Source organism: Aliivibrio sifiae (assembly GCF_002954715.1).
GTDB lineage: Bacteria > Pseudomonadota > Gammaproteobacteria > Enterobacterales > Vibrionaceae > Aliivibrio > Aliivibrio sifiae.
This window is the reverse complement of record NZ_MSCP01000001.1, coordinates 1268781-1384123: the sequence shown is the minus strand read 5'-3', so window position 1 is coordinate 1384123 and position 115343 is coordinate 1268781. Positions and strand designations below refer to the sequence as shown.

At 37.8% G+C, this 115343-nt stretch carries 101 protein-coding genes (1 of these 101 only partly in view); 67 read left to right on the top strand and 34 right to left on the bottom strand.

Going from position 1 to position 115343, the window contains the following annotated elements; translation table 11 throughout:
• From BTO23_RS06135 to BTO23_RS06125, 3 genes are all read right to left on the bottom strand, one after another.
• On the bottom strand, positions 1-500 hold the 5' end (the start) of the coding sequence (locus BTO23_RS06135) for an AAA family ATPase (protein ID WP_105063166.1). 1819 nt of this gene lie to the left of the window's left edge; the window shows 500 of its 2319 coding nt (coding positions 1-500); the start codon lies at positions 498-500; its stop codon lies beyond the left edge, outside the window.
• A gap of 272 nt (positions 501-772) precedes the next feature.
• On the bottom strand, positions 773-1750 hold the full coding sequence (locus BTO23_RS06130) for a phosphotransferase (RefSeq protein ID WP_105063165.1): 978 nt from the start codon (positions 1748-1750) through the stop codon (positions 773-775).
• 34 nt (positions 1751-1784) lie between these two features.
• Positions 1785-2243, bottom strand: a complete 459-nt coding sequence (locus BTO23_RS06125; protein WP_060990765.1) for an RNA methyltransferase — start codon at positions 2241-2243, stop codon at positions 1785-1787.
• A gap of 94 nt (positions 2244-2337) precedes the next feature.
• Here BTO23_RS06125 and BTO23_RS06120 point away from each other — a divergent pair, with 94 nt between their 5' ends.
• Both BTO23_RS06120 and BTO23_RS06115 read left to right on the top strand, forming a co-directional pair.
• Positions 2338-2811 (top strand): LabA-like NYN domain-containing protein, encoded by a 474-nt coding sequence (locus BTO23_RS06120; protein WP_060990766.1) that lies wholly within the window; start codon positions 2338-2340, stop codon positions 2809-2811.
• Between the two features lie 163 nt (positions 2812-2974).
• A complete protein-coding gene (locus BTO23_RS06115) occupies positions 2975-4357 on the top strand; it encodes an alpha-amylase family protein (protein WP_105063164.1) in 1383 nt (460 codons plus the stop codon).
• A 176-nt stretch (positions 4358-4533) separates the two neighbouring features.
• Here the strand turns inward: BTO23_RS06115 and BTO23_RS06110 are convergent, their stop codons facing one another.
• Together BTO23_RS06110 and BTO23_RS06105 are read right to left on the bottom strand one after the other, a co-directional pair.
• Complete coding sequence (locus tag BTO23_RS06110; RefSeq protein ID WP_060990768.1) at positions 4534-5541, bottom strand: OmpA family protein; 1008 nt, start codon at positions 5539-5541, stop codon at positions 4534-4536.
• A 144-nt stretch (positions 5542-5685) separates the two neighbouring features.
• Positions 5686-7677, bottom strand: coding sequence for a methyl-accepting chemotaxis protein (locus BTO23_RS06105; RefSeq protein WP_105063163.1), 1992 nt, complete (start codon positions 7675-7677; stop codon positions 5686-5688).
• A 301-nt stretch (positions 7678-7978) separates the two neighbouring features.
• On the opposite strand from BTO23_RS06105, the gene hinT reads away from it, so the two are divergent.
• The 5 genes from hinT (at position 7979) to BTO23_RS06080 (ending at position 11324) form a co-directional block, all read left to right on the top strand.
• Complete coding sequence (hinT, locus tag BTO23_RS06100; protein WP_060990770.1) at positions 7979-8329, top strand: purine nucleoside phosphoramidase; 351 nt, start codon at positions 7979-7981, stop codon at positions 8327-8329.
• Positions 8330-8395: 66 nt separating this feature from the next.
• Positions 8396-9793 carry a COG3014 family protein gene (locus tag BTO23_RS06095; protein ID WP_105063162.1) on the top strand — a complete coding sequence of 466 codons (1398 nt, stop codon included), beginning with the start codon at positions 8396-8398 and terminating at the stop codon, positions 9791-9793.
• Complete coding sequence (locus BTO23_RS06090; RefSeq protein ID WP_060990772.1) at positions 9793-10182, top strand: YcfL family putative periplasmic lipoprotein; 390 nt, start codon at positions 9793-9795, stop codon at positions 10180-10182. The genes BTO23_RS06095 and BTO23_RS06090 overlap by 1 nt, the downstream gene beginning before the upstream one ends.
• Before the next feature lie 59 nt (positions 10183-10241).
• Positions 10242-10832 (top strand): penicillin-binding protein activator LpoB, encoded by a 591-nt coding sequence (gene lpoB, locus BTO23_RS06085; RefSeq protein ID WP_060990773.1) that lies wholly within the window; start codon positions 10242-10244, stop codon positions 10830-10832.
• Between the two features lie 153 nt (positions 10833-10985).
• Positions 10986-11324, top strand: a complete 339-nt coding sequence (locus BTO23_RS06080; RefSeq protein WP_060990774.1) for a YggL 50S ribosome-binding family protein — start codon at positions 10986-10988, stop codon at positions 11322-11324.
• A gap of 98 nt (positions 11325-11422) precedes the next feature.
• Here BTO23_RS06080 and BTO23_RS06075 read toward each other — a convergent pair whose 3' ends face one another.
• Entirely contained in the window at positions 11423-12166 is a 744-nt protein-coding gene (locus BTO23_RS06075; RefSeq protein WP_060990775.1) for a class I SAM-dependent DNA methyltransferase, read from the bottom strand.
• A gap of 280 nt (positions 12167-12446) precedes the next feature.
• Between BTO23_RS06075 and BTO23_RS06070 the strand changes: the two genes are divergently transcribed.
• From BTO23_RS06070 to BTO23_RS06050, 5 genes are all read left to right on the top strand, one after another.
• Positions 12447-13286 (top strand): phosphotransferase, encoded by an 840-nt coding sequence (locus BTO23_RS06070; protein WP_245922085.1) that lies wholly within the window; start codon positions 12447-12449, stop codon positions 13284-13286.
• A 129-nt stretch (positions 13287-13415) separates the two neighbouring features.
• Complete coding sequence (gene ycfP, locus BTO23_RS06065; RefSeq protein ID WP_060990777.1) at positions 13416-13967, top strand: alpha/beta hydrolase YcfP; 552 nt, start codon at positions 13416-13418, stop codon at positions 13965-13967.
• A gap of 384 nt (positions 13968-14351) precedes the next feature.
• Positions 14352-15641, top strand: coding sequence for an NAD(P)/FAD-dependent oxidoreductase (locus BTO23_RS06060; protein WP_061011642.1), 1290 nt, complete (start codon positions 14352-14354; stop codon positions 15639-15641).
• Between the two features lie 173 nt (positions 15642-15814).
• Positions 15815-17119 (top strand): DEAD/DEAH box helicase, encoded by a 1305-nt coding sequence (locus BTO23_RS06055; RefSeq protein ID WP_060990779.1) that lies wholly within the window; start codon positions 15815-15817, stop codon positions 17117-17119.
• 9 nt (positions 17120-17128) lie between these two features.
• Positions 17129-17578 (top strand): hypothetical protein, encoded by a 450-nt coding sequence (locus tag BTO23_RS06050; RefSeq protein ID WP_060990780.1) that lies wholly within the window; start codon positions 17129-17131, stop codon positions 17576-17578.
• Positions 17579-17715: 137 nt separating this feature from the next.
• On the opposite strand, the gene BTO23_RS06045 is transcribed toward BTO23_RS06050, so the two are convergent.
• The 3 genes from BTO23_RS06045 to BTO23_RS06035 all read right to left on the bottom strand — a co-directional run bounded on the left by BTO23_RS06045 (position 17716) and on the right by BTO23_RS06035 (position 21754).
• The gene (locus tag BTO23_RS06045) at positions 17716-19182 is read right to left on the bottom strand and encodes a carbon starvation CstA family protein (protein ID WP_060990781.1); all 1467 of its coding nucleotides are present in this window, start codon (positions 19180-19182) and stop codon (positions 17716-17718) included.
• A gap of 180 nt (positions 19183-19362) precedes the next feature.
• The gene (gene btsR, locus BTO23_RS06040; protein WP_105063160.1) at positions 19363-20079 is read right to left on the bottom strand and encodes a two-component system response regulator BtsR; all 717 of its coding nucleotides are present in this window, start codon (positions 20077-20079) and stop codon (positions 19363-19365) included.
• On the bottom strand, positions 20072-21754 hold the full coding sequence (locus BTO23_RS06035) for a sensor histidine kinase (protein WP_061002227.1): 1683 nt from the start codon (positions 21752-21754) through the stop codon (positions 20072-20074). Before BTO23_RS06035 ends, btsR begins: the two co-directional genes overlap by 8 nt.
• A 241-nt stretch (positions 21755-21995) precedes the next feature.
• Between BTO23_RS06035 and BTO23_RS06030 the strand changes: the two genes are divergently transcribed.
• Positions 21996-22586: an acetate uptake transporter gene (locus tag BTO23_RS06030; RefSeq protein WP_060990784.1), complete on the top strand. Its 591-nt coding sequence runs from the start codon at positions 21996-21998 to the stop codon at positions 22584-22586.
• An 86-nt stretch (positions 22587-22672) separates the two neighbouring features.
• On the opposite strand, the gene BTO23_RS06025 is transcribed toward BTO23_RS06030, so the two are convergent.
• On the bottom strand, positions 22673-22834 hold the full coding sequence (locus BTO23_RS06025) for a heat-shock protein HtpX (protein WP_081091547.1): 162 nt from the start codon (positions 22832-22834) through the stop codon (positions 22673-22675).
• Between the two features lie 303 nt (positions 22835-23137).
• On the opposite strand from BTO23_RS06025, the gene htpX reads away from it, so the two are divergent.
• Both htpX and BTO23_RS06015 read left to right on the top strand, forming a co-directional pair.
• Entirely contained in the window at positions 23138-24013 is an 876-nt protein-coding gene (gene htpX, locus BTO23_RS06020; protein ID WP_061002229.1) for a protease HtpX, read from the top strand.
• Positions 24014-24154: 141 nt separating this feature from the next.
• Positions 24155-24640 (top strand): YehS family protein, encoded by a 486-nt coding sequence (locus tag BTO23_RS06015; protein WP_060990786.1) that lies wholly within the window; start codon positions 24155-24157, stop codon positions 24638-24640.
• A 97-nt stretch (positions 24641-24737) separates the two neighbouring features.
• Here BTO23_RS06015 and BTO23_RS06010 read toward each other — a convergent pair whose 3' ends face one another.
• Positions 24738-25250, bottom strand: coding sequence for a hypothetical protein (locus tag BTO23_RS06010; RefSeq protein ID WP_060990787.1), 513 nt, complete (start codon positions 25248-25250; stop codon positions 24738-24740).
• 113 nt (positions 25251-25363) lie between these two features.
• Positions 25364-26647, bottom strand: coding sequence for a dicarboxylate/amino acid:cation symporter (locus BTO23_RS06005; RefSeq protein WP_061002231.1), 1284 nt, complete (start codon positions 26645-26647; stop codon positions 25364-25366).
• A gap of 392 nt (positions 26648-27039) precedes the next feature.
• Between BTO23_RS06005 and BTO23_RS06000 the strand changes: the two genes are divergently transcribed.
• From BTO23_RS06000 to mepK, 3 genes are all read left to right on the top strand, one after another.
• Entirely contained in the window at positions 27040-28449 is a 1410-nt protein-coding gene (locus BTO23_RS06000; protein ID WP_105063159.1) for an amidohydrolase, read from the top strand.
• 143 nt (positions 28450-28592) lie between these two features.
• Complete coding sequence (locus BTO23_RS05995; protein WP_060990790.1) at positions 28593-30134, top strand: L,D-transpeptidase family protein; 1542 nt, start codon at positions 28593-28595, stop codon at positions 30132-30134.
• 177 nt (positions 30135-30311) lie between these two features.
• Positions 30312-30863 (top strand): peptidoglycan L,D-endopeptidase MepK, encoded by a 552-nt coding sequence (gene mepK / locus BTO23_RS05990; RefSeq protein ID WP_060990791.1) that lies wholly within the window; start codon positions 30312-30314, stop codon positions 30861-30863.
• Between the two features lie 99 nt (positions 30864-30962).
• Here the strand turns inward: mepK and asnS are convergent, their stop codons facing one another.
• Entirely contained in the window at positions 30963-32363 is a 1401-nt protein-coding gene (gene asnS / locus BTO23_RS05985) for an asparagine--tRNA ligase (protein ID WP_105063158.1), read from the bottom strand.
• A 267-nt stretch (positions 32364-32630) separates the two neighbouring features.
• On the opposite strand from asnS, the gene queD reads away from it, so the two are divergent.
• From queD to BTO23_RS05955, 6 genes are all read left to right on the top strand, one after another.
• Entirely contained in the window at positions 32631-32993 is a 363-nt protein-coding gene (queD, locus tag BTO23_RS05980; RefSeq protein ID WP_045101882.1) for a 6-carboxytetrahydropterin synthase QueD, read from the top strand.
• 240 nt (positions 32994-33233) lie between these two features.
• Positions 33234-34382, top strand: a complete 1149-nt coding sequence (locus BTO23_RS05975) for an efflux RND transporter periplasmic adaptor subunit (protein ID WP_045101883.1) — start codon at positions 33234-33236, stop codon at positions 34380-34382.
• Positions 34375-35658, top strand: coding sequence for a TolC family protein (locus BTO23_RS05970; RefSeq protein WP_105063157.1), 1284 nt, complete (start codon positions 34375-34377; stop codon positions 35656-35658). The genes BTO23_RS05975 and BTO23_RS05970 overlap by 8 nt, the downstream gene beginning before the upstream one ends.
• Positions 35655-36872, top strand: a complete 1218-nt coding sequence (locus BTO23_RS05965) for an ABC transporter permease (protein ID WP_105063156.1) — start codon at positions 35655-35657, stop codon at positions 36870-36872. Before BTO23_RS05970 ends, BTO23_RS05965 begins: the two co-directional genes overlap by 4 nt.
• A 2-nt stretch (positions 36873-36874) precedes the next feature.
• Positions 36875-38158, top strand: a complete 1284-nt coding sequence (locus tag BTO23_RS05960; protein WP_045101885.1) for an ABC transporter permease — start codon at positions 36875-36877, stop codon at positions 38156-38158.
• A 40-nt stretch (positions 38159-38198) separates the two neighbouring features.
• Complete coding sequence (locus tag BTO23_RS05955; RefSeq protein ID WP_045103290.1) at positions 38199-38870, top strand: ABC transporter ATP-binding protein; 672 nt, start codon at positions 38199-38201, stop codon at positions 38868-38870.
• 73 nt (positions 38871-38943) lie between these two features.
• On the opposite strand, the gene BTO23_RS05950 is transcribed toward BTO23_RS05955, so the two are convergent.
• Complete coding sequence (locus BTO23_RS05950) at positions 38944-39921, bottom strand: endonuclease/exonuclease/phosphatase family protein (RefSeq protein WP_105063524.1); 978 nt, start codon at positions 39919-39921, stop codon at positions 38944-38946.
• Positions 39922-40144: 223 nt separating this feature from the next.
• Here BTO23_RS05950 and sbcD point away from each other — a divergent pair, with 223 nt between their 5' ends.
• The 8 genes from sbcD to BTO23_RS05910 all read left to right on the top strand — a co-directional run bounded on the left by sbcD (position 40145) and on the right by BTO23_RS05910 (position 50869).
• On the top strand, positions 40145-41389 hold the full coding sequence (gene sbcD, locus BTO23_RS05945) for an exonuclease subunit SbcD (protein ID WP_105063155.1): 1245 nt from the start codon (positions 40145-40147) through the stop codon (positions 41387-41389).
• Positions 41386-45066 carry an AAA family ATPase gene (locus BTO23_RS05940; RefSeq protein WP_105063154.1) on the top strand — a complete coding sequence of 1227 codons (3681 nt, stop codon included), beginning with the start codon at positions 41386-41388 and terminating at the stop codon, positions 45064-45066. The genes sbcD and BTO23_RS05940 overlap by 4 nt, the downstream gene beginning before the upstream one ends.
• Positions 45067-45123: 57 nt before the next feature.
• A complete protein-coding gene (locus BTO23_RS05935; RefSeq protein ID WP_060990797.1) occupies positions 45124-45609 on the top strand; it encodes an acyl-CoA thioesterase in 486 nt (161 codons plus the stop codon).
• A gap of 174 nt (positions 45610-45783) precedes the next feature.
• Positions 45784-47181 (top strand): MATE family efflux transporter, encoded by a 1398-nt coding sequence (locus tag BTO23_RS05930; protein ID WP_105063153.1) that lies wholly within the window; start codon positions 45784-45786, stop codon positions 47179-47181.
• A 432-nt stretch (positions 47182-47613) separates the two neighbouring features.
• A complete protein-coding gene (locus BTO23_RS05925) occupies positions 47614-48768 on the top strand; it encodes an amino acid permease (RefSeq protein ID WP_060990799.1) in 1155 nt (384 codons plus the stop codon).
• 100 nt (positions 48769-48868) lie between these two features.
• Positions 48869-50035 (top strand): amino acid permease, encoded by a 1167-nt coding sequence (locus BTO23_RS05920; RefSeq protein WP_060990800.1) that lies wholly within the window; start codon positions 48869-48871, stop codon positions 50033-50035.
• Positions 50036-50104: 69 nt separating this feature from the next.
• A complete protein-coding gene (locus BTO23_RS05915) occupies positions 50105-50464 on the top strand; it encodes a DUF2799 domain-containing protein (RefSeq protein ID WP_060990801.1) in 360 nt (119 codons plus the stop codon).
• A gap of 45 nt (positions 50465-50509) precedes the next feature.
• Entirely contained in the window at positions 50510-50869 is a 360-nt protein-coding gene (locus BTO23_RS05910; RefSeq protein WP_060990802.1) for a DUF2799 domain-containing protein, read from the top strand.
• 78 nt (positions 50870-50947) lie between these two features.
• On the opposite strand, the gene BTO23_RS05905 is transcribed toward BTO23_RS05910, so the two are convergent.
• From BTO23_RS05905 to pabB, 5 genes are all read right to left on the bottom strand, one after another.
• A complete protein-coding gene (locus BTO23_RS05905; protein WP_245922083.1) occupies positions 50948-51499 on the bottom strand; it encodes a hypothetical protein in 552 nt (183 codons plus the stop codon).
• A gap of 179 nt (positions 51500-51678) precedes the next feature.
• The gene (locus BTO23_RS05900) at positions 51679-53040 is read right to left on the bottom strand and encodes an L-serine ammonia-lyase (RefSeq protein ID WP_060990803.1); all 1362 of its coding nucleotides are present in this window, start codon (positions 53038-53040) and stop codon (positions 51679-51681) included.
• Between the two features lie 96 nt (positions 53041-53136).
• The gene (locus tag BTO23_RS05895) at positions 53137-54387 is read right to left on the bottom strand and encodes an aromatic amino acid transport family protein (protein ID WP_060990804.1); all 1251 of its coding nucleotides are present in this window, start codon (positions 54385-54387) and stop codon (positions 53137-53139) included.
• A 189-nt stretch (positions 54388-54576) separates the two neighbouring features.
• Positions 54577-55158, bottom strand: coding sequence for a CoA pyrophosphatase (locus BTO23_RS05890; RefSeq protein ID WP_105063152.1), 582 nt, complete (start codon positions 55156-55158; stop codon positions 54577-54579).
• Between the two features lie 28 nt (positions 55159-55186).
• A complete protein-coding gene (gene pabB, locus BTO23_RS05885; protein WP_105063151.1) occupies positions 55187-56557 on the bottom strand; it encodes an aminodeoxychorismate synthase component I in 1371 nt (456 codons plus the stop codon).
• A 166-nt stretch (positions 56558-56723) separates the two neighbouring features.
• Here pabB and BTO23_RS05880 point away from each other — a divergent pair, with 166 nt between their 5' ends.
• The 6 genes from BTO23_RS05880 to BTO23_RS05855 all read left to right on the top strand — a co-directional run bounded on the left by BTO23_RS05880 (position 56724) and on the right by BTO23_RS05855 (position 64544).
• Positions 56724-58250 (top strand): fumarate hydratase, encoded by a 1527-nt coding sequence (locus tag BTO23_RS05880; RefSeq protein ID WP_060990807.1) that lies wholly within the window; start codon positions 56724-56726, stop codon positions 58248-58250.
• Between the two features lie 147 nt (positions 58251-58397).
• Complete coding sequence (locus tag BTO23_RS05875) at positions 58398-58754, top strand: DUF2799 domain-containing protein (protein ID WP_105063150.1); 357 nt, start codon at positions 58398-58400, stop codon at positions 58752-58754.
• A 103-nt stretch (positions 58755-58857) separates the two neighbouring features.
• Positions 58858-59892, top strand: a complete 1035-nt coding sequence (locus BTO23_RS05870; protein ID WP_060990809.1) for an efflux RND transporter periplasmic adaptor subunit — start codon at positions 58858-58860, stop codon at positions 59890-59892.
• A 2-nt stretch (positions 59893-59894) separates the two neighbouring features.
• Positions 59895-60977 carry an efflux RND transporter periplasmic adaptor subunit gene (locus tag BTO23_RS05865; protein ID WP_105063523.1) on the top strand — a complete coding sequence of 361 codons (1083 nt, stop codon included), beginning with the start codon at positions 59895-59897 and terminating at the stop codon, positions 60975-60977.
• A complete protein-coding gene (locus BTO23_RS05860; RefSeq protein WP_060990810.1) occupies positions 60974-64051 on the top strand; it encodes an efflux RND transporter permease subunit in 3078 nt (1025 codons plus the stop codon). Before BTO23_RS05865 ends, BTO23_RS05860 begins: the two co-directional genes overlap by 4 nt.
• Positions 64052-64157: 106 nt before the next feature.
• Positions 64158-64544, top strand: a complete 387-nt coding sequence (locus tag BTO23_RS05855; protein ID WP_060990811.1) for a DUF2750 domain-containing protein — start codon at positions 64158-64160, stop codon at positions 64542-64544.
• 96 nt (positions 64545-64640) lie between these two features.
• On the opposite strand, the gene BTO23_RS05850 is transcribed toward BTO23_RS05855, so the two are convergent.
• Complete coding sequence (locus tag BTO23_RS05850; protein WP_105063149.1) at positions 64641-65831, bottom strand: cystathionine beta-lyase; 1191 nt, start codon at positions 65829-65831, stop codon at positions 64641-64643.
• 143 nt (positions 65832-65974) lie between these two features.
• Here BTO23_RS05850 and BTO23_RS05845 point away from each other — a divergent pair, with 143 nt between their 5' ends.
• The 9 genes from BTO23_RS05845 to BTO23_RS05805 all read left to right on the top strand — a co-directional run bounded on the left by BTO23_RS05845 (position 65975) and on the right by BTO23_RS05805 (position 75080).
• Complete coding sequence (locus tag BTO23_RS05845; RefSeq protein WP_060990813.1) at positions 65975-66325, top strand: hypothetical protein; 351 nt, start codon at positions 65975-65977, stop codon at positions 66323-66325.
• Between the two features lie 239 nt (positions 66326-66564).
• On the top strand, positions 66565-67710 hold the full coding sequence (gene yiaY / locus BTO23_RS05840) for an L-threonine dehydrogenase (RefSeq protein ID WP_105063148.1): 1146 nt from the start codon (positions 66565-66567) through the stop codon (positions 67708-67710).
• A gap of 256 nt (positions 67711-67966) precedes the next feature.
• Positions 67967-68563 (top strand): GTP cyclohydrolase II, encoded by a 597-nt coding sequence (locus BTO23_RS05835; RefSeq protein ID WP_060990819.1) that lies wholly within the window; start codon positions 67967-67969, stop codon positions 68561-68563.
• 217 nt (positions 68564-68780) lie between these two features.
• Complete coding sequence (locus BTO23_RS05830) at positions 68781-70034, top strand: imelysin family protein (protein WP_105063147.1); 1254 nt, start codon at positions 68781-68783, stop codon at positions 70032-70034.
• A 177-nt stretch (positions 70035-70211) separates the two neighbouring features.
• Positions 70212-71630: a di-heme oxidoreductase family protein gene (locus tag BTO23_RS05825; protein WP_105063522.1), complete on the top strand. Its 1419-nt coding sequence runs from the start codon at positions 70212-70214 to the stop codon at positions 71628-71630.
• A 10-nt stretch (positions 71631-71640) separates the two neighbouring features.
• Entirely contained in the window at positions 71641-72660 is a 1020-nt protein-coding gene (locus tag BTO23_RS05820; protein ID WP_061002253.1) for an imelysin family protein, read from the top strand.
• On the top strand, positions 72641-73759 hold the full coding sequence (locus BTO23_RS05815; protein ID WP_105063146.1) for a DUF1513 domain-containing protein: 1119 nt from the start codon (positions 72641-72643) through the stop codon (positions 73757-73759). The genes BTO23_RS05820 and BTO23_RS05815 overlap by 20 nt, the downstream gene beginning before the upstream one ends.
• A 78-nt stretch (positions 73760-73837) precedes the next feature.
• Positions 73838-74491 (top strand): MBL fold metallo-hydrolase, encoded by a 654-nt coding sequence (locus BTO23_RS05810; RefSeq protein WP_060990823.1) that lies wholly within the window; start codon positions 73838-73840, stop codon positions 74489-74491.
• A gap of 202 nt (positions 74492-74693) precedes the next feature.
• Positions 74694-75080 carry a hypothetical protein gene (locus tag BTO23_RS05805; RefSeq protein WP_060990824.1) on the top strand — a complete coding sequence of 129 codons (387 nt, stop codon included), beginning with the start codon at positions 74694-74696 and terminating at the stop codon, positions 75078-75080.
• A 181-nt stretch (positions 75081-75261) separates the two neighbouring features.
• Here BTO23_RS05805 and BTO23_RS05800 read toward each other — a convergent pair whose 3' ends face one another.
• Both BTO23_RS05800 and BTO23_RS05795 read right to left on the bottom strand, forming a co-directional pair.
• A complete protein-coding gene (locus BTO23_RS05800) occupies positions 75262-76179 on the bottom strand; it encodes a DUF3943 domain-containing protein (protein WP_060990825.1) in 918 nt (305 codons plus the stop codon).
• Positions 76180-76358: 179 nt separating this feature from the next.
• Entirely contained in the window at positions 76359-77531 is a 1173-nt protein-coding gene (locus BTO23_RS05795) for an aromatic amino acid transport family protein (protein WP_061011607.1), read from the bottom strand.
• Positions 77532-77769: 238 nt separating this feature from the next.
• On the opposite strand from BTO23_RS05795, the gene BTO23_RS05790 reads away from it, so the two are divergent.
• The gene (locus tag BTO23_RS05790; protein WP_061002259.1) at positions 77770-79005 is read left to right on the top strand and encodes a CinA family nicotinamide mononucleotide deamidase-related protein; all 1236 of its coding nucleotides are present in this window, start codon (positions 77770-77772) and stop codon (positions 79003-79005) included.
• Positions 79006-79053: 48 nt separating this feature from the next.
• On the opposite strand, the gene yfaE is transcribed toward BTO23_RS05790, so the two are convergent.
• The 5 genes from yfaE to ubiG form a co-directional block, all read right to left on the bottom strand.
• A complete protein-coding gene (gene yfaE / locus BTO23_RS05785; protein ID WP_105063145.1) occupies positions 79054-79332 on the bottom strand; it encodes a class I ribonucleotide reductase maintenance protein YfaE in 279 nt (92 codons plus the stop codon).
• A gap of 81 nt (positions 79333-79413) precedes the next feature.
• Positions 79414-81378: a sensor domain-containing diguanylate cyclase gene (locus tag BTO23_RS05780; RefSeq protein WP_245922082.1), complete on the bottom strand. Its 1965-nt coding sequence runs from the start codon at positions 81376-81378 to the stop codon at positions 79414-79416.
• Between the two features lie 288 nt (positions 81379-81666).
• Positions 81667-82800 (bottom strand): class Ia ribonucleoside-diphosphate reductase subunit beta, encoded by a 1134-nt coding sequence (gene nrdB / locus BTO23_RS05775; protein ID WP_061002263.1) that lies wholly within the window; start codon positions 82798-82800, stop codon positions 81667-81669.
• Positions 82801-82973: 173 nt separating this feature from the next.
• Positions 82974-85250 (bottom strand): class 1a ribonucleoside-diphosphate reductase subunit alpha, encoded by a 2277-nt coding sequence (gene nrdA, locus BTO23_RS05770; protein ID WP_061002265.1) that lies wholly within the window; start codon positions 85248-85250, stop codon positions 82974-82976.
• Between the two features lie 496 nt (positions 85251-85746).
• A complete protein-coding gene (gene ubiG / locus BTO23_RS05765) occupies positions 85747-86451 on the bottom strand; it encodes a bifunctional 2-polyprenyl-6-hydroxyphenol methylase/3-demethylubiquinol 3-O-methyltransferase UbiG (RefSeq protein ID WP_105063144.1) in 705 nt (234 codons plus the stop codon).
• A gap of 325 nt (positions 86452-86776) precedes the next feature.
• Between ubiG and gyrA the strand changes: the two genes are divergently transcribed.
• Positions 86777-89416 carry a DNA topoisomerase (ATP-hydrolyzing) subunit A gene (gene gyrA / locus BTO23_RS05760; RefSeq protein ID WP_105063143.1) on the top strand — a complete coding sequence of 880 codons (2640 nt, stop codon included), beginning with the start codon at positions 86777-86779 and terminating at the stop codon, positions 89414-89416.
• A 535-nt stretch (positions 89417-89951) separates the two neighbouring features.
• On the opposite strand, the gene BTO23_RS05750 is transcribed toward gyrA, so the two are convergent.
• The gene (locus tag BTO23_RS05750) at positions 89952-90659 is read right to left on the bottom strand and encodes a DUF3581 domain-containing protein (RefSeq protein ID WP_061028574.1); all 708 of its coding nucleotides are present in this window, start codon (positions 90657-90659) and stop codon (positions 89952-89954) included.
• Positions 90660-90869: 210 nt separating this feature from the next.
• On the opposite strand from BTO23_RS05750, the gene BTO23_RS05745 reads away from it, so the two are divergent.
• From BTO23_RS05745 to BTO23_RS05700, 10 genes are all read left to right on the top strand, one after another.
• The gene (locus BTO23_RS05745; protein WP_060990835.1) at positions 90870-91418 is read left to right on the top strand and encodes a phosphatase PAP2 family protein; all 549 of its coding nucleotides are present in this window, start codon (positions 90870-90872) and stop codon (positions 91416-91418) included.
• 62 nt (positions 91419-91480) lie between these two features.
• Positions 91481-92833 (top strand): molecular chaperone, encoded by a 1353-nt coding sequence (gene yegD, locus BTO23_RS05740; protein ID WP_060990836.1) that lies wholly within the window; start codon positions 91481-91483, stop codon positions 92831-92833.
• Positions 92834-92902: 69 nt separating this feature from the next.
• On the top strand, positions 92903-93220 hold the full coding sequence (yqfB, locus tag BTO23_RS05735; protein WP_105063142.1) for a N(4)-acetylcytidine aminohydrolase: 318 nt from the start codon (positions 92903-92905) through the stop codon (positions 93218-93220).
• Between the two features lie 61 nt (positions 93221-93281).
• A complete protein-coding gene (locus BTO23_RS05730) occupies positions 93282-94364 on the top strand; it encodes a site-2 protease family protein (RefSeq protein ID WP_105063141.1) in 1083 nt (360 codons plus the stop codon).
• A 61-nt stretch (positions 94365-94425) separates the two neighbouring features.
• Entirely contained in the window at positions 94426-95172 is a 747-nt protein-coding gene (locus BTO23_RS05725) for a sporulation protein (protein WP_060990839.1), read from the top strand.
• A 226-nt stretch (positions 95173-95398) separates the two neighbouring features.
• Positions 95399-97327 (top strand): threonine--tRNA ligase, encoded by a 1929-nt coding sequence (thrS, locus tag BTO23_RS05720; protein WP_060990884.1) that lies wholly within the window; start codon positions 95399-95401, stop codon positions 97325-97327.
• Positions 97328-97330: 3 nt separating this feature from the next.
• The gene (gene infC / locus BTO23_RS05715) at positions 97331-97882 is read left to right on the top strand and encodes a translation initiation factor IF-3 (RefSeq protein ID WP_081091546.1); all 552 of its coding nucleotides are present in this window, start codon (positions 97331-97333) and stop codon (positions 97880-97882) included.
• Between the two features lie 107 nt (positions 97883-97989).
• Positions 97990-98184: a 50S ribosomal protein L35 gene (rpmI, locus tag BTO23_RS05710; protein WP_005419080.1), complete on the top strand. Its 195-nt coding sequence runs from the start codon at positions 97990-97992 to the stop codon at positions 98182-98184.
• A 39-nt stretch (positions 98185-98223) separates the two neighbouring features.
• Positions 98224-98577 (top strand): 50S ribosomal protein L20, encoded by a 354-nt coding sequence (rplT, locus tag BTO23_RS05705; RefSeq protein WP_045102152.1) that lies wholly within the window; start codon positions 98224-98226, stop codon positions 98575-98577.
• Positions 98578-98887: 310 nt separating this feature from the next.
• Positions 98888-100213, top strand: a complete 1326-nt coding sequence (locus BTO23_RS05700) for a ferredoxin reductase family protein (RefSeq protein WP_105063140.1) — start codon at positions 98888-98890, stop codon at positions 100211-100213.
• A 78-nt stretch (positions 100214-100291) separates the two neighbouring features.
• On the opposite strand, the gene BTO23_RS05695 is transcribed toward BTO23_RS05700, so the two are convergent.
• The 6 genes from BTO23_RS05695 to BTO23_RS05670 are packed head-to-tail and all read right to left on the bottom strand — an operon-like array spanning position 100292 to position 104810.
• On the bottom strand, positions 100292-101071 hold the full coding sequence (locus BTO23_RS05695; RefSeq protein ID WP_105063139.1) for a heme ABC transporter ATP-binding protein: 780 nt from the start codon (positions 101069-101071) through the stop codon (positions 100292-100294).
• Positions 101071-102108, bottom strand: a complete 1038-nt coding sequence (locus BTO23_RS05690) for a FecCD family ABC transporter permease (RefSeq protein ID WP_105063138.1) — start codon at positions 102106-102108, stop codon at positions 101071-101073. The genes BTO23_RS05695 and BTO23_RS05690 overlap by 1 nt, the downstream gene beginning before the upstream one ends.
• 12 nt (positions 102109-102120) lie before the next feature.
• On the bottom strand, positions 102121-102969 hold the full coding sequence (locus tag BTO23_RS05685) for a heme/hemin ABC transporter substrate-binding protein (protein WP_061011591.1): 849 nt from the start codon (positions 102967-102969) through the stop codon (positions 102121-102123).
• Positions 102969-103385, bottom strand: coding sequence for an ExbD/TolR family protein (locus BTO23_RS05680; protein ID WP_061036747.1), 417 nt, complete (start codon positions 103383-103385; stop codon positions 102969-102971). Before BTO23_RS05680 ends, BTO23_RS05685 begins: the two co-directional genes overlap by 1 nt.
• The gene (locus BTO23_RS05675) at positions 103382-104065 is read right to left on the bottom strand and encodes a MotA/TolQ/ExbB proton channel family protein (RefSeq protein WP_061002272.1); all 684 of its coding nucleotides are present in this window, start codon (positions 104063-104065) and stop codon (positions 103382-103384) included. The genes BTO23_RS05680 and BTO23_RS05675 overlap by 4 nt, the downstream gene beginning before the upstream one ends.
• Positions 104066-104081: 16 nt before the next feature.
• Positions 104082-104810, bottom strand: coding sequence for an energy transducer TonB (locus BTO23_RS05670; RefSeq protein WP_170066698.1), 729 nt, complete (start codon positions 104808-104810; stop codon positions 104082-104084).
• A 160-nt stretch (positions 104811-104970) separates the two neighbouring features.
• On the opposite strand from BTO23_RS05670, the gene hutW reads away from it, so the two are divergent.
• The 8 genes from hutW to BTO23_RS05630 form a co-directional block, all read left to right on the top strand.
• Positions 104971-106329 carry a heme anaerobic degradation radical SAM methyltransferase ChuW/HutW gene (gene hutW / locus BTO23_RS05665; protein WP_105063136.1) on the top strand — a complete coding sequence of 453 codons (1359 nt, stop codon included), beginning with the start codon at positions 104971-104973 and terminating at the stop codon, positions 106327-106329.
• Positions 106330-106366: 37 nt separating this feature from the next.
• Positions 106367-106858 (top strand): heme utilization cystosolic carrier protein HutX, encoded by a 492-nt coding sequence (gene hutX, locus BTO23_RS05660; RefSeq protein ID WP_060990894.1) that lies wholly within the window; start codon positions 106367-106369, stop codon positions 106856-106858.
• A gap of 28 nt (positions 106859-106886) precedes the next feature.
• Positions 106887-107420 carry a heme utilization protein HutZ gene (gene hutZ, locus BTO23_RS05655; RefSeq protein ID WP_061002277.1) on the top strand — a complete coding sequence of 178 codons (534 nt, stop codon included), beginning with the start codon at positions 106887-106889 and terminating at the stop codon, positions 107418-107420.
• Between the two features lie 324 nt (positions 107421-107744).
• Entirely contained in the window at positions 107745-109826 is a 2082-nt protein-coding gene (tssI, locus tag BTO23_RS05650) for a type VI secretion system tip protein TssI/VgrG (RefSeq protein ID WP_105063135.1), read from the top strand.
• On the top strand, positions 109826-110680 hold the full coding sequence (locus BTO23_RS05645; protein ID WP_105063134.1) for a DUF4123 domain-containing protein: 855 nt from the start codon (positions 109826-109828) through the stop codon (positions 110678-110680). The genes tssI and BTO23_RS05645 overlap by 1 nt, the downstream gene beginning before the upstream one ends.
• Complete coding sequence (locus BTO23_RS05640) at positions 110677-113937, top strand: T6SS effector BTH_I2691 family protein (protein ID WP_105063133.1); 3261 nt, start codon at positions 110677-110679, stop codon at positions 113935-113937. The genes BTO23_RS05645 and BTO23_RS05640 overlap by 4 nt, the downstream gene beginning before the upstream one ends.
• Positions 113924-114655 carry a hypothetical protein gene (locus BTO23_RS05635; protein ID WP_105063132.1) on the top strand — a complete coding sequence of 244 codons (732 nt, stop codon included), beginning with the start codon at positions 113924-113926 and terminating at the stop codon, positions 114653-114655. The genes BTO23_RS05640 and BTO23_RS05635 overlap by 14 nt, the downstream gene beginning before the upstream one ends.
• Positions 114656-114682: 27 nt before the next feature.
• On the top strand, positions 114683-115343 hold a 661-nt coding region (locus BTO23_RS05630; RefSeq protein ID WP_105063131.1), incomplete at its 3' end, for a hypothetical protein.

The following is a 115343-nucleotide window of genomic DNA, read 5'->3' as shown; positions in this document are numbered from 1 at the left end:
GAAACGGTTAAACCCTGAAACCGTTGAGTCAATTTCGTTTCAAATTCTGTTTTATCTGTGGTGAGAATATTGTTTTCTAATTTCAAATCATCAATTTTCTTTTGCTTTTCAACAGAGAATGAACCTAAGCATAGGTTGTAGTAATTTTGAAGGTTACTACTTTCAATCTTGCTAGATGAGTGAACATTCGAATCAATGAAGTGCTGATTAAAGACTAAAAAGTTATGGTCAAGTGAGTTTATGTTGTTTGGTGTAATTGCCTTTGAAGCAGAAAATCGTAAAACAAAATTAGGGGTTTTCAATTCGTCTGACTCTAATGACTTCATGCTATTAATGGAGGGTATATCTTTTTCTGAAATTAACTGAAAAATTTTACTTAATGTAGATTTACCATCACCATTTAAACCATATATGAGCGAAAGCTGTGTGAAGTTGTTATCCATTTGGCTACGGTGATTTAGCTGCTTTATTTCGGCTAGGACGTTGAGATTTTCTAACATGGTGAATCGTTATCCTTAGGCAATCCATTTAACTGAGAATAATAGCATATCGGATGGTCGGAAAATCTGATGTGGATTATATAATTTAGCGAATCCATTCAAAATTTATTCGGGCAAAGCAGATTTGAATAAATGAAATTATTCATGGTTTACTAGACAATTTAGGGTTGTCCAGAGGCGTTCAGGCACACTCTGGGCTAACTCATAAATGTTCAGAAACAAGTTTGCAACTACCCCCTCACATAAAAAGGTCGCTCATTTGCGACCTTTCCCTACAATTCCTTCAACGCTCTTTCTTTAAGCCCTTCCGTATACCCATTAATCTTCCAATGCTCTGGGCTCCAGCCTTTTACAAAGCGTTGAAAATCAGCCCAAGCAATGCAAAACAATGGTCGCCACTCTTGCTCAATATCGTTACTTGCTTCGGTGTTGCCTAAACGCAATAGGGTGGTTTTAAGCTGACTAAAGTAATGATCTAATAGTTCACTCTCAAGCTCTGCACACTGTTCTGGCATAACGGCACTGCTGATGAATAAGATCACATCCTTCATGCCACAGCCTTTTCCTACGTATTGGAAATCCACAGCAGCGACGTGTTTTCCATCTTCAGAAAAACAGAAGTTCGCTAACTTAGCATCACCATGTACCAAGGTTTGGTAGCGGCTGTTTTTTAGTGTTTCATCAATCTTAACTGCTGCGTGTTTTAATGGTAAATCTGTTAAGGCTTCAAGCTCATCAGGGCGAGTGTCTAAATGCCAATAAGTGCCAGTTTTCCATAAGCCAATTGGTTCAACATTAAGGTGTGCTGCATGAAAGTTTGCAAGCCACGTTAAGCAGGTTTTGGCTTCATTTATTGAGGCGCTGGTTTGTAATGGTCCAGTTTTTACGATTGGAAATCCGCAGGTCGCTAAATCTCCCAGAACCAAAATGAGTTCGTTATTACGTTGTTCTACGTATAAACAGCGCGGCACAGGACAATGGGTAGAAACCGCATTGGCATAATCTTGATACCAGTTGAGTTCCACTTGGTATGAGTCGAGTTTACGTTGGTGTGATAAATCGGTATTCCAGCCTCTAGGGTGAAGTTTAGGCTTGGGTAGGGTGATCTGTTTGATGATGATAGAAGAGGTGGGTGCTTGGGTTAAATGCAAACGCACCAATTCACCATAACCGCCCCACAAGGTTTGTAGGGTATCGGTTTGGGTAATTGATGCGTTTTCGAAACCCGAAATACGTGATAAATCAAACATGCCGAGTTCCTTTATTTATCTAGCTTAACGTCGATTACTTATGGTTGGAGAAGTTTTCACCTTTTGCCATGCGATCATACATGATCACGTTCACAGCAGCGGCTAAGTTCATGCAGCCATTGGTTGGGACATAAATAGTCTCACGGCAGAAATCGGTGATCTCTTTTTTCAACGTACCGTCTTCAGGGCCAAAAATGTAAAACGCACGTGGTGGGTGCTTGTAATCTGGCAGAGGTTTCGCGCCTTCAATAAGGTCAACCGCGACTGGCACGCAATCTAAAGGAATGATGTCTTTTAGATCTTCAACACCAATCAGCGGTACATTTAAATGCTGGCTTTTTGTGTCTGTACAAAATTGTTTGGCGATATCGTAACGTCTACCTGTGTAGAATACCGAATTTACGCCATAGCAGCCCGCCGCTCGCATTACTGAGCCAACATTTTCAGGTGTTTTTGGGTTTACCAATCCAATACAAGAGTAGCCTTTAGTCATTTTACCGTCTTTCCAATACAAAATTTGCGCGAAGTATACCTAAATTAAAGGGATTCATATAGACTCATTGGATAATTTCCTAGGAAGGTGAAATATGAAAACGGTTGCGATTCTTGTTGATGTGCAAAACATTTACTACACCACACGTGATGTCTACCAACGTCATTTTGATTACAACGCATTATGGGCAAAAGTGACCGATGGTCGTAAAGTGGTAGGCGCTAATGCCTATGCGATTGCACGTAGTGATGATAAACAGAAGCAATTTCATAATATCCTTCGTGGTATTGGTTTTGATGTGAAATTAAAACCTTTTATTCAGCGTCGTGATGGGTCTGCAAAAGGCGATTGGGACGTAGGTATTGCTCTTGATGCTATTGAGATGGCTGAGCAAGCGGATATCGTGGTGATTTTGTCTGGCGATGGTGATTTTGATTTACTCGTTAAGCGAATTCAGTCACGTTTTAACAAAGAAGTTGAAGTGTACGGTGTAGAGAGCTTAACGGCAAATTCATTAATTGAAGTCGCAGACCGCTTTATTCCAATTGAAGATAACTTGTTATTATAGAATGAGTTAACAAGTATTGTTCTTTGTTGTAACGTTATTGAGTAGTACTTATTTACCAAGCTACGCCTAACGCCTCATACTGGATTTTATAGAGTTAAGGAGGAGGGCAGAAAAATAGGGACTTTTTATAATTGAATGACGTTACCTATAAGGATAAAAAATAATGAGCCAGCAAACACAATGGCATTCAACAGAAGTTCCGGCTGTAAGTAATATTATTCTTCATGCTTTTGACTGGACTTATCAAGATATTGCTGAACAAGCTGAATTGATTGCCAGTTTGGGCTACCGCTCGGTTTTAGTCTCTCCTGCGATGAAATCTCTTCGTTTGCCATCTGGTACTCAGTGGTGGCAACGATATCAACCACAAGATTACCGTCTTATAGACAACCCATTAGGAGATACTATTGATTTTACTCGTATGGTGTCATGCTTAGCTGAATTTAATATTTGGGTTTACGTTGATGTTGTGTTTAATCACATGGCGAATGAGTCTGATATCCGAGCTGATTTAGAATTCCCTAATCAATGGGACAGAGAAGATTATGCTCGTGATCCTAAAAAGTACGAGCCATTAACGTTATTTGGTGATTTATCTCAGCCACTGTTTTCTGAATCTGATTTTGTAGAAGCGTTCGGTATTGAAAACTGGAATGATAAATGGGAAGTGCAAAACGGACGAATTTCAGGCGGTCCGCATGACCCAGGTTTACCAACACTGTCTGATAATGAACATGTTGTTGCGCAGCAAAAAGCATACCTAAAAGCGCTAAAGCAGATTGGTGTCAAAGGCTTCCGTATTGATGCGGCAAAGCACATGACGCTTGAGCACTTGAATAAAGTGTGGGATGAGGAAATAACTAAAGACGTACATATTTTCGGTGAGATCATTACTGATGGTGGTGCGACAAAAGAAGAATATGAGACGTTTTTGAATCCTTATTTGCAAGGAACAACGTTGGGAGCTTATGATTTCCCTTTATTTAATTCTTTATATCAAGCGTTAGAAAATAAAGGATCATTTAAGTCCTTAATTGATCCTTACTGCTACGGTATGGCGTTATCTCCATTACGTGCTATTACGTTTGCTATTACTCACGATATTCCAAACAATGGTGTGTTTAAAGATTTGGTCATGAGTGAATCGAACGAATGGCTTGCTTACGCTTACCTATTTTGTAGAGAGGGCGGAATACCGTTAGTGTATTCAGAGCTTGAAACCAGTGGGATTAAAAATAAGCAAAATCAACCACGTTGGAAGGATGAATGGAAAAGTGCTCGTATGACTCAGCTAATGTCATTTCATAATGAGATGTATGGACAAGAGCAACGATTGGTTGAAGCCAGTGATGAGCACTTAGTTTTTTCTCGAGGTGAGAGTGGTTTGGTTGCATTAAATAAATCAGACCATAATATCGAGGTAAATGTTGCGGTTAGATCTGACGTAGTGTGGTTAGAGAATACTTCTAATCATTATTACGCTCCCCAGCAAGGGAATCTTCGGTTCTTTATTCCTGCGAATTCCTACATGCTATTTTCACGCTAAGTGTTCTTATCTGAGAATGAAAAAGGTGGATAAATTATCCACCTTTTTTGTTATCCGTAGTTATACCAATGCCATTAATTATCTGATTTCCCTACGTAATAAATACATTATCTAATGAGTTGCATTGGTATTACAAACTGTGTAGTGAAATTGGATACGGATATAATGGTTGTTTATTAATATTCAAAGTTAGGAATATCAATATCAACGCGGCGGTTAGCGCTTCGTCCTTCTGCCGTTTTATTGGTTGCGATAGGATTAGATTCACCTTCACCTGACGCATTGATTTGGCTTTCTTTTACCCCTTTATCTTGTAAGTAGTCGGACACTGCGTTTGCTCTGTCTTCTGATATTTTTTGATTGTATGCTGCCGAGCCTGAGGAGTCTGTATGACCGATAATGTTGACCCTCGCTTGTGGGTGTTCAACTAGGATTGCGGCAATTGAATCAAGTTCAGCATGACTTTCAGGTGCAAGCTCTGAACCATTATTTTTAAATAGGTTTTGATGTGATTTAGATTGCTCTTGTTTAACGGCAACAGGTTCCATTGGTTTTTCTTCCATTGGTTCTGCCATTTGTTTTTCTGGTTCTTGTACTACTTCAACTTCCTCTTCTTCTTCGATTGATGTTGCTTTTGAAGCGCTTCCAAAAGTATAAGTCAGACCAATAGAAATGAAGTGAGATGATAGATCATAAATGTAGCTATCATCGATATCGTCGAAGTATTGGTATTCTAGACGTAAAGCTAGGCTTTCATTTAGGGCTAATTCACTCCCTAAACCTGCAGTAAAGACAGTGTCGTTTGCATTGCTATAGTCCATGTATGCGGCACCAGCCTTGAGGAATACATCGATGGTATCGGTAGCAGAAAAAGTATAACGAGGAGCTAATGAGAGGGCAGTAAGACGGCTATCAACGTATTTTGTTGTACCGTTATAGGAATGACTAGATTCAAACTCGCCAATAGAATCAAAGCCAAGCTCTAATCCCCAACGCTCTGTGAAATGGTAACCACCGTATACACCATATCCAAATGCGTCGTCGTCACATGGCCCAGAAGCAGAGCAGGCGTCGTCAATGAGACCAAGGCCTAATTTACCACCAAAGTACGCTTCAGCCAGTAGAGGGGAAGAAAACCCTACAGAAGTTAGAGCCACAGCAACAAGTAAAGATGATTTTTTCATATACAGTCCTTTTATTTAAAACACACCATTGTTAGCAGTATGTATAAATAGTAGAACAAGAATTCAAGTTTCTGCAGGTATTTGCTTATATTTTATTCTATTAAGCTTTAAGGAGAGGGGATTTCTCCCCTCAATACGTCAAATTTACACTTTAAATTGATGCACGATATCGCTTTGTTGGTGTGCCAATTCATTTAATGTTGAGCTGACATTAGCAATATCATTCATTGCGGTTTGGTTCTCTTCTGCAATGTGACTGATGTCTTCTAAACTGCGTGCAATTTCTGTGGTGGTGGCGCTTTGTTCGTTCGCTGCTTGAGAGATGTGATTACTCATGTGGCTTATCTCATCAATCAAGCTTTGTATCATTACCATTGCATTGTTGGCTTCGTTCGTTTGCATTACACTTTGCTGCATATCCTCAACACAACTTTCAATGACGGTTGTTGTGGTTTTAGAACTTGATTGAAGGTTCGCAATCATAGCCTCAATCTCTGATGTTGATTTTGCGGTACGTTGAGCAAGAATACGAACTTCATCGGCAACAACCGCAAAGCCTCGGCCTTGCTCTCCTGCACGAGCGGCTTCAATCGCAGCATTTAACGCTAATAGGTTAGTTTGCTCTGCAATCTTATTGATAACATCTAAGATAGAGCCAATTTCACTGCTTACTTTTTGTAAATTACCAACGGCTTGAACTGACTCATCAAGACGGCTTGATAACTGCTCAATAGTAGCAATGTTATTAGCCATGACTTTTTGGCCATGCTCAGAGGCCGCTTCAACTTCTTGTACTTTCAATAATGAGCTTTCTGAGCTTGATGCGACTTCAACAACTGAGTGCTCCATCTGAGTCATCGCAGCGGCAACACTTGTGGTTTGCTCACGTTGATTAAGTAGCTGTTGTTTGGCTTTTTCTGCTGTTGAACTGTTATTTTGAGCAACCGCTGTTAATTCATCTGACGCGCCACTTAATTGCAGAAGTACTTTCTGTAAGTTGTCAGCGACGGTATTGATGTGACGAGATACGCGACTAAACTCTGTATTATGTTTAGTTTGAATGCGTTGTGTCATGTCTCCAGAAGTTAGTGACTCTAATATTTTTAACATGTTTTGCAGTGGTGTTCTTACTGATGATGCCAGATGGAAACCAATGATAGTCGCAAGTAGAGAAACAACAACACCTAACGCTATCGCTTTATACACACTTTGTTGATAAATAACTTCAGCTTGTTGTAATGATGTTTGCAGGTCTTGATTTGCTAACTCATTAAATGAAGTCAGTAAGACAAGTGCGTTATCAATTTGGCGAGCGAGGTTAGATATGTTGTTGTAAAGCGCATCTTTAGCACTTAGATAGGCAAAGTGAGTATTTAGAATTCCTTCTTTTTTCCCTACTTCGGCACTGAACTGATTTACCGATTTATCAAAAGTCTCTTTTAATTGAGGTAATTGATTCACTAAACCACGATAAGCATAATTTAAATGAGTGACGGCTTTTTTGTTTTGATTAACGGCTTTTTTTACAAACTCTACATCGTTACTTGCTAATGCATCAGAGGTAATTAGCTCGGCATCTTCAAGTTTTACAAAATAGCTTTTTGCCATCATTTTAACCGCAATGCTTTCTTGGTCGTTGACGAACTCTTTCATTCTTACACTTAATTCTGTGTATAAACGTTGAAAGCTACGAGTTGCTTTTTGTTTTTCATTATCAGCAAGTAATAGGGCTTGGTAATTATCCATTGCTATTTGTGCTTCATTAAAATAAGCGGCTTGGATATCAGTCAGTTCTAAGCGTTGTTGAGTGCCGGTATTTTGGTGTTCGGCAACATTAACTAGACGTTGAAATGTATTGTTAAACGTTGTTTCTGCGTTAACAAAAGCTTGACGTGCTTGTTGCATTTGAACAGGGTCATTAGTGGTTAAGAAGTCTTTGAAAGATTTGTCAGCCGCAAGAAGTGCAACGCTGGTTTCATTAGATAAGCTGACTAAAGGTAAAGAGTCTGAAGAGACTGACTTCATCTGATTGTGGATATTGCTCGTTCCATTGAGCATCAGGATAACCGTCGTAATAAACAAGATCACGATAAGCGAAAATCCTGCGTACATTCGACGTACTACCGAACTATTCATGTTCTATCTCTCTATAGTATTAATTTCATTAAAGCTAGTGTTGATTGGTATAAATAACACTCAGTCTTAATATGTTGACAATAAACATTCATGTTATGATTATTTTTCATCACCTGCTGTGACGATATCTATAAAATTAACAATACATAAAGAGAGGTGACTCTCAATTTTTTAAGGGATTTTTGTACATAGAGACTTAATTTGTCGTTAAGTTATGATTCAAGTGATTGTTTTCGAGAAATTTGTAACGCATACTAGAGTAAGTAGAAAATAAAAAACTGTGTTTTATTGGAGATGAGTCATGGCTGAAGAAACTATTTTTAGCAAAATTATTCGTAAAGAAATCCCCGCGGATGTTGTTTATCAAGATGATTTAGTTACTGCGTTTCGTGATATTAATCCACGTGCGCCAAGCCACGTATTAATTATTCCAAATAAATTGATCCCAACCACAAACGATGTGGAAGCGGAAGATGAATTAGTTATGGGCCGTTTATTTACAGTGGCTAAGAAAATAGCGATTGAAGAAGGTATTGCTGAAGACGGTTACCGTTTGATTGTTAACTGTAATCCTCATGGCGGCCAAGAAGTTTACCATATTCATATGCACCTTGTGGGCGGTCGTCCATTAGGTCCAATGCTATTAAGTTAATCGATCTCAAATAAGGCTCCCTAGTTAGGAGCCTTACTTTTTTTAGACTGAGAGTTTTCTATTTTAATGACGTCGATACTAAAAAAATCCATTGTACTTTCTTTTACCCTGCTGCTGTCGGGGTGTGCCAACCTGTCTGTTGGAAATTTATTTAGCCATTACTCTGTCCAGACGGATGATACTTATCAGTTGGTAAAAAATGGCGATGCTAAGCAAGCATACAGTGAAGAGGCTCCTGAAGTCGGAGGCCCCATCCTTGATAATCTAGAGCGTGGTCGAGTTGCTTTATTGAGTGAGCAATACGCAGAAAGTAAAGCGGATTTTGAGGGGGCGGAACAAGCGGCCAGAATACAAAGTGATCAAGCCGTAATTTCTGTCTCTGATTCAGCGAACCAAGTTGGTTCTTTGGTGACTAACGATAACTTAATTGATTATAAACCAGCGGATTATGAGTTGGGTTATTTGCATCTTTATCTTTCATTAAATTATTTAAAAAATAATGATTTAGAAGGTGCCTTGATTGAAGTTAGAAAAGCGAATTACATTCAAGAACAAGCTAAGAGAGATCGAGAGAAAGAGCTTCGTTCAGCAGAAAAAGACGCTAAAAAACAAGGTTTTGATGCAAATGTCGGCGCTATTTTAGCGAATTATCCTGATGTAGGTAATAAATTAGCCGCAGTGCAAAATGGCTATCTTTTCTATTATTCTGGTTTGTTGTTTGAAACAAATCGCAACTATAGTGATGCTTATATAGATTATAAGCGAGCGCTTGCGGTAGCTCCAAATAATAAGACGGTGATTGAGTCAGTCCAACGTTTAGCTCGACGACTTGGAATGCGCAATGATATTACGTTGTTAGAGAAGCAATACGGTGCTTATAAAGTACCAAAGCGCACTGACAGCAGAGTAATTATTATTGATGAGCAAGGTATCTTGCCACAGCTTTCTGATTGGCGATTACGCTTACCAATGTGGGATAGCCAAGGTAATTTTGTTCAATATAACTTAGCGCTACCATATTACAAAAAGACAAACCGTGATGTGTTCTCACCACTTAAAGTGAACAATAAAGCATTAGCCTCAGATCAATTGGCGGATGTTACTTTAATGGCTCGAAATGACTTAAATGAACGAATTCCTGCGATGGTTATTCGCCAAGCATTGCGTGTCGTCGCGAAAGATGAGTTGCGAAAAACATCACGAAACACGAAAGAAGAAGATTTAGCGAATGCGGTACTAACTATATTTAACTCGTTAACAGAGCAGCCTGACACGCGTAGTTGGCAAACACTGCCATCATTGATCAGCGTAACAAGTGTTGATGTGAAAGCAGGGGATAATCAAATCCAATATCTGGGAAATGAGCTAAACTTTACGATAAAAGAAGGTCATACCGTCGTAGTCTGGGTATCAAGACAAGGAAACGCCGTCACATGGTGGCATAAACAACTAGGAGAAATATAATGAAAAAATGGCTTATCGTTTTGCTATTACCATTGGCATTGGCTGCTTGTAGCTCGAGCCAAACTGCAGGTATTAGTGTTGATAGCAGTACTCAAAAAGTACTTTTTGGCGATAATGTACTTGGTAACCGTTTGTCTGTTGAGCAAATCAGCACACAGGACAACAATGGTTTAGTTCGCGGCATTGTGTCAGTAACAAGTAAATTTACAGGTGACCAACAGTTGCAATACCGTTTTTACTGGTATGATGCTCAAGGCCTAGAAGTTAATGGTTCTGATTCACCTTGGCGTACATTTATTGTGCGTGGCTTAGATACAATGAGTATTCAAGGCGTTGCAATGAAACCAGAAGCAACTCAATTCCGTGTTCAAATTCGTACATTAGAATAATATCAATGAACCGTGTTGATATAATTTGAGATAAAACACTCACTAGAGGTAAATAAAAAATGAATAAAAGTGTTATTGCGTTATTAAGCTTAGCTGTATTACTCGGTGGCTGTTCTAACAAAGTAAGTTACGGCGACGCTCAAGCAGTTGAAACAACAACTGTTGATTTTGGTTCGACGGATCTACAGAAAATTGCTGGCGAGATGACTGAAAGCATGCTGTCTTCTGGCGCTGTTGCTCAAATTACTCAAGGCAATCGTCCAATTGTTTTTGTTGAAAGTATTAAGAATAAAACAAGTGAGCACATTGATACTGAATCAGTTACTGACTCTATCAGTACTAAACTGTTAAATTCTGGTAAGTTCCGTTTTGTTGATATGGACCGTGTAGAAGCTGTTCGTTCACAACTTAACTTCCAAAATAATGATGAGTTAGTAAATCAAAATACAGCGATTCAATTTGGTAAAATGGTCGGCGCTCAATATATGCTTTATGGCAACCTTTCTAGCATCGTGAAAAATGCAGGCAGCGACAAAGACGTTTACTACAAAATGACAATGCGTTTAATGGATTTAGAAACAGGCCTAATCGAATGGGCTGATGAAACAGAGATCCGTAAGCAACAAGAGAAAAGTCTATTAGGTTGGTAATCACTAAACTCTAATTGATAGTTTAAGAAACCAGAGTGGGAAACTACTCTGGTTTTTTTGTATTTGAATTTAGTAATTTCTTTCAATCAAAGCTTGGGAAAACGGATGGAAAGGAGTATAAGTAGTGCTAGATAAATCAAAGAGAGAAATACTATGAAACTTAACAAGTTAGAAAACAAAAATCGCCGTATTCGTAAAAAATTATACCTAGGCGAGTTTGCGCTTCTTGGTTTTGAAGTAAGCTGTGCAACTGAATTTAAAGATTTTGACCAATACGATGTATTCGTAGATGATTTCATTGATTACATCAACAGCATTGATTTATGTTTCTGTGGTGGTGGCCTAGAGCTGTTTGAAGGCTTTGTATGCTCAACTGAGCGTTACCGTTCAGCAACAGCAGAAGAGCAGCTTTTAGTTGCTAACTGGCTAGACAGCCGTGCAGAAGTAAGCAAAGTTGAGATCAGCGAATTAGTTGACGCTAACTACTTATAATTTTTGTGTTGCAGTTAGTCTGCACAAGAATATAAATAAAAAATCCGCCTTAGTTGGCGGATTTTTGTTTTTATATTCTTAGAAACTGAACGCAGAGTTTATTTTTTTACACAAACCACAATCGCGTTACCAGAACCTTCATTTAACGGGGTGATTTTTTCATAGTCATGTTCAAATAAGTGAACGTCAAAGTATGGTTCTAATAGCGTTTGCAGTTGCTCAAAATCGACCGCTACCATTGGGTGTTTATCATCCCAAACTTCTGTCACGCCATCTGTTGTTTTCTCTATCTTTAGCAATAAATGCTGCCCATCCCCTTGGCCACTGTAATTCCAACCTGATTGAAACGTAAATTGGCTGCCTTCATGTTCTGCTGGGTGCTTTACAAATGAGCGATTATCAATCTTATTTCTTGCTACCGAGTTAAAGCAGAATACGCCATCTGTTTTTAATGCCGCATGAACGCTTGCAATACATTCTGTTAACTTTTCAATATTTGCATTGTAATGAATTGAATAAAGAAAACAGGTGATTAAGTCTAAAGGTTCATCAACAGTAAAGTTACTCATGTCATGCAAAATAAACTCAGCATCAGGATTTCGCAACTTTGCAAGATCAAGCATAGGTTGGTTAATGTCTAAGCCCTTCGCTTGATATCCGTAATTAATAAAATGTTTAACGTGTGGGCCAGTACCACAAGCTAAATCAAGATAATCTCTTCCATGATTACCAAAAATTTGATGTATACGACGAACAAAGTTACTTTGCTCTTGATAATCGATATCAGCACACATTAAATCGTAATAGCCAGATAAATCAGTATATAAAGCGTTAGAGGACATTATAGTCTATCCAAAATAACACCAGTCTACTTTAAGTGTTTGATTAACCGCTTATTTGGAAAGGTATGTAATAAATACGTCAGGTGAGACACTGTATTGTAGTTAACTCTCAAGAGACGCGTAGGGCGCGGATATTAATCCAAAAATCCAAGTTTGAATAGATATAATTATGAATAATATAAAATCAATTCATGCTGCAATTTTGAGACTAAATTAAACAGAATATGCAGTTGTGATAGACTGGCCTAACACTATGTTATTGCGATACTTTATGAGTAGGATGATGGATATTAATTTTAATGACTTTGGATTAACTTTTTATAAGGCATCTTTGCTTACTGGTGGATTAACCAATGCTTGTTTGAAAGTTGAAGCGAAAGAGGGGACTTTTGTTTGGCGTCCGGTGTCAACACAAGCGAAGTTACTTGGTGCTGATAGAAATAAAGAACGAGAGATATTAACTGCGCTACATGCAGTCCCTTTTACTCCAAAGGTACATAGTTCGAATGAATATGGTTTATTAGTCGAATGGTTGAATGGCGATGTTATTGCTCTTGATAAAGCTCAAGGTGCTGCAGTTAGTTTACTGGTCTCTGTTCACCAATTAGCAATAAACGATTTCAATGACGACATTAAAAATGAAGTGATGAGTTTGAAATCTCGTATCTTAGATTATTGGGGATCATTACAGCCGAAGTTCCAAACGTTAGAAATGCAGACGTACGTTGACTATTTCTCTCAACAAGAAGAGCACGCTTTGTTTGTTCCTTGTTTATGTCATTACGATATTGGCGCTTATAATATTATTGTAAGAGAAGAGGGTTATGGTTTGATTGATTGGGAATACGCCTCTATTGGTGACCCGAGTCAAGATTTAACCACTATGATTATTGCGAATCAGTTTAATGCTGATGACGTTATTCATAATTACTGTTTACAGCGTAATTTTGATATTGAACCTTGGCAAAAAGCGGTGGCATATTGGACGCCTTGGGTATGCTTTATGGGGGCTTTATGGTTTGCATTAGGCTATCAATTACTTAAAGACAGTTGTTATAAAGAGTTGGCAGAACGAGAAATGAGTAAGTTAAAAGAATTATTACCGTTAATGCAGAAATAAATCGGTAATAATCTAGGGTAGATCACTGTTCTCATTATTGTTCAAGTTAAGAGCTTTAAAACCTTAAATTTCATGGTAGATTAAAATTACTTATATGGAAAATTCTTATTCAGGAAACAGGGGGAACACATGATTATTTATCTTCACGGCTTTGACTCAACAAGCCCTGGTAATCATGAGAAGGTGATGCAACTTCAATTTATCGATGAAGATGTACGTTTCATTAATTACAGTACTCTGCATCCTAAGCATGATATGCAGCATTTATTAAAAGAAGTGTATAAGGTCATTGAGCAAGCTGGCGATCCAAATCCTATCATTTGTGGTGTTGGTCTAGGTGGTTTTTGGGCTGAACGTATTGGTTTCTTATGTGGTATTCGTCAGGTTATTTTTAATCCTAACTTACACCCAGAAGTTAATATGGAAGGTCGAATTGATCGTCCTGAAGAATATGCCGATATAGCAACTAAGTGTGTTGAGAAGTTCCGTAATAAAAACAAAGAAAATTGTTTATGTATTTTATCTAAAAGTGATGAAATTCGTGATAATTCGGCAACGGCTACGGAGTTAGAACCTTATTATCAAATTATTTGGGATGAAAACGAAACGCATAAGTTTAAGAAAATCTCTCAACATCTGCAGGCAATGAAAGTATTTAAAGAAGCAGAAACATTGATTTAAAAGCTGTTTTTGTAAATTCGATTTGAGAATAAAAAACATTCTTAACATAATAAAAACCTCACAATATCGTGAGGTTTTTTGATCTAAACCAAAGAAACGACCTCCTGTTACAAAATAGAACAATTTCCCCATTTATTTTACACCTCAAAAGAAATCTTCTACATAACATCTATATCTGCTTGATAACATCTGAAATAGGGATATATAATGCAAAAAACAACGAAAAGAAGCATAAATTGCTCAACCTTGCATAACGTAAACACTGTTTCCTCAAGACTTTCTATTTTTTACTCATTTGATAATGATAAAAATCAGGAAAGCACAAATTTTTTGATTCGATCAAATCGGATTAATCCCCTTTTTATTTTTTAGAGGAAAATTGTAATGACTAAGATTGTTATTGTTGGTGGTGGAGCTGGTGGTTTAGAGCTTGCTACTAAATTTGGTCGTACACTGGGTCGTAAAGGTCGTGCTGAAGTTACATTGGTAGACCGTAAAGCAAGCCATTTATGGAAACCACTGCTACATGAAGTGGCGACAGGTTCTTTAGATGAAGGTGTTGATGCCATTAGCTACCGTGCACATGCAAAGAATCACTCTTTTGATTTCCAAATGGGTAGTTTGTGCGACATTAATCGTGACCGTAAATTCATTACTCTGGCTGAAATTAAAGATGAGCATGGTGAGATGCTTATTCCGACAAGAGAAATTGAATATGATTACCTGATCCTTGCGATTGGCTCAACGTCGAATGACTTTAATACTCCGGGTGTTCGTGAAAACTGTATTTTCCTTGATAGCCCAGAACAAGCACATCGCTTCCGTACTGAGATGAACAATCAGTTCTTGAAGCTTCATGCTCATCCTACACAAAAGACGGTTGATATCGCGATTGTTGGTGCTGGTGCTACGGGTGTTGAATTATCTGCAGAGCTTCATAATGCGGTTAAAGAGTTACGAGCTTATGGTTTTGGTGATTTAGATTCGGCAAAATTAAATGTGAATCTTGTTGAAGCGGGTGAGCGAATTCTTCCTGCTCTGCCTCCTCGTATTTCATCTGCGGCACACAGTGAGTTAACGAAACTTGGTGTGAACGTTAGAACGATGACGATGGTAACTAAAGCAGATTCTGAAGGCTTACACACTAAAGAAGGTGAGCTTATTCCTGCTCAAATCATGGTATGGGCTGCAGGTATTAAAGCACCTGATTTCATGAAAGATATCGCAGGTTTAGAAACTAACCGTATTAATCAGCTTGTTGTTAAGCCAACGCTACAAACTACACGTGATGATGATATTTTCGTTATTGGTGATTTAGCATCGTGTGAAAAAGCCGATGGTGGTTTTGTTCCTCCTCGTGCACAAGCTGCTCATCAAATGGCAAGTCATGCGTTTAAAAATATTATTGCTAAAATGACTGACCGTGAAATGAAACCATACGTATATAAAGATCATGGTTCTTTAGTTTCATTAAGTAACTTCTCAACGGTTGGTAGCTTGATGGGGAATTTAACCAAAGGTTCTATGATGGTTGAAGGCCGTATCGCACGTGTTGTATACATCTCATTATATCGTATGCATCAAATTGCACTGCATGGTCTCTTTAAAACGACGTTGATTATGCTAGTAGGGCGTATCAACCGAGTTCTACGTCCAAACTTAAAACTTCACTAATTGGGTTGTTTTAAAACGAAATAGATAAAAAGGCAGGAATACTTCAGTATTTCTGCCTTTTTTTATGACTGAATAACAAAAAATGTGCGCTAACTCAACGTAAATCATTTATAATGCGCGGCTAAATTATTGTTCACTGAATACATAGACTGTTCGCTTAAGGAATCCACTTTATGTCATTTTCATCTCAAGGTTTCGCACCTGAAGTCGTAAAAGCATTAACTGAATGTGGTTATCAAAAATTAACCCCAATCCAGCAAAAAGCTATTCCTTTGGCACGTAAAGGTCATGATATTCTTGCGAATGCTCAAACAGGTACGGGTAAAACTGCCGCGTTTGCGTTGCCAGTGATCCAGCAATTGCTTGATTCGAAAAAAACAGCAACTCGTCGTTCAGCTCGTGCTTTAATTTTAGCGCCAACTCGTGAGCTAGCAGAGCAAATTGCATCAAACATTGCTGATTACACAAAATACACATCATTATCAGTAACGGCAGTATTTGGCGGTAAGAAAATGTCTTCTCAAGAGAGAGCATTGGATCCGGGTGTTGATATCTTGGTTGCGACTCCTGGTCGTCTTCAAGAGCATATCGAAGAAGGCAACATCTCTATCGCGAGTCTAGAATTTTTAGTATTTGATGAAGCCGACCGTATGTTAGATATGGGCTTTGTTAATGCTATCCGTAACATCATGATGGAAGTGAATACCGCTCCACAAATCATGTTGTTCTCAGCAACGTCGTCTGCGCAAATGAACAAATTAGCGAGTGATATTTTACGTCGTCCAAAACGAGTTTCGGTTGACCGCGAAAATATGACAGCATCAACGATTGCTCACGTTGTTTATCCTGTAGATGAAGAACGTAAAACAGAATTACTATCAGAGTTGATTGGCCGTAAAAACTGGCAGCAAGTTCTGGTATTTGTAAACTATAAAGAAACAGCAAATAATATTGTTAAAGAACTTAAACTTGATGGTATTAAAGCAGTTATCTGTCATGGTGATAAAGCACAAAGTGCTCGTCGTCGTGCATTAGAAGAGTTTAAAGAAGGTAAAGCACGTGTAATGGTTGCAACTGATGTTGCTGCGCGCGGTCTTGATATTGCCGATTTACCACACGTAATTAACTACGATATGCCTTTCTTGGCAGAAGATTATGTTCACCGCATTGGTCGTACAGGTCGTGCAGGTAAAAAAGGTCATGCGATCTCTTTTGTTAGCCGTGAAGAAGAACTGACAGTCGTTCAAGTTGAAACGTTAATTCAACAGCGTATTCACCGTGTAGAGCAACCGGGTTATGAACCAAAGAGCCGTGAATCTTATATTGAGAAAGTGAACACGAAAGCAGGGTTTAGAGATCGTAAAGGTCGTACAAATAATGCAACTAATGTGAACCAAGATCAGTCTTCTGCTGAACGCCGTATGCGTTTGAAAAATGTAATTCAAAAGAAAGCTGGTATTACTAAGCTTAAAAAATAGGAGAGTAAAATGGAACGTGATTATACTTTCTCTTGTTTAGTAACCATGCCACGTCATGATCTTGAAGAGTTCAGCCATCGTGTGATCAGTCGCATGGTACCTGAAGAAACCATAAAAGAGATCTTTACGTTTGAACAAGAAGAAACCGCAGATCAAGATCGTATGCAAACGGCTCAACTAGATGCCATGCTTCGTCTTACTGCTGTTGCTCTTGGTGAAGTGACTCACGCATTTTCTGAGTCTGATAATTCACAACAAAATAGCCTTCGTATGATGCGTCTTGTTTTATGGCATGCTTATGCAATGTTATTTAATCTAGAAGAAGCGGTTTCATTAGAAGAGCATTGTGAATTGGTTGAACAGATTTTAGCTAAGCCACCAACAGATGCGTTAAATTGGTTACCGATTTTATCTAAGTTATTAGGTGATTACGCCGCAATCGCTGCGAAACAAAAGTAACGCTCTTAATAAATAAATGATAAAAATGCCAGTGATAACAATCGCTAGCGTTTTTTATTTAGACATTAAAAAACCGAACCACAATAAATGGTCCGGTTTTAAGTCTAAAGCTATAGGGGGAAAGTTATAACATTAGTTTACGATTGTAGACTCTCTTCTTCTGAATCAATCTCACCTTTGCCTTTTGATTTCACAATAATCAAACCAGCAATTACAAACGCTGAAACCACACCTGTAATGGTTGATAGTGTCATCGGTAAGCCAAAACCAAGTTGACTGTTATTTAAAATGAATGTGATACATACGCTTGTCATGAATACCGCTGGTACCGTCGCAACCCAATGTAACTTGTTGTGACGAAGTAGGTAAGCAGACGCTGTCCATAACATCATGACTGCTGTTGTTTGGTTAGCAAAACCGAAGTAGCGCCAGATAATTCCGAAATCTACTTGAGTTAAGATACCACCAAGAACGAACAAAGGTAGTGCCATTAACAGGCGGTTACGTAGTGTCTTTTGTTCCATGTTGAAGTATTCAGCAAGGATTAAACGACTTGAACGGAATGCAGTATCACCAGAAGTAATCGGTAGAATAACTACACCTAAGAACGCTAGGATGCCACCAAATGTACCTAAAAGACCGAATGATGATGCGTAAACTACGTTACCTGGACCACCGTTTGCAACCGCTGCTTGAAGTGCTTCAATACCATCAAAGAAAGACAGGGCAATAGCACACCAGATCAGTGCGATAATACCTTCACCAATCATTGCGCCGTAGAATACAAAACGACCATTCTTTTCATTTTCCATACAACGCGCCATTAAAGGTGATTGTGTTGCGTGAAAACCAGAGATAGCACCACAAGCGATAGTGATAAATAGTGCTGGCCACAATGGTAAGTCGTTCGGGTTCATGTTGGTGAACATTTCACTTGGCTCATAACCGCCAAGTACTGAATGGTCACTCGATAGTGCGATTGCTGAAATCAAGCCAACAGACATGAATATTAACAGAGCACCAAATAGCGGGTAGAAACGTCCGATGATTTTATCAACAGGTACAATTGTCGCTAAGATGTAGTAACCAAAAATGATAACAACCATGGCCGTCATTGTGATGCCTAAATCAAATTGATCATTCATTAGGTTGGTTAGCATGCTTGCAGGAGCAGATACGAATACCACACCAACAAGAAGCAATAGAACAATCGCGAACACGTTCATGAAGTGTTTTGCACCATTGCCTAGGTACTTACCTGTAATAGTAGGAACAGAAGCACCACCATTACGAATAGAGAGCATACCTGAGAAGTAATCGTGTACCGCACCTGCAAAAATACAACCAAGTACAATCCATAACATAGCTGCAGGGCCGTAAAGGGCACCCATAATTGGGCCAAAAATTGGACCGACGCCTGCAATATTTAGAAGTTGAACTAGGTATACTTTTGGTGTCGACATTGGAACAAAGTCTACACCGTCTGTTTTTGTGTGAGCGGGGGTTTTTCTGTCTTCTTTAATCCCAAAGACTTTTTCAATAAATGCACCGTAAATGAAGTAACCACCGATAAGTGCAGCGACACAGGTTAGAAACCAAACCATAATTTATTCCTTGTTTGAATTATTGGTTAAATAGACAAATTAATATGTTGGTCATCATACTGATGGGCGTAAAGAGTTCACGCCCAAAAAAGGTGAGTGGTTGTGATAAGAGGTTAAGCGGTACTATTTAATGTTAAGTGGTTTTGGATAATATTCAGTAGTGAATGTTAATGAGTATTATCAATGTTGAATACCAAGACGTTCTTTGATTTCTTTTAAATAACGGCGACTTACTTGAGCGATATGACCACTTTGAGTCACGATGTCACTGGTTCCATTATCGTGCAATTTAATCTCTCGTATAAAGTGAGGGTTAATTAAAAACTGGCGATGGCAACGAATTAACGGTGTTTTTTCTTCTAACACTTTTAATGTTAATTGCGTACAAGCGGTTTCTGTTTTTGTTAGTAGTTGAACCCCCGAAGCTTGAATGCTTGCAACTTCAAGATCTTGTGCAGGTAAAAGAAGAATTCGATTGTGTCCAGAGCAGGGAATTAATTCGATCTTTGTTTGTGCGATAGGAGATAGGTCTTGTTTGGTCCCTGCTGCTAATAATCGTTTCACTGTTTTTTTAAGGCGGCAAGGCTCGATTGGTTTGAGTAAATAGTCAAAAGCATTATCTTCAAATGCTTTAACGGCAAACTCATCATACGCAGTAACAAAAACCACATTTGGCATGGTGTCAGGATCAAGCATACTGATTAAATCCATTCCCGTGATTTTAGGCATTTGAATATCAAGGAAGACGACATCAGGTTTTAATTGATTAATTTGCTTTAGCCCATCAATAGCGTTACCGCATTCAGCAATAACCTCAATGTGACCAATTTCATTAAGTTGTTCTATTAACTCTTCACGAGCAAAAAGTTCGTCGTCAATCACAATGGCTTTAAGCATTATTTATTGTCTCTAGTGGCAAATGGATGGTGGCTTTGGTTTGCTGATTTTCAATGCAAGATAGCGTTAATCCAAACGCATCACCAAATTGGTTTTTTAAACGTTTATCTACAATGGTTGTACCTAATCCATCGCTGCTTTCTTGCTCTATATACAGACCTGCATTGTCTATTACCTCTAAAATCACTTGATGATGGGAGAGGTAAGCTTTAATTGTTATTTCACCAGCTTCAAACATATTAGAGGTTCCATGTTTAATCGCATTTTCAACGAGAGGTTGCAAAGTGAAAGTTGGCAGTTGTAATGAATACAAACGCTCATCAATATCCATATTAACGGTTAATCTGTCAGCAAAACGTGCTAATTCTATTTCTAAATAGGATTGTACGTGATGTAACTCTTCTTTTAAGGTGACTTGCTCAAAGTTCTGTTTTAAATTTCGACGGAAAAATTGAGATAAATGCTGGATCAGCTCCCTTGCTCTGTTTGGATCTCGTCGTATAACTGCACTGATCGTATTTAGGGCATTAAATAAGAAATGAGGATTTACTTGAGCCTGCAATAAACGTAATTCAGCCTGGGTTAGTAGTGTTTGTTGTTGTAAATATCGGCCAGTTAGAATCTGGTTAGAGAGTAATTTAGCAATCCCTTCGCCTAATGTTAGGTTGATATAGGAAAATAATTTCCGTTTTGGTTCATACAGTTTAATGGTACCAATTACCTCATTATTTGCCCCAATAAGTGGAATAACCAGTGCTGAACCCAGTTTACACTTATCATCAATCGAGCATTGATAAGGAAATTCATCTCCATCGATATACATTACTTTGCTCTGTGTTATTGCCTCTCTGGTGTAATCCGATGCGATAGGAGTACCAGGTAGGTGATGGTCATCTCCGATACCAATAAAGGCTAATATTTTTTCTTTATCGGTAATAGAAACTGCGCCAACCCCGGTCTCTTCATAAATGATTTTTGCAATTTGCTCGCTGTTTTCTTGATTGAATCCTTGGCTTAAGATACCAACAGAGCGTTGGGCAATATTTAAAGCTTTATTTGAAAATGCCGCAGAATATTTTTCATAGATAGCTTTTCTATCTTGGATAATACTCATGAACATAGCGGCACCTATGGAGTTAGCAACTACCATGGGTAAAACGATAGAAGAGACAAGGTCGTATGCTTGATCGAATGGTTTTGCGACAACTAGAATAATTGTCATTTGCAGTAGTTCGGCGATAAATGCAATCATAAGAACCGTTCTTGGTCTAAATAACTGTTCTATTTGATTTTTACGCAAGAAATATAAGTGGAATAATCCACCTAATAGGCCTTCTGCTGTCGTTGATATTGCACAAGCAAGGTCGGTAAATCCGCCCATTGAGTAGCGATGCAAACCACCAGTAAGTCCAACAAAGAAACCCACTAAAGGTCCGCCAAGAACACCTCCCATTACCGCACCAATAGCTCGAGTATTTGCAATTGCATCTTGAATCGCAAGGCCAAAATACGTTCCGAGAATACAGAAGCCAGAAAAGATGATATAGCAAAGGAAACGGTGGCTCCAACGCCCTGAAATAGTCGTAATAGGAAGAAATAAGGGAGTCTTACTTAATAGATAAGCTAATACGAGGTAAACGCTTAATTGCTGTAGTAGGGAAAAGACCAGTTCCATGGAGGTTCTCTATAAATAAAGCAGATTATCTAGTGTAATCGCAAACGTGTAGAGAGTCTAAAAGAGAAGAGAAAAAACAAGATTTGTTGTTATTAATGAGTAATAAAGTGGCTCAATTTTAGGAATGATATAAATGAAATGTAAGATTCCATAATTGGTAGTTGTGATATTCAACGCGCGTAAATAGAATGCGCGTCCTAAACACTTTTTTAATCATTACACTTTTTTTTGAGGCTTCGGCATGTCAAGCAAACTTGCAAATCCAGCACCATTAGGCCTAATGGCTTTTGGTATGACAACTGTGCTACTAAACCTACATAATGCAGGTTTCTTTCCATTAAATACTGCTATTTTATCTATGGGTATTTTTTACGGTGGTATCGCGCAAGTAATTGCAGGCATCATGGAGTATAAAAAAGGTAACACGTTTGGTACTACAGCGTTTACTTCTTACGGTTTCTTCTGGTTATCTCTTGTTGGCTTAATCCTTATGCCAGAAATGGGCCTTGGTCAAGCAACATCAGCAGTATTCATGGGTTGGTACTTAGCAATGTGGGGCGTACTAACGTTCTTCTTATTCTTAGGTACATTTAACTACCCACGCGCTAAGCAAGTGGTATTTGGTACATTAACTATTTTATTCGCATTGCTTTCAGCTCGCGATTTCACAGGTAGCGTATTCATCGGCCACATGGCTGGTTACGTTGGTCTGTTCTGTGGTTTAAGTGCAATGTACTTCTCTATGGCTCAAGTAATTAACGGTGAATACGGTCGTACTGTATTACCTGTTGGTGAAATGAAAGCTAAAGAAGCAGCAACAGTTACTGCATAGTTTTCTAATAAAAAACGAATGTAAAAAGCGGCTCACTAAATACTAGTGAGCCGCTTTTTTTATTATGGAATAAAAGAGAATCAATATTATTGATTGAGCCCCATTAATGCTTCTTGAGTCTCTAGAATTTGAGTTTCTAAATCAGCAGAAGAATGAATGCCTAGCTGCTTTTGAGCCTCTTCTTTTGATAACCCCAAATGGCAACAAAGCATATCAATTGCCATCAAATAAGTTTCTTTTTCAGTCATGTTAAATCCTTGAACATTGCTTACTTTAAATCATTAAAACCAAGGTAAAGCTAAACCGTGTATATCGCAATACGACCAAAGTCTAACTATTGGGGTGGTTTAACGAGCGTATAAAATAAAAAAGTAATGAATAAAGGTAAATAGATACTAAGAAAGTGTATCAAAGTACGTCAACCCCTTGTATTTGAATTAAATGACACTATCTTATGCTTATATCCAAAGTGTGTGCTTTGCACTTATGGTATCTACTCAACAAAATACAATAAATGAGTAGAATTTATTAATATATTGGAGAAACAATAAATGAAGCGTATTGCGCTGTTTTTAGCAACAAACTTAGCGGTAATGATCGTATTCAGCATTGTGTTGAATATTGTTTATGCGGTTACGGGGATTCAGCAAGGTAGCCTATCAGGCTTACTAGTTATGGCAGTATTATTTGGTTTTGGTGGTTCATTAGTCTCTTTAATGATGTCAAAATCAATGGCGTTACGCTCTGTTGGTGGTGAAGTTATTGAGCAACCACGTAATGAAACAGAGCATTGGTTACTAGAAACGGTTTCGCGTCAGGCTCAACAAGTTGGTATTGGTATGCCAACCGTTGCTATTTATGATTCACCAGACATGAATGCTTTTGCTACTGGTGCTAAGCGCGATGATTCATTGGTCGCAGTCTCAACAGGGTTACTTCACAGTATGACTCGTGATGAAGCTGAAGCGGTTCTTGCCCATGAAGTGAGCCATATTGCGAATGGCGATATGATCACAATGACATTAATGCAAGGTGTTGTGAATACGTTCGTTATCTTCTTATCTCGAATGATTGCAAATGCAGTAAGTGGCTTTACATCAAGTGATGAAGAAGGTGAGGGTGAAGGCGGTAGCTTTATGACTTACTTTATCGTATCGACTATTCTTGAAATTGCATTTGGTTTCTTAGCTAGCTTCTTAACAATGTGGTTTAGCCGTCATCGTGAATTTTATGCCGATGCAGGTGCAGCACAGCTTGTTGGTAAAGAGAAAATGATTGCAGCCTTAGAAAGATTACGTACAGGTCAAGAATCTCAGTTAGAAGGTTCTATGATGGCTTTTGGTATTAATGGTAAGCACACGTTAATGGAATTATTAATGAGTCACCCACCATTAGATAAGCGTATTAATGCATTACGCCAAATGTAATTAAGAAAGATTATAAGTAATTCAATAAACCCGAGGTAATTCTCGGGTTTTTTATGTTTGAAGATCACATAAATCTTTTACCTATGGGCATTAAGAGTTATAGTCTGCCCCTAATTTAAATTAAGACATTTAGGATCTACCTTGACTAATAACGACGTTCTACGACGCATTCGCTATACTTTTGATTTTGACGATACAAAAATGATCGCACTGTTTGGTGCTGCTGATCTTAAAGTAACTCGTGAAGAAGTATGTAACTGGTTAAAAGCGGATGACGATAAAGACTATAAGAGTTGTCAAGATGTTCAATTAGCAACGTTTCTAAATGGTTTAATTAATGATAAACGTGGCAAGCGTGAAGGCGAACAACCAAAGCCAGAGCAAAAGCTAACGAATAACATCATTCTTAAAAAGCTACAGATCGCTTTGAATTTAAAAGCAGATGAAGTGTTAGACTTAATGAAGTTAGTAAACTTCCGTCTAAGCAAGCACGAACTTAGTGCATTTTTCCGTAAACCAGATCATAAACATTACCGCATTTGTAAAGACCAAGTTCTACGTAACTTTTTACAAGGCGTTCAGCAAGATCTACGTGGTGAAGAAGCGGTAGAAAACGAAAGCGAGTAAGCTTTTCTTCATTCGAATAAAAAACCACGATCATCAGTTAATGAGTCGTGGTTTTTTTATACTTGTTAGTTACACAATAAATAGAGTAGTGGTTAAGTTAGAAACTCCATTGCATACTCATTACGAGGATACCAGGAAGAATAAAACCAGCCTCAACCCCAAAATAGTCAGTTAGATTGTATTGCGCGGCATGGTAGATGTAAGGAGCGAAGGCAACACCGAATTTTTCTTTTGAGGTTTTATAAATCCCGCCATCACCACAGTTTTCAAATGCATCAACAAAGAACTCACCAGCATAAGAGTAAACCCCTTTTATGACTACGTTATCACTTACTTGATACCAATCTTTTCGTACACCAATTAGCATACAACGATTAGCTTGGCTATTTAGAAAAGTACCTAACATAAAGCTGTAATCTGAATCTTCAGAAAATTTACGTTCTATGGAAAAGTACTCATTACCAAAGTATTGATGAGAGTCAGGATCGTAAGGTACCAAGTGATAGAGGAATGAACCTGTATTCATGGAATAAAGAGAAAGGGATTCAGCGTTACTTTTAAAAGGTGATAGAAAAAGAAAAAGTAAAGCGGTAAAGAAATAAGGCTTCATAGCTCAAAAGATGTGAAAAAAATGTAGACGTATTATAAATGCTTTATGTCCGAATATAAAGAGAGAGCATGGGTAGCTCTCTCTTTTTATTGATATTAATACTAAATATAGAACTAGCCGTTTACTTTTTCAGTAAAGACTTCCTCATCTATTGACTCAACTTTACCAACTTCACCTTCTGATTTTGCAACAATTGTATTTACTGCTGTATCACCAACAACGTTAGAAGAAGTACAGAACATATCGTTAATACGATCAACCGCAGCAACAATAGCTAAACCTTCTGGTGGAAGACCTAGTTGATGTAAAATAACACCGACCATAACGACACCGCCACCTGGAACACCACCAGCACCAATTGATAACAATAGAATCGTAAAGCCTAAAGTGAATAGGTCTGCAGAGTTAATTGGTTGACCGAATGCATTAGCAACAAAAATAGCAGCCAGTGCGATATAAATAGATACACCAGACATGTTCATGGTTGCACCTAGCGGAACACCAAAACCAGCTACAGATTTAGATACATTTAATTTGTCTGTTAATGTACGCATTGTTACTGGGATCGTTGCATTTGAACTTGCTGTTGATAGCGAGAATAAAATTTGCTCACGTACCGCACGTAAGAATGTTTTTGGAGAGATCCCTGTTGTTAAGCCAACCATTATTGGATAGAAAACAAAAATCCAGAAAGTAAGCATTGCAATAACAAGAGCCACATAACCAGCAACAGACATTAATGTATTTGCGTTTAATGTCGCACCTAATTGAATCATTAGTGCAAATACACCATAAGGAGCAAGACTCATTACTAAGCTGATTAGCTTCATCATGATTTCATTGGCAACTTTAAATGTTTTAATTGCAGGGCCGCCACGGTGATCAAGCGCTTGAATCGCAAGACCGGTTAAGATAGCCATGAAGATAATTTGTAGCATATCTCCACTAGCGAAAGCTTCTACTGGGTTACTAGGGACGATATTTGTAATAAGAGAGAAGATATCTGGGGTTTCAGTGGCTTTTAGCTCTACAGAGCCAGCCACAACAGTACCTGCTAAATTAGCATCAGCACCAGGAGCAAATATCATACCTACAGTTAGTGCTGCAGCAATCGCGATGATGGTGTTAATAAGGTAAAGAGCAAAAGTTTTACCACCAAGGCGACCAAATGAAGCAATGTCTTTTAGTTCAACGATACCGCAAACGATCGAAACATAAACCAGTGGAACTACGAGTAGTTTGATCAGTGAAACAAACATCCCGCCAACGCCTTCTGCTGCTCCTAAAAGAAACGAGTCAAAAAACGCAACACCATTAAACATGTATTGAATAGCTGTACCGATTAATAGGCCAGCGAATAAACCTATAAAAATTCTACTTGAAAGTGACTTTTTCATAATGTACCTGTTCTCCAGAATATTGTGCTCACTAATAGGTGAGTCCTTGTAATGTTTCTCTATTAACTGAGAAATCAACAGAATGTTTACATATTGTTAATATAAATAAAAGGGATAAAAGCAATGGATTGTTAGTGGTTTTGGATATATTGTGCGATTTTATTGATTGATTTAACATTTATAGTTTATTAAAACCAAATACTTAACTAGGTATCGTTTGCGGTTTACCATGTTGTTATTTTATATTCGTAATGAGTATTGGATTTCAGGAAATATGAGATTGATCACTACTTTGAACGAATGTTACGTATACCTAATGACAATTCGCTTGATTAAAAAATATTAACGTATACCATCCCTGCGAATTATTCTTACTTTTTGCGAGTCAGTCCATGTATTTAAAAAAGACCTTATTAGCAGTGGCTATTGCAGCAAATACTTTTGTCACTTTTTCAGCGCTTGCAGCTCAGCAGGTTGATTTGTTGATTACTGATGCAACGCTATTAACAATGAATGAGTCTAAACAAACATTCGAAAATGGCGTTGTTGCAATTAAAGGTAATAAAATTGTTGCTGTTGGTGATCAAAGCATCGCAAAAAACTACACAGCGAAAACCATGTTAGATGTGGACGGAGATATTGTTTTACCCGGTTTAATTAATACACATACTCATGCCTCAATGACTGTTTTTCGTTCATTAGGCGATGATGTTCCTGATCGTTTACACCGTTATATCTTCCCTTTAGAGAAAAAATTAGTGTCACGCGACATGGTTCGTATTGGTGCTAACCTAGGTAATGTTGAGATGGTTAAGGGTGGGGTAACCACTTATGCGGATATGTATTACTTTGAAGACGAAGTTGCAAAGACGGTCGACAAAATTGGTATGCGTGCAATTTTAGGTGAAAGTGTTATTAAATTCCCTGTTGCTGATGCCGCAAATGCAGATGAGGGGATTCAGTACGCCCTAAACTTTATCGAAGAATATAAAGATCATCCTCGTATCACACCAGCGTTTGCTCCTCACGCACCATATACAAATACAACTGAGACGCTACAAAAAATTGCGAAACTATCATTAGAGCTAGACGTTCCTGTTATGATCCACTTAGCTGAATCTCATCGCGAAGAAGAAGTCATCGCTGAGCGTGCTAACGGAATGTCTCCAGTAGAATATATGCATAGTATTGGTGCGCTTAATAAAAACCTTATTGGTGCGCATATGATTCTTATTGATGATAAAGATATTGAATTAGTAAAAGAATCAGATATGGGTGTTGCGCATAACATGAGTGCTAACATCAAATCAGCCAAAGGCGTTTCTCCTGCTCTTAAAATGTATGATGAAAATGTACGTATTGGTTTAGGTACTGATGGTCCAATGTCTGGTAATACATTAAGTATTATTGATGAGTTTAACCAAGTTGCTAAAGTTCATAAGTTAGTAAATAAAGATCGCGCAGCTATGCCTCCAATTAAAGTTATTGATATGGCAACGATGGGTGCAGCTAAAGCGCTTCATATGGAAGACAAAATTGGTTCTATTGAAGTGGGTAAGCTAGCAGATATTATTGTTGTTGATACTAAGGCACCTAATATGTTGCCAGTATATAACCCATATTCAGCATTGGTTTACTCTGCAAATTCAGGCAATGTTCGTCATACAATTGTTGATGGTAATATCTTGATGAAAGATCGTGAAATGCTGACGGTTGATGAAGATAAAATTCGCCAAGAAGTGATTGAGTTTACAAAAATAGTACGTGAAACCGTTATTGAAAGTGGTGAAGTCGTTCAATAATAGACATAGTTTTATGTCTTTGATGAATTTAAAGAGTCGATTATTCGGCTCTTTTTTTGGTTTTTAATTACTAGAGGTTAACTTGATATTCACCTATTGAAGACTAGTATAAAAGTACTGGCGTATTTTTATTAGGGGATTTCATGGGTAGATTCAATATATTACTTATTGCTTTGTTAATGCATGTGTCTTTCGGTGTTTATGCGTCCAGCAGCGTAAATAATTACATTAAAGAATATCAATCCCAGTTATTCTATCCTGAACTCGTGGCTAGCTTTTATCCTTATTCACAACTCAAATGGCAATTAGTTAAAGACAGAAGACAGTTAAAAAATCAGCTAGGTTTACTTGTATTAGCTGATGTGAACGATGATCTTCAAAAACGATATGATCTTCTTCAACAAACTAAAGGGCTAGAGTTTGATATTTTAGCAACAGATACATTATTGTATTTCTCTGTATATAAAGAACTAATTTCAACGCATGGTATTAAGTGGCTGTTTGGCGGAAGGTTAGATGGGAATATTGGCCAACCATCAGCACTTGCTATAAATACAATAAATCAGCATTTTCAAAAAAACAATTTATATCAATTGGTTATTACACTACAGCCGCAATCTGAGCAATATTTAGATTTATATGAACGTTTGTATTTATATTATGATCCTTATCATCAAGAAGCACCTAAACTTGAAGTAACCCGCTTGCTCAAACCAAACCAAGTTATACCTTATAAGTCATTGGTTTACAGGTTGAATATTTCAGGTGATCTAAATAAAAGGCAACTTCAGTATTTCCTGAAGAAAGATAGTCGTATATACAACGAAGAGTTAGTTAGGGTAGTTAAAGGCTTTCAAGAAAGGCATGGTTTGGTTGCAGATGGCATTATTGGGGAGAGAACACTTTACTGGTTAAACATGAGTGCAAATGAAAGAGTTCGGATTATTGCGCTTAATATTCAGCGATTACGACTGTGGGAAGAAAAGAGTAATCGGTTTGTATTGGTAAACATACCGTCTTATGAAATGGGGTACTTTCAAGAAGGTGAATTAATTTTTAAAAGTAAAGTGATCGTAGGTAAACCAGCCAGAAGAACGCCTTTATTTACCACTCGATTAGATTCGATTGTTTTTAATCCAAAATGGAAAGTACCGACTAAGATCATGAGGGAAGATATATTGCCTAAAGCATTTGATGATAAAGAGTATCTTACAGAGCATAATTTTGAAGTACTCCCGTCATGGTTAAGTAATAACGTAATACCTTTTGACAATATTAAATGGGAAGAAATGACAGCTGAGAATTTTCCTTATAAGTTAAGACAAAAACCAGGGGGAACAAATGCATTAGGAAAATATAAATTTAATACCCCTAATAAGAACTCGATTTACTTGCATGACACTCCCTCAAGATCGTTATTTAAAAAACAACATAGAGCTTATAGTTCAGGTTGTATTCGAGTCGAGAAAGCATCAGAGTTTGCACAACTTTTGATGGAAGAGTCAGATTATACTGCGACAGATTATGAAAACTATAATCGATTACCAAAAACAAATTCTGTTGGTTTAGAGCAAAAAATAGCCGTTTATACAACTTATCAAACGACATGGATAGATGACAAAAACATAATTCAATTCAGAAATGATATCTATAATTACGATGAATGGAGTAAATCTAAAAATTGACGTACTTTTTACAAAATGAATAAATACTTATAATTCTCTTTCTGCTCAATAAGTAAGCTGTTCTTTTTCAGAAGTAACATATAAATAGATCTGTTCATTATTTGACCGATACTGGTTAAGTGTGTATCTTTGCGCTCAGTTATTGATTGATCTATTTATAAGTGAGCTGTTTACTGCATGTCTGAATTTAGTCCATTACGCCGTAAAATCCTTCTTGGTGGCGCTGCTACTGTTGGTTTAAGTCTTTTTCCTACGTTATCTTTCGCATCACAATTTGAAGAATCACCACGTAAATTAGCGTTAAATAATTTGCATACTGGGGAAGAGTTAGAGACTGAGTATTTCAATGGACGACAATATCAGAACTCAGAATTAGTTAAATTGAATCACTTATGTCGTGATTTTCGCCGAAATGAAAGTATTTCTATGGATACAGGGCTTTTTGATCAGCTTTCTGCTATTCAAAAAGTCATTGGTTGTGATACCCAAGTGCAAATTATTTCAGGTTATCGTTCTCCGGCAACGAATGAAATGCTGCGTGGTAAATCACATGGTGGCGTAGCGAAGAAAAGTTTGCATATGTTAGGCCGAGCAATGGATTTCCGTTTAGAAGGCGTGCCATTAGCGGAAGTAAGAAAAGCAGCTTTATCATTAAAAGCGGGCGGAGTAGGGTATTATCCTGGTAGTAACTTTGTTCATATTGATACTGGTCGAGTTCGTTTCTGGTAATTATACCTAAATATATAGTTAAAAAAATGGCGACCGCATTGGTCGCCATTTTTGTATTTCTTTCTTCTAGATTACTTATCTCAATTGAGATAGAGCTAATTAGAAGTTAGCTGAACGTGGAGTACGTGGGAACGGAATAACGTCACGAACGTTGCCCATACCAGTTACGTAAGACACTAGACGCTCAAAGCCAAGACCGAAGCCAGCGTGAGGTACAGTACCGTAACGACGTAAATCGCGGTACCAAGTCATGTGTTCAGGGTCGATACCCATTTCAATCATACGTGCATCAAGAACATCTAAACGCTCTTCACGTTGAGAACCACCGATGATCTCACCAATACCAGGTGCAAGAACGTCCATCGCAGCAACTGTTTTACCATCGTCATTTTGACGCATGTAGAATGCTTTGATGTCTTTCGGGTAGTTTTTAACGATAACTGGTGCTTTGAAATGCTCTTCAGCAAGGTAACGTTCATGCTCAGAAGACATATCGATGCCCCACTCAACGTCGAATTCAAATTTCTTACCAGAGTCGATAAGGATTTGGATTGCGTCAGTGTAATCAACTTGTGCAAAATCAGAGCTAACAAATTGCTCTAGACGAGTGATTGCTTCTTTATCAATGCGAGAAGCAAAGAATTCTAGATCATCACGACGTTCAGCAAGAACCGCTTCGAATACATACTTAAGCATGTCTTCAGCCAGTTTCGCAACGTCATCTAGGTCAGCAAAAGCAACTTCAGGTTCAACCATCCAGAATTCAGCTAGGTGGCGACTTGTGTGTGAGTTTTCAGCACGGAAAGTCGGGCCAAATGTGTAAACTTTGCTTAATGCACAAGCGTAAGTTTCTGCATTTAATTGACCAGATACTGTAAGGAATGTTTCTTTACCAAAGAAATCTTTGTCGTAATCAACATTGCCTTTGTCATCTAAAGGTAGATTGTTGTGATCAAGTGTTGATACACGGAACATCTCACCAGCACCTTCAGCATCAGATGATGTGATTAGTGGTGCAGACATCCATAAGTAACCTTGCTCGTGGTAGAAACGGTGAATAGCTTGAGACAGACAGTTACGAACACGTGCAACCGCGCCAATCACGTTAGTACGTGGGCGAAGGTGAGCAACTTCTCGTAAATACTCAATTGAGTGACGAGTTTTCGCCATTGGGTAAGTATCTGGGTCTTCAACTAAACCAACCACTTTTACTGCCGTTGCAGCAAGTTCGAAATCTTGGCCTTTAGCAGGAGAAGCAACGATAGTACCTGTTACTTCAACAGAACAACCTGTTGTTAGTTTTAGGACTTCTTCATTGTAATTATTTAAGTCATTAGGAACTACGGCCTGAATCGGATCGAAACAAGAACCGTCATAAATAGCTAGAAATGAGATTCCAGCTTTCGAGTCGCGACGTGAACGGATCCAACCGCGAACAGTTACTTCACTGTCTACCGCTAGTTTACCGCTTAATACGTCTGTTACAGGCGCGTAAGTCATGTTAATTACATTCTCCATTGTTGTGCTACATGCACGAATATTTTTTATTTCAAGGTAGACATATTACCTTTCTTATTAATAGCTTCAAGTGTTGTTATGCGATAAAGATAAAAATTCAGGATAAGAATCAATTTTCGTTATAAATTCGTCGAAAAAAACATCAATATGGTTAGGTTGTATGAACTTAACTACCACGAGTCTTGTTGTTTAGTAGGGAAGTAGAGTACTATCCTAGCTTCATAATATAGGTAATAGAGATTTTAACTAATGACAACTGAACTATATAAAGACTTCATGTTTGAAGCAGCACACCATTTACCACATGTACCAGAAGGTCATAAATGTGGTCGTCTTCATGGTCACTCTTTTTTAGTTCGTTTGTATGTTGAAGGTGAAGTAGACCAACATACTGGTTGGGTTATTGATTTCTCTGAAATTAAAGCGGCATTTAAACCAACGTATGATCGTCTTGATCACTACTACTTAAACGATATTGAAGGGTTAGAAAACCCAACAAGTGAAGTATTAGCTAAATGGATTTGGAACGAAGTAAAACCGAACCTTCCATTACTAAGCAAAATAGAAATTAAAGAAACATGTACTGCAGGTTGTACTTACCGCGGTGAATAATTAACGTATATTCGTTAAATGATGAAAGGCGTCTATATACTTAGACGCCTTTTTTGTTTCTTATTTTAATCAAATCTTTTACGTAATTATCTCGCCACTGGCTTATTTCAGGTTGGTATAAATACAAATCTATACAAATCCATACATTTAATTTTATAAAAAATATATTATTATAGTTGGATTGAACATAATAAACCTCTGCTTGTCCTATGTTTATTAATATTATCATTCAGTTTTTATATGGAATTCATTATGAAAAAGCGTTGGCTCTTTATGGCTTTATTATCTACATCTATTGCCGGAGCAGGGTATTATTTTTCAACACAAGCAGCAGTACAAAATGAGGCATTACCGTTTGTGGTTGCTTCTCTTGGCTCTGTTGAGAAGAAAGCAGTAGCTGTAGGTCATGTTGTTCCTGCTCATTCCATTTCAATCAAATCGCAAATAGATGGAATTGTTGGAGAAATATATCATCAAGTTGGTGAGGTCGTTACCGCTAATACACCATTAATTAAAGTTCGACCAAACCCAACGCCAGCTGCATTAATGCTAGCAAATACGGATTTAATGCAAAGTGAAGCAACACTAGAATCAGCGCAGAAAAAGCTAGAGAACCTTAACCAATTAATTGAGCAAAATATTATTCCTAAAAATTATGGAGAATATATTCAAGCTAAATCTGATGTGAAATCTAGCAAGGCAGATGTACAGCAAAAAAGACAAAATCTTGATCTTATCCGTAGTGGAGAGTCTTCTGTTGGTAATTCTAAATTGAACTCAACAATTGTCGCGCCAATTAACGGTACTATACTAAATTTGAAAGTTGAAATTGGTGAGCCCATTATATCTACAGTATCGAATCAAGAAGCGACGGAGATGATGTCGATTGCAGATATGAGCGATATTATTTTTAAAGGCAGTGTTAGTGAGCATGATGCAGCTCAATTAACTGTTGGAACTCCAGTAACCGTTATTTTAGCTCCATATCCAGATATTGTGATGTCAGGAGAATTAAGTAAAGTTGCAGTGCAGTCAGAGACATTAAACTTAACAACCACCAACAGCTCACAAAGCTTTGATAATGGTTTTCAAGTTGAAGTTGGTCAGATCCAATTTCCAAAGAACATCACTATTCGTTCAGGTTTTTCAGCAACGGCTCAAATTATTCTTCAACAATCAATCAATGTAATCACTATCCCAGAGCGTTCATTACAATTTAATGGAGATGAGCCAGAGGTTTGGGTTATTGATGAGAGTGAAAATGGTTATTCACCTAAAGCGGTGACACTCGGTTTATCTGATGGAGTCATGGTAGAAGTACTTTCTGGATTAGCTGAGGGTGAAGAGATTGTTGATATGAGTATGATGATGGGTGAACCAAATGCGTGATAAATCCTCAGCAAAAAATGCTCTTCGCCTTCTTTCTTTTAGTCTTATGGTTAATAGCGTAAGTACGATGAGTTATGCGTTAACTATTGAAGATGCATGGCAAGCGACAAAGCAATATGACCCAACGTATTTACAGTCACAATTAGATGAAAAAATAAGTGAAACTGAAATACGCTCAAGTAGAAGTGCTCTACTTCCGAGTGCAGAGATTACTGCAGGTTCTACTTGGAATGAAGGTAGTGATAATACCAATAATTACGGAATTAGGCTAAATCAAACCATTTGGGATAGCAGCAAATGGTCAGTACTTGATCAATCTCAAGCCTCATTATTAGCTTCTCAATTGAAAGTAAAACAGAGTCATAATGAGTTAGCTGAACGATTAATTAATGTATATCTTGACCTTGCCCAATCTCAAGGTGACCTCCGTTTAGCACAGCAAAAGTTTGATGAAGGCACAAAAATGTTACGTATCATTGAGCTACGTTACAAAGCTGGGAAAATTCAATCTGTTGAGTTGGAGGATATGCGATCTAACCATCTTGATGAAGAAGCAGAGATATTAGCGAGTCGCTCACGAGTTGAAGATAAAAAAGCTAGTTTGATTGGGTTAATCAATATGGAACCTACTCAAGTTGATGAAATTAAGACTACTAACTTATCACCGCCGAAATTGATAGTGAACAGTAAACAAGAGTGGCTGAAATTAGCAAGTAATCATAGCCCTGAATTATTAGCGGCAAAACAAAGTATTCGAATTGCAGAGTTGGAGACAGAGCAGGCTAAAACAGGTTATTACCCTACGATTACAGGGTCTGTGGGATATAGCGACAGTACCCACTCAGATGATGAATTGAATGCAAATTTAAACTTGAGTTTACCTCTTGATTTAAATGGTTCAACAGCAGCCAGTGTTGATCGTGCTAAGTTAAAAGTTCATCGTGCTAGACAAGATGTTCGAGCGGTAGAGATCGGAATAAAAAGTACCATTTCTAACCGATATACTCAGCTCTCGTTGAATTGGCAACGTGTTGAAATGGCAGAGAAACAAGTTGCGTCGAGAGAACTAGTGTTAAAAAGTAAACAAGCGATTTATAAGGCAGGTATGGCTGAAGCATCTGATGTTATTGATGCACATAATCGTTTGTTTAGCAGTAAAAATACTTTGCAGTCATTGCTTTATCAATATTGGCAATATCGTATTTCTTTACTTAAGTCTGTTGGTAAATTAGATAATGAAACCATAGCCTTGATTTCACAGGCATTGCAATCATGATAGCTTTATTATCTCAAACGATACAGACCTTATTGGCTCATCGTTTGAGAAGCTTTCTGGCTATCCTCGCAATTGTATGGGGCATTATTTCAGTTTTGGTTTTAGTTGCTCTTGGTGAGGGGTTCTATCAGACAAATACAAAATCTTTTGCCCTATTAATGAGTGATACTCAGATAGTGTTTCCAGGACAAACTACCAAGGAGTGGAAAGGAAGGCCCGTGAGAAGATTGATCTTGCCTTCTGAAGTAGAAGCTCGCCAAATGCTTCATCACCCCGCGATTGAGAATATATCAGTGATATATGGTAAATGGGATGCTAGCGTTACGGATAATCAAGGTCGCTCTTTACCCGGTAATGTTACTGGTATCGATGATCAATTTATTGAATTGCGAAATGTGAAACTAAACAAGGGTTCACGACAAATTAACCGTAGTGATTTGGTTAATCATAACCGTGTTGCCTTGGTTGGTTGGCAGTTAGCAGAGATAGGTTCTTTACATATAGGAAGCTCTTTAAATATTAATGGTATCCCTTTTAACGTTATTGGTATTACAAAGAAAAATGAAGGTGGGATTTCATTAAATGATGATGCTAGTCAAGCAATGATCCCAAGTACAACCTTTACTGATTTATGGAAAAGTAAACCGAATATGTTGCTTATTTCTCCTGTTGAAGGTGTTTCTGGTTTGCTATTAAGAAAGAGTATATTGTCATTTTTTGCTAATCAGCAACATTTTGATCCTAATGATAAAGATGCGATGTATATGCCTGACTTTGGACAAGAAGCTGAATTTTTTAAAAAACTATTAAGGGGTATTCAACTGTTCTTAGGAGCAAGTGGTGCCATGACTCTAGCTGTTGGCTCACTAGGTGTTGCAAATATAATGTTTTTATCAGTAACTGAACGAACTAGAGAAATTGGAGTTCGACTTGCGATAGGTGCAACACCTAATAATATTTTAGGCCAATTTTTAATAGAAGGAGGGATCCTCGTTGTGTGCGGAACCGTCATTGGAGTTATGTTCTCCTATGGCATAGTCATGCTATTAAATATGATTGGTATGCCTGAATGGCTTGGCGAACCAATGATCACACTCGATGCCATTAAAATATCATTAGGAGTAACGGCAGTATTTGCATTGTTAGCCGCGTACTTTCCTGCACGTCGAGCATCGAACTTACTTCCTGTAATTGCCTTAAGTGCGAGGGCTTGATAATGCTGTTGCCAATGAGACAAATATTTCAAGAAATGGCTGCTGAGAAAGTACGTTTGAGTTTAACTATCTTAGCAGTTGCATGGGCGACATTATGTATAGCCACCATGCTTGCTGCCGGTGAAGGCTTACGTCAGGGGTTGATCCGAAGCTCAGAGAATGGGAATGGGAAGTTAATCTACCTTACCGGAGGTTATGCCACTATAAATTCAGGCAATTTCTACACAGGTAAAGAATTGCAGATTAAATCGGAAGACTTAGATGTAATAAAAGCCTTACCAAGTGTAAAGCATGCTCAACCAAGTGCTATTTGGGATGAACGTGCAAGTTATAAAGATCATCGGACTTGGCAAAACCCACTTGCCGTATTCCCTGGCTATCAAGCATTAACTGGCTTAAAAATAGTACCAGGAGGGCGATGGTTTAATCCTTTAGATATCAAAGAACAGCGTAAAGTGATTATATTAGGTGAAAGCGCCGCTATTTCTTTATTCAATGAGTCGGATGACTTTGATTGGATTAATACCCCGAAATTAGAGGTTGATCCGGTTGGTAAAAAAGTAAAAGTAGGCAGTGAAGAGTTTACCGTCATTGGTTTAATTAAGCGCAGTAGTGCAAATATAGAGCAAGGTATACCACTTAATGAGTCTCTTTTTGTACCGTTTACTACTTGGAAGCGTTTTCATCAAAACAGTGCCATTTCTGCCATTAATATAGAGCCAATAGCGAGTGCAGATCGCATACAAGTTGCGAAAACAGTTAAACAAGTGATTGCCAGAAAGTATGGTGCAAGCATTGAAGATGACCAATTGGTTCAAGTTCAAGATATGTTATTAAGACAAAAAACCATGCGACAATTTTTAATTGGTTTACAAAGTTTTTTAGGCATTATTGGTTTAGTTACCTTGGGGGTCGCAGGGATTGGGATTGCAAATGTAATGTACGCCACAGTTAAACGAGCGACTAAAGATATTGGTGTCAGAATGGCAATTGGGGCAACTCCAACAACCATACGTCTACACTATTTAACACAATCATTGTTTACTATGAGCCTTGGAGGTATGTTGGGTTTAAGCTTAACTTATCTGTTGATTGTATTAATGCAAACGCTCCCTTTGACTGGAAATGGTTTGTATGATCAACTAGGCCAGCCAAAACCAGAACTCTCTTTACCTATTGTTGGTTTAGTTATATTTGCTTTAGGATTTGTCGGTATCTTAGCCGCTTGGTTCCCCGCAAATAGAGCCGCAGGAATAACCCCATTAGAGGCATTACAAAGTGAATAGTAATAACAATACAGCTATATCTGGATCTGAAGACTTAGTAATGTTGCGTGATATTAGCAAGCATTATAAGAGCGGAGAAGAAGAAGTTCGAGCTTTGGATTGCGTATCTCTCTCAATTAAAAAAGGGGAATTTCTTTCGATTTTAGGGCCATCAGGATCTGGAAAATCAACCTTGATGAATATGCTAGGTTGTTTAGATACCCCGACAATGGGTGAATATTATCTGGATAGTAAAGATGTATCAGCCTTGAGTAGTCACCAGCTAGCAGGAATACGAAATCAGAGCATTGGTTTTGTATTTCAAAGCTTTAATTTATTAGAGTATGCGAGTGCACTTGAGAATGTAGCATTACCTTTGGTTTATCGTGGAGTTAAATCCGCAGAAAGGAAAAAGAAAGCGGCAGCTCTACTAGAGCGAGTTGGGCTAGGTGATAGGATGAATCATAAACCGAATCAGCTATCTGGTGGGCAAAAACAGCGTGTTGCGATTGCGAGAGCTTTAGTTAATGATCCTCAAATTATATTGGCTGATGAACCAACAGGGGCTTTGGATTCAAAGTCAGGGGCAGACATAGAAGCGCTCTTTAATGAACTGCATCAGGAAGGACGAACCTTAATTATTGTAACTCACGATAATGCCCTAGCTCAGAGAACAAAGCGCATTATCAACATTAAAGATGGAAAAATAATTGCAGATGAGCGTTTAGCTTAGTTTCACTGGTATATTCATATTGAATATCAGGCGTTTGATATTATCCAAATAGGTAAGATATCAAACGTCTTTTTTATGCTTGTCGTATACGGGCTGTAATTGAAACTAGCGCATGATCCGTACTGAATTGGTCAATATCAAATCTTGGATTCACAATGTGCTGATCTGTTACTGTGTAATCAATAACTTCTAAAATATTGCCCGAAAATGAACTATCAAACTCGTTAGACAGCAGTATGTAATCCAATACAGACCCTTTTGCTCCGTAATAATGGGTACTTACTCGCTCTTCCAATAAATCTGCGCCTTTTAATCCACAGTAAATATTCCAACTGTCTTTAAGCTGAAATCGAGTTAAATAATCGGTACTGAACTTATCAAACCGTAACTCATGAGACAGTAGCCCTTTAAATTCATCATGAAACAAAGGTTTATTAAAATCGCCCATCATAATAACGGGTTGGTTTGATTCTTTACGTTGTTGAATTATATGATTATGTAAGATATTCGCTTCTAATCCACGCTGAACAGTCGAAAGCCAAGAGCCTAGCTGTTCATCGTGAAGTTGATGAAGAGGAGAGCTATTGAGTTCATCCTTTACATCACTTTCTTCTGGCTCTTTAGGGCGCTGAGACTTGAAGTGAACTACATAACAGTCAGTAATTCCAAGATGAGGCAGTTCAATAGAGGCATGGATAGGTACGCGATTAAATTCAAATTCAATCCCAAACCGAGATAATTGAGCTTGCTTGGCAATAACCGGTTGAGAATTTAAAATAGGATAACGCGACGCAAAGGCAACAACAGGAGAATTAAATACATAGCCATCTTCTGACTTTGGTTCATCGACAGTAGAAAAGTATGAATAACCCAGCTCGTTAACTAGAGTCTCTAAAGCGCTTGGACTAAAGACTTCTTGAAATCCAATTACATCAGAGTTTAACGCCGTGATCTTATCCTTAAACCAGCCCTGTTTCTTCTGCCATTCCTCTTGAGTGAGTATATTTTCAAAATCGTAATACGCATTAGGCGGCTCAACAAAGTTGAACATATTGATGGTGGTAAACGTTAGGCTTTCAGGAGATGGCAAATTAGATACTCATGTTGTTATTATTGATGGAATTGACGTTTATTAAACAAAGTATAACAGCATGAAGTAAGGTCAACACGTGCTAATAGTTTTAAGTTTAAAAGCTTATAAAAGTACATAGTTTCTCTCCCAGATGGTATAAAAGGGGTATCGTCTTCTCTATCCATCAAACAAGTTGATATTTATGCGTATTTTACATACTTCTGATTGGCACCTAGGTCAAAACTTCTTCACTAAAAGCCGCCGTAATGAGCACCAAAAATTCATTATCTGGCTACTTGAACAAGTACAAGAAAATGCCATTAATGCGGTCATCATTGCCGGAGATGTATTTGATACGGGTGCACCACCAAGTTATGCGCGTGAAATGTATAACCAATTTGTGGTGGAGATGAACAAAGTAAATTGCGAATTGATCGTGCTTGGTGGAAATCATGATTCTGTGTCGACACTCAATGAATCAAAACAATTGTTAGCACATTTAAACGCACGAGTAATTGCCAATACTAATGATGATTTATCGACTCAATTATTAACACTTCCAAACTGTGACGGTTCTGTCGGTGCTATTTTATGTGCAGTTCCGTTTATACGCCCACGTGACGTTGTCACTAGTGTGGCGGGTTCAACCGGTGTAGAGAAGCAACAAGCACTCGGCGAAGCGATTAAACAACATTATCATCAACTGTATCAAAAAGCGCTAGAACTAAGATCTGAGTTAGATCTTGATGTACCTATTATCGCTACTGGTCACCTAACGGCACTAGGTGTTAAACAATCAGATTCAGTTCGTGATATCTACATTGGCACATTGGATGGCTTTGCTGCTGATGGTTTCCCGCCTGCAGATTACATCGCGCTTGGTCATATTCACCGACCTCAACTTGTGGCTAAATCTGATCATATTCGTTATTCAGGCTCACCAATCCCATTAAGTTTTGATGAGTTAAAATCTCAAAAACAAGTTGTGATGGTGGAGTTTGATAAAGCAAGCGTAACTCAAATCTCTCAAATTAATGTGCCTATGTTTCAACAAATGAAGGCATTAAAGGGCGATTTAGAGACAATAGAGCAAGAGTTAGCACAATTTAAAGAGTGCGAAGAAACCACATGGTTGTGTATTGAAGTAGAAGTTCAAGATTATTTATCTGATTTACAGCAACGTATCCAAACGTTAACTCAAGATTTGAATGTAGAAGTGTTGCAACTGCGTCGTGCTAGAAACCGTAGCGAACAAACCTTAGCGCAAGAAAAAACAGAAACGTTAGCAGAATTAACGCCTTTTGATGTATTTACCAAGCGGATAGAGCAAGAGACGTTTGAGACAGAGAAAGAGCAGCAACGCGCAGAAAGAATGACAATGAAATTTAAACAGATTTTGTCAGAAGTAGAGCACAAAGATACCGATTTACAAGAAGGTGATGCATGAGAATTTTAAGCCTAAGTTTTTCAAATTTGAACTCATTAAAAGGTGAGTGGAAAATTGATTTCTCAGCATCTCCTTTTGCTGAAAATGGACTGTTTGCGATTACCGGTCCAACAGGGGCGGGTAAGACGACGATCTTAGATGCTATCTGTTTAGCGCTTTATCATAAAACACCTCGTCTTGGTGGTATTTCAACCTCAAGCAATGAAATCATGACACGTGGCACGGCAGAGTGTTCTGCGGAAGTGGAATTTGAAGTGAAAGGTAAAGCGTACCGTGCGTTTTGGAGTCAACGTCGTTCTCGTGGCAAGGTGGACGGAAATTTACAATCAGCCACAGTTGAGCTTGCAGAAGTCGATTCTGAAAAAGTATTAGCAACACAAGTCAAAAAGAAAGATGAGTTAATCAACTCGATTACTGGTCTTGATTTCTCTCGATTTACAAAATCAATGATGCTCTCTCAAGGTCAATTTGCGGCGTTTTTAAATGCCGATGCTAATGATCGTGCCGGTTTATTAGAAGAGCTGACAGGTACTGAGATTTACGGTCAGATCTCAGAAAAAGTGCATGAGCATTACAGCGTATCAAAACAAAAATTAGCCGAGCTTAAAGCCAAAGCGGAAGGGGTTGAGCTGCTTTCTGAAGAGGATAAGCAAGCATTAATCGACGAGCAAGTTGAGTTGCAAACGAACCAAAAGCAACAGCAAGCTCAACTAGCAGAATGGCAAGCACATGTTGAGTGGTGGATTGCAGATGAGAAAAATCAACAACAGTGGCAGCAAGCGACTGAAAATAACCAATTCGCGTTAGATAAGCAAAAAGAAGCGCGTACTCAGCTACATCGTTTGGCACAAAGTGAGCCAGCAGAAAAACTGCGCGTACCGTATCAATTATGGCAAGAAGCGCAAACTCGCTTTGATGGTGTCGTAAAAGAGCTAACACTGACTGAGCAATTACATCAGAAAACATCAACTGAGAAAGTGGCTATTGAGTTAACTGTTACGCAATTAAAACAAGTATTTGATAGCATTAAGGTTGAGAGTAAATCGTTAGAAGTATTGATTAATGATTCAGTGCAACCATTAGATACTGCAATTGCACAGTTAACTCAACAATCGCAAGAAAAGCAGCAACAACTCACGCAAGTGAATACTCGTCTTCAAGATGGTAGTAATAAACAACAGCTATTAGAGGTATCATTAACAGAGTTAACGTCTAAATTAGCAGTACTGAATAGCTATGTAGAAACGCATCAATCAGATTTGAATTTAGAGCGTTATTTAGGTCAATGGAAGGCTCAAGTTAGTTATATTTTACAGCAAGATAAAGACACTGCATCTTTAGCGAATAAAATTGAGCAAGCTAATAAAATAGTCGCGACTTTACTTGAGAGTGTAAGTCAAAAAGATGTGGAATTAACGCAGATTCAAAGCACATTAAATAATGAAACAGAAGCAACGAAAAGCGCTGAACTTGTATTTAAACAGCAACAAGAAAAAGGCACTGAAACGGAATTAACAGAGCAAATCAACGCACTTAATACTCGTCATCATTACCGTGTGGAGTTGAATCATACTAATAATGAGTTTTTACGTGCTGAAAAAGAGCAAAAGACGTTAAGCGAAGACCAAAAAACGCAGAGTTACACGATTATAAAATTAGAATCGCAGCGTGCTGAACTTGTTATTGCCTGTAAGCTGCAAGATCAGCAAATCTTAGATTTAACGACGCTAATTGAGCAAGAAGGTGATCTCGTTAAGTATCGTGCTCTATTAGAAAAAGATCATGATTGTCCATTGTGTGGTTCAACGCATCATCCGTTACTAGAAAAAGCGCAAGCATTAGATATTAATGTAACGATACAGCGTAAAAAAGAGGCAGAACAAAAGCGAGTTGAGATTGTAGAGCAAGGTCAATCGGTACGTGAGCAGCTAGATTCATTAAAAGTAAAACAAGAGCACACCCAAACTCAATTAATTCAATGGCAACAAACGGCAAAAATGACTAAGCAACAATGGTCAGCATTAATGGAAGTAACGCAACTCACTTTGGCTTTGGGAGATACCAATGGTATTACTCAATTTATTACTGAATGTGAAGCGTCGTTACTTACTTTAAGTGAGCAGATAAAACAATTACGCCAAGCAGATGAAAAGCACCGAGTTCAACAAACTCAATTACAACAAGTTCAGCATCGTCTCGATACGTTAAATAAAGATCTTAATTATGATCGTCAATCATACCAAGCAGCAACTCAGCAACTGCAAGATGACAATCAAAAATTAATGCGATTACAACAACATCAAACAGAATTGAATCAACAGTTAACCACAGAGATTGAGCAAGCAGGGTTTATTACCCCTGATCTTACTCAAATTCAATCTTGGTTTGTGCAAAAAAAGCAAGATTTACAGCAAATTCAGCAACAAGTTGAAAATCGTCAAGCATTGCTTCAACAGCAGCAAAAAATGCAAAGTGATCAAGGCCATTTAGCTGAACAGTTGAAAGAACTAAACTCTCAACAGCAGGTTTCTCAAACTGAAGTGCAAAGATTGGCGAGTGAGTTGCAACAACATCAGCAAAAACGTATTGAGTTGTTTGGAACACAAGATATCAAAACTGCACGTTCTGTAATGACAGATAAGTTGAATACCTCAGAACAAACTTATGATGTTGAACAGCAGAAATTGCACGTATTGGTGCAAGATCTTGCGGCTTTAGATGGCAAACTAAATAACCTTAAAGAGAATCATGTAAGCAGTAAAAGGCTATCAGCAGAGCGTTCTGATGTATGGAAAGAAGCACTATCGCACAGTCCGTTTGAAACACTTGAGTTATTCCAAGCTGCGTTGATTTCAGAAGAAGATCGCCAACAGCTACTAAGCTTAAAAACAGAAATACAACAAGCGATTGAGCGAACTATTGCTCTACTAGAGAGTGCACAGCAAACCAAAGAACAACATTACCAAGAGCCCAAAGCCGTTGAGTGGCAATTAATACCAAGAGAAACCGTTGAGGCTGAGTTAGCTCAAGTGAAATCTCAATCCGAAACATTAGTGAAGCGAGAGGGTGAAATAGCTCAAGCATTACGCTCAGATAGTGAACGTAAAACTAATCAAAAAGCCTTGTTTGAAGCGATTGAAGCATATCAATCTGAATACGATGATATTCAATATCTGCATTCATTAATTGGGTCGCAAAAAGGTGATAAATTCCGTAAATTTGCTCAGGGGCTAACGTTAGAAAATTTAGTATATTTAGCCAATAAACAACTTACTCGTTTGCATGGGCGTTACGAATTAAAACGCAAAGCCAGTGATGGTTTAGAACTTCAAGTCCTCGATACATGGCAAGGCGACGTTGTACGAGATACTAAAACACTATCGGGTGGTGAGAGCTTCCTTGTAAGTTTGGCGTTGGCACTTGCACTTTCTGACTTAGTAAGCCATAAAACAAGTATTGATTCACTGTTCTTAGATGAAGGGTTTGGTACGCTAGACAGTGAAACATTAGATATGGCGCTTGATGCGTTAGATAACTTAAATGCATCAGGAAAAATGATCGGAGTGATCAGCCATATTGAAGCGATGAAAGAACGTATTCCAGTACAAATAAAAGTCACCAAACGCAGTGGTTTAGGCGTGAGTGAACTAGAAAAACAATATAAAAAAGTCAGTTAAGTTTGTTGCTCGTTACATTATTATAAAAATGATAATACAGATTAAAAGGAAGTAAGAATGGGAAAGAATAAACGCGAAGTGACATTACGTTTTCTTGCTGAACCAGGGGATGTGAACTTTGGTGGTAAGGTTCATGGTGGTGCAGTAATGAAATGGGTCGATTTAGCTGCTTATGCTTGTTCAGCTGGGTGGAGTGGTAAATATTGTATTACGGCTTATGCTGGTGGTATTCGATTTGTTCAGCCTATTCATGTCGGTAATCTTGTTGAAGTGACGGGTAAGGTTATTTATACCGGAAAGTCATCAATGCATATTGCTATTGATGTTCAAGCCAGTGATCCTAAAGAGCTTGAAAACAGATTAACAACTCATTGTATTGTTATCATGGTTGCCGTTGATGAAAATGGCAAGCCAACAGAAGTACCAGAGTGGATCCCTCAAACGGATGAAGATATTCATTTGCGTGAATCAGCGATCCGACTAATGAATATGCGTAAAGAGATAGGTGAAGAAATGGAAGCTCACGTTAAGTATTTGAAATAAGTTAAATTACCTTTACTTGTCATTTTAAAGTTAAAAGTCAGCCAGCAAAGTAATACTTTAGTTAGGTTTCTTTTTGTTGTAGCTGACTTAACTATTTTCGTACCTATTAATGAGTGCTGTTGCTGTTTTTGATATTCTTAATTTACAACTTGAATTAAGTGGTAAAGATGCAAAGTGAGAGTAACAAATCTAAGTTTAATTAATAACGTTTATAATCATGCTAATGGTGACTTTTTTCGCCGTCTATTTTTGATTGCTATTCCGATTACCCTCCAAAGCATTTTATTATCCAGCAAAAGTTTAATTGACGTTTTTATGCTTGGGCAACTTTCAGAGGCTGACATTGCTGCGGTTGGTGTAGCCAGTAGAGCTATCTTTTTTACCACGATTATATTAACGGGTGTAGCAACGACAGGAGCATTGTTAGCAGCTCAGCACTGGGGAGCTAAAGATAATAAAGGCTTACGTGAAACCACAGCATTAACGTGGTTAACTTCAACAGTTGGCGCGTTTATTATTATTGTTATTTTGCAGTTTAGTGCTGAGATGGTCATGCGATTAGCGTCATCAGACTCTACCGTTATTGAGTTAGGTGCTGAATATATACGAATTACCAGTTGGAGTATGCTAGCCATAGCCTTTAGCGCTAGCTTAGGTGCTAGCTTTCGCTCCATTCAAAAGCCCGGTGTCAGCACTTTTTTTAGTGCGATAGGTATTGTTTGCAATATCTTATTTAATTGGGTATTAATTTTTGGTCACTTAAGTTTTCCTTCGTTGGGGATCAAAGGGGCTGCGATTGCGACAGTAATCAGCTCTCTTATTGAAATTACTCTCTTTTATGGTTACTTGGTTTATCAAAAGCATCTTTTAAGATTCACCCTAGCTGACATTATCTCTAGTGCCAGTTTAGATAAGATAACGCCATTCATTCGTTTAGCTATCCCAACAACAACCAACTTTCTTTTATGGGCTGGTGGGCTATTCGCTTATACCGCCATTATGGGACAAACAGGAACGGAAGGTTTAGCTGCATTTGCTGTTGTGACCCCTATTGAAGCGGTTTCTCTAAGCTTTTTAATGGGTATTGCTAATGCTTCTGGGGTGCTAGTTGGTAATCATATTGGTGCGAAAGAATATGACAAGGTATATTACCAAGCGATATTAATGATGATCGTTGGGTTTCTTGTTACCTTAATGGTATCAATAACACTCTATTTTTCAAAAGAAGCTATTTTAAACCTATTTACTGCATTAACCGCCGATACCAGAGAGCTAGCCGATACTTTCTTGTCGATTTTGTGTGTTGGTATAATGCTTCGCTCGATTCCTACAACATTAGTTGTTGGTATTTTAAGAGCGGGTGGGGATGTAAAGTTTTGTCTATATCAAGATATGCTTACTCAATGGTTCTTCGGTATTCCAATTGCTGCATTAGGTGCGGTCTATTTTGGCTATCCTGCTGAAATCGTATATAGCCTATTCTTTTTGGAGACATTGTTTAAATGGTTTGCTTGCATCTACCGTTTAAAAAGTAAGAAATGGATAAATAACCTTGTTGAGAAAGAGGTATAGGAAAAACTTGTACTTTAAAGGGTTGCATTGAAAGCCTCATTATATAGAATGGATCGGGCTACTATATTGGTAGTTCGGTCAGTAAAGGATTTACTGACGTTCTTATAAAATGGAATGTGACTAATTAGGATGTACACATGATTTTTCAATTAACATCAGGCCCATTGTTAGAGCCTACAGAAGGTTCACCACACGCGACTTGCTCTACATCGACAGCAATTACCTCTTCACGCTTCCTTTCGTCTCAGTTTCTTGCGTTTCGCTTTCTCTCGTATTTTCGATTTCTCCGTTTTTATTCGTAATTAATCAGCTCTAACTTCAACCGTTTGCCCTCATTTGTGGTGTATTTTTGCGCGCGTTGAATTTGAAAAGCTAAAACTAAAAATAAATTAGAACTAAAGTTCAAACTCGAATAAAAACGAAGGAACAATTATGAATTTAAAATTAATCGGCAGCTCTCTTATTATTTCAGGTACCGCACTGGGTGCTGGTATGCTTGCAATCCCTATGGTTTTGGCTCAATTTGGCCTGCTGTGGGGAACTGCGCTAATGTTACTTATCTTTATTGGTACAACATATGCTGCCTTATTACTATTAGAAGCAAGTATTAATGTGGGTGGTGGTTTAGGAATGAATACCATCGCTCGTAAAAGCTTAGGTAAAGGAGGACAGCTAGTTACTAACGGTTTGCTGTATGCTTTACTGATCTGTCTCTTAATGGCTTATATCCTTGGGGCAGGGGACCTATTGAATAAATTATTACGCAATGTTGGTTTTGATTTATCTCTAGTACAAAGCCAAGTTGCGTTTACTTTAATTGCGGGTGTAATTGTGGCATCTGGTACTGCGGTGATTGATAAGTTAAACCGCGTCCTTTTTGCAGTTATGTTATTAATGCTTTTACTTACATTGGTGTTTTTAGTTCCAGGTATTTCATTAGACAACTTAACTCAAGTATCAAATTCAAGTGGTTCTGAATTAATTCAAACCAGTGCAATTATCTTTACTAGTTTTGGCTTTATGGTCGTGATCCCATCATTAGTGTCATATAACAATGAAGCGACACCAAAACAGTTGAGAAACATGGTTATTGTTGGTTCTGCGATCCCATTGGTGTGTTACTTAGTATGGTTATATGCGGTGGTAGGTAATTTAACTCCTGAGCAAATTACGCATTTCTCTAATGTGTCAGAATTGATTTCAGTATTTAGTGCTGATCATGCATTTATTAATGCTGTACTTTCTAGTTTCACTGGCCTTGCATTATTAACGTCTTTCTTAGGTGTAGCGATGGCTTTGTTTACTCAAAATGAAGATACGTTTAAACAAAATAAAGTAGTGACATATGTGATCAGCTTTATCTTACCTTTATTGGGTGCCGTTTTTGCCGCAGATCAGTTTTTATCTGTATTAAGCTATGCAGGTATTATCTTAGTGTTCTTAGCGGTTTTTGTTCCTTTAGGTATGGTTGTTAAGCTAAGACAAGTGGAAAATCAAGACAGAAGTTACGTCGCAGAAGGTGGAGCTACAATGCTTATTTTCTCTTTTGTTTTTGGTACTTTTTTATTGGTTTCTCAAATTATTTAGTCACCTATTTTAAAGCTAATATATTTGTGCCCTATGTTACAGATAGGGCGCATACTTTACTCTTTTATGAGTAATCATTTTCATGAAATAAGAATACACGATGAATTTTAAATTATTTGGCAGTGCATTAATCCTTTCAGGTACCGCTCTTGGCGCTGGAATGCTAGCTATTCCAATGGTATTGGCGCAATTTGGATTATTTTATAGCACTTTGTTAATGTTAGTTATTTGTGCGGGAACAACTTACTCAGCACTATTACTAACAGAGGCGTGTTCAAAAACTGAGTTAGCATTTGGTATTAATACCGTTGCAAATAGAACACTGGGTAAAGGTGGGCAGATTATTACTAATGCCTTATTTTATTTGCTGCTTATTTGTATGTTGATTGCTTATATTTTAGGCGCAGCTGACTTAATTAAGCGTATATTCTCAATGTTCGCTATTGAGATGAGTATAGAAACGGCACAAATTGGTTTCACATTAGTAGCGAGTGTATTTGTCGTTTGTGGTACTCAAATTATCGATAAACTAAACCGTGTTTTGTTTTTGTTTATGGTTTCAATGCTTGCGATTACCTTGGTGATATTAGTTCCTGGCATTTCATCAGATAATTTAATACAGGTAACTAACACTGATACTGGAATGTTATTCAACACAAGTACTATCTTGTTTACTAGCTTTGCTTCAATGCCGGTGATCCCATCACTTGTTGCTTACAATAAAGAAGCCACAAGTAAACAGCTAAGAAATATGATTATTTTGGGTTCTATCATTCCGTTAATTTGTTATTTAGTTTGGTTGTATGCAGTTGTTGGAAACCTAAATGCTGATGAGTTGACTCACTTTTCTAATATTTCAGATCTAATTCAAACATTTAGTGCGAAAAATGAATACATTGAAATAATTCTTTCAATCTTCACTTCTCTTGCTTTGTTGACATCATTTTTGGGTGTAGCAATGGCACTTTATAATCAAAATAAAGATATGATTTCGCATAATAAGATAGTGACTTATGTCAGCACGTTTATTTTACCGTTACTAGGTGCAAGTCTTGCAGCGGATCAGTTTTTATCGGTGCTTGGTTATGCTGGTGTAATTCTTGTTTTCTTGGCTATTTTTATTCCATTAGCAATGGTGGTGGCATTAAGAAAGAAAGCCCAAAATACCGCCGAACTGTCTATTCATACTTATGAAGCGGAAGGTGGAAAAATAGCTTTAGGGCTGACATTAATATTTGGTCTTCTATTATTAATTAGTCAAATTTAATAGAAATTATGATCTAATCCTCTACAATTAACGTAAAAGATAATGTGTTCTTTGTAGAGGGTCAGCAAAATGAAATTTTTAATAATTAGTGCCGCTGCTTTATTACTTGCAGCATGTTCATCAACACCACCCCCAACATCAATGTTAGATAGTGACTGGCAACAATTTGGTTACGACAGAGCAATGAAGGGGTTAGTTGTTCAGTCTGATACTAAATTAATAAATCAACTTGATGGTAGCCAATTAAAAGAGAATAATTACCAAGCCTATCTTATTGGTTACGAAAGTGGACAAGAAAAGTATTGTCAACAAAGTGCCTATATATTAGGTGTTGTTGGTAAACCATATAATGGAATATGTGATAATTCTGACTGGACTTTCCGTCAAGATTATAACAGTGGAAGGCATTCAACAGCCGGCGGAATGTAGTTATTACGCATCATTGGATGAACAGATAATAAAAGGATCAGAGGCATGAGAGCAATCTTAATAGTGATGGTTTCACTTTTTCTTGCAGCGTGTTCAAGTACAGCACCATTAACGTCAACACAAGACAGTGATTGGGGTACTTATGGTTTAGAAAGAGGCGAAAAAGGCTGGAATTTTGAATCTAAAGAACAAATAGTGGCTCTTTTAGATGGCAAAGAGTTTAAAACTTCTAACTATGATGCATACGTTGCTGGATACAATAAAGGATTACAAGAATATTGTGGACAGGACGCGTTTGAATTAGGAACTAAAGAAGGTGTTTATACTGGGGTTTGTGACAGTATAAATAAAGACTTTAAATATGAGTATTTACGAGGTTATAACTCGACTAAAAGAGGGATGTAATGTCTCTTCCTGATTACTTGTTAATAGATAAAAAAATGGCGGATGATTATCCGCCATTTTTTATATAACCATTTTAAATTAGTTTACTTTGATGATATTAAAGCGTCCCATTTTTTTCAAAACGGGTAAGAACTCTTTATTCACTTCAAGCATTACCTTTTTTGCTTTACTGTAAGCACTTAATTTGTCATTTCCGTTACCATGAGAGAATAAACGACTTTTGGGTTTATACTCGCCATCGACTATCTCTTTCCAACGGACAATATAATAATCAGTAGTACGAACTTCTCCAGAATGCAGAGTACGTTTTTTCGTAATGATATCAGGTTCTAGGCTGTGTGGTAGACGTTCGAATAGACTTGGGTAGTTAAGCACCATGCTCCAACAATTTCCCCACAATTCTTTTCCAACTTTATTTCTTTGTTTAATTGCTTCTTTTAAGGCCTTTTCTCGGCCTTCTTTTAAACAACCGACAGAACGGTTATACATACCATCATCAGGGGTATGTATATGGATTTTTACGCAGTTAAATGAATGAGAAATAAAGCGATGTTCGCTGTTCATCCCAGTCCATTCAGCTCTTAATTTTTGCGCTCTTGGCGAGAGTGTATGTTTTTTCTTATTCATCATAGGAATGTACTAATTATTTGCATAAGGTCATTATTACAGTAACTGAGTCATTTGTTAATAGCAAAGGTGGTTTATTCAGCAACTTATTGCATATATTTAGTATAGGAGAGATAAAGCAGAAAGGGAGAAATAAAAAGAGGGCGATATACGCCCTCATTATTGAGTAAAGTCAGCTCTGATTAACAGATAACTTTGATTGCTAAGCCACCTTGAGAGGTTTCACGATACTTAGCATTCATGTCTTTACCTGTTTCAAGCATAGTCTCGATAACTTTATCAAGAGAAACTCGAGGTGCAGATGAACGACGAAGAGCCATACGTGTAGCGTTGATAGCTTTAACCGCAGCAATACCATTACGTTCGATACAAGGAACTTGTACTTGACCAGCAACAGGGTCACACGTTAAGCCTAAGTTATGTTCCATTGCAATTTCTGCAGCCATACATACTTGCTCAGGGCTACCACCCATAAGTTCAGCAAGGCCTGCGGCAGCCATAGAACATGCCACGCCAACTTCACCTTGGCAGCCTACTTCAGCACCAGAAATTGAAGCATTTTGCTTGTAAAGGCCGCCAATTGCGCCAGAAGCCGCAAAATAACGAATGTAATCTTTTTCTGTTACTGTTTGAATAAACTTATCGTAGTAAGCTAAAACTGCAGGGATGATGCCACATGCGCCGTTTGTTGGGGCAGTAACTACTCGACCACCTGCTGCATTTTCTTCATTTACAGCGAATGCGTACATGTTTACCCAATCAACCACTTCCATTGGATCTTTTGATGTTTTTTCTGATGTTAGTAGCTGTTGACGAAGCGCTGCTGCACGGCGAGGAACACGCAGAGGTCCTGGAAGGATCCCTTCTGTATTCATGCCTTTTTCCATGCAATCGCGCATGGTTTTCCAAATTTTAGCGAAATAAGTACGAACTTCATCTTCTGCAAGAATCGCGTGCTCGTTTTTCATCACTAATGTGCTAATAGATAAGCCATGTTCTTTACATAAATCAACTAATTCAGATGCGTAGTTGAACGCATAAGGAACTTGGATTGATGATTCAACTTCTTTACCGAAGTGTTCTTCATCAACAATAAAACCACCACCGATAGAGTAGTATGTTTTAGAGTAAACAACGTCACCATCAACCCACGCATGGATTTGCATACCATTTTCGTGAAGTGATAGGTTAGATGTGTGGAAATTCATTCCGCCATCTTTTGGAAACTCTACCGTATGGCAATGCATGCCAACAGGTAAGCGCTCTGTTTCTTCAACGCGAGCGATGAAGCCCGGAATAGAGTCAATATCTACGTGTTCTGGCGTGTTACCTGCCAGACCCATAATGATAGCGATATCAGTATGGTGACCTTTCCCTGTCAGTGATAATGAACCGTAAACATCAACAGTGATTTTAGTGATATCACGCAGTTTGCCCATGCCACGTAAATCGTCAATAAACTCTTTACCTGCTTTCATTGGACCAACGGTGTGGGAGCTAGAAGGACCAACTCCGATTTTGTAGATATCAAAAACACTAATCATGTTATTACCTCGAATAAGCCCCCAAAAGAGGGGGCTTTATTATCATTATTATTAACTTCGTATAACTTAGGTTTATATGAGTTTATAAACTAGCTATTAAAGAGCGCCGTAGATTACAGAAGTAATCGCCGCAACACCACATAATGCTGTGAAGATTTGTACAGGTGCTGAAGTTTTGTACTTAGCCATTGCTGGTACTTTACGCATTGCGAAGATAGGTAGTAGGAATAGGATAGCTGCAATCATCGGTGCGCCCATTGTTTCAATCATTCCAAGGATACTTGGGTTGATGATAGAAACGATCCACGTAGTAATAACGATGAAGATAAGAGAGAACTTCTCAAGTTTAGCAACAGGAGCATTTGAACGAGATTTAGCTAGGCCAACAAGACCTTCATGAGCACCAAGGAAGTGACCGAAGTAGCTTGAAGTGATAGCAGCAAATGCAACGATAGGACCCATGATAGAAATCATTGGAGATTCGTGTACGTTAGCTAGGTAAGAAAGAACTGAGATGTTTTGTGCTTGTGCTTGTGCTAGTTGCTCTGGAGATAAAGAAAGAACTACAGAGAAAACGAAGAACATTACAAAGCTCATTAGCATCATAGCTGCACCGCCAGTGATCATGTCAGTTTTACCAACTGCATCTTCACCGTAAACGCGACGTTGTTCTTTAGCAAACTGGCTAATCACAGGGCTGTGGTTGAAAGAGAAAACAATGATTGGAATTGCTAACCAAACAACTGAAGGCATAGAGCTCCAATCTGGGTCAACGGCAATCATTGAAGTGTTCCAACCTGGAATTAGGTAGATAGACAATGCCATTAAGATGAATACAAGAGGGTAAACCATTGCTGATGTTGCTTTCAGCATAAGTTCTTTACCAAATACTACGCCACATGTCATCAGAGTGATAAGAACACCTGAAAGTAACCAGCGTGGAATAGATTCCATACCAAGTTGGTTAACCATGAAAGAGTCTACCGTGTTTGTGATACCAACACCGTAAATAAGTACAATTGGGTAAATCGCGAAAAAGTAGGCAAAAGTGATTAGGTTCGCGCCAGTTTTACCAAAATGCTCTTCTACCGTATCGGTAATATCAGCGTCTGGGTTTTTAGCAGAAAGAACAAAACGAGCCAAACTTTTGTGTGCAAACCAAGTCATTGGAGCAGCAATTAACGCAAGAATAACTAGAGGCCAAAAACCACCAGCACCAGCCTTAATTGGAAGGAATAAAACACCAGCACCTACAGCAGTACCGAATAGAGAAAGACACCAAGTGAAATCTTTATAAGTCCACTTTGCTTTTTTTGCACCAATTGATGCAGTATTTGTTGTTTGCATAATTATTATACTCTTAATTTTTTGGAACAGGAATTTTGGGAACGGCGCTATTGTCGTTATTTTGGCGAGAAAAACTTTGACGCAGATCGATAAATGAAAAAAGATGAACGAAGATCGAAAAATAATTGATAATGATCACAGTAGATGTATTGTTCGTATTAGAAAAACTTATCAATAATGCTAATTTTTCTAAGTTGAAATGTAATTCATAGAATGAATGATTTCAGCAGTAATGCCCCAAATGAGTTTTTTCTCAAATGGGATAAAAATTAGCTCATAAGTATGTTTTTTGTTAAAAACTTTGTGTTTCGTCGTGTTTATTGGGTTAAGTAGATGGGTGAGCGGTGCTTCAAATGTGCCACTAACCTCACCGTAATCGATTGCGGTGGTATAATTTTCATCAATGATAGCAACGATAGGGGTTACTTTATAACCGGATATTGTTGGTATTGTGTTAAGTTTTACTAATGGTTTGATCTGCGAGGGTTGGATACCTATCTCTTCATTTGTTTCACGAATAGCGGTATGAATGAGGGATAAATCAGAGGGTTCGACCTTGCCTCCAGGGAAGCTAATTTGACTTGGATGATGACGTAAATGTGGCGCTCTTTGCGTTAAAATTAAGTGCAAACCAGAGGGCCTTTTTACCAGAGGAACGAGCACTGCGGCAGGCTTGAAATTATCATTTTCAAAGCGTGGGTGTTGTAATAATGCATCACTATAAGAATTCGGCTTATTGAGCAATAATTGGGTAAGTAAATATCTATCCATAAGCCAAATCCTTTATTGAAATGAATAATTATAAAATAGGAAGAATTTTGCCTAATTTATGTAGTGTCTCCTCATATTCTAGTTCAACTTCGCTATCTGCAACAATTCCTCCGCCAGCGGCGGCATATAATGTATGTTCATAAGCGATTAACGTGCGAATGGTTATACTTGTGTCCATTGATCCGCATCGACTGATATAACCAATGCTACCACAGTATAAATTACGACGATGGGGTTCTAACTCTTCGATTATCTCCATTGCTCTTATTTTAGGGGCACCGGTAATTGAACCTCCAGGGAAAGATGCTTTGAGTAAATCGCAAGCAGAATATTCCGTTTTTAGTTCGCCGATAATGGTACTAACAAGGTGATGTACTGCTGGAAAAGATTCAATCTCAAATAGCTTAGGGACTTTTACGGAGCCTGGTTTTGCAACTCGGCCTATATCATTGCGCAATAAATCTACAATCATTAAATTCTCAGATCGATCTTTTGCACTATTACGTAATATTTCAGCTTCTTTAGCATCAATAATTGGATCTTGTGAGCGAGGGCGCGTGCCTTTAATTGGTTTGGTTTCAATCTGTTTATTTTTTACTTGTAAAAAACGTTCAGGCGAGACAGAAAGAACAGTGAGATCAGGCGTTCGTATAAAAGCAGAGAAAGGGGCCCCGTTATTTATAGCTAGTTTTTGATAAGCAAGCCATTCTGAGCCTTGATAATCGGCTTGAAAGCGTTGTGCTAAGTTAATTTGATAGCAATCTCCGGATTGAAGATAGGCTTGCACTGTATTAAATTTGGTCGCGTATTCCTCTTGAGTCATGTTTGATTGCCAGTCAGAGGTTAATATAAATTCTTGTTTATCCTCTTTTATTGCTACAAATTGTTTTAACCAATCAAGACGATTACTACTTTCTGGTTGTATTAAAGTAAGTGTCGACGTTTTATGATCCGCAACCAATGCCCAATCATATATGCCAACCGCCATTTCTGCTGTTGGAATATCTTGCATAGCGATAGAAGGAATAGATTCAACTCTACGGCCTAAATCGTAGCTGAAATAGCCTAATGCTCCACCAATAAAGGGCAGTTTGCTTATTGAATCACAATGCGGGGTTAATCGTTCTTGATAATGAGCAAGTAGTTGAAAAGGACAAGCTTCGCTGGTTACTGGGTCTCTCCCTACTACGTTAATATGAGTGACGTGGTGGTGAGTCTCTAAGGTAGCAATAGGATCAGCAACTAAAATATCGTAGCGATTATCTATGTGTTTTTGAGCTGATGAGTGAAGCAACATTGCCCAAGGTTGGTTTTCTATAGCAGAAAATAAATCAATCACAGAATTTGATTGATAATCAAGTAGGGTAATTTGTAGTTTTGCATCTAATTGATTGTTCATTTTGAGTTTTTTTATAACCAGAATGTGATGAGCAACGATAGCCTTGAATGGAGAGCAAGAGTATCATATTGCGAGTTCTAAAAGAAAATATAGATGACAATAGCTCAAGTCATTAAAAAATATAATTTTAAAATAGCCATGGAAGCATAAATATTAAGAGGGCCCTATGACGACTGTTCGTAAAGAAACCATCATCCGTAATGAAGATGTGATCAGCTCTGTAGCTGATGCACTGCAGTATATTTCTTACTATCACCCACTTGATTTCGTTCAAGCGTTAGAAAAAGCATATCATAGAGAGCAAAGCCAAGCGGCGAAAGACGCCATTGCTCAAATTTTAATTAATTCACGCATGTCGGCAGAAGGACATCGTCCTATTTGTCAGGATACGGGGATTGTAACGTGCTTTGTTAATATCGGTATGAACGTTAGATGGGAAGGGGACTTAACCGTTCAGCAAATGATAGATGAAGGTACTCGCCAAGCGTACACGAATCCAGATAACCCTCTTCGTGCTTCAGTATTGTCCGATCCTGCGGGTAAACGTATAAATACAAAAGATAACACACCAGCAGTGGTACATATAAATATGGTGCCGGGCGATAAAGTTGAGATTCAAATTGCGGCAAAGGGCGGCGGTTCTGAAAATAAAACAAAAATGGTGATGCTAAATCCTTCTGATGATGTGGCTGAATGGGTAGAAAAAACCTTACCATTAATGGGAGCGGGTTGGTGTCCACCAGGAATGTTAGGTATAGGTATTGGTGGAACCGCTGAAAAAGCAGCCGTATTAGCGAAAGAATCATTAATGGAACATATCGACATTCAAGAGTTGATCGATCGTGGTCCAGAGAACGCAGAAGAAGAGCTTCGTCTTGATATCTTTAATCGCGTGAATAAGCTTGGTATTGGTGCACAAGGCCTTGGTGGTTTAACAACCGTTGTTGATGTAAAAATCAAATCAGCCCCAACTCATGCGGCATCAAAACCAGTGTGCATGATCCCAAACTGTGCGGCAACCCGTCATGTTCATTTTACACTTGATGGTTCAGGTCCTGCTGATCTACAACCGCCAAAATTAGAAGAATGGCCAGATATTACGTGGGAAGCCGGCGCTAATACACGCCGAGTTAACCTTGATAAACTAACAAAAGATGATGTGCTTGAATGGCGCACCGGTGAAACGGTTCTATTAACAGGTAAAATACTAACGGGGCGTGACGCAGCACATAAACGCCTTCAAGGTATGATTGAAAGCGGTGAAGGCTTACCTGATGGTGTCGATTTTAATGGTAAATTTATTTACTACGTAGGCCCAGTTGATGCCGTTGGCGATGAAGCGGTTGGTCCTGCTGGTCCTACAACTTCAACGCGTATGGATAAGTTTACTGACATGATGCTAGCAACAGGGCTAACAGGCATGATAGGTAAAGCTGAACGTGGCCCTGCAACAGTAGCTTCTATTAAAGAAAACAAAGCGGTTTATTTAATGGCCGTTGGTGGAGCTGCTTATCTCGTAGCTAAAGCGATTAAGAAAGCTCGCGTAGTCGCATTTGAAGATCTAGGTATGGAAGCTATCTATGAATTTGAAGTAGAAGACATGCCAGTAACCGTTGCTGTTGATTCTACTGGCGCAAATGCTCATCAGATCGGCCCAGATACTTGGAAAGTTAAAATAGCAGAAATGGAATAAAGTAATAATTAGTTAAATTTCTTCTATAATTTTAATAAGCACTCATTTATTGGGTGCTTTTTTTATATTTGTATCTTTAATGTGAATGAATTGAGTGTAATATGAGATATTCGAAAGTAAGTATTTGATATTTATTATGGAGGCGTAATGAAAAAACTAACAACTGGTTTACTAGTTACCACTCTTATGGGGTGTGCATCTTCAGTAACTCAGCACACAACAAAGAATGTAGATGATTGGTTTAATATTGGTGAAAACAGAGCTCAGAATGGTTTAGTCATTCAATCAGAAAAGCAATTAACTCAGAATTATTCCGATGATGAAATGACATCTCAATTCTATAATGCTTATCTTCAAGGACACGAATCTGGAGTTAAAATCTACTGCGATCAAAATCCTTATGTCTTAGGATTAAGTGAAGAACCATACTTTGGGTTATGTAATGAAGAGAACTCAGATTTCTTAGGTGAATATAAAAAAGGCTTAAACCATAAAAAGGAATAAAAAATTATTTTTTAATAACTTGTCTCAGTTATTTGCTGGATGCATAGAAATAAATAAGCAATAATTCTTATATAAATAAATTTATTATTACAAGGAACAGTATATGTTCAAGAAAACGGCCATTGCAGCAGTGCTAAGCTCCGTTTTATTAACAGGGTGCGATACTAAAGCCCCTGAAATAGCGGAGCCTGAATCTCGTCCTGCAAAAATAATGACGGTTTCTGTTGGTGAGCATGAAACGTCTCGATTATTTCCGGCTCAAGCAGAAGCGGGTGATAAGGCAGTTCTTGCATTTAGGGTACCCGGTCAACTGAATAGTCTAGATGTTCATGCAGGTCAGGTTGTCACTAAAGGGCAATTATTAGCAACAATTAACCCAGATGAATATCGTTTAATTCAAAAACAAGCTCAAGCACAGTATCGATTGATTGATGTTCAATATCAACGAGTTAAAAAACTTCGAAAAGATAAAGTCGTTTCGGAACAAGATTACGATACCGCAGTAGCAAATAGAAAAACGGCGAAAGCAACATTAGATCAAGCCAGCGCAAATTTAAGTTATACCAAATTATCTGCCCCTTATGATGGAACCATCTCATTATTACCAACTGAAAACTTTGAATATGTAAATGCAAAGCAATCGATTATGCATATTCAAACTAATGATATTTTATACGTCGCCTTCCAACTTCCAGATTATCTATTACAACGATTTAGCTTCTCAGAAGTATCTGCAAGCGTTTCTTTTGATTCGTTCCCTAACTCAACATTCCCTTTAGAATTTGAAGAAATCGATACCGAAGCTGATAGTAAAACCTCAAGTTACACAGTGAAAATGAGCATGCCTAGACCTAAAGATTTAGGGATATTACCGGGCATGTCAGGCCAAGTAAAAGTCACGATTCCAAAAGGAGGAAGTGAGAAACTTCCACTTTCAGCCATTGAACAAGATGGTGATATGACTTACGTATGGCGCGTTTCGGATGATGGTACTGTTGAGAAAGTGGCTATTGAGTTGAATGATAAGCGACAAGTAACTTCTGGCCTTAATGATTCTGACCGAATCGTTTCTTCTGGGATCTCTGGATTAGAAGAAGGAGTTAAAGTGCGTAAATGGGTTAAGGAAAGAGGATTATAATGATGCAGAGATTAATGAGATTTTCTTTACTTTCTACCACACTATTACTGACCGCTTGTGGCCCCGAGTCAATAGATTCAACAATAGAAGCGCCAAATGTTCTTACAAAGACGATGGACTCAAGTTTAGCGAGTGACCGTCTTTACCTTCCTGCAGTAGCAACGGCGGCTGATCGCTCTCATCTTAGTTTTCGTCTTTCTGGAGAAATAACAGAGTTAAATGTTCGAGCTGGTGAAACGGTTAAAAAAGGACAGTTATTAGCGGTATTGGATAAAACCGATTATAACATTGATGTTGATAATGCTCAGGCAAGATATAACGTAGCGAATAGTCAGTATAGACGTTCAAAACCACTAGTCGATAAAGGCTTACTTGCGAAATCACAATTCGATGAATTAGCAGCGCAGCGACAAATTGCATTAGCAGATTTAGAGCTAACGAAACTTAGATTAAGTTTCACAGAGTTAAAAGCGCCGATTGATGGCATTATTTCACGAGTCAGTGTTGAGCAATTTGAAAACATTCAAGTTGGCCAGCAAATTGTGAATATTCATAATCGTGATGCCGTTGATATTACCGTTCAAGTCCCTGATAAGTTATATGCAAAACAACCAAATCAAGGTGTCATTGATCAAATAAGAACCACTGTTCGTCTTGATGATGGCAGCACACATGAAGCCAAAGTTAAAGAATATACAACAGAGCCAGATCCTGAGTCAGGTGCTTATCTAGTAACGCTAACCATGCCAATGCCAGAAGACAAATTTATTTTAGATGGTATGGCGGTAGAGGTGACAGCAGATCAACATGATTTAAATATCTCGAATCAGTTCGGTATGGTGATCCCTATTGAGGCCGTCTTTAATCAAGATGGTGATGACATTGATAGGAACAACAAATATGTATGGCTTGTTGATGAGAATAATAAAGTTAAGAAGCAAAAAGTGATTACGACAAAAGCTACCTCAACAGGATTAAAAGTAGTTGATGGCGTTTCAACGGGCGATCAAATTGTGATTAAAGGGGTATCGCGTTTAAGTGATGGCATGGAAGTAAATATCATTAACGCGGAGGCAAAATCATGAGTAAAGAAAAAGGAATCGCAGCTTACTTTATACAGAATAAAGTCATCAGTTGGATGCTGACTTTGATCTTTATGATTGGTGGTACTTCAGCATTTTTTGGTTTAGGACGTTTAGAAGATCCCGCTTTTACGATTAAAGATGCGATGGTTGTTACCAATTACCCAGGTGCGACACCTGAGCAAGTAGAAGAAGAAGTCACTTACCCACTAGAAAAAGCAATTCAGCAATTAACTTATGTTGATGAAGTAAATTCAATTTCAAGCCGTGGCTTGTCTCAAATTACCGTGACCATGAAAAATAACTATGGTCCTGATGACTTACCACAAATTTGGGATGAACTTCGCCGTAAGGTTAATGATTTAAAACGTCAACTGCCACCGGGAGTAGGAGAGCCTTCAGTCATTGATGACTTTGGTGATGTTTATGGGGTGCTTCTTGCGGTAACAGGCAAAGGATACTCTTATAAAGAACTACTCGATTATGTAGATTACTTGCGACGTGAACTAGAACTAGTTGATGGAGTAAGTAAAGTTTCGGTATCTGGTGTTCAGCAAGAACAAGTATTTATTGAAGCGTCATTAAAACGAATGACAAGCTTAGGTATCTCGCCACAGACGTTATACAGCTTACTTTCAAATCAAAATACAGTGTCTAGTGCGGGTGCGGTAAAAATTGGTTCAGAGTATATTCAAATTCACCCAACGGGCGAGTTTGAAGATGTATCTCAATTGGGTGATTTAATTATTACCGAAGGTGGCGCTCAGGGGCTTATTTATCTAAAAGATATTGCTGAAGTAAAACGTGGTTATGTTGAAGTACCGAGTAACTTGGTTAACTTTAACGGTAACTTTGCTTTGAATATGGGTGTGTCGTTCAGTGCAGGCGTTAACGTTGTTGAAATCGGCAAGATGGTTGATCAACGTATGCTAGAGCTGAAAGAGCAACAGCCAATTGGTATTGATATATCTGAGATATACAGCCAACCAAAAGAAGTAGACAAATCAGTCAGTGGCTTTGTGGTCAGTCTTGGTCAAGCCGTTGCAATCGTAATTATTGTACTCCTGTTTTTCATGGGCGTTCGTTCTGGATTATTGATTGGACTTATTCTGTTATTGACGGTGTCAGGTACGTTTGTCTTTATGAAGTACTTTGCTATCGACTTACAGCGTATCTCACTAGGTGCTTTAGTTATTGCCTTAGGGATGTTGGTCGATAATGCCATTGTGGTGGTCGAAGGTATACTCATTGGTATGCAAAAAGGCCGAACGAGAATGCAAGCGGCAACCGATATTGTAACGCAGACAAAATGGCCATTGCTCGGTGCAACTGTTATTGCGGTAACTGCGTTTGCTCCAATTGGTTTATCTGACGATGCAACGGGTGAGTATTGTGGAACCTTATTTACTGTTCTACTTATTTCATTAATGTTGAGTTGGTTTACTGCAATTTCATTAACGCCTTTCTTTGCTTCTCTATTCTTTAAAGAAACAGTACAAGACGAAGAGGAAAGTCTAGAAGAAAAAGATCCGTATAATGGAATGATCTTTGTCGTTTACAAGCGATTTCTTGAGTTTTGCATGCGTTACTCAGCAGTTACTATGATTATTTTGGTTATTGCGCTTGGCGGAAGCATGTATGGCTTTACTAAAGTTAAACAGTCTTTCTTCCCGTCTTCAACAACACCAATTTTTATGGTGGATGTATGGATGCCTGAAGGGACTGATATTCGTTCAACTAACGATACATTAAAAGAGTTAGAAGAGTGGATTCTGGAGCAGCAACATATCGATCATGTAACGACGACCGCCGGTAAAGGTCTGCAACGATTCATGCTGACGTATGCGCCAGAAAAAAGTTATGCGGCATATGGTGAGATAATGACTCGTGTTGATGACTATCAAGCCTTGCCTGATTTAATGGCTAAGTTTCGTGAGCACATTGAGGCTAACTACCCTCAAATTCAATATAAGTTAAAGCAAATTGAATTAGGGCCAGGTGGTGGTGCGAAAGTTGAAGCTCGAATTGTAGGTGCCGACCCAACAATACTTCGTGGTTTGGCTGCACAAGTTATTGAAGTGATGCATAACGACCCTGGTGCGACAAACGTTCGTCATGACTGGCGTGAGCGTACTAAAGTTATTGAACCTCAGTTTAATGAGAGTCAAGCTCGTCGTTATGGTATTTCAAAAACTGACGTTAATGATCTGCTTGAAATGGCGTTTTCTGGTAAAGCTATCGGTGTGTACCGAGATGGTACGACATTAATGCCAATCGTCACACGTTTACCTGAAAATGAACGTGTTGATATCAGCACTATTGAAGGCATGAAAATTTGGAGTCCAGCGTTATCACAATACATTCCATTGCAACAAGTGGTATTGGGGTATGACGTAATTTGGGAAGATCCATTAATTGTGCGTAAGAACCGTAAACGTATGTTAACGGTTATGGCTGATCCTGATCTTTTAGGTGAAGAAACAGCGGCAACCCTTCAAAAACGCTTACAACCACAGATAGAGGCGATTGATTTTCCTACAGGTTATAGTTTGGAGTGGGGCGGTGAGTATGAATCCTCACGTGATGCACAAGCGTCGCTATTCCAAACCATGCCGATGGGTTACCTGTTCATGTTTTTAGTGACAGTGTTCTTGTTTAACAGTGTGAAAGAGTCGGTGATTGTATGGTTAACCGTACCACTTGCCTTAATTGGGGTAACCAGTGGTCTACTGTTACTTAATACACCATTTGGCTTTATGGCACTGCTTGGCTTCTTGAGTTTAAGTGGCATGCTATTGAAAAATGGTATCGTATTACTCGATCAAATTGAAATCGAAATACATTCAGGAAAAGAACCGTACCATGCGGTAGTTGATGCGGCATTGAGTCGTGTTCGTCCGGTTTGCATGGCGGCGATCACTACGATTCTAGGTATGATCCCGCTATTGCCAGATACCTTCTTTAAGCCAATGGCGGTAACCATTATGTTTGGTTTAGGTTTTGCAACCGTACTGACCTTAATTGTGGTTCCTGTGTTGTATCGTATGTTCCATAAAATTAAAGTCGTCGAATATTAATCAAAGATTGGTATAAACTCTCATTCAAGCCCACATTGTCATACGCAGTGTGGGCTTTTTTTGGTATTATGCGGAGGATAATCTTTCCCACTGATAGGAATTGGTAATGAGCCAACTAGATCAACAAGCAATGGAAAAAATCGTAAATTCTCATGAAGAAGAGCGTTTTACTTACTTTATGAAAGAAGTTGTCGCTAATCGTGAAATTTGGATTTTGACTGATGAACACGGTTGTGTGATGTTGAATACCGAAGAAGAAGATTGCGTTCCTGTATGGCCAAATAAAGAGTTTGCAGAAGCATGGGCAACAGGCGAATGGGATGTATGTAAAGCAGAGTCTATTTCATTAAATAAATGGCATAGCCGTTGGACTACAGGCCTTGAAGATGATGAATTAGCGGTTGTTGTATTCCCGAATCAAAATGAAGAAGGGCAAGTTCTTTTCCCTGATGAGTTTGATTTTGAATTAACAAAGCAAGAAAGAAAGCGTTAATTTTTTATCAGAATTGATATTAAATACAGACAGATATGAAAATGGCGACTCATTTAGGAGTCACCATTTTTGTAAGTAAAAACGATATAAACTGAGTTAGGCAGAGAGCATATCTTGATATCGAGCTAAACCTTGCTCTAAATCTTCAATCAAATCATCCACATCTTCTAATCCAATATGAACACGGATCAAGGTTCCTTCAAACTGAGGATGAGCAACCGTTCTTAACGCATTAAAGCTTTTTGGTTCATTCGCTAAGATCAAACTTTCAAATCCGCCCCAAGAATAGCCCATACTAAAATGACTCATGCCATCAAGCAGGGCGGTTGTTGCTTTAGTGTCTGATTGTTTTAAAACAAAAGAGAACAATCCATTACAGCCTTTAAAATCACGTTGATAAATATCGTTACCTGGGCAACTTTCAAGCGCAGGGTGACGAACGTGATCAACAAGTGGATGTTCAGCCAACCAACTTGCTACTTTAAGGCTGCTTGCTTCATGCTGTTTCAGACGAACGCCCATAGTACGTAAACCACGCATAGCAAGATAAGCGTCATCAGGTGAGATACATTGACCCATTAGGTAGCTTTGCTCACGAAGTTGATCCCAGTGTTTTTCATTCGCAACCGCGGTACCTAGCATAACATCGGAATGTCCGACAATGTATTTAGTTGCCGCTTGAATCGATATATCAACGCCATGATCAAAAGGTGAGAAGTTCACACCCGCAGTCCACGTATTATCAAGCATAACGACAATATCGGATTCATGTGCGATACGAGCAAGTAGCGGAACGTCTTGAACTTCCATCGTGATAGAACAAGGCGATTCAGTAAATAGCACCGTGGTATTAGGCTTAATTAAATCACGAATGCCTTCACCAATCATTGGGTCGTAGTAGGTGGTTTCAATACCCATTTTCTTCAAGATGGTGTCACAGTAATCACGAGTTGGCTCGTAACAGCCATCAACCATTAGAATATGATCGCCCGTTTTTACAAAACACAAAATCGCATTCGCAATCGCAGCGGTACCACAAGGGTATAAAGCACAACCTGCGCCGCCCTCTAACTCAACCATAGCATCTTGCAGGGCAAAGTGGGTTTCAGTACCACGGCGTCCATAAAATAGAGTTTGTTTTGCACGATTAGCCATAGCATGATTTTTTTCAGCAACGGTATTAAATACCACGGTAGAAGCGCGTTGAACAGGTGGGTTTACCACGCCTTTTGTCCATTTTTTACTGCGACCAGCGGTAACGTATTTGGTATCTAATTTATCTGACATCTGAATCCATTCAATAATAGGTAATTAATAACTCCATAAAGCCAAAGTGAAGGCGAAATATCAAGGATTAAAACGAATTCTTATCGAATAAATTTTTATTGCTGATAAAATCACATCATCGTTAACCTAAGAGTTGAATTAAAATGCAACAGAATGAATTTGAAATTTTAGTTAAAGAACTGTGCCAAAAAGAAAATCTCCCTCAAGTGCTAGAAGCATTAAAAGCATGTGAAGACCAAGATATTGTTGACGCAGCACAATCGCTAGCAGGTCAATTCCGTCTTGCTGAAGTAGAAGGTGAGCAACGTATCTACCACGTATTTAATGATGAAGATGAAAACGGCGAAGCACAAGAGCTTGCTGAGTGGATCATGAACGAAGGAGATGACGTTATTAAATTCATCGCTTGGTTCTTCTATGCAATGTTCGACATGAAACAAAAAGAAACGTACCAAGCAGCAGGTAAAACTTACCAACAGCCAAAGCGTTCTTAGAGCGACTTCATATTTTCTAAAGCCAATAATTATCTTTTATTGGCTTTATTATCAATTAATTAACCTTTATTATCTCATTTTAATTAAACTTACCACTAAAGTATGAGCCACTTCTCAGTTCTCTTGTAACTAGACTTTACTTGTTGCAAAAATTGTCTTAGATCAAAAAGTTATTATGCACATCAATGTTACAACATAATTAGTTCTTAAAAATTACATAAATTATATTGGAGTTGGTTATGAGTGCATTTTTTATTCCTACCGTAAATTTAATGGGTGCAGGCTGTCTTACTGAAGCAATGGATAGCATTAAATCTCAAGGCTACAAAAAAGCGTTAATCGTTACTGATAATGTATTAGTAGCAATTGGTATGGTTAAGCAAGTTTCTGACTTATTGGCTGCTCGTAACGTAGATGTTGCAGTGTTCGATGGGACACAACCAAACCCAACTATTGGCAATGTAAATGCAGGTCTTGCGATTTTAAAAGAAAACGAATGTGATTTTGTTATCTCTCTTGGCGGTGGCTCACCGCACGATTGTGCAAAAGGCATTGCATTAGTTGCTGCAAATGGTGGTGAAATTGCCGATTATGAAGGTGTAGATCAATCACCAAAACCACAAATGCCTTTAGTTGCTATTAATACAACCGCAGGTACCGCATCTGAAATGACGCGTTTCTGTATCATTACCGATGAAGCTCGCCACATTAAAATGGCAATTGTAGACAAACATACAACACCATTAATGTCTGTGAATGATCCTGAATTAATGCTTGCTAAACCAGCATCATTAACCGCTGCTACAGGTATGGATGCATTAACACACGCTATTGAAGCGTATGTATCTATTGCGGCAACTCCAATCACAGATGCTGTCGCCATTAAAGCAACGGAACTAATTCAAGCGCATTTACGTACCGCAGTAAAAGATGGTCAAAACCTAGAAGCGCGTGAGCAAATGGCGTACGCACAATTCATGGCTGGTATGGCATTTAATAACGCCTCTTTAGGTTATGTTCATGCAATGGCGCACCAATTAGGTGGTTTTTACGATCTTCCACATGGTGTATGTAATGCGATCCTTCTTCCTCACGTGCAAAGCTACAATGCAAAGGTATGTCCTGAACGCTTAAAAGATGTAGCAAAAGCAATGGGTGTAAATGTAGAAGGGATGACGAATGAAGAGGGTGCTCAAGCGGCTTTAGATGCAATTAAAGTATTATCACAAGATGTGGGTATTCCTTCTGGTTTAACAGAGCTAAACGCGAAGGAAGAAGATTTTGATACATTAGCAGAGAATGCATTGAAAGACGCTTGTGGTTTTACTAACCCTAAACAAGCTACACATGATGAAATTGTGAGTATTTTTAAAGCTGCAATGTAACAAACGAATGTTATTAATTACTTGTGAATTATTACTTATTAGAAATATTGTCTTGTTCTTAAATGGTTTTTCTGGGTGATAATTGAGCATTTAATCGATGTTATTGGTATAAATAAGTAATTTATTAATAAAGGACTAACATTTGTTAGGCCTTTTTTTTGCGTCTTGCATTTTAACTAGATATGCTTATGATCTTTTTATCTGGTTAAATCGTAGAAGGTCTACTCTTCTCATTGAAAAAAGGCAGTAAATCAGCATGGCAGACGTAAGAGCTCGCATAGAGCTAATGGTTGGACAACAAAGTAATATCCCTGCAGAAATGCTTTCATTTGAAGGGCTAGAGACTGAAAAAGAACACGTTGCTGTCGTGTTCAAGCAAGCAGATAAAACACAAGCAACGCCTTTGGTTCGTATGCATTCTGAATGTTTAACTGGTGATGTGTTTCACTCATCTCGTTGTGACTGTGGGGAGCAATTAGAAGAAACTATAAATCGTATGTCTGAGAGTGGCGGTATTATTTTATATCTTCGCCAAGAGGGACGCGGTATTGGTCTATATAATAAATTAGATGCTTATGAGCTTCAGAGCCAGGGTATGAATACTTATGAAGCGAATAATCATTTAGGGTTTGGCGATGATTTGCGTGATTTTAAAGAAGCAGCACAAATGCTTAATGCGCTTGGAATTACTAAAATAAAATTAGTGACTAATAACCCTAAGAAAATACAAGATATTCAAGATTACGGTATTAAGTTAGATGAGGTAGTTAACACTCATGCCCATGTTAAGAAAGGCAATGAGCATTACTTACAATCTAAAGCAGACCACGGACATAAACTCGATTTAGATTGATAAAAAATTGATAAATACTAACAGTTATAAACAGGCCTCATCATTGGATGGGGCTTTTTTATATTAGAAGTACCTTTGTTAATCTAAATGATAAATATTTGCATTTCTATTTGTTTTGGGTATATTACGCAAATAAAAATAAATACTATTAATATATCCTTACAAGATCTAACTAATAGTTGACATATTCTATTCATTTGCTCAACAAGGACGATTTATGAACCGCGTCAAATTTGCTCGAAACATCGTTACCGCATCACTCTTCATTTTACCTACCTTTTCTTATGCCGCGACTCAAACAGAAGTCGTTGAACATTATGCCGATATTGCTCATGCGGTATACAGTGACTCCCTAACGACAGCTCAGCATCTTGATAAAGCAATACACACTTTTTTAAATAACCCATCAAAGAAAGGCTTGCAAACTGTTAAAGCAGCATGGAAAGCGGCGCGAGTACCTTATCAACAATCAGAAGTATTTCGCTTTGGTAATGCCATTGTTGATGATTGGGAAGGACAGTTAAACGCATGGCCATTAGATGAAGGCTTGATTGATTACGTTGCTGACGATTACCAATATGAACTAGGTAATGATGGTGCAAAAGCAAACATGATTGCCTCTACTTCAATCAAAATTGGTGCAGAGACTCTCGATGTAAAAAGTATTGAAGCAGATAAACTTGCTGATCTTAATGAACTTGGTGGTTCAGAAGCAAACGTAGCTACGGGTTATCACGCAATTGAATTCCTATTATGGGGTCAAGATTTAAATGGTACTAACGCTGGTGCAGGTGAACGCCCATATACAGATTACGTAATTGGTTCTGCATGTACTAATGGTAATTGTGAACGTCGTGCAGAGTATCTAAAGTCTGCTTCTGAATTGTTAATCAAAGATTTATCTTGGATGGAAAAACAATGGAAAGAAGGTAGGAAGAATTACCGTACTGAACTGCTATCAGAGTCATCAGAGCAGGGCTTACGTAAAATGCTATTTGGTATGGGATCATTATCTCTTGGTGAATTAGCTGGCGAACGAATGAAAGTCGCATTAGAAGCAAATTCTACAGAAGATGAACATGATTGTTTCTCTGATAACACACATAATTCCCATTACTATAATGAACAAGGGATTTATAACGTTTACACAGGTACGTATATACGTGCTGATGGTTCTCAATTATCAGGTCCAAGTATTCATGATCTTGTTGCTAAAGAAGATAAAAAGGCAGCAAAAGAGATTAAGCAACAGTTTGATGCAACCCGTAATCAGGTTGGAACATTAGTATCTGCTGCTGAAAAGGATAATCAACACTTTGATCAGCTTATTGCTTCTGATAACACTGCGGGTAATGCATTGGTGAATAAATCGATAATGTCGTTGGTATTACAAACTGCCTCTATTGAACGTGCAGCAAACGTCATTGGTATTACTAGCCTAAATCCAGATACAGCGGATCATGAGTTTTAATTCTAAGGAAAAAACGTAATAAAAGTAGCAATTAGCTCAATCACTTTCTCCCTAAAATAGTGATTGGGCTCTTTTATTTATAATAATTGGTCTTATCGAAATTAAAATAAATATAAACAATGCCTATATTGGCAGGCGATAAGAATCATATTAATGATTATCAGGATGTCAGATATCATGAACTCAGTAATGCTTGGAGCAATTACTTTACTCTCAACCTTCTCTTTTTCGGTTTATTCTTCCAATGTAGATTCAGTAGATAGCATTTCTATGAACATATCATCCGGTGGTAAAACAAGCGTGATGAAAGAAGGTCAAAACGCATTTTCTTTACCCGCCGCAAATCTACCAATGAGTAAGCGGTTAGATTTTAGTGTCGGTAACAGTTTTTTTCGTAACCCTTGGGTACAAGCTCCAGCGTCTACTGATGCTAGAGATGGTTTAGGTCCTCTCTTTAACACTAATGGTTGTCAGAATTGCCATATTAAAGATGGGCGTGGTCATGCGCCAAGAGAGGGAGATACTAATGCGGTTTCTATGTTGGTGCGATTAAGTATTCCGGCATTAACTCCTGAGCAAAAAAGACGTGTCATTTTAGAAGGGGTGATCCCTGAGCCTATTTATGGTGGTCAGTTACAAGATTTTTCACTATCTGGAGCTAAACCAGAGGGGCAAATCCATATAACTTACACATCACAACATATTACGCTTTCTGATGGTGACGTTGTCACGTTACGTAAGCCCAATTTATCAATCACAGAATTAGCGTATGGGGATATGGCAGATAATGTATTGATGTCTGCACGTATTGCGCCGCCAATGATTGGTTTAGGGTTATTAGAATCTATCCCTGAATCAACGATTTTAGGTTTTGCTGAGCAACAGAAACAAGAGAATAAAGTGATTTCAGGTAAAGCTAATCAAGTATGGGATGCTAAGGCTCAAGAGTTAGCATTAGGTCGTTTTGGCTGGAAAGCAGGACAACCAACATTAATGCAGCAGAATGCCGCGGCGTTTAATGGTGATTTAGGCTTAACCAGTAATATGTTCCCTAAAGATGATTGCACTCAAGCTCAAACTATTTGTGAAAAACTGCCTTATGGCGGAACTCCAGAAGTGAGTGACAAAATCTTAAATTTTGTTGAATTTTACTCACAACATTTAGCCGTACCTGTTCGTCGAAATGTTCAAGATCCTCAAGTCATTAAAGGGCAACAGTTATTTAAAGATATCGGCTGTGAAAGTTGCCATAAAACGAATATCAAGACGGCAAAAATTGAAGACAGACCGGCGTTATCTAATCAGTTAATTCACCCTTATACCGATATGTTACTTCATGATATGGGACAAGGCTTATCTGATAATCGACCAGAGTTCTTAGCTAATGGTCAAGAGTGGAGAACACCACCTTTATGGGGAATTGGTTACACACAAGAAGTGAATGGCCATACTGAGATGCTACATGATGGTAGAGCTCGAAATGTACTAGAAGCTGTTTTATGGCACGGCGGTGAAGCACAACAAGCACGCGATAAAGTCGTTCAGTTATCAACACAAGATCGTAATGCATTATTAGCATTTTTAGATTCGTTATAAGGTGTAAGTAATGAAAAATATCTATCTATTGTTAAGCAGTACCATTTTTCTTACTGCCTGCCAAAATACTAATGAGGCTAATCAAGTTCCTAGCTCAACCAATATGATTGACCATGTTTATTATATTGAACAACAATCTGCCCAACGTTTACTTGAATCTAGCCAACGATTGGCTGAGAGTTTTGAAGAATACTGCACGAATAAAACAGCAAAAGAAACGGTGGTTATGCAATGGCAACAGACCATGCAATTGTGGATGGCATTGCAAGGTCAGGAGAGAGGGCCAGAAGCGGCGCTGAGCTTAAATTGGAATATTCAGTTTTGGCCAGATAAGAAAAACACCACTGGGCGAAAAATGTCTCAACTGTTGAAAAAAGATCAAACTTGGAATAGTGAGTTGATTCAACAACAGAGTGTTACGACCCAAGGTTTAGGTGCGGTGGAGTGGTTGTTATTTGATCCTGCATCGACGTTACCAGCAACAGAATCGTGTCAATTAGGTCAAGCTATTACTGAAAATTTGGTGCTTAATACGAAAAAAATGGCTCAAGCATGGCAGGTAAATCCATGGTCACAGTTAGATGAAACTATGTGGTTAAATGAATACATAGCATTGCTTGCTAATCAACTTGATTACAGTATGAAGAAGCTTAGTCGTCCGTTGGCTAAAATAGGACAGCCTCGACCTTATTTTTCTGAATCGTGGCGCTCAGAAACCTCTCTAATTTGGCTTAAATATAATGTCATGGCTATGCGTGATCTCTATTTGGCAAATGGTGTTGGGCTTGATCATTATTTACAAGAGCAAGGACACTCAGACTTAGCTGAAAGAATAGAAGACCATTTTAACTCTACGTTAGATACATGGCCAGAATCGTCATCACTATTTGCTGAGTTACAGACTAAATCTGGTTACCAAAACACCTTGGCTTTGTACAATAAATTAGAATATTTGAAATACTTGATCCATGAAGAAGTCGCTATCGAATTGAACATTGCTATAGGGTTTAATGCAACCGATGGCGATTAATAATCAAAGACGAAAACTATTGAAAGGCAGTTTTGGGGCGGTCGCATTATCACCTTGGTTAACAGCCTGCTCATCTACAGCACATGAGGATAAAAAAGCCTCTTTAATCTCTTGCTCCCGAACGGCTAATGGTCGTTTTGGTGCAGTGGTGGCTGATAGTGAAGGTTATCCAATCCATTCTATCTCTTTACCAGAAAGAGGGCATGGAGTGGCTATATCTCCTAATGGTGAGCTGGCGGTTGCCTTTGCTCGTCGTCCGGGAAATTATATGCAGTTGTTTTCTATTAAAACAGGTCAAAGTTATTCTATTACCGCTGCAATGCCCAATCGTTATTTCTATGGACATGGAGTGTTTTCTTCTGATGGGCTTACGCTATATACCACAGAGGGCGAAAAGGATACGAGTGAAGGCGTTATTGGTGTCTATCAATTGCAAGGAACTCAACTAATAAAAGTGAAAGAGTTCTCTGGATTTGGTATTGGCCCGCATGAGGTCATCCGTTTTGATGACACAACCTTAGCGATCGGAGTGGGAGGTGTTCATACTAAAGGTAGAGTGCCTGTTAATTTAGAATCAATGAAGCCAGCATTAGTTTATTTATCAACAGAAACGGGAAAGGTACTCGAATCGGTTGGTTTGCCTGATCATAAACTAAGTATTCGTCATCTATCTTTAACTGGTGATGGACGTGTATTGTGTGGGCAACAATATAGAGGAGAACCCGAAGATGGCGTTCCATTGATCGCTGTGCATCGTCGTGGAGAATCTTTGCAATTATTAAATGCAGAGCCCGAAGAGTGGCTTCGGTTTCATCATTATATCGCAAGTATTGCTGTATTGGGCGATCATGTTCTAGCGACCTCCCCAAGAGGTAATTGTTATGGTGTATGGAATTTAGCAACGAATAAATTAGTTGAGGTAGTTTCGTTAGCCGATGCATCTGGGGTGGTCGTTAATAATAGCGATAGTGACCAACCACAATGGCATATTAGTTCAGGCACAGGAAGAACGATTAACCGAACTGAGCATGGCGATGTAACAAGCCATCAAACCAATATTATGTGGGATAATCATTGGAGCAAAGTTCCACAAGTTTGATTACGGATACTATATCTAAATTCCCCTTAAATAATAGCCGTGGTATTCTTAATACCATTATTTTAGGAAGAGAAAATCATGAGCTTACAATATCAAATTATTCCAGTGACGTCTTATGAGCAAAACTGTTCAATTGTATGGTGTGACGAAACAATGAAAGGGGTTGTGATTGATCCTGGTGGTGATGTTAAATTGCTAAAACAAGCGATTGAAGCATTGAATATTGAAATTGTGAATTTGGTATTAACCCACGGGCATTTAGATCATGTTGGTGGTACAGAAGAGTTAGCTGAAATTACTCACGCTCCAATTATTGGACCACATAAAGAAGATAATTTTTGGCTACAAGGACTCCCAAATCAAAGTCAACGATTTGGTTTCCCACATACAGATGCGTTTGAACCAAGTAAATGGTTAGACGAAGGCGACGTTGTTGTATTTGGTAATCAAGAGTTGCATGTATTACATACTCCTGGCCATACTCCAGGTCATGTAGTGCTGTTTAATAAAGAAGCTGAAATGGCTTTTGTTGGTGATGTATTGTTTAAAGGTGCGATTGGCCGCTCTGATTTCCCTAAAGGGGATTACGAGACACTTATTTCTTCAATTAAAACAAAACTGTGGCCTTTGGGTAATAACATGAAATTTGTACCAGGGCATGGTCCGGAATCTACATTTGGCTATGAGCGCAAAACAAACCCGTTTGTTGCGGATGAAATGCCTTTTTGGTAAGAAATTTGGCAAAAGTGCCGCACTTTTCGCCATACAGTGTCACCATCCCTATAAATATTGCGCGTTTTTTGGTATAAAACGCGCTTCGCCAATTCCAATACAACTATTTGAGTTTCACTTTAGGAATTGACATCTTTTTTCCGCTATCATTTTGAGCGTGTTTTGCTTAAAAATAGACATAGCGCAACGGAGTTTAAGTTTCATGAAAATTGCTCACAAACGTAAAGTACAGTCTAAGCTGCATAAACGCATTAAAGCAACTGCACCAAAAACTGAAGTGAAAAAAGCAGCTAAACCTGCAAAAGTAGCTAAACCAGTTGAGAAAAAGGTGGAAGCAGTAGTTGCAGCAGCACCTAAAGCTGCAGTAGTAGCAACAGATATTGCTCTTACACCAAAGCAACAGACTGTATTTGATATTGTTTGCCAGAATCCTGAAGGTATCAATTCAAAAGAGATTGGCGTAGCAGCTGGTCAAGAAGAAGCAAAAGCGGCAGCATGGGCTACAGGTGGTTTGAAAAAGCTAGTTGAAGAAAACCTTGTTGTACGTGAACAACTTGCTGGTAATAAAGTAATTTACAAAGCAGCTTAATGTTTTAGTAAGTAGCTTTAAGACACAAAAAAGCCGAGATTGCCTCGGCTTTTTTGTGTCTGTCACTTTGGTATTATATTGCAACTGAACGATTGCTTATTAAAAATGAAAAGATAACCTAGGTGGATTTAGATATAAAAAAAGACATCGCTTAGGATGTCTTTTTTGAGTATCTATGTACTTAAAATTTTAATTTAACTTCAAGGCCGACAAATTGGTCTGTGTAAGGCATACCTGCATCATAAGCAAATTGTGCAGCATCACCATTACTGAACCATGCATTGTACGCTAGGTTAACTTCGGTATCGCCACCCCAGGCATCAGTAACCCAGTAATGAATATGGCCAACAGGGTTTAAGAAGAACAAGCTAAAGCTACCAAGTGCTTCTGAGCCCATCACTTCACCACCGTTTTCAGTAATGCTGAGCTCTTGTTGTAACATTAACTCACCAACAACAGCGCCAAAGAATGGAGTTACAAATAAATCTTGAATGGAGGGTACTTCAGCGAATGCCTCTACACCATATTCCCAAAAGAAAGTAGACATAGTAGTAGAATATAAGAAAGATTCAAACTCATTAAAACCAGCATGACGAGCAGCAGTATAGTAAACGCCGCCAAAGTAAGGATGCATAACGTAATTTAAGAAATGTTCATCTTTATCCCAAACAGGGCCAGCACTAACGTTATCTTTCCATTTGCTACCAAGGCCTTTAAGACTTGAGTCTTCAGAATCCCACTTTGTAATACTTTCTGGTAAAAATGTCATTAAGCCTACTGTGGCAACACTCAAACCGAGAATGGTATAAGACTGTTCTAATAGGTAATCCCAATCACGTTCATCAGACACACGTAAATAATGAGGTAGAGCAGTATCTGTAGAAAAAGTATCTGTTTCTGCTACTTTTGATGGTGTGGTATCACCGTCTAATCGCATTGGAGAAAAGTTAAAAGCAGCATTTGAACAATAGCTAGAATAAATGTTTGTAGAACAATCATTTTTATATTCCATGTCATAAGCGCTGTTAGTATCGAGTGCGTATGCGTTTGTTGACGCTGCACAACCTAAAAGCAAACTGGCTATTGCTTGTTTTTTCACAGAAAGTCCTTAATCAATTAAATACTGAGCTAGATCACAATTATCTACTATTAATTGAGAAAAGCAAAACATAAAAGTAAAAAAAGGCCTCTTTATTCCTCATTCGAAGAGATAAATAGGCCTTAAATACAGAGGTTTATAATATATAGATTTAGTTCAATGCTTGTGGTCGGAGCTTATTACAAAGAGCTGAATAATTGACTACCAATAATGACTAAACCAAAAAATAAGACAATAACTAAAGCGGGAGTACCACCAATAACGGTATATTCAGATTCTTTATGTGTTTTTCGTGCTGAGATAACTAAAGCTACAGGTAAAAATAGAGCTAGTATGACAAGAGCTATTGCTGCGTAGCCTAGTGCCGTAATAAATCCTTGTGGGTAAAACAAAGCAAACATTAAAGGTGGAGTGTAGGTTAATAATGCTGTAATTACCGATGATTTCTGCCATTGTTTTGATGAATCTCTCAGAAATTCAAATAGGCCTAAGCTCACTCCAATAAATGAAGTTAATAGTGCTAAATCAGCAAATAAAGATAAAGCTAATTGAATAAACTGGTGATCAATTGATTGTTGAATGGTTGTAATAAATTGATTTAATCCATTAATTTGTTCAAATTCTGATTGAGAAAGCTGACCTAAAGTAATGCCCTGCCAAAATAAATAGATAACTAAAGGAAGAGAAGAACCGATTAATAAGCTGGTTTTAATTTTTTTGATATCTAGATCAAGGTAATTAACGATTGCTGGAATACTGCCATGAAAGCCAAAAGAAGTAAAAATCACAGGTAACGCAGTGATAAATACACCTTGATGGACAGGAAGTGACATTAAGTATTCGCCTGTAATATTTGGAGTTAAGAAAAATAGAATCGATACCAGCATGATCAGCTTTAATGTAAATAAGCCACGATTAATCACATCGACTGTTTTTGTTCCTAATGTAATGACAACTGCAACAATTACAGTGAAAAGAATTGTAGAACCTGTCTTAGATAATTCAAAAGGTGAGATGACATTAATTTTAGAATGGAATTGTTCGCTGCCACCGGCAATATAAGCTGCACACAAAGCATAAAAAAGAAATAGCATTGAAAAAGTAGCAATTCGTTGTCCACTTTTGCCTAGAAATTGAAGAGCAAGACTGTGTAGTGTAGCGCTTCGTTGTCCATATTGATGAACTTCTAGCATTAATAAACTGGTATAACTCATAATTGCCCATATTCCAATCATGAGTAGACTTGCTGTAAAGAAACCTAAACTAGCGGATACAAGAGGTAAAGCAAGCATTCCTGCACCAATAGTGGTTCCTGCGATAATTAGAGAGCTTCCGAGAACTTTTGTCTTCATTTATACATCTTCTATACTAAATCAGTTCAAACTGAGTGCTTTTTTCAATGATATAAATGTACGCCGTATCGAATTTAAATACAATCGTTTGTATAATTTAAATTACACTTCATGTAAGTAATTCTTTACATTGGTTTGTGGTTATAATATTCACTATAATTGAAAGTAGATGGGTTTTTTAAATCGCTTAATGTGATAAATTAGACATAATTATAGAAATATCAAAGAGGAAGAGTGCATGTTGCAAGTTGCAATGATTAGCACAGGTGAAGAAGTCCTACATGGGGATATTGTTGATACAAATGCCGCATGGATGTCTCAACTATTTTATCAACACGGCTTTAAATTATCGAACCGCTCTACTGTTGGCGATAATATTGAGGCATTAGTTGCTGAAATTCAGCACCAAACGATTACAGCGTCTGTCGTTATTGTAAATGGTGGGTTAGGACCAACATCGGATGATATTTCTGGAGAAGCAGCAGCAAAGGTATTAAATAGCCCGCTAGTAATGTCTCAATATTGGTTGGACCGAATGCAAGCTCGATATCTAGAGCTAGGCAAAGAGATGCCCCACAGTAATATTAAGCAAGCTATGTTACCAGAAGGGGCTCAACTTATTGACAACCCTGTAGGAACTGCCTGTGGTTTCTTTATTGAAGTTAACAAATCAATAGTGATATTCACTCCTGGTGTGCCATCTGAATTTAAAGTAATGATAGAGCATCAGATCCTGCCTAGAATGAAACAATGGCATCCAATGGTAGAAGCATCTGAATGCAGTCGTTTGTTTACTTTTGGACTATCTGAATCTGGCATTCAAGATAAGTTACAACAGATCCGCTTACCTCATGGATTTGAGATTGGATATCGATCATCCTTACCATTTATTGAAGTTAAATTATTTGGCCCTGCAAATCACGATGGACGCTTTCCTGTTTTAGAAAGAATGTATCATTTACTTGGTGATAATGTGGTTAGCGTTGATGAATCTATGCTTCCTAATGTAGGCGCATTATTAAGTGAGTTTTCACTAAACCTGACGGTCGCAGAACAAGCAACAGGGGGCTGGTTAACGAGTTGGCTACAAGAAGATGAACAAATACGTACCAACATGAAGCAAGGTTGGATTTTATCTTCACAAGTAGATCAGCAAATGGCGGGGCAAGATCCTTTGGCTGCAGCATTAGCATTAGCTGCTGCTACACGTGAAAGAACGCAGACAGCAATTGGTCTTTCATCTGGTCCAATGCTACAAGGTAAAGTTGCAGTGGCATTATCGACCCCATATGGAGAGTGGGGGCAATTGATCAGTTTAAAGCGTAATTATAGCTACAATGAAATGCGCTCAATTGTTTCAACACTTATGCTTGATATGTTACGTCGATGCTTAGAGAAGAAACCGATGTTTGGCCATTATGAATCATTAAATAGAGAATCTGAAATTTATGTACCGCAAAGTGCATTACAATAAATATTGATTCAATTAATATAAAGAAGACGATCCAATAGGGTCGTTTTTTTATGCCTCTTTTTCAGACATTTGAAAATTAACACCTTCAATGACGAGGTCTGTTTTTGCTTTGCAAACACAAGGTAAAATTTCATTAGGAGCTAAAAAGGCCAAAGGAAATGATTGGTAGCGGACTTTACCTGAGATGAGAGTGCAGCGGCATGTTCCACAGTCACCATTTCGACAATGGGACTCTATTACCATACCTTGATCTTCCATGACTTCTAACAGTGATTTATTTACTTGATTAGTTAAAGTGATAATCTGATTAATGTGTATTTTGGTCATATGATATCGAATTATATAGATAAAACAGATGACAAAAGAATAGCATAACTGGAACGAAAAATAGAGTCGTTAATATTAAGGTTATTCGGTTAAGATTTCCATCTGAGAGCGTTCATAATAGCAATTCCTTCCATTGCCTTTTGCTTTGTATAATGCTTTATCTGCTTGCTCTATGAGGCTATTCAGGGTTAATGAACCTTGTGGGTCTATAGCGTAGCTAATTCCTACGGATGCAGATATAACATTGGAGCAGTGTGAATTCTCATGTGGAATTAAAAGATGCTTAATTTCACTTAATAAAGATTCTATTTTACTGCGCATTTTATCTTGATTAACCTCTGCAATGAGAATGAAAAACTCATCACCACCGTAACGATACACTCGTGTTTTTAAACAATGAAAATGCTTTTTGATGAGCTGACTTATTTTGATTAAGACTTCATCTCCTGCAATATGACCATAAGTGTCGTTGTATTCTTTGTAGTGATCGATATCGAGCATTATCCCTGTATAATTTTGAGTAAATTGTCGTTTGAGTTGATTAAAGTGTGACTCAAGAGAGTTACGATTCCAAAGTTGGGTTAAATGATCGGTTTGCGATAAATGCAGTAGCTGCTGTCGGTTGTATTGATTCTCAAGTGCAATGGAAATATAGTTAATTAATTGAATAAATAATTCAAAATGAAATGCTTGGTATTGATAGCTTTCTTTTGCTTGTACAGTAAAGCAAGCCTGTACTTCTCCATTAAATTTAATTGGAGAAAACATGACAGATTTACAAGTCACTCGTTTATCACAACTCTCTCCTAGCATCACTACTTTTTGTTCTGAATTCATATGATTAAAGTAGAATGAAGAATCACTTTTTATACAATAGCTCATATAAGTGGCTTCATTTTGGCAATTGGTTACGTAAGGATGTGTAACGGGTTGCTTATCATCCATATAATGAATGGTTATATTATCTTGTTCTTTATTGTAAAAGCCGAGCGCTAGTGTGTCTGTTTGGAATAGTGCTGAAAGATCTTCTTGGATCTTAGGTAAAATACTTTGAATATCAGTACTGTTATTTATATATTGGCCGATTTTATTTATTAAGGCTAAGTTTTCAGACAATGACTTGACAGTACTAAGTTCAAGTTTAGCTGTATTAAGACGGTAAAGTTGTTGCAGATAATCACTTTCTCTTTTAAGTAATTCTCTTCTAGAATTAAGTAGAGAAGAGGTCAATGTTTGATAATGTTTTTCTCTAATTTCTATTTCTTTAATGTCTTTAATTCTAAGTAAAATAATGTCATTAAAGCCATCAATTAACTTATCGCTTTCGATTGCTTTAGCAATATCGAGTCCTTGCTTAATGTATCGATCGAGAGCTGAATATTTATCATAGCTGGTTAAAAACTGGCAATATTCTAAGATCATCTCAGCATAATAATAATCGTGTTGGCTCGCTTTCATTTTCTCAATAGAAAGTAGATGGCATTTTTCCGCTTCTTCTATCTGCTCTAATCCATTTGCGATTTCTGCTTTAATTTTATAGTAAAAACCTAAAAATCGAGGTTCACCTTGAATATGATGAAAAAGGGAGTCGAGGATCGCTTGGGATTCAGTAAAACGACATTGTTTTGCTTTAATTTCTGCAATATTAAATAATGGTAACGCGATCGATGATCTTGAACCATATTGATCTAGTCGTGTTTTCGCTTCATAAAGATAAGTCAAAGCTTCGCTGAAATTACCAATTTGACGAAAAATATCGCCAATATTATTTTTAATAAGTCCTGTTATATAGCTATCACAAAACTGCTGGGATTTTTCAGCTTTTGTTAAAAACTTATGGGCGTAAAAATAATTACCAAGCATTCCGTAAAGCGTGCCGATATTATAATTACAGAAACAGATTAAGAACTCTTGTTTGTTTTGCTGAGCAAAAGTAATGGCATCAAAAAATAAACTGATGGATTCGATTAATTTCCCTGAACGAGAGAGAAGGTAAGCTTGAAGTATATAGTCAAATTGTGGTGGGACAATTTGATTTTGTTTCAATGCTTCAACTGTGATCGTATTCAGGTGAAATTGAACCTGCTCTTTGGATGAAGCTGAAGGTAACTGGCGCACTTGCTCCAGTAAATAATCATTCCATAGATTCTTAGCCATAATTTACTTTTATAATTATTATGTTATTACAAGAAATTATTGCATATATGAATAATTATATGAAGTGATGTCTCATTTTTAATGCTATCAATAAGTCTAAATTGTGGATGGTGTCATAGATTGTAGATATAAAAAAACCGAGCGGTTAGGCTCGGTTCTTATTTTATTCAGATAAACTTAAAGTTCAAAGTCGCCTAAATCATCGGCATCCATGTCATTGTCAATTTGACCAACAAGGTATGAACTAATTTCAGTCTCTTGAGGTGCAACCTGAACATTATCAGAACTTAACCAAGAGTTAATCCATGGGATAGGGTTTTGAGTTGCGCCTTCATATGCACTACTCAGGCCAACCGCTTTCATGCGTAAGTTAGTAATGTATTCAACATATTGGCAAAGAATATCTTTATTTAAACCAATCATTGAACCATCTTTAAATAGGTAGTTTGCCCATTCTTTTTCTTGTTCAGCAGCGGCTTTAAATAAATCAAAACATTCTTGCTCACATTCTGCTGCAATTTCTACAAACTCAGGATCATCTTGACCTGTACGAAGTAAATTAACCATATGCTGAGTACTAGTTAGGTGAAGCGCTTCATCACGTGCGATAAGTTTGATGATTTTTGCATTACCTTCCATTAGTTTACGTTCTGCAAACGCAAAAGAACAAGCAAAGCTAACATAGAAACGAATCGCTTCTAACGCATTTACAGACATTAAACAAAGGTACAATTTTTTCTTTAGTTCACGTTTTGAAACGATAACTTCTTCATTGTTAATAGTATGTGTCCCTTCACCTAAACGATGATAATCATTTGTCGCCTGGATCAAGTTATCGTAATAGTGTGCAATGTCTTTCGCACGCTTTAGGATTTCTTCATTTTCAACGATGTCGTCAAAAATTACTGAAGGATCGTTAACAATATTGCGAACAATATGAGTGTATGAACGTGAGTGGATCGTTTCAGAGAAAGACCATGTTTCAATCCATGTTTCTAATTCAGGAATAGAAACCAAAGGCAGTAAAGCAACGTTTGGGCTGCGTCCTTGAATTGAATCTAAAAGTGTTTGATATTTTAAATTACTAATGAAGATATGTTGTTCATGCTCAGGTAAGTTATTGTAATCAATACGGTCGCCTGATACATCGACTTCTTCTGGACGCCAAAAGAACGAAAGTTGCTTTTCGATAAGTTTTTCAAAGATCTGAAATTTTTGTTGGTCATAACGAGCAACATTTACCGAGTTACCTAAGAACATAGGTTCTTTCAATTGATCATTTTTTTCTTGTCGGAAAGTACTGTACGCCATGGAAACCTCAATGTGATTAAAGCCAAAGAAATAGATAAGGGCTTCTTAATTTAAAAATTATGCCGATAAACACCTATACGAACTTAGGCACATATTGGATTAATAATTATAGATTTGGTGTTAAAAGATAAACAAGCCCGCTAATGAAAGCGGGCTGATTTTAAAATGAAAATTTAGATCTTACAACCGCCGCCTGCACAATCGTCATCTTGTCCTAGATCACCTTGTGAGTCACTAGCACCATCACGGGTATTATGATAATACAGTGTTTTAAGACCTAATTTATAAGCAGTTAATAGATCTTTTAACAACAGTTTCATTGGCACTTTGCCATTTGGCTGAAGGTTTGGATCATAGTTTGTATTTGCAGAGATAGCTTGGTCAACAAACTTCTGCATAATACCTACAAGTTGTAGGTAACCATCATTTGAACCAATGTTCCAAAGTAACTCATAGTTATCTTTTAAATTTACGTAATCAGGAACAACTTGCTTCAAGATACCATCTTTAGATGCTTTCACTGACACAAAGCCACGTGGTGGCTCAATACCATTGGTTGCGTTAGAGATCTGAGAAGACGTTTCTGAAGGCATTAATGCAGACAGGGTTGAATTACGTAGGCCGTGAGTTTTAATCTCTTGACGTAATGTTTCCCAATCTAGGTGTAATTGCTCAGTACATACGTTATCGATGTCTTTTTTATAAGAGTCGATAGGTAAGATACCTTGTGCATAAGTTGTTTCATTGAATGCAGGACAAGCGCCTTGCTCTTTTGCTAAACCAACAGATGCTTTTAGAAGATAAAATTGAATTGCTTCAAACGTTTTATGTGTTAATCCGTTTGCACTGCCATCAGAATATTTCACGCCATTTTTCGCAAGGTAATAAGCGTAGTTAATAACACCAACACCTAATGTACGGCGATTCATCGTTGACTTATATGCAGCAGGAAGAGGGTAGTCTTGATAATCAAGTAATGCATCAAGAGCACGTACAGCAAGTTCAGCTAATTCTTCAAGATCTTCAAGTTTTTCAATAGCACCTAAGTTAAATGCAGACAGCGTACAAAGTGCAATTTCACCTTCTTCATCATTAACGTGTGTTAGTGGTTTCGTTGGTAATGCAATTTCTAAACATAGATTAGATTGACGAACAGGAGCAACACTTGGGTCAAACGGACTGTGAGTATTACAGTGGTCGACGTTTTGAATGTAGATACGACCTGTAGATGCACGCTCTTGCATAAGCAAAGAGAATAGGTCAATTGCTTTTACTGTTTCACGCTTGATTGATGTATCTTGCTCATAAATGTCATATAGGCGTTCAAACTCTACTTGATCAGCAAAGAACGCATCGTATAGACCAGGTACATCAGATGGTGAGAATAAACTAATGTGGCCACCTTTAATTAGGCGAGTGTACATTAATTTGTTGATTTGTACGCCGTAGTCCATATGACGAACACGGTTTTCTTCAACACCACGGTTGTTTTTAAGAACCAGTAGAGATTCAACTTCGCGATGCCAAATAGGGTAGAATAAGGTCGCAGCACCACCACGAACACCACCCTGAGAACAACATTTTACCGCTGTTTGGAAGTATTTGTAGAATGGGATACAACCCGTATGGAAAGCTTCACCATCGCGAATTTCAGAGCCAAGAGCACGAATACGACCAGCATTGATGCCAATACCCGCACGTTGAGATACGTAACGTACAATAGAGCCAGCAGTTGCGTTAATTGAATCTAGGCTATCGTCACACTCAATAAGAACACAAGAGCTGAATTGACGAGTAGGAGTACGCACACCAGACATAATTGGTGTAGGTAGTGAAATTTTAAATGTAGATGTTGCGTCATAGAAGCGTTGAATATAATCAAGACGCGTATCTTTTGGATATTTTGCAAATAAACATGCAGCAACAAGGATATAAAGGAATTGTGCACTTTCGTAGATCGCGCCCGTTACACGGTTCTGAACGAAATATTTACCTTCAAGTTGTTTAACGGCAGCGTATGAAAAATCCATGTCACGACTGTGATCGATCATTTGATCCATCAGGTCGAATTCCGCCTCAGAATAATCTTCAGTAATGTGTTTATCGTATTTACCTAATTCGATTAGGTTGTGTACGTGATTAAACAGCGTTGGTGGCTCAAATTGGCCATACGCTTTTTTACGTAGGTGGAAAACAGACAAACGAGCAGCAAGATATTGGTAATCTGGCGTTTCTTCAGAGATAAGATCGGCAGCTGCTTTAATGATAGTTTCATGAATGTCAGACGTCTTCATGCCATCATAAAATTGGATATGAGATTTCATTTCAACTTGAGACACTGAAACGTTATCTAGATCTTCTGCAGCCCAGGTGATCACTTTATGGATCTTTTCCAAGTTGATCTTTTCTGTGGTGCCATTTCGCTTAGTAACGGTAAGCTGTTGGGTCATTTGCTACTTTTCCTTAGAATGAAGAACGAAAGATGTAATATTTGTAATTTTCGTTATTAATTTGTGATCAAGCTCATAGTGTTGAATTTGGAAGTAAACACAACATATAGGGCTTAATAAGTAATTGGCTACAAGATAGTGATAAATTGATAGGTAATCAAGTTAGAAAATGAGACAGCCCTGTGGATAACCTATGAATTAAAAAAAACAGTAAGTAGGCACTAACCGAGTGAGATTAGCTATATCAAGACATCAGAAATAACGTATTTCGTAATGGTGGAGAAGTAGACAGTAGAAAAAATATTTTTCTTGATTTTTGTGGTTTAGGTGGATCTCTAAGAATCAAAAAAAATTGCTGATTTGTTGCTCTAAATTTAGCATTAATGGAGCTTTAGTAAACAAGATAAGAATTGAAGTATTTTGAAATTAATTCACTCTTTATTTGTATTAAGAGCACAGATAAAGAGTGAAAATTATGATAGGCGATGATTAGGGATTATAAAGTAGTATGGACGATATAGTTAACATCCACATTTTTGCCTAATGAATAGACATCTGTTAATGGGTTGTAATGTAAGCCTGTAATGCCTTGCTCTTGTAATGCCGTTTGATCTAGCATCTTCAATAATTCAGAAGGGCGGATGAACTTATCGTGGTCATGGGTGCCTTTAGGTACCAGTTTAAGCAACTGTTCTGCACCAACAATAGCAAATAAGTAAGATTTGATATTACGATTCAATGTAGAGAAAAATACGTGTCCACCAGGTTTTACCATCTTTGCGCATGAGCGGATTACTGAAAGTGGGTCAGGAACGTGCTCTAACATTTCCATACAAGTAATTACGTCATATGTTTCAGGGTTCTCTTCGGCGTGTTGTTCTGCTGTTGATTGAATATACTTTAATGTAGCGCCCGTCTCTAAAGCATGTAAACGAGCAACAGTTAGAGGCTCTTTCCCCATATCTAATCCAATAACATCAGCACCTTGATTTGCCATGCTCTCAGCTAGAATGCCGCCACCACAGCCCACATCTAATACCTTTTTACCAAATAAGCCATTAGCGCTATCTAATACGTAGTTCAGACGTAATGGATTAATTTGGTGTAATGGTTTAAATTCACCTTCAAGATCCCACCAACGAGACGCCATATCTTCAAATTTTTTGATTTCTGCCGGATCGACATTTAACTGCTGAGTCATAGTAATTATTCCTTTTTTGTCTTCCTTTCATTATATACAGAAAAAAAACAGAAAGAGAGACTTTAAAATGGTGATTTTTTCGCCGCTTTTTATGAGGTTTTTCAAGAATATGATGCTCAGCTATGTGACTTGCTCCTGATTTCGTAGGATTCTTAAGCTTAAGAGCTATTTTACGAATTAAAACGATGCGAAATAGAAGTGTTATGTGCTATATTTTGCAATCTTGCACGTTTATCAGTATCAATTACTTTATCTTTATAGATAGTATGATTGATAAAGTAATTGATATTGATACGACAGAACTAATTTGAGGGATATTGGCTCTATGAGCGATCTTGCTAAAGGGATCACGCCCGTAAATATTGAAGATGAGCTTCGAGGTTCATACCTAGACTATGCGATGTCAGTAATCGTTGGTCGTGCTCTTCCAGATGTGCGTGATGGTCTAAAACCTGTACACCGCCGTGTTTTATTTGCGATGGATGTATTAGGTAATGATTGGAATAAACCATATAAAAAATCTGCCCGTGTAGTCGGCGACGTAATTGGTAAATATCACCCACACGGTGATAGTGCTGTATACGACACGATAGTACGTATGGCGCAGCCGTTCTCACTACGCTACATGCTTGTTGATGGCCAAGGTAACTTTGGTTCTATCGATGGGGATTCAGCGGCGGCGATGCGTTATACCGAAGTTCGTATGTCGAAAATCGCTCACGAACTGTTGGCAGATTTAGACAAAGAAACCGTAGACTACGTTCCTAACTATGATGGTACAGAACAAATCCCTGCGGTATTACCTACTCGTGTACCTAACTTATTAGTTAATGGTGCATCAGGTATTGCTGTTGGTATGGCAACAAACATTCCACCTCATAACTTAACTGAAGTGGTTAATGGTTGCTTAGCATTCATCGAGAATGAAGATATTACTATCGATGAGCTAATAAACTATATTCCAGGTCCTGACTTTCCGACAGCTGCATTAATCAGTGGTCGTAAAGGCATCGTTGATGCATATAAAACAGGCCGTGGTAAAGTTTACATGCGTTCTAAAGCAAACATCGAAGCTGACAAAAATGGCAAAGAAACCATTATTGTTACTGAGATCCCTTATCAAGTAAACAAAGCCCGTGTAATTGAAAAGATTGCAGAGCTTGTTAAAGATAAGAAAGTAGAAGGCATTTCAGCACTGCGTGACGAATCTGATAAAGATGGTATGCGTATTGTTATTGAATGTAAGCGTGATGCAGTAGGTGAGGTGGTTCTTAATAACCTGTACTCATTAACTCAGCTTCAAACTACATTCGGCGTAAACATGGTTGCACTAGACAATGGCCAACCAAAACTGTTCAACTTGAAAGAAATGTTGAAGTGTTTTGTTGATCACCGTCGTGAAGTGGTAACTCGTCGTACTATTTTTGAATTACGCAAAGCGCGTGATCGTGCTCATATCCTTGAAGGTTTAGCACTAGCATTAGCAAACATTGATGAAATCATTGAGCTAATCAAAAATGCGCCAACTCCAGCAGAAGCTAAACTAGGCCTAGTCGCTCGCGGTTGGGATCTTGGCAACGTATCTGACATGCTAGAGCGTGCAGGTACAGATGCAGCTCGCCCTGATTGGTTGGAGCCAGAGTTTGGTATCCGTGAAGGTAAATACTTCTTAACGGAACAACAAGCTCAAGCAATTCTAGAATTACGTCTACACCGTTTAACTGGTTTAGAGCATGAAAAAATTCTAGACGAATACAAAGCTTTATTAGATGAAATCGCAGAGCTAATGCATATTCTTGCAAGCACTGAGCGTCTAATGGAAGTTATCCGTGACGAATTAGTAGCCGTTCGTGATACTTATGGTGATGAGCGTCGCACTGAAATTGGTGCAGCAATTCACGATATCGACATGGAAGACTTAATCACACAAGAAGACGTAGTAGTAACACTTTCTCGTGAAGGTTATGTTAAGTACCAAATTTTAGGTGACTACGAAGCTCAACGTCGTGGTGGTAAAGGTAAGAGTGCAACTAAGATGAAAGACACCGATTATATCGAACGTCTACTTGTTGCTAATACTCATGATAATATCCTTTGCTTCTCTACACGTGGTAAAGCATACAGCTTGAAAGTATTCCAACTTCCTCAAGCTAGTCGTACTGCTCGTGGTAAGCCTATCGTGAACATTCTTCCTTTAGAAGAAGGTGAGCGTATTACAGCGATTTTACCAGTATCTGAATACTCTGAAGATAAGTTCATCTTCATGGCGACAGGTGATGGTACGGTTAAGAAAACATCACTGGATCAATTTGCTAAAGTTCGTGCAAACGGCCTGATTGCAGTTAATCTACGTGAAGATGATTCATTAATCGGTGTTGATATCACTGATGGCTCAAATGAAATCATGCTGTTCTCTAAAGCGGGTAAAGTGGTTCGTTTCAACGAAGAGCATGTTCGTGGAATGGGTCGTACTGCTTCGGGTGTTCGTGGTATGAAACTAACTGGTGAAGATCAGGTTGTTTCGTTAATTGTTCCTTCAAACGAAGGCGATATTTTAACAGTAACAGAAAATGGTTACGGTAAACGTACTAAACTTTCTGAATACCCTACGAAGAGCCGTGCAACACAAGGTGTTGTATCTATCAAAGTTTCTGAACGTAACGGCAGTGTTGTTGGTGCGGTTCAAACTGAAGATGGTGATGAGTTCATGATGATTACTGATGCAGGTACGCTAGTTCGTACTCGCGTATCAGAAGTAAGCCAAGTGGGTCGTAATACCCAAGGTGTTACACTGATCCGCACTGCTGAAGATGAAAATGTAGTTGGCCTACAACGCATTGATGAACCAGAAGAGCTTGAAATCCTTGAAGGTGAAGAGGGCGAAATCACAGAAGCAGCAATAAATGCTGAAGTAACTGAGATGCCTGAAACTGGATCGGATGAAGATACAGCAGAAGAAGAGTAATATCTTACTTTAATGTATTTAAAAAGCCCGCTTAGAAATAAGCGGGCTTTTTTATATATGGGACTAAGTGAAATAACATCTACTAGGGGGAAATTACGCAGATGAATTCAATCTTATTAAGTCAATATCAGAAAACATCAAATTTACCTCGCTCGGAATATAAATTTGTTATGACTACAAATTTTTCTTTTCCACATGTAATACAGATTGGTTTACCGAACCAAGCGGCATAACATTCACAGCATGTGTAATGGTTATTTATAAGTGGAGATGTTGTTTTTTCAAAAAGGGGATCTTTTAATGAAGATCGCCTGAATTGCTCTTGCTCTTGTTCTTTTGTATTTATGATTGATTTCATTCTAGCCAGCTTTGTTATGCCATGAAGTTCATCGCCTTCATGATCGTTATACTTAGCATTAGTATCGTATGATATTTGTCGTAAAACAATAGTACAGAATGTGATTTGTCTTGCTTTATATATAAAAAAAAGGAGCAAAATGCTCCCTTTTTATAAATACTTACGTGCTTTATAAGTCTAGCTATTATAAGCCACTTTTAATGCGGTAAATCTTTCAACAAGATCATCAATCGCAGCTTGGTCATAAGTCTTTAAGCCGGTGGCAATCATGCGTTTTGTACCATGACCAACTTCTTCACCATTTTCAGTGAATTTGAAGTTTAATTTAACAAGGCCACGTTTACCTTCGATGTCCATCGTCGCACCGGTAAACTCAACGCTTGGTGTTAAAATATCTAAACGAGTAAATTCTACGTCCATGCTCTCATAAATCACTAAAGGACGTTGGCAATTAATCATTAATTGCTTTTCTTCCATTAATGGAACCATGATGTGCGGGAAGTTCATACCAGAAAATTGGACATATTGTTTTACTACATGTTCAATAAATTCAGGGTTTAAATTTTTCTCACCGCTACGACTCACGTGTAAATATTCTTTATCGTTTTCATCTGATAATGAATATTCACCTTCTTCAAGGTGATTGATATATAAAGCTGTCCCACCTGCTACCATTCCGGCAAAGTCAAAATGCATTTTGTTACTAATGCCTGTTTTAGACAGTAAAACGGCAAACAATAAATCACCAGGAACACAGAAACGTTTTGAGTCTACGTTATGTATAGGATTGAAGTCACCAGCCACTTTCTTTGCAAAATCACTTGCTTGTTGACGGGTGAATTCGAATGAATTATCTGTTTCCGAAAAATATTGATTTAACTGCATAATATATTTGGTAAAACCTAGCTAATGAAATAACAGCGTTAGTATAACCAATCTCTTATCATCAAATGGTCTATCCAGTCATAATAAAAGTAAAAACAATCATTTAAACGTTTCAAATTGTAGATAAATTGACAATTACTTCACGATTAACTCTTTATAATCCCTAAAAATCAGACTCTAATGCTGTGATTTATTAAATAAAGGCCAAAAATGAAGTCGTTAATAAAAGTAGGAATAGCCAGTTCGTGCATAATAATGAGCGCCTTTGTGTATGCAGAAGAAAAACAATCAGGTGATATGGCGGCAGATATTGGTGCTGTAGGCATTCCTGTTCTTGCAGGCTCGATAGCTTTATTTAAGGAGGATTACGATGGCTTTTGGATGTTTGCTAAAGGAGCTACTTATACGTTAGCTGCAACACAAGTGTTGAAGTATACCGTGAGAGAAGAGCGACCAAATGGAGAGGATGACTTAAGCTTTCCATCAGGGCATTCATCTTCTGCTTTTCAGGGGGCATCGTATTTACAGTTTCGCTACGGGTGGGAATATGGTTTACCTGCTTATATAGGAGCGGGTTTAGTTGGGTATTCACGAGTCGAGAATGAGCATCACTATTGGCGAGATGTTATTGCTGGAGCTGTATTGGCAACAACAATTCAATATCTTGTGACAGATAAGTATATAGACTCAAATCAAGTGATGATTATGCCTGTAATTAATCAAGATCATGTAGGAATTGCAGCATCTTTCTCATTTTGATTGGCAAAGTCGCTACAAGCGAGTAAAATCGGCTCCCTTTTATCGAAGCTAGGTGTACAACAATGTTTATTGGATTTGACTACGGAACCGCCAACTGCTCAGTGGCGACCATCCAAAATAATCAAGCGAAGCTATTAAAGCTGGAAGGGGATAGTACCTTTATTCCTTCTGCTTTATGTGCGCCTACACGTGAAGCAGTTTCAGAGTATCTATTCCGTATTTGGGGAGTGCAACCAAGCACAGACATTAATGAACGCTTACTTCACACCGCAATCTCTTTTAACCGTGAAGAAGACATTGATGTTGATGCAGAATCAATGACATTTGGTCAAGCTGCACTGAATACTTATATTGAAGATCCAGAAGATGTTTATTACGTAAAATCACCGAAATCATTTTTAGGTGTTTCAGGTTTACGTGATGTGCAAGTAAGTTTGTTTGAAGATCTTGTGACTGCAATGATGAAGAATATCAAAAATAAAGCAGAGCAAGAATTACAGCAAGACATTACATCAACGGTAATTGGACGTCCTGTAAACTTCCAAGGCGCAGAAAGTGATGAAGCAAATAGTCAGGCTATTTCGATCCTCTCTCGTGCAGCAATACGTGTTGGTTTTAAAAATATAGAATTTCAATTTGAACCGGTTGCTGCTGGTCTAGATTATGAACAAACACTAAATGAAGATAAAACGGTTCTGATTGTGGATATTGGTGGTGGTACAACTGACTGCTCAATGATTCAAATGGGGCCATCTTGGCGTGGTAATCATGATCGAACTAAAGGGATCTTATCTCACAGTGGTTCACGTATTGGCGGTAACGATTTAGACATTCATTTAGCGCATCGTCAATTCATGCCGCTATTAGGGTCTAAAAGCCGTACACATAAAGATTTAGAATTGCCGATGACGCAATTTTGGAACCCAATAGCAATTAACAACATTGTTGCCCAGTTAGACTTTTTTGGTTTTGCTAATCGTAAACATCTTTTACAGATGAAAAATGATACACAAGAACCTGAAAAGCTCGCTCGTTTAATCAAATTATATGATGAAAAATTAAGCTACAAACTGTTGCGTGATGCAGAACAAACAAAGATAGCTTTGTCAGAGCATTTGGAACATGCTGTTGATTTAAGTTATTTAGATGAAGGTTTGTCATTATCAATTAGCCAATCTGATTTGACTAATGCGATTGCAAAACCCCAAGAAAATATCAATAAATTGGTGAAAGAAGCCATTCAACAAGCGGGCACTACACCAGACCTGATATATGTTACTGGCGGTTCGGCTCGCTCTCCAATTTTACGAGCAGCATTACAGCAGCAATTACCAAATATTGAAATTGTAGGTGGTAATTATTTTGGCTCAGTAACTGCAGGTTTAGCACACTGGGCAGATTATTGCTTCGGCTAAGTACATTTACTTTAATTATTCTCTTTTCGAGCTGCATTGTCGCAGCTCGAATTGCATTAGGAAAAAACAATGAAATCAACACCAACCATAATGACTTTTTTTGAGCGCTTTGAAGCCGATATTTTATCGAGTAAGAAAGTAATTACAATCCGTGATGAATCTGAAAAAGATTACGTTGTGGGAACAGAAGTAGAAGTCAGTACGTATGAAGATAACCGTCGCTTTTGTCGTTTAGCTATTGATGCTGTTGAGCCAATTAACTTTGATGATCTTAATGAATATCATGCCGAGCAAGAGAACATGACGCTCGAAGAGTTAAAAAATATCATCGAAGAGATTTATCCGAACAAAGGCCAGCTGTACGTAATTTCGTACCATTTAGTATAAATACGACTGCTCACATCAATATGTGTATTATTGGTGCGATACACTTCTTTCAAGGAAAATAATGGAACTATTATCTATCGACTTTCTAGGCCAACCATTACGCCTAGAAGGATCAATGGCAGGATGGCAACAAGTCTTCTGGAGTAACTCCTTAGTTGCTCAACAAGCCGCCTCAGCCGATCATCAGGATCATTACATACATGAATTTCAGCTAAATAAAGGTGAGGACGTATTAACCTGTCGGTTAGAGGTAAAAGTTATATGGCAACCTTTCCTCATAGAATATCGAGCAATGCTTGACGGACAAGTAATTGCAGAAGGCACTCGTAATACCAAAGATATCGAAAAGCAAATCCCACATACACCAATTAAAGCAGAACGTAAATTTAGCTTAATTGGACTTGTCTCTTTAGGTATGAAAGCATTAAAAAGTGCAAAGCTGATTAAGGTAGTATTAGCCTCTGCCAGTATTGCAGCATATTCATGGTTATTTTCTATTGAGTTTGCATTATCGCTTATTGCTTGTCTTGTCTTTCATGAATACGGGCATATCCGAGCAATGAAATACTTTGGTATGAAAACCAAAGGTATCTACTTAATCCCATTCCTTGGTGGTTTAGCGCTCAGTGATGAGAAAATAAATACGCGTTGGCAAGATGTTGTTATCTCTATTATGGGGCCATTCTTTGGCTTGATTCTCTCCTTAATATTGATGGTAGTTTATTGGATAACCGGCGAGATGTTTTTTGCAGGGCTTGCTGTATTTAACGCTTTTTTGAATCTATTTAATTTATTGCCAATATTGCCGTTAGATGGGGGGCATGTACTTAAAAGTATCAGCTTCTCAATGAACAGTAAGTTAGGTATTACATTATGCGCATTAGCTGCAATAGGTGGTGTTATATTGAGTTACCAGTTAGGTCTCGCACTTTTTGGTTTCTTACTTATTATGGGTAGTCTTGAAATAGTGTTTGAATGGCGTGCTCGTCATCATAGCCACTTACTTCCATTAGATAAATATGGTCAGTTAGTTTCTGCTGCGTGGTACGTAGGTTTAGTTAGCTCACTTATTTGTATCATTTGGTATTTCGCGAGTAGCGGTGATGCATTGTTACAATTGCCGATGCAGATTTTAGGAACTTAATCTTCAAGTTCAAAGTTATATCAGGCAGAATTAAATAAAACATATAATAAAGGACGAAAGGATGTTTAAAAAATTAAAGGCGTCATTAGGTATAGGTGCCGCAAAGGTAGATACCATTTTAGAAAACCCAGAATTATTTCAAGGTGATACCTTAATTGGAACCGTGCATATCCAAGGCGGTAATATTGAACAACAAATTGATGCGATTCATTTGAAGCTAAATACTGAAGTAAAAGTAGAGAATGATAATAGTACAAGCTACCAAACATTAACCTTATTCCATACTCAAGCAGTGACTCCTTTTGTAATTCAAGCAGGAGAGAAGAAGGAAATGCAATTTACGATTAAGTTACCAGATGAAACGCCAATCACTGCACTTAATGTTCGTAATAATCATTGTGATGTTTGGGTTGAAACAGTACTTGATATTGATTTTGCAATTGACCCAACCGATCGTGATTTACTCATAATAAAACCGATGCCAGTTGCAGAAACTATTATTAGCCAAATAGAACAAGCAGGTTTTGGAATGGTGAAAGCCGATGTAGAGCAGGGCTACCTTAATGGCGGTCACTTTAAATCTCATTCAGGCGGTTACCAAGAGATTGAATTTAGAAGTAATGGATTCATTAATAAAAAAGAGATAGAGCTGTCATTTATTCTCGATGGTCAAGTTCTTCATTGTTTAGCTGAAGTCGATCGTTCGATGGGCTTTAATCGCGGAGACCAATATGTGTCGTTTTCACTAAATACGAATGCATCAAGTGCTGAGATTCATAATGCAGTGCAAAAGATATTACGTGTGTAGTTAACGCTTTCTATGGTTAGGTATAATAAAAGAATCGACATCATTTTTGTGATCTCGATTCTTTTTTGCATTAGCTGATTAAGAGTCGTACAATGACCAACTTGTAAGTGTTCCCGACCTTTGTGTGGTTGATTGATCCTTACATCATATAAACAATCTATTATTTAGACTTATTAATTTTTAGCATGTGTTGCTTCGTATGCAACACCACTGTAAAGGATAAAACATGCCTGTAATTACTCTTCCAGACGGTTCTCAACGTCAATTCGATAACGCTGTTTCTACTATGGATGTTGCTGCTGACATCGGTCCAGGTCTTGCGAAAGCTTGTATCGCTGGCCGTGTTGACGGTGTTCGTGTTGATGCGTGTGATTTAATTGAAAATGACGCACAACTTGAAATCATCACAGCAAAAGATGAAGATGGTTTAGAAATCATTCGTCACTCTTGTGCGCACCTTTTAGGTCACGCAGTTAAGCAGCTTTTCCCTGAAGCTAAGATGGCGATTGGTCCTACTATCGATAACGGTTTCTACTACGATATCGATATGGAGCATTCTTTAACGCAAGAAGATCTTGATAAGATTGAAAAGCGTATGAAAGACCTTGCTAAAACCAAGTACCAAGTAATTAAGAAGAACGTAAGCTGGCAAGAAGCTCGCGATGCATTCGATGCTCGTGGCGAAACTTACAAAATTGAAATCCTTGACGAAAACGTATCTAAAGACGATCGTCCAGGTTTATACCACCATGAAGAATACATCGACATGTGTCGTGGTCCTCACGTTCCAAACATGAGCTTCTGTCAGAACTTTAAGATTCTGAGCGTTGCTGGTGCATACTGGCGTGGTAATAGCGACAACAAAATGCTTCAACGTATCTACGGCACTGCATTCCAAGATAAGAAACTGCTTAAAGCACACCTTATCCGCCTAGAAGAAGCAGCAAAGCGTGATCACCGTAAAATTGGTAAGCACCTTGACCTGTTCCATATGCAGCAAGAAGCACCAGGTATGGTTTTCTGGCACCACAACGGCTGGACTATCTTCCGTGAGCTAGAAGTGTTTATTCGTGAAAAACTAACAGAATATGATTACCAAGAAGTAAAAGGCCCATTAATGATGGACCGCGTACTTTGGGAGCGTTCTGGTCACTGGGATAAATACGCAGAAGCAATGTTCACAACAAGTTCTGAGAACCGTGAATACGCTATTAAGCCAATGAACTGCCCAGGTCATGTTCAAATTTTTAACCAAGGTCTGAAATCATACCGTGACCTGCCATTACGTATGGCTGAGTTCGGTTCATGTCACCGTAATGAACCATCAGGAGCACTACACGGCATCATGCGTGTGCGTGGCTTTACTCAAGATGATGCTCATATCTTTTGTACAGAAGCACAAGTACAAGATGAAGTGAAATCATGTATTGAGATGGTTTATGATACATACACAACATTTGGTTTTGAAAACATCGTAGTTAAGCTATCTACACGTCCTGAACAACGTGTAGGTTCTGACGAAATGTGGGACAAAGCAGAGGCGGATTTAATCCTTGCATTAGAGTCTATGGAAATCGCTTACGAGATCCAAGAGGGTGAGGGTGCGTTCTACGGACCGAAAATTGAATTTACTTTGCATGATTGTCTGGACCGTGCGTGGCAATGTGGTACAGTACAGCTCGATTTTGCATTACCAGAACGTTTAGGGGCAACTTACGTAGGTGAAGATAACGAACGTCACACACCAGTGATGATTCACCGCGCGATTTTAGGTTCTCTTGAGCGATTCATCGGTATCTTAATTGAAGACTATGCAGGCTTTTTCCCAACGTGGTTGGCGCCAGAACAAGCAATTGTGATGGGCATTACAGACAAACAAGCTGATTATGTACAAGAAATTGCAAAAAAACTGCAAAAAAATGGATTTAGAGTCAAAGCGGACTTGAGAAATGAGAAGATTGGCTTTAAAATCAGGGAACATACTTTGAAACGTGTTCCGTACATGCTTGTTTGTGGTGACCAAGAAATGGAAGCCGGAGAAATTGCAGTACGTACTCGTAAAGGTAAAGATTTGGGTAAATTTAAAATTGATGATTTTGTTGCATTCCTGCAGCAAGAAGTTAGTGCCCGAACGCTCAATACTGTGGAGGAATAAGGTATTAAAGGCGGAAAAAGAGCCCAACAGCCGGCTAAACAAAATGCTCATCGTCTAAACGGTGAAATTATTGGCGTTAAAGAAGTGCGCCTTACAGGTCTAGATGGCGAGTCAGTTGGTGTCGTTTCACTAAATGAAGCGTTAGACGTTGCACTTGCAGCAGGTGTCGATCTAGTTGAAATCAGCCCGAATGCCGAGCCACCAGTTTGTCGTGTGATGGACTATGGCAAATTCCTCTTCGAAAAGGCTAAGGCTGCTAAAGAACAGAAGAAAAAACAAAAACAGGTTCAGACTAAAGAAATTAAATTTAGACCTGGAACTGATATTGGAGACTATCAGGTAAAACTACGCAACCTGACTGGTTTCCTTGAAGACGGCAACAAAGTGAAGGTAACAATTCGCTTCCGTGGCCGCGAAATGGCTCACCAAAACATCGGTGTTGACGTTCTTAATCGTTTGAAAGCGGATACTGAAGAGTTTGCTCTAGTTGAATCTTTCCCATCGAGAATTGAAGGTCGCCAGATGATTATGGTGTTGGCCCCTAAGAAGAAGTAATTTAGTGCATTCAAGTAGTAAAGTGGGGTAACTGCTCGCAGTTATCCTGTTTTATTCGCCTAATTACTATATGTTTAATCACGCAACAATGCGGAGTTATATTCATCATGCCTAAGATGAAATCAAACAAAGGTGCCTCTAAGCGTTTTAAGAAAACTGCTGGTGGTATCAAATTTAAGCACGCTACGAAACGTCACATCCTGACTAAACGTACTACTAAAAACAAGCGTCAGCTTCGTCCAAACTCTCTACTTCCAAAATGTGAAGTAGCAGCAGTTGCACGTATGCTTCCATACGCATAATTTTTAGTATTTATTTAATTTTAGTTTAGGAGAGACACAATGCCTCGCGTAAAACGTGGTGTACAAGCTCGTGCACGTCATAAGAAAGTTCTAAAACAAGCTAAAGGTTACTACGGAGCACGTTCACGTGTTTACCGTGTAGCTTTCCAGGCAGTTACTAAAGCAGGTCAATATGCTTACCGTGACCGTCGTAACAAAAAGCGTGTTTTCCGTCAACTTTGGATCGCTCGTATCAATGCTGCAGCTCGTCAAAACGAGATGTCTTACAGCCGTTTCATTAACGGTCTTAAGAAAGCATCTATTGAAATCGATCGTAAGATCCTAGCTGACATCGCTGTATTCGACAAAGTAGCATTCGCTGCTCTTGTTGCTAAGGCGAAAGCTGCTCTTTAATTAGAACAGTTTCAAAGGCTTTAAGACTAAATAAGGAGAGCACTAGCTCTCCTTTTTTTATATCTGTAAGATAATCTACCAATCTACCAATCTACCAATCTACCAATCTACCAATCTACCAATCTACCAATCTACCAATCTACCAATTATTCTTACATCATATTCGGTTTGTAGTAATTTCTTATCTTTATAAGAACTTTGGAATTAATGTCAGGTTTTGTAAAAGAATTACAGCTACTGTAAATCCACTTTTGATTTATCTATGAAAGCATATCATTGACGCCATTAATTTAATCTAATGGTATAGACGATGCGTAAATTTACAATTTTTCTTCTTTTATTGTGGCTACCTTCTTTTGCTTCATCGGTTTCTGAACTCGATAACATTATGGACTTACGTAAGCAGCTTATTGTATTAACAGGTTGGTTAGGCTTTGCTTATATGGGGGGCGCGATAATTCTTTCCTCTCGATTTAAATGGGTAGAGCACTTAGTGAAAGGATTAGATAAAGGCTATACTCTGCATAAAAAATTAGGGATCTTAGCATTTATAACTTTGATCTTGCATTGGAGCGTTATCAAAAGTGCCCACTGGGCTGTTCAGTTAGGCTGGTTAATAAGACCATTACATAAAGGTAAAGGAAAAGAACAATTATTATCAGTTGTTGATTGGGTCTCAATTGCTGAAAAAGTTGGAGACATCTCATTTAAATTTTTCATCATTTTTACCATCATTAGCTTAGTTGAGAGAGTTAGCTATAAAAAATTTAAAGGGATACATAAAATTGGCGGAGTATTAATGCTGGCCGGTATTTTTCATACACTTCTTTTGATCAAATGGGATCTTTCGTTAATCCCAATGAATATCGCAATCATATTGCTATCGCTTATTTCTGTATGGTGTGCATTACTGTCATTAACGGGTTCTATAGGCAAGAAAAATAAAACAAAAGGCGAAGTAATACAGGTTGATAAATTTAAGAGTGAGCCAGATTTAACAGTAGTGGCTCGTCTAAAAATTAAACTTGAAAACTCACTGCAATATAAAGAAGGTCAGTTTGCTTATATCAATTTCCATGATGGTGAAGCGCCTCATCCTTTTTCTATTTTAAATTATGATGAAGACACAAAATTGGTTGAATTTGGGATAAAAGATCTTGGTGATTACACTCATCAATTAGTTAATGAGATCAAAATAAGAACGAAAGTGACAGTAGAGGGAGGCTATGGTTACTTTCAAGTGTCATCTGATGCTAATCAAGTCTGGATAGGGGCTGGAATTGGTATTGTCCCATTACTTTCACGACTCTATTGGCTTAAAAAAATATCCGATAGAGGACAAAATAAGATTGAAAAAATAGATCTATTTTATTGCGTAAACAGTGAAAAAGAAGCGTTCTTTAATACTGAAATTAAATCGATTCTACAAGGGATAGATTTTATTGAATTACATCTTATCGAATCAGATAAAGGTAATAGATTAACGTCTAAACAAGTTTTGCAGACCATTGATAGTAAATATTATTCAGTTAGCTTTTGTGGGCCAGAAGCATTTGGTATGAGTTTAAAAGATTCGCTCATTAGAGAAGGCATGCTAGAAAATGCCTTTCATAAAGAAATATTTAAAATGCGTTAATCATAATAAATATAGAAATAAAAGAGCGGACAGTAATTATATACGCTCTTTTTATAATACGATTAGTGACTAGGTATTTTATGCTGCAAAAACTACAGGAATATCCAAAGTAGGGTGCGATTGAATTAACGTTTTGTACCCATATACCTTTTCTATCATTTCGGCAGTTATTGCTTCCCAAGGCTTCCCATCCGCTTGTAGTTTCCCATCTTTTAAGACTATCACTCTGTCTGAATATTGCGCGGCTAAATTCAAATCATGTAATACAACAATAACAGCAGCCCCTTCATTAGCTAACTCTTTCGCTAATTTTAGTGTCTTATGTTGATGAGAGAGATCTAACGCTGACGTTGGTTCATCTAACATTATGATTTTTTGTTGATGCTGGCTCACTTGTGTTAGAACTCGAGCTAAATGAACTCGTTGCTTTTCACCACCTGACAGTGATGGGTATAATCTATTTACTAAGTGATTAATACCCGTTTTATTCATCATATCATTCGTGATTTCATGTAATTTTTGGTTTGATAGTCCTAACGGTAAACCGCCCAGTTCAACGACTTCATGGACATTAAAAGCAAATGAGAGCGTGCTGTGCTGAGGAAGAACACCAAGTCGCTTTGCTAGTTTATTGCTATTCCATTGATCTTTAGTTTTTCCAAAAAAACGAATATTATCGAAAGAAGAAATCTCATTAGACAATAGCTTTAATAGTGTACTTTTTCCGGCACCATTAGGTCCAAGTAGAGTCGTTACCTCACCACAATGAAGATCTAAATTTATTTTATCTAAAATCATTTTAGATCCAATGTGGTACGAAATGTTTTTTGCTGAAATAGCTAAAGCTGAATGACTCATTAAATTTTACCTCGTTGGGTAAATAATAAATATAAAAAGAAAGGTGCACCAATAATTGCTGTCACGATACCTACGGGTAATTCTGCGGGGCTAACTGCGACTCGAGCAAACATATCTGCCGCAGTCAATAAAAGGCCGCCAAGTAACGCAGAAAGAGGTAATAAAGTTTTGTGGTTTGGTCCAGATAGCATACGACCAAGATGAGGAATAATTAATCCAATAAACCCGATCATTCCAGACAAACTAACCGTTATCCCAACCCCCACGGCACTTAAGATGATCATACGTTGTTTTAAAGACTGAACATTTATTCCTAAGTGTTTTGCTTCAGCTTCGCCAAGTAATAATGCGTTTAAACCTGAGGCATTTTTCATAAATAAACACAAAAGTACGATGAGACCAATAGAAGCCAACAGTAAGTCTGACCATTTTGCACCTGCTAATGATCCCATTGACCATAAAGAAAGATCACGTAGCATTTGGTCATCAGCAATAAAATTTAAGTAACCAATACCGGCACCAGATAGAGCACTTATCGCAACCCCTGCTAATAGCATGACCGTAATTGAGGTCCCAAATTTACTGGTTCCTAATCGGTAGACAATTAAGGTAGTAATTGCACCACCAAGAAAAGCAAAAATAGGTACAGCAGCAAAATTCATAAAGAAAGGAAATTGTTCAGCAATTGATGAAAAGAGAACGATTGCCAAAGCAGCACCAAGCGCAGCTCCTGCCGAAACACCAATAATTCCAGGCTCAGCTAAAGGGTTACGAAATAGGCCCTGCATAACAACGCCAGATATTGCCAAAATAGCACCAACCAACATACATAATAAGGTTCTTGGTAATCGCACTTGGTGAATGATTAAATTAATATGTGCGGGAATTTCAACGCTTGACCAAGGAACCAAACTATTAAAGCTTTCACTCAGTGTAATATTCATTGGCCCAGTAGCAATAGAGCTAATAGCGGTAAATAAAAGAAATAAAGCACTTAAAATTATTACTTTTGAATAAGTAATGTATTTCAATAACATAGCAAAGTGACCTTATGGATAAAGCAGAGTATTAAGGCGAGCTGCTTCTTCCAGAGTAGCCAAACCTAATCCACCAACTAATGCTGAACCATCAATACCAATGATTTGTTTATTAAGCCCAGCAGGTGTAGAAGCTAAAGTAGGAATTGCTTTAATAATATTATCGATACTTTCTAATTTAGCTAGACTACGATTACTAACGAGAACAACATCAGGTTGCATTGAAAGCATCGCCTCCATAGAGAGTGGCTTAAATGATGAAATCAGGTTTTGTGCTGGATTAGTTCCGCCAGCTAGATGAATCATTTCATCCATTGTTGTTTCTCTACCTGCGACATAAGGAGCACGACCTTCATGAAGTAATAAATAGAGAACCTTTTTCTGCTTTGATTTTTCTGGAATATTCTTGCTTAACTGAGTCACTTTTTTATTAACTTCATCTTTAATGTGTTGTGCATTGTCTTGATGGTGGGTAAGCAACGCAATCTCATCAATGCGCTCTAATAGACCTTTAATCGTTGGTTTTGTGTTTACAATATTGACTTTTACGTTTGATTGTCTTAATAAATCAAGAGTAGATTTAGGCCCCATTTCATCAGAACCAATGAGTTGAGTCGGCTGTAGAGTTAATAAACCTTCGGTAGATAATTGGCGATGATAACCAATTTTTGGTAATTCAGAAGCTTGTGGCATCTTACTTGTCACATCTACGGCAACAAGAGACTCTTGTGCGTTTAATGCATAGATTAATTCAGTTACTGCGCTTCCTGCGCTGATAATACGTTCTTGAGCAATAACCATAGAAGATGTTGATACAAGCATTAAAGCAAGTAGAGCTGAGTTTAGTCGAGAATGATTCATTATTTGTTTTCGTCCATTAAAATTTGGGTTGCTTTGATCTTATTGTCTTGCAAGAAGGCAAGTAGTTTAACCATGTGTTGGATCTCAGCTGATTTATCAGAAGCAATAACTACTTGGAACTCCGGCTTATTTTTAACCTGAATTAGTAAGGTTTGAGTAAAACTATCCCATGAAGAGTAAGATTTTCCATCTAGTCCCCAGTAAGGTGGCTTTTCTAAAATATTGACGGTAAGAGATTTGTTATCGACCGCAGATACTGATTCTGTTTCGGCTGTAGGTAGACTGACTTCTAAAGACTGCAGTTTAACTGTCGCTGTGAGTAGTAGAAATACCATCACAATAAAAATGATATCGAGTAAAGGGGTAAGGTCTGGTTGTAGAGAGTCTGGATGGTTCTCTGTCGTTAGTTTTATCATACAAAGCGCTCTTTATTTTTTAAGGCTTCATTACTTAAGTCTTGTTCGTCATTGATAAATACGCCTTCGATCCATAAGTTGGTATAGTTTAATGAATGCTCTAAACGAGAAAAAATACGATCAGCCCATAAACCTAATAGTTGTGCACTTGAGATTGCTGGTAAGGCAATAATTAAACCAATTGCGGTGGTTCGCATTGCGAGTCCTAATCCATCAGCAAGGATATTTGGTGTAATTGAGCCAGTGGTTGCAGCGACGTCTTTAAACATATCAATAAGGCCAAGTACTGTACCTAATAACCCTAATAATGGACTAATCATACCTATTAAAGATAACAGTCTAAGCCCTGAACGTAGTTGATACCGTTTCTCTTGTAGCCATAATCCAGCGACGTCTTCACGCAGAACTTTGGTGAAATTACGATGGGCAAGTAACATTGCGTTCCCTTTTGCGGATAGCGCTCTACGATTTTTTAACGACATGATTAAGAGATAAATGTTTTGATCGTCATCTTTACTTAGTTGAGCTAAGGATTTTTTGATTGAACGGTGTGAACTACCAGAAAAAAGTATTAGTTGAATTACTCGTTCGATTAGTAATGCCAGCGTAATAAGAGAACAGGCTAAAAGTGGCAGTGCCATAATGCCTAATTGAGAATATAAGTGAGATAAATTGAGCATGTTGATTTCCATACAACTAGTTTAGAGAAAATCGGACAGGGATCTGAACGCGATGCGCAATAGCCTGACCATTGATAACTTGTGGCGAAAACTTCCAATCACGTATAGCGGTTAAAGCTGCCTCATCAAGAATTTGTGTACCTGATGATGTAATTAATTCTTGTTTAATTTGTTTACCGTTTTCATTTAACCAAATCTCATATAAAGCGGTCCCTTCAATTCCTTTACGCTGTGCAATTCGTGGGTAGCGGGGTGCATTAGGACGCTTAAGAAAGCTTGGCTTTTTCACCAATTGAGGTTTTTCAGTTACTCCTGATTTAGATACTGCAGGTTTTCTTTTGCTGTTTGTTTTTGTCTCGTCTTTTTTTACGACGGATTCTTTTTCTGGTTTTTTTTGTTCTTTCTTTTTCTCTTTTGGTTTTGATGATGTTTTTATTGGTGGCTTCGGTTTGTAGCTTTTTGATGGTTCTTTTGGTTTTTCTATTCTTTTAGTTACTGATTTTTTAGGGGTCGTTGGTGTCGACATTGTTTTCTGTGGCGTTGGTTTATTTTCTTTTTTTGTCGGTTCTATTTTTTTCTTTGATGAAACGGAAGGAGCACTAGGGGCTACAAGCTGAATATTCACTTGTGAAGATTGACTTCCTGTAGGCATTGCAAAGGCTTTTTTTTCAGGTACAGCCCAAATAAGCGCAGTATGAATAACCAATGAAATCCCCACCGCTGTAAGGTAACGAAAGTTCAGCACGACTATCTCCATTTCAAATTTAGTATGTAAAAAGATGGAATGATTATAACCTTAATGAAAATGAGATCAATTATCAATTGCATTATCAATTGAAAATAATTTATGATAATAAAAGAAACGAAGCTCTTAGCGGTAAAGAGTGAGAAGTAGAATTGAAATCATGAATAAACAAATAGATTTACATTACTTACCTAATTCCATTTTGGGTGAAAATACACCAGAACCTTTGTTGTATGCTTTTCAGAGAAAATCGTCAGCTCATGCGGGCGGAAGTGCTATGCCAATCAGTAGTTCTCAGTTTTCTAAGCGTTTTAATACTGCTTTATCGAAAACGGTAGAGTTAAGCGAGCATCGGTGTTTATACGTTCATATCCCTTTTTGTCGTGTACGTTGTACTTATTGTAATTTTTTTCAACATGCGTCAAGCAAGACTTTAGTCGCTGATTATTTTGAAGCGCTTATGGTTGAATTAAAATGGAAAGCCCAATTACCTTGGACTCAATCAGCGCCATTTCATGCGGTTTATATTGGCGGTGGTACACCAACGGATCTTACTGCTGATCAAATTGAACAATTAGGTAAGGCAATTCGCAGTTATTTCCCATTGACGACTGATTGTGAAATTACCTTAGAAGGGCGTATTAATCGCTTTGATGAAGAGATGTTTGATAAGGCATTAGAGGGCGGCTTTAATCGATTCTCATTTGGGGTGCAAAGTTTTAATACTAAAGTAAGACGTTCAGCCAAACGTTTAGACGATAGAGAATATGTATTAAGACGAATTCAAGAGCTTAGCCAAAGTAACCAAGCACCAATAGTGGTGGATTTACTTTATGGTTTACCTTATCAAACCACAGAGATTTGGCAGCAAGACTTAGACGATTTTTTAGAAACAGATGCGCATGGGGTCGATTTATATCAATTGATTGAAATGGGTGGTACGCCAATGAAGGGAATGATTGAGAAGGGGAAACTTCCACACCCAGCATCAACAGAAGAAAAAGCGTATATGTATCAATATGGTGTTGAATTTATGAATAAACACCACCTTCGTCGCCTCAGTGTTAATCATTGGGCAAAAGATAACAGAGAGCGAAGCATTTATAACAGTTTAACAAAGACGACTGCGGAAGTATTACCGGTTGGTTGTGGCGCAGGAGGAAATGTAGGTGGTGTTGGAATCATGCAACATCGTACATTGGATGCTTATATTGAATCAATTAATGCTAATAAGATGCCGATTGCGATGATGACACAATTAGCAGCATCAGCAGGGTTGTTTTCTATGATAAAAGCTGGGTTTGACCGCGGAGTTCTATCACGTCAGTTACTACGACAACATTCAAACCAAGATATTTTTGATTACTTAATGCCTTTATTTAAGCATTGGCAACAAAACGGATTAGTTACCGTTAATCATAATTATTTAAGTCTCACATTAGCAGGAGAATTTTGGTCGGTAACATTGGCTCAAGGAGTTATATCTGCACTATCTCTAGCTAACGAAAAAGCAGCATAAATTATATGTAAATTTAAAATACAAGAGAAAGATACCCATGAATAAGAAAGTTATTGAGTTATTAGAACAAGACCCTTCGTTATTACCGAGTGATATTGCTAAGCAGTTAGAATTATCAGAATGTGAAGTTGTAAAATTGTTACCTGAAGAGATGGTGACATTGGTTGAAGGTAGCAAAGCTCAAGATATTTTGGAAGGGTTAGTCGGTTTTGGTGATGTTACGACAATTATTCATTCTTTTGGTTCTATTTTCGAAGTGAAAGCCCCATTCCCCAAAGGGAAACTTGCTCACGGTTATTATAATTTAATGGGACGAAATGGGGAGCTACATGGTCACTTAAGATTAGATTTAATTACGGATATAGCACTTGTCAGTAAGCCGTTTAGAGGTTCTGAGAGTCATTATTTTGGTTTCTTTAATCAAGATGGTCACTCTGTATTTAAGATTTATTTAGGACGAGATAAAAAACGTCAACTCATTCCAGAACAAGTAAGTTCGTTTATAGCGTTAAAGCAAGAATATAAATAAAATTAGAAATAAATTTAAGGAAAGCAAAATGAGCTCAACAATTAAACAAGAAAGATTACAAAGCCGCCTTGGACCTGAAATTCAAGAGTTTCGTGATACACGTAAAACTTTACAGCTAGCAACAGTTGATGGTGAAGGCAAACCAAACGTAAGTTATGCTCCGTTTATTTTACTGGATGATGGGTATTATGTGCTTATTTCTGAAATTGCACGTCATGCACGTAATTTAATGCAAAATCCAAATGTGTCATTAATGCTAGTAGAAGATGAGGATACGTCTAAACAATTATTTGCGCGTAAAAGACTGACCTTCGATGCAACTGCTATTCGAATTGATAGAGAAGAAGCAAATTGGCAGTTAGCGGTTGATGAAATGAAACAACGCTTTGGCGATATTATTGATGGCTTGAGTTCGTTAGAAGATTTTAAAATGTTTAGATTAAAACCAATCCAAGGTTTATTTGTAAAAGGATTTGGCCAAGCTTTCCAAGTTAGTGGTGATGATTTGGTTGATTTTGTTCATTTAGAGCAAGGCCATAAGAAGTACGAACCAGCATCTTAATCTTATAGAAGAAATAATGTGATGAACGAGCCTAAGTCGATGTACTTAGGCTTTTTTTATGACGGTAGAATAAATTTATTTTGAAAGATTTATCTAATTAATGGTATTGGCATAGTATGAGAAGTAAACCGAATATAATTTAAAGAGTATTTAATTCTAATTATTTTGGCATGCTTTTTAGTTTGATGGTTTTTCAAGCATGAGAGTGCAGTGGGTCGCATATTATTTAAACAAAATAGTGGTCGTATTTATTGCTGGTATGATAGTTCAATAATGATATAAATTACTGATTAATCAATCAATTAAAATTAAGGCAATGCAATTATGCAAGATGCAAATCAAGTACTGTTTGAACTTGATATAACCACTATTGATATCCCTCTTCAGGTCTATGAGTTTATAGGAGAAGAAATATTAGGTGAAAATTATCAATTCACGATCACGTTTGTTTGCGAAGAGTCTGAATTAGATTTACCTAATTGTCTTCAATTGCCAGCAAGATTAACTTTACACAATCAAAACAGCCCTGAGGTAAGTAATAATAAACGCTATGTTCATGGTGTAATTAAATCGATTGAGCAAATAAGTGTGTCATTTCGTTTTAGTACCTATCAAATTCAACTTGTTCCTATTTTTGATCTCCTATCTTTACGAAAAAATCATCAAATATTTCAACAAAAGTCGGTGCCAGAGATAATTCAAGATATATACGCCCGGGCAGGGATATTAAATAACTATTTTGAATTGGAATTGTTTAATCAACATCAACCACGTGAATACTGTGTGCAATACGGAGAATCAGATGATCACTTTATAAGACGTCTGATGTCAGAAGAAGGTTTTATTTCTTATTTTGAGCACAATGAAATACTCTCAAAATTAATTATTTCAGATGGAAAGGAAACATACACAGAACTGCCTTCACTTCCAGTCATTGTTGACAGTGGTATGGTGCAAGAAGGCGATACTATATTTTCATTACTTAAAAAAGATAAAGTTCAAACTGGACGTGTGTCATTACAAGATTATACTTTTCAATTTCCTCCGCAACCAGTAAAAGCAAATAAAGAGATTGAGAGTAAAGATAACCATACCAGTGAGGTAGGTTTATCATATTATGGCTATCCTGCGGAAGAAAATAACCAAAATGCAATAAAGAAAGCAGAACTAGTTCTAAAACAAAAGCGTACAGATCAAACTACAGTACAAGGCATTAGCGATAGTATGCAGCTTGTACCTGGTTACTTTCAACCAATAACAAATAATTCAAATTTAGATTGGAATATCAGTTGGTTATTAACATCGGTATCACATCAAGGTTTACAACCTCAAGTACTTGAAGAGTTCGCTGATGGAGCATCAAGTTATCAAGCTTGCTTTAACTGTACGCCATGGTTTGTACCATACAAACTAAGTAAAATAGAAAAACCTTATATACGTAATATTGATACCGCAATGGTAACGGGTCCTGAGAATGAAGAGATCTATTGTGATGAATATGGGCGAGTAAAAGTACAATTCCATTGGGACAGAAATGGTCAAGCGGATGAGAAAACAAGTTGTTGGCTTCGTACTTCACAAGGGTGGGCAGGTAATCAATATGGTCAATTTGTATTACCGAGAATAGGCCACGAAGTGATCGTTAGTTTTATTCATGGAGACCCCGATAAACCCATCATTACAGGCTCGTTGTATAACGGGGATAATAAACCACCATACACACTGCCAGAGCATAAAACACGCAGCACATTTAAAACATCAAGCTCTATTGGTGCAGATAATTTTAATGAGTTGCGCTTTGAGGATAAAAATGCGTCAGAGCAGATCTATATTCATGCAGCGAAAGACATGGATAGTCAAATTCAAAACAATCTTACTAGCGAAATATTTAATGATGCTCATTCTGTTGTGCATCATGACCAATTTCATCAAGTCACCAAAGATAATCATCTGACCGTGCAATCAGATAATTTAAGTTCAATTAAAGGTGACGCACATCTGCAAGTATCAGGTTCTATTCAACAAAAAATCCAAGGAAGTCGGCTTGAACAAATAGGCACAGAGTTACACATTAAGGTGGGTAATAAAGCCGTCCTTGATGCCGGCAGTGAACTGACCATCACCACAGGCAGCAGTACTATGAAGCTTGATTCTGGTGGTATTCATTTACTTGGATCGGCCATTGATTTAAACAAAGGCGGCAGTGCTGGAAGCGGTAGCGGATATGCAGGTATAACAGCAACTCAACCTATCATGAAGCAGAGTGAAACGGCAGGCAGCGCGGCTGAAATCGCAACGGCCTCTGAATACACAAGAAGTAAAATTCACGCCACTCGTCAGCTCGAGGCATTAAAAACATTAGATCCAGTTTGTGAGGAGTGTGAACAAGAGCAGGAACAAGAATAATGGAAACGCAGTGCTTTGATTCTCTGAATATTGATGACTTCACCTCCTTCTATTTGATGCTAGATACCAGTCAGAGTGTTGACGTATTAAAACAGTTATATCAATTAGATACTGTCATAGAGCAAGAACCTCTTTATTTGTATGAGCCTTGGAATGACATGATATCTGTCTCTCCTTATTTGGTAAAAGCAACGCCTGTTATTGCGCAATGGTTTGAAAGTCAACGTGGTCAGCTAGACGGTTTCTTATTCAGCTCGGCGTTAGATCTAGAAAGCCTTGCAGAGCATTTAAGAAGTGTGATTAAGGTTCTGTCGCCTTACGGTTCATCCATCATATTGAAATCGGCGCATTCAGGGTGTGCCAATGTTTTATTTTCAACAAGAACAGATTGGTATTGGCAGCACATTGATGAAGTTTGGCTTCCACATAAAAAGGGATGGGCGCATTACTTATCGCCTTGTACTGAGGTAAAAAGCGTCAAACCTTATCGTTTAACGGACGAACAATGGCAAGCGTTAGGAGAGTTAGCGACTGAAAATGCCTATGCCTATGTACTCAATCATGTGGAATATTTCTTCCCACATTGTTTAGAGGGCGTGGCAGATAAACAAAAATGGATTCAGTATTGGTTCGATGCTGCTTACAGCAGAGGGTTTCAAAATGAGACTGAAGTCTGTTTATTTATGAATGTGATGGGCTATTTAGGAAAAGAAGCGATCACAACCGATAAATACCCCAAAATCACAGAATTGATCTATCAAACATCACAGCAAACTCCAGAACAAAGAATTAAACAAGCGGCGGATTTGGCCTATCAATATCGTCACTCTATGCAAAAGGATTTACAAGAATGAGCGAAGCAAACAATGCCGCCATGTGTGGCAGTAAAAAAGATGCGAAAAACCCGGTAGGATCTTGCCCTGTAAAATTTGGCGTTATTGACATTATTCCGGTTCGTTATGCGATTGATGATATGGATGATGAAGAGAAAGAGCAGATACACCCATTACTTGATACCCATAAAGGTCACGGCTTTTTTGATGTTGCTCATTCAAAATATACATTAAGACAATTAAGAGATGGCTGGCTTTACGTTTATAGCAATAGAGATAAAACCTTTCATGAATATCAGGTGAAAGGTACTCAATTCATTAAGATTGATTGGGGCTCAAATGAAGCCGATAAAGCACCAGAAGAGAGAGGTCAAGCAGGAGAGGCTAAAAGCTGTTTGTCTTACTCTAAGAATGACACATTAACCATATCATTTTCTCACCAACGTTGGACATGGCGCTTATGTGAGCACATGCGTTCAAATACCCAGTGTCGCAATGAATGGATGCGAACTGTTGACTTAAAAACCTATTCAAACACATTAGAGATAGAACATGGTGGTGGCATGCGTGATTTTGCCCATGCTATTGCTGATGTTGGTACGCCAAAGCCCTCCGATGTCTTGTTTGAAAAAACGTGTTCACCATTAAAAGACGATGATCCCTCTGATGATGAGTTTCATCTCGCTACTTATAAGAAACCCGTATTAGAAACCGATTATCAATGCGATTTATTAGAAAAGAACAGCGCGCTGTATATCGCACTGGATGATCAGTTGGCAGATATAACGGATCTGTTTTTGAAGTTGTCAGAAACATATGTGCGTATTGTTGAACTACAAGGAACAGAGGAAGATGAATACAAAGCTCAAATGGCTGAATTAACACGATCTTTAGCAAGGGTGACATTTAGTGATGATCAACTTCCTGAACATATTAAATCAGATCCAATTGAACGGTTAAAGCTAGAAATAGAGATAAATGAGTATTTATACCAAGAGCAAAATGTCCAACAATCTTCAGCATCTTATGAATATCATGTCGGCGAAGGGGTAGAAAATACCTCATGGTATAAAGCGTTAGAGGCGAAAAAACAAGCCATAAAAGAGCGATTTAATTTTGAAATTAAAAAGGAACATACTTCTCAGTGGAAAAGGCAATATCGAAATTTTGATGAAATTCGATGGCATGAATTAAATGAATACCTATTTGAAAAATACGACAAATTATCAGAAGTAGAAATATTAAACAGTAAGTTAGTTTATCAGCATAAAGAGGTAACAGATGCCATTGAACAGATGGGTATCGACCCTATGTATTTCGGGATTGATAATCAAACAGAGGTTGGTCAACGTTATTTATCTGAACTATTTTCACCAATAACCGTCGAGCTTGTTCAATCGGGTTTTAATGTTCCTGAGATTAAGCATTATCTAGAAGAAATGTTAGATCTGAGTAACCCAAACAATCTATTAGCATTAGCCCCATTTGCTTACTCAAAAGAAGTGGTGGATGAGTTAACAACTTATTCTGAAGGTGGAGCTGCACTTAATATGAGCAGTCCTAGTGACATGATCGCACTGCATACTCGATTATCAGAATTCGATACATTAACAGGTGACGTAAGAATTCAAGACTCAGATTGGTACAAGCTGCTTCATATCGATATTAAAGCCGTGTTTGCTGCATTTATTGCAAGTAATAAAGCCAATCCGATACTGCAATTTCGACCTTCGATGGAGATGCTCAACGCAATCCAACCTCGAACTAATCAATTCAGTGCACTTAGTTTTATGACTCGCTTCAGAGTTCTCATCATGGAAAATCTAGCAGATAGCAGTTTTATTGTTTCTGTAAACCCTAATTACCCTAAAGAACTGGCGGCATTTAATAAAAAATATGATCAGTTCTTACTATCTAACAGTAAAACAATGGCAGCAATTATTCGGAAAGAACAATTTGCTGCAGTGCTAGTACAAAAGGCCTCTGAATTTATTTCTGAGAACATGCCTCAAATGCTTAAGGTTTCACAAAACGGCTCAAGGTTAAACGTAAAAGGAGCAATCAGCAAAGGCGTTGCAGACAGTTGGGCTGCTTATAAAAATACAAAGGCAGATCTTGTTAGTTTTTCTGAAAGGAAGTGGAAAGGATCAGCAAGTTGGAATGGGGTTGTTGCAGCATTAAATATTTGGAACTCAATAACCGTTTTTTCAAATTTACTTCAAAGAAACCAAGAGAGTAAGACGACAGAGGAATATAAATCAGTCGCCGCAGAGCTTGTTTATACGGCTTCTTGGACAGTCAATGCGTGCGCCTTGGTATCAAGAGATGCAGCATGGGCTGAAGTGATGAAAGATAAGCGTTTATTAGAACTACAGAGGAAGCAAGCACTTAAAGCAAATAAAAAGCTTATTACTAAATTTGTAAATCTAACTCGATTAGTAGCTGTTACTGGATTAATCGCCAGTGTGTCTGAAATTTATTATGTCTATAAGCGCTTAGATAGTCCTCTTTTGTCCAAAGAAGAAAGAATCGCAGAGAAACTTAAATTATTCGCATTAGGCGGGCAAGTAGTAGTTTTTTCTGTTCAGTTAATTTCATGTTTTATGAATGGAACCATTGGTGCTATTTTTGCTCCTTGGATGGTTATTTGGTTAAGTGTATTTGGTATTGCTTATATTGCAGCAACGGCATTCATTAATATGTTTAAACGAACCGACATGGAGTTGTGGTTAGTGCAATCCATATGGGGAGTAAAGACGGCTAAGTGGGCACCAGAAATTGAGCTAGTTAACTTGCAAAACATATTAAATAAACCAGTAGCCCAGATAGATACTGGAATAGTTAGGACGTATCAGTCAATTTCTGATTCAGACAAACAATGGACGTTAACAATTGATTTACCTGATTACTTATCCGATAAATGGTTTGGAATTAAAGTAATTAAAAGCACATCTAAAAAAGCAATAAAACATTATAATTTCATTGGAAATAACGAGGTCAACCAATCAGAAGTAGAAGTCAATTTTACTAAAGTAAATAATGATAATAATTGTTATCAAATGAAAATTGAGCGAAACCATTCAGAAGATATTTCGAATATAACTATTTATTTAGATGTTTTAGCCAATAGAACACCTCATGTTATTTCTTATTCCGGATTTCAAGGTGGTAGTGGTGATATAAATCTAAGTATAAATAAGATTACTTCATTTAATGACTATTCAAAATATGCAAATTTAGGTATGAAGATTGTGAGGTTAAATAATGCTAACTCATAAAGATATAGATAATACAGACAAAATAGAAACCATGAGAATGGATTTATACAACGAAGAAGTGCTTTATGAGTATGAAACCATAGAGCATCAATATTTAGGGTATTTTGCGGCCGCCGGTTTTTTCAGTGTAATGCTTTGGTTTTTATATGATTTTAGTGATGATGGAATAGACGCAGGTGAAGCCATTATATTTGGTGGCGGTGGAACCATAATGACACTATTTTTAATTTTTTTTGCTTCTGCAGACATAAAGCGGATTTACAAGTTCACTAAAAACGGAATAGTAACTGAGAAAGCAGATGTGGTACCAGAGTACGCTTATCAATGCATACGAATGATAGGTCGAGTGGGTGTCGTTGTATGTTTGATTGCCGTTGTTTTTGTTGGCCCTATGGCGTTCGTTGGAGCAGGGGCCAGTGCGTTACTCTCATTTAAATTGGTTAACTTTAGGCTGAAACCTATGATGTTTGAAAGTTTGTATTTTGATGAATCAGTAATAATAAAATCATCAAAGATAAATTATATAACGGTCGTTCCCAATGCTAAATTTCTATTGTCGTTAAATGGTCTTTTTTGTAATAAAGAAAATGTAGATGATATTTTTAATACCTTAAGGGAATTCTACCCAAATGGTTATTTTTATGAGGTAGAGGAAGAAGATGATATTTATGAACATGAAAAATTTAAAGAGTTCTTACATCCAATGGATCAAGATTGATGTGAAATTGTAAGGATGCGTTAAATAATGCTAACTCATAAAGATATAGATAATACAGATAAAATAGAAGTCATGAGAATGGCCTTATACAATGAAGAAGTACTCTATGAGTATGAAACCATAGAGCATCAATATTTGGGGTATTTTGCTGGTATTGGTTTTTTTAGTGTTATGAGTTGGATGTTATATGACTTTAGTCAAGATATGCTAGATACAGGTGGTGTGGTGGCATTTAGCTTACTTACCATTTTTATGACATTGTTTTTTATTTTTTTTGGTTCTGCAGACATAAAGCGGATATACAAGTTCACTAAAAACGGAATAGTAACCAAGCAGACAGATGTGGTACCTGAGTATGCATATAAGTGTATACGAATGATAGGTCGAGTGGGGGTCGTTGTATGTTTGATTGCAGTTGTTTTTGTTGGTCCCATGGCGTTCATTGGAGCAGGGGCCAGTGCATTACTTTCATTCAAACTGGTTAACTTTAGGTTGAAACCTATGTTGTTTGAAAGTTTGTATTTTGATGAGTCAGTGATATTTAAAACAAACAAAGAAAATTATATTGATATTACAGCAAATACCAATGATACCAGCTCTTCGATGGGTTTTTTTTGTAATAAAGATAATGTAGAAGAAATTTTTAATACAATAAAAATATTTTATCCAAATGGATATTTTTTTGAAA

Excerpts from the sequence above, each read along its gene's own strand:
- BTO23_RS06130 (WP_105063165.1), bottom strand. The coding sequence starts at position 1,750 with ATGTTTGATTTATCACGTATTTCGGGTTTCGAAAACGCATCAATTACC.
- BTO23_RS06125 (WP_060990765.1), bottom strand. The coding sequence starts at position 2,243 with ATGACTAAAGGCTACTCTTGTATTGGATTGGTAAACCCAAAAACACCT.
- BTO23_RS06120 (WP_060990766.1), top strand. The coding sequence starts at position 2,338 with ATGAAAACGGTTGCGATTCTTGTTGATGTGCAAAACATTTACTACACC.
- BTO23_RS06115 (WP_105063164.1), top strand. The coding sequence starts at position 2,975 with ATGAGCCAGCAAACACAATGGCATTCAACAGAAGTTCCGGCTGTAAGT.
- BTO23_RS06110 (WP_060990768.1), bottom strand. The coding sequence starts at position 5,541 with ATGAAAAAATCATCTTTACTTGTTGCTGTGGCTCTAACTTCTGTAGGG.
- BTO23_RS06105 (WP_105063163.1), bottom strand. The coding sequence starts at position 7,677 with ATGAATAGTTCGGTAGTACGTCGAATGTACGCAGGATTTTCGCTTATC.
- hinT (WP_060990770.1), top strand. The coding sequence starts at position 7,979 with ATGGCTGAAGAAACTATTTTTAGCAAAATTATTCGTAAAGAAATCCCC.
- BTO23_RS06095 (WP_105063162.1), top strand. The coding sequence starts at position 8,396 with ATGACGTCGATACTAAAAAAATCCATTGTACTTTCTTTTACCCTGCTG.
- BTO23_RS06090 (WP_060990772.1), top strand. The coding sequence starts at position 9,793 with ATGAAAAAATGGCTTATCGTTTTGCTATTACCATTGGCATTGGCTGCT.
- lpoB (WP_060990773.1), top strand. The coding sequence starts at position 10,242 with ATGAATAAAAGTGTTATTGCGTTATTAAGCTTAGCTGTATTACTCGGT.
- BTO23_RS06080 (WP_060990774.1), top strand. The coding sequence starts at position 10,986 with ATGAAACTTAACAAGTTAGAAAACAAAAATCGCCGTATTCGTAAAAAA.
- BTO23_RS06075 (WP_060990775.1), bottom strand. The coding sequence starts at position 12,166 with ATGTCCTCTAACGCTTTATATACTGATTTATCTGGCTATTACGATTTA.
- BTO23_RS06070 (WP_245922085.1), top strand. The coding sequence starts at position 12,447 with ATGATGGATATTAATTTTAATGACTTTGGATTAACTTTTTATAAGGCA.
- ycfP (WP_060990777.1), top strand. The coding sequence starts at position 13,416 with ATGATTATTTATCTTCACGGCTTTGACTCAACAAGCCCTGGTAATCAT.
- BTO23_RS06060 (WP_061011642.1), top strand. The coding sequence starts at position 14,352 with ATGACTAAGATTGTTATTGTTGGTGGTGGAGCTGGTGGTTTAGAGCTT.
- BTO23_RS06055 (WP_060990779.1), top strand. The coding sequence starts at position 15,815 with ATGTCATTTTCATCTCAAGGTTTCGCACCTGAAGTCGTAAAAGCATTA.
- BTO23_RS06050 (WP_060990780.1), top strand. The coding sequence starts at position 17,129 with ATGGAACGTGATTATACTTTCTCTTGTTTAGTAACCATGCCACGTCAT.
- BTO23_RS06045 (WP_060990781.1), bottom strand. The coding sequence starts at position 19,182 with ATGGTTTGGTTTCTAACCTGTGTCGCTGCACTTATCGGTGGTTACTTC.
- btsR (WP_105063160.1), bottom strand. The coding sequence starts at position 20,079 with ATGCTTAAAGCCATTGTGATTGACGACGAACTTTTTGCTCGTGAAGAG.
- BTO23_RS06035 (WP_061002227.1), bottom strand. The coding sequence starts at position 21,754 with ATGGAACTGGTCTTTTCCCTACTACAGCAATTAAGCGTTTACCTCGTA.
- BTO23_RS06030 (WP_060990784.1), top strand. The coding sequence starts at position 21,996 with ATGTCAAGCAAACTTGCAAATCCAGCACCATTAGGCCTAATGGCTTTT.
- BTO23_RS06025 (WP_081091547.1), bottom strand. The coding sequence starts at position 22,834 with ATGACTGAAAAAGAAACTTATTTGATGGCAATTGATATGCTTTGTTGC.
- htpX (WP_061002229.1), top strand. The coding sequence starts at position 23,138 with ATGAAGCGTATTGCGCTGTTTTTAGCAACAAACTTAGCGGTAATGATC.
- BTO23_RS06010 (WP_060990787.1), bottom strand. The coding sequence starts at position 25,250 with ATGAAGCCTTATTTCTTTACCGCTTTACTTTTTCTTTTTCTATCACCT.
- BTO23_RS06005 (WP_061002231.1), bottom strand. The coding sequence starts at position 26,647 with ATGAAAAAGTCACTTTCAAGTAGAATTTTTATAGGTTTATTCGCTGGC.
- BTO23_RS06000 (WP_105063159.1), top strand. The coding sequence starts at position 27,040 with ATGTATTTAAAAAAGACCTTATTAGCAGTGGCTATTGCAGCAAATACT.
- BTO23_RS05995 (WP_060990790.1), top strand. The coding sequence starts at position 28,593 with ATGGGTAGATTCAATATATTACTTATTGCTTTGTTAATGCATGTGTCT.
- mepK (WP_060990791.1), top strand. The coding sequence starts at position 30,312 with ATGTCTGAATTTAGTCCATTACGCCGTAAAATCCTTCTTGGTGGCGCT.
- asnS (WP_105063158.1), bottom strand. The coding sequence starts at position 32,363 with ATGACTTACGCGCCTGTAACAGACGTATTAAGCGGTAAACTAGCGGTA.
- queD (WP_045101882.1), top strand. The coding sequence starts at position 32,631 with ATGACAACTGAACTATATAAAGACTTCATGTTTGAAGCAGCACACCAT.
- BTO23_RS05975 (WP_045101883.1), top strand. The coding sequence starts at position 33,234 with ATGGAATTCATTATGAAAAAGCGTTGGCTCTTTATGGCTTTATTATCT.
- BTO23_RS05970 (WP_105063157.1), top strand. The coding sequence starts at position 34,375 with ATGCGTGATAAATCCTCAGCAAAAAATGCTCTTCGCCTTCTTTCTTTT.
- BTO23_RS05965 (WP_105063156.1), top strand. The coding sequence starts at position 35,655 with ATGATAGCTTTATTATCTCAAACGATACAGACCTTATTGGCTCATCGT.
- BTO23_RS05960 (WP_045101885.1), top strand. The coding sequence starts at position 36,875 with ATGCTGTTGCCAATGAGACAAATATTTCAAGAAATGGCTGCTGAGAAA.
- BTO23_RS05955 (WP_045103290.1), top strand. The coding sequence starts at position 38,199 with ATGTTGCGTGATATTAGCAAGCATTATAAGAGCGGAGAAGAAGAAGTT.
- BTO23_RS05950 (WP_105063524.1), bottom strand. The coding sequence starts at position 39,921 with ATGTTCAACTTTGTTGAGCCGCCTAATGCGTATTACGATTTTGAAAAT.
- sbcD (WP_105063155.1), top strand. The coding sequence starts at position 40,145 with ATGCGTATTTTACATACTTCTGATTGGCACCTAGGTCAAAACTTCTTC.
- BTO23_RS05940 (WP_105063154.1), top strand. The coding sequence starts at position 41,386 with ATGAGAATTTTAAGCCTAAGTTTTTCAAATTTGAACTCATTAAAAGGT.
- BTO23_RS05935 (WP_060990797.1), top strand. The coding sequence starts at position 45,124 with ATGGGAAAGAATAAACGCGAAGTGACATTACGTTTTCTTGCTGAACCA.
- BTO23_RS05925 (WP_060990799.1), top strand. The coding sequence starts at position 47,614 with ATGAATTTAAAATTAATCGGCAGCTCTCTTATTATTTCAGGTACCGCA.
- BTO23_RS05920 (WP_060990800.1), top strand. The coding sequence starts at position 48,869 with ATGAATTTTAAATTATTTGGCAGTGCATTAATCCTTTCAGGTACCGCT.
- BTO23_RS05915 (WP_060990801.1), top strand. The coding sequence starts at position 50,105 with ATGAAATTTTTAATAATTAGTGCCGCTGCTTTATTACTTGCAGCATGT.
- BTO23_RS05910 (WP_060990802.1), top strand. The coding sequence starts at position 50,510 with ATGAGAGCAATCTTAATAGTGATGGTTTCACTTTTTCTTGCAGCGTGT.
- BTO23_RS05905 (WP_245922083.1), bottom strand. The coding sequence starts at position 51,499 with ATGATGAATAAGAAAAAACATACACTCTCGCCAAGAGCGCAAAAATTA.
- BTO23_RS05900 (WP_060990803.1), bottom strand. The coding sequence starts at position 53,040 with ATGATTAGTGTTTTTGATATCTACAAAATCGGAGTTGGTCCTTCTAGC.
- BTO23_RS05895 (WP_060990804.1), bottom strand. The coding sequence starts at position 54,387 with ATGCAAACAACAAATACTGCATCAATTGGTGCAAAAAAAGCAAAGTGG.
- BTO23_RS05890 (WP_105063152.1), bottom strand. The coding sequence starts at position 55,158 with ATGGATAGATATTTACTTACCCAATTATTGCTCAATAAGCCGAATTCT.
- pabB (WP_105063151.1), bottom strand. The coding sequence starts at position 56,557 with ATGAACAATCAATTAGATGCAAAACTACAAATTACCCTACTTGATTAT.
- BTO23_RS05880 (WP_060990807.1), top strand. The coding sequence starts at position 56,724 with ATGACGACTGTTCGTAAAGAAACCATCATCCGTAATGAAGATGTGATC.
- BTO23_RS05875 (WP_105063150.1), top strand. The coding sequence starts at position 58,398 with ATGAAAAAACTAACAACTGGTTTACTAGTTACCACTCTTATGGGGTGT.
- BTO23_RS05870 (WP_060990809.1), top strand. The coding sequence starts at position 58,858 with ATGTTCAAGAAAACGGCCATTGCAGCAGTGCTAAGCTCCGTTTTATTA.
- BTO23_RS05865 (WP_105063523.1), top strand. The coding sequence starts at position 59,895 with ATGCAGAGATTAATGAGATTTTCTTTACTTTCTACCACACTATTACTG.
- BTO23_RS05860 (WP_060990810.1), top strand. The coding sequence starts at position 60,974 with ATGAGTAAAGAAAAAGGAATCGCAGCTTACTTTATACAGAATAAAGTC.
- BTO23_RS05855 (WP_060990811.1), top strand. The coding sequence starts at position 64,158 with ATGAGCCAACTAGATCAACAAGCAATGGAAAAAATCGTAAATTCTCAT.
- BTO23_RS05850 (WP_105063149.1), bottom strand. The coding sequence starts at position 65,831 with ATGTCAGATAAATTAGATACCAAATACGTTACCGCTGGTCGCAGTAAA.
- BTO23_RS05845 (WP_060990813.1), top strand. The coding sequence starts at position 65,975 with ATGCAACAGAATGAATTTGAAATTTTAGTTAAAGAACTGTGCCAAAAA.
- yiaY (WP_105063148.1), top strand. The coding sequence starts at position 66,565 with ATGAGTGCATTTTTTATTCCTACCGTAAATTTAATGGGTGCAGGCTGT.
- BTO23_RS05835 (WP_060990819.1), top strand. The coding sequence starts at position 67,967 with ATGGCAGACGTAAGAGCTCGCATAGAGCTAATGGTTGGACAACAAAGT.
- BTO23_RS05830 (WP_105063147.1), top strand. The coding sequence starts at position 68,781 with ATGAACCGCGTCAAATTTGCTCGAAACATCGTTACCGCATCACTCTTC.
- BTO23_RS05825 (WP_105063522.1), top strand. The coding sequence starts at position 70,212 with ATGAACTCAGTAATGCTTGGAGCAATTACTTTACTCTCAACCTTCTCT.
- BTO23_RS05820 (WP_061002253.1), top strand. The coding sequence starts at position 71,641 with ATGAAAAATATCTATCTATTGTTAAGCAGTACCATTTTTCTTACTGCC.
- BTO23_RS05815 (WP_105063146.1), top strand. The coding sequence starts at position 72,641 with ATGCAACCGATGGCGATTAATAATCAAAGACGAAAACTATTGAAAGGC.
- BTO23_RS05810 (WP_060990823.1), top strand. The coding sequence starts at position 73,838 with ATGAGCTTACAATATCAAATTATTCCAGTGACGTCTTATGAGCAAAAC.
- BTO23_RS05805 (WP_060990824.1), top strand. The coding sequence starts at position 74,694 with ATGAAAATTGCTCACAAACGTAAAGTACAGTCTAAGCTGCATAAACGC.
- BTO23_RS05795 (WP_061011607.1), bottom strand. The coding sequence starts at position 77,531 with ATGAAGACAAAAGTTCTCGGAAGCTCTCTAATTATCGCAGGAACCACT.
- BTO23_RS05790 (WP_061002259.1), top strand. The coding sequence starts at position 77,770 with ATGTTGCAAGTTGCAATGATTAGCACAGGTGAAGAAGTCCTACATGGG.
- yfaE (WP_105063145.1), bottom strand. The coding sequence starts at position 79,332 with ATGACCAAAATACACATTAATCAGATTATCACTTTAACTAATCAAGTA.
- nrdB (WP_061002263.1), bottom strand. The coding sequence starts at position 82,800 with ATGGCGTACAGTACTTTCCGACAAGAAAAAAATGATCAATTGAAAGAA.
- nrdA (WP_061002265.1), bottom strand. The coding sequence starts at position 85,250 with ATGACCCAACAGCTTACCGTTACTAAGCGAAATGGCACCACAGAAAAG.
- ubiG (WP_105063144.1), bottom strand. The coding sequence starts at position 86,451 with ATGACTCAGCAGTTAAATGTCGATCCGGCAGAAATCAAAAAATTTGAA.
- gyrA (WP_105063143.1), top strand. The coding sequence starts at position 86,777 with ATGAGCGATCTTGCTAAAGGGATCACGCCCGTAAATATTGAAGATGAG.
- BTO23_RS05750 (WP_061028574.1), bottom strand. The coding sequence starts at position 90,659 with ATGCAGTTAAATCAATATTTTTCGGAAACAGATAATTCATTCGAATTC.
- BTO23_RS05745 (WP_060990835.1), top strand. The coding sequence starts at position 90,870 with ATGAAGTCGTTAATAAAAGTAGGAATAGCCAGTTCGTGCATAATAATG.
- yegD (WP_060990836.1), top strand. The coding sequence starts at position 91,481 with ATGTTTATTGGATTTGACTACGGAACCGCCAACTGCTCAGTGGCGACC.
- yqfB (WP_105063142.1), top strand. The coding sequence starts at position 92,903 with ATGAAATCAACACCAACCATAATGACTTTTTTTGAGCGCTTTGAAGCC.
- BTO23_RS05730 (WP_105063141.1), top strand. The coding sequence starts at position 93,282 with ATGGAACTATTATCTATCGACTTTCTAGGCCAACCATTACGCCTAGAA.
- BTO23_RS05725 (WP_060990839.1), top strand. The coding sequence starts at position 94,426 with ATGTTTAAAAAATTAAAGGCGTCATTAGGTATAGGTGCCGCAAAGGTA.
- thrS (WP_060990884.1), top strand. The coding sequence starts at position 95,399 with ATGCCTGTAATTACTCTTCCAGACGGTTCTCAACGTCAATTCGATAAC.
- rpmI (WP_005419080.1), top strand. The coding sequence starts at position 97,990 with ATGCCTAAGATGAAATCAAACAAAGGTGCCTCTAAGCGTTTTAAGAAA.
- rplT (WP_045102152.1), top strand. The coding sequence starts at position 98,224 with ATGCCTCGCGTAAAACGTGGTGTACAAGCTCGTGCACGTCATAAGAAA.
- BTO23_RS05700 (WP_105063140.1), top strand. The coding sequence starts at position 98,888 with ATGCGTAAATTTACAATTTTTCTTCTTTTATTGTGGCTACCTTCTTTT.
- BTO23_RS05695 (WP_105063139.1), bottom strand. The coding sequence starts at position 101,071 with ATGAGTCATTCAGCTTTAGCTATTTCAGCAAAAAACATTTCGTACCAC.
- BTO23_RS05690 (WP_105063138.1), bottom strand. The coding sequence starts at position 102,108 with ATGTTATTGAAATACATTACTTATTCAAAAGTAATAATTTTAAGTGCT.
- BTO23_RS05685 (WP_061011591.1), bottom strand. The coding sequence starts at position 102,969 with ATGAATCATTCTCGACTAAACTCAGCTCTACTTGCTTTAATGCTTGTA.
- BTO23_RS05680 (WP_061036747.1), bottom strand. The coding sequence starts at position 103,385 with ATGATAAAACTAACGACAGAGAACCATCCAGACTCTCTACAACCAGAC.
- BTO23_RS05675 (WP_061002272.1), bottom strand. The coding sequence starts at position 104,065 with ATGCTCAATTTATCTCACTTATATTCTCAATTAGGCATTATGGCACTG.
- hutW (WP_105063136.1), top strand. The coding sequence starts at position 104,971 with ATGAATAAACAAATAGATTTACATTACTTACCTAATTCCATTTTGGGT.
- hutX (WP_060990894.1), top strand. The coding sequence starts at position 106,367 with ATGAATAAGAAAGTTATTGAGTTATTAGAACAAGACCCTTCGTTATTA.
- hutZ (WP_061002277.1), top strand. The coding sequence starts at position 106,887 with ATGAGCTCAACAATTAAACAAGAAAGATTACAAAGCCGCCTTGGACCT.
- tssI (WP_105063135.1), top strand. The coding sequence starts at position 107,745 with ATGCAAGATGCAAATCAAGTACTGTTTGAACTTGATATAACCACTATT.
- BTO23_RS05645 (WP_105063134.1), top strand. The coding sequence starts at position 109,826 with ATGGAAACGCAGTGCTTTGATTCTCTGAATATTGATGACTTCACCTCC.
- BTO23_RS05640 (WP_105063133.1), top strand. The coding sequence starts at position 110,677 with ATGAGCGAAGCAAACAATGCCGCCATGTGTGGCAGTAAAAAAGATGCG.
- BTO23_RS05635 (WP_105063132.1), top strand. The coding sequence starts at position 113,924 with ATGCTAACTCATAAAGATATAGATAATACAGACAAAATAGAAACCATG.